Below are 112,580 nucleotides of genomic sequence, written 5' to 3'. Positions count from 1 at the left end.
GGGACCGACGCTGCGGCATTCCCGCGAGGGCAGCGGGCGCAGGATCGGCTGGCCCTCGACATCTTCGGGGCGAGGGCGGATCACGGTGAGGGTGGTCATGGGGCGTCCCTGTCTGAGCGGGTTAGAGGCCTCTTGAGCATAACCCGCTCGACGCCAGGTTGCTGCTACTGGCTGAAGGCGCCTTCCGACAGTTGGGTTTCGATGCTGACGTCGGCGGTGGTCATCAGCTTATGGATCGGGCAACGGTCGGCTACGCGGTGCAGTTCGTCGCGCTGCTCGTCAGTGAGCACGCCCTTGAGGGTCAGCTTGACGTTGAGCTTGTATTTGCCCTTTTGTTCTTCGCTGCTGTCATGGGTCACCTCGACAGTCACGCCGGTCAGCGGGATATCTTTTTTCTGCGCGTAGAGCTTGACCGTCAGGGCCTTGCACGAGGCCAGCGCCGCGTCGAAGTAGTCGTGAGGGGAGGGCGCCGAATCGTCGCCGCCCAGGCTCTTGGGCAGGTCGGTGAACAGCTCGTGGTTATTGATGTTCACGCTGTGGCGGAAGTTGTCGTGGTTCAGGGTGTTGACGGTAACAGGCATGGTGAACCTCACAGGGCGGCAGGAGAAAGGGTCATGAAGGTATAGAGCATGCTGGCACTGGGGTGTTCCACGTTTTTTTGCGGATGAACCCTGGCTGGGCACCCAAGGTCTACTCGTAGCCCCCCTTATCGAGGTTTTACCGTGCCCTGGACCCGCCTGATCCTTGCCCTGTTGCTCGCCACCAGCAGCCTTGTGGTGCAGGCCCGCGACTATGCCTACAGCGATGCGCACCTGCATTACGTGGACTTCTTCCAGGAAACCGCGGGCATGGACAAGCTGCTCAAGGCGATGGCTGACAACCGCATCGAGCACGTGATGATTTCCGGCATCCCCGTCGCAAAAAAATGGCACGAAGACGAACCCAAGCGCCCACGCTATTACGCCGGTGACGACGCCGACGCCTACTGGTACAGCGCCACCGACGTGATCGTCGCCGCCGCGCTCAACAAACTGCCCCCGGAGCAGCGCCAGCACTTTCATCCCTTTCTGTCTGGCTTCAACCCCAACGACAAGAACTCGGTCGCCCATATCCAGCGTATGCTCGACCTCAATCCAGGACTGTGGCAGGGCATCGGTGAAGTCTTCACCCGCCATGACGACCTCACGGCTATCACCGCCGGTGACACTCCGCGCGCGAATAACGAAGCCATGACCCGCATCTATCACCTGGCAGCAGAAAACGATCTGCCGGTGATGCTGCATTCCAACATCACCTCCAAGCGTGAGCGCAACCCGCTGTACCTGGCCGAGGTAGAAGAGCCACTGCGCAATCACCCGCACACCCGTTTTATCTGGGCTCATGCCGGCACCAGCAAGGAAATCCACCGTCATCAGGTACAGATGGACTTTTTGCTGCCGACCTTGAACCGTCTGCTGGAGGCTTATCCGAACCTCTACATCGACCTGTCCTGGAGCATGCTCACGCCGTATTTGCTGGATGACGCCGGTCAGCCACGCCCGGAGTGGGTCAAGCTGGTGGAGCGCTTCCCTACGCGCTTTATGCTGGGCTCGGACGTCGTAGGGCGCTTCAATAAACTGGGTAAGGAAATGCGCCGCTTTGATCCTTTTCTGGATGCTTTGCCGGAAGACATCGCCCGCAACGTCGCGCGGGACAACTTCCTGGCGATCCTGCCTGAAACTGCTCGCGATGGTGTGCGACGTTGATATCGCGTTTTCGTCTTACGCAAAGAGGCTAAGGCGCCGATACCTTTCAAGAGCTGGCTGCAAATGGATGCAGCGCACTTGGAAGGAGCCAAGGCATGAGTATCAGAAGTCTGAATATCGCCCCGCGTGCAGGTTTGGGGTTTGGCCTGTTGGCGTTGATGGTTTTCGCTTTGGGCGGCTTCGCCCTGTTGCAGATGGCCAATATGCGCCAGCAATCGGACCAGGTGGAAAACAACTGGCTGCCCAGCGTGATGGCCGTGGGCGAGATGAGCCAGGACCTGCTGCGGGTGCGTGCGCTGACCCTGCGCTTGCTGGTCAACCGTGACCCGCAGGCGCTGGCGCAGAATGAACAGAAGCTGGCCGACCTCAAAAGTGGCCTGCACCACGCCCAAACCCTCTATGAGGCGCTGATAGTCCTGCCCGAGGAGCATGCGCTGTTTGATCGCTTCAAGGCCCAGGAGCAGCAATACCTGCAGCGCCAGGAGCAGGTCATGGGGTTTTCCAAGGCCAATCAGTTGGAAGACGCGATCAAAGTGGTCAACGGTGAGATGAACCAGTTGGCCGACGAAATGGCCGGCACCTTGCACGATCTGGTCGAGTTGAACAAAACCAACGCCAACCACGCGGCCAATCTCGCGCAAAGCGTGTTCAGCCAGTCCCGTAGCTGGGTGGTCGGCATGATTGGGCTGACGGCGCTGATCACCATCGGCCTGGCCGTATGGCTGACCCGCAGCATTGTGCTGCCCCTGGCCCAGTCGCTGAAAGTCGCCCAGAGTGTGGCCAGTGGCGACCTGACCGGTGAGATCAGCGTCAGTGGCAACGATGAGCCGGCGCGCTTGCAGCAGGCACTCAAGGGCATGCAGGCGAACCTGCGTGACACGATCCGGCGCATTGCCGAGTCTTCGAACCAGCTGGCGTCCGCCTCAGAGGAACTCAGTTGTGTGACCGAAGACGCCACCCGTGGCTTGCACCAGCAAAACCAGGAAATCGAGCAGGCGGCGACAGCGGTCAACCAGATGACGGCGGCGGTGGAAGAGGTGGCGAGCAATGCGGTGGCCACCTCCCAGGCGTCCCGTGAGTCCGACCGTATTGCCCAGCATGGGCGCCAGCAAGTGCATCAGACTGTGGTGTCGATTGAGGCGCTGGCCACCGATGTGACCGACAACGTGACCCAGGTCGAGGATTTGGCGCAGAAGGTCTACGGGATCAGTAAGGTGCTGGATGTGATCCGCGCGATTGCCGAGCAGACCAACCTGCTGGCGCTGAACGCGGCGATCGAGGCGGCACGCGCCGGGGATGCCGGGCGAGGTTTTGCGGTGGTGGCCGACGAGGTGCGCGCCCTGGCCCATCGCACCCAGCAGTCGACCCAGGAAATCGAGCTGATGATCAGCGGCATTCAGCAAGGCACCGACCAGGCGGTCAGCTCCATGCAGCAAAGCAACAGTCGCGCACGTTCGACCCTGGACATCGCCAAGTCGGCGGGCACGGCGCTGGAGGACATCGCCTCGGCCTTTACCCTGATCAATGAGCGCAACCTGGTGATTGCCAGTGCCTCTGAGCAGCAGGCGGCGGTGGCGCGGGAGGTGGATCGCAACTTGATGAACATTCGTGATCTGGCGCACCAGACGTCTACCGGGGCGAATCAGACCAGTGCGGCGAGCCAGGAGCTGTCGCGGTTGGCGGTGGATTTGAACACCATGGTGGCGCGGTTTTCGGTGTAGTGCGCAAGGTCTCGTTGGGCCGATCGCAGGCAAGCCAGCTCCCACACTGACCGCGTTCCTTCAGGATGTACTCGGTCACTGTGGGAGCTGGCTTGCCTGCGATGCAGACGACTCGGTTTTGAATGCTGTCACCCATAAAAAAGCCCCGAACCAGTCGGGGCTTTTTCATGCGTTCAAGCGACAGGTCTTACTTGCCCTGCCAGCGTTTCAGCACCAGGGTGGCGTTAGTGCCACCAAAGCCGAAGCTGTTGCTCATCACGGTGTCGATTTTTGCGTTCTCGACGGTCTTGGTCAGGATCGGCATATCTGCCACCACCGGATCGATCTCGTCGATGTTGGCCGAGCCGGCCATGAAGTTGCCTTCCATCATCAGCAGGCAGTAGATCGCTTCGTGAACGCCAGCGGCGCCCAGGGAGTGACCCGACAGGCTCTTGGTGGAGCTGATGGCCGGCGCCTTGTCGCCGAATACCGCACGCACGCCTTCCATTTCCTTGGCGTCGCCGACCGGAGTCGAGGTGCCGTGGGTGTTCAGGTAGTCGATTGGGGTATCCACGGTGGACATTGCCATCTGCATGCAGCGGATGGCGCCTTCACCGCTCGGTGCAACCATGTCGTAGCCGTCGGAAGTGGCGCCGTAGCCGACGATTTCCGCGTAGATCTTGGCGCCACGGGCCAGCGCGTGTTCCAGCTCCTCGACCACCACCATGCCGCCGCCGCCGGCGATGACAAAACCGTCACGCTTGGCGTCGTAGGCGCGGGAGGCCTTTTCCGGGGTTTCGTTGTACTGGGTGGACAGTGCGCCCATGGCGTCGAACAGGAACGACTGGCTCCAATGTTCTTCTTCACCGCCGCCAGCGAATACGATGTCCTGCTTGCCCAGTTGGATCTGCTCAACCGCAGTACCGATGCAGTGAGCACTGGTGGCACACGCGGAGGAGATCGAGTAGTTCACACCCTTGATCTGGAACGGCGTGGCCAGGCAGGCCGAAACGGTGCTGCCCATGGTCCGTGTGACACGGTACGGGCCAACGCGCTTCACGCCTTTTTCGCGCAGGATATCCAGCGCTTCCATCTGGTTCAGGGTCGATGCGCCGCCGGAACCGGCGATCAGGCCGGTGCGTACGTTCGATACCTGGTCATCGGTCAGGCCGGAGTCGGCGATCGCGTCTTTCATCGCCAGGTAGGCGTAGGCGGCAGCGTGGCCGACGAAGCGGTAGATCTTGCGATCGATCAGTTCTTCGAGGGGCAGGTCGATGGAGCCGGAAACCTGGCTACGCAGACCCATTTCGGCATATTCCGGGTTGAAGCGGATGCCAGGGCGACTTGCACGCAGGTTAGCGGTGACGGTCTCTTTGTCATTGCCCAGGCAAGAAACGATGCCCAGACCAGTGATAACGACGCGGCGCATGCGGATAACCCTTAAAAGTTGTCAGTGGAAGTGAATACGCCGACCCGAAGGCCTTCGGCAGTATAGATCTCGCGACCGTCGACAGTCACCGAACCGTCGGCGATGGCCAGGTTCAGCTTGCCCTTGAGGACGCGCTTGATTTGAATGTTGTAGGTGACTTTCTTGGCGCTCGGCAGAACCTGGCCAAAGAACTTCACTTCGCCCGAACCCAGGGCGCGACCGCGGCCCGGCAGGCCTTGCCAGCCCAGGTAGAAACCGACCAGCTGCCACATGGCGTCGAGGCCCAGGCAGCCTGGCATCACAGGGTCACCTTCGAAGTGGCAGGCGAAGAACCAGAGGTTCGGGGTGATATCCAGCTCGGCGACCAATTCACCTTTGCCGTACTTGCCACCCTCTTCGCTGATATGGGTGATGCGATCCACCATCAGCATGTTCGGGGCGGGCAGTTGCGCGTTACCTGGGCCGAACAGCTCACCGCGACTGCAGCGCAGCAGGTCTTCCCGAGTAAAGGCGTTTTGTTTGGTCATGCGAGCTCCTCAATAATCCCATGCGGCAGGGTAGGGCAAATCTTCCCGAACCGACTGAAGCGTTACGCCTCATTCCGGCAGCCTACACATAGACTATTGCGTTGTAGTGAAAGTCACAGCGTCAAGGCACTGAATGTACACTTGTTCACTGAAATTTTAAACCGGGCCTGTTTATCGGCCCGTTCGGGTGCCTAAGACTGCCGCACTTTCGTCTTTGATGCCAGTCGGAGTTGGCTGATGGCGCGGCGCTATTGCACCCAGCGCTGCAGGATTTGCTGCAAATCCGTGCGTTTGAACGGCTTGGCCAGGTAATCGTTCATTCCGGCGGCCAGGCAGGCTTCGCGGTCGCCCTGCAAGGCGTTGGCCGTCAAGGCGATGATGGGCAGGTCGGCGCAGCCGGGCAGCTGACGGATCTGCCGGGTGGCTTCGTAACCGTCGATCAGCGGCAAGCGACAGTCCATCAGGATCGCCGTGAAAATCAGGCTCTCGGCGCTGCGGATCGCTTCGGCGCCGTCGGTGGCCAGGCTCACTTCAAAGCCCAGGCTGCGCAGCATGGCCTCCACCACGGTGCGATTGACCGGGTTGTCCTCCACCAGCAACACATGCCGGCCATCCCCCGCACTGCCTTTGCCATCGGCGTCCAGCGCGATGGTGGGGGAGCTGTGCTGGTCGATCGCCAGCGGAATTTCCAGGGTAAACACCGAGCCCCGGCCTTCTTCGCTCTGGGCGCGCAGCGTGCCGCCCATGCGTTCGGCCAGCGTGCGGGCGATCGGCAAGCCCAGCCCGGTGCCGCCGTAACGTCTTGAAATGGAACTGTCGGCCTGCTGGAACGCATCGAACATCAGCTCCAGGCGTTCCGCGGAAATCCCGATGCCGCTGTCGCGCACGGTGCAGGTGAACCACACCAGTTCGTGGTCCAGGGTCTGCCACTGGGGTTCGACCGTGACGGTGCCGTGCTCGGTGAACTTCAGCGCGTTGCCGATCAGGTTCACCAGGATTTGGCGGATGCGCGTCGGGTCACCCTGCACGCGCAACGACGCCATGCCCGCCGGAATCGGCAGTTCCAGGGCCAGCCCGCGCTGCTGGGCGCTGTGCTGGAACGCCTGGGCACAGCTGCTGATCAGGTCGGCGAGGTTGAACGGAATATGTTCCAGCTCCAGTGCGGCACGCTCGATGCGGGAGAAGTCGAGGATGTCGTTGATCACTTTGAGCAGATGCTCGGTGGACTCGGAGGCCAGTGCCGCGTATTCGGTCTGCTCCTCGGTCATCTCGGTGGTTTCCAGCAACTGCAACATGCCCAGCACGCCGTTCATCGGCGTGCGCAGTTCGTGGCTCATCATCGCCAGGAAGTCCGACTTGGCATTGTTCGCCCGTTCCGCTTCTTCGCGGGTCTGGATCAGTTGCGCCATGGCCTGTTGCTGCTCGCGGCTGGCCTGGTTGAGGCCCTCGGCCAGGTTGTTGATATGCCGCGACAGGTCGCCCAGCTCCGAGTCATCCACAATCGGCAGGGGCGTCTGGTAATCCCCTTGCTGGATCGCCTTCACCGCGTGGCCCATGGCGCTGATCGGCTGCGACAGGCTGGCCGCCAGGCGCCGGGCGAGCAGGAAGGTAAACAGCAGGGCGAACAGCGCCAGGATGCCGGCCTTGAACAGGATCTCCTGCTGGCGCTGGCTGAAGGCGTCGTTGGACATGCCGACGATCACGCGGCCCAGGTAGTCCGCACGGGGCGCCTTGGGTTCGTTCAGGTTGTCCTGGAAGAAGTCATTGCCCAATTGGATGTGCTGCAGGCGAATCGGCGCCTGGAAGACTTTGACCGACAACGAGCGGTCATGCTTCTCCGACGGCTGTTCGACGTACACCAGGATGTTCTCGGTGCTGTCCTGGATCTCCAGGAAACGCACGTGGGGCGTGGCCAGCGTGGCGCGCAGCAGGCTGTCGAGCACATCATTGTTGCCGGAAATCACTCCGTATTCGGTGGCCGGCGCCAGCTGGTTGGCGATCAGTTGGCCGGTGTGGTCCAGTTCCTGGCGCAGGTCCTGGATACGCACGAAGGTGAAGAAGCTGATCAACAGCAACGTCAGCAACAGCGCCGGGCCCAGGGTGATGAGCTGGGTGCGGGTGTTGATGTCCCAACGACGACGCAAGGTCATGGGCGTTTTTCTCCTTCGGCCAAGCGGGCGGCGACGGCGACTTCATCCACCTGTTCGATGCCCAGTGAGCGCGCGACTTGCGGGTTGCCCACGACTTTGAAGTGTTCCGGGTACAAGGTGCGTGGCCAGTTGGCGGGCGGGTGGTCCAGCAAGCGGTCGAGCACGGCCAGCCAATCCGCCTGGTCGCTGTAGGTGCTGGCCAGGCTGCCGGCCCGCACAAACCCTGCGTTGGGCCCCACCAGCGGCAATTGTTGGGCGTAGCTGCTGAGCAGCAGGTTCTTCGCGGTTTTCGGGTTGTACAGCTGCGGGTCATCGAGGCCCAGCAGCACGTCGCTGCTCTTGAACAGGGTTTGCAACGGCCGACTGTCGCTGATGTTGTCCCAGCGCTGCGGCACGATTTCCAGCCCTTTGGGCGTTGCGTACTGGCGCAGTTCTGGCAGCAGGAATTCACTGTCGGTGCCGTAGAGCACGCCGATGCGCCGGGCCTGGGGCAGGATGTTGGCGATCAGGTTCAACTGGCGCTCCAGCGGCGGGTCGCTCCACAGCAGGCTGATCTTGGCCGGGTGGGCGGTGCCCAGGCGTTGCCGGGCTTGCAGGCGGCTGATGCGCAGCACCAGGGTCGGCGGGCCCTGGGTGTCTTGCAGGCGCCAGTCGAGGCCGGGCAAGTCCAGCAGGATCAAGCGCGTAGTGGCGGGCAGTTGGTTCGGCGCGGGCAGGTCCTTGAGCGCGGTGAATGTGACGTGGTCTTCGGGGCGCTGCTGGGCGAGGGCCTGGGCAAAGGCCTGGACCCCGGCACTGTCTTCGGCGGCGGTCAGCAGGATGTCGGCGCTCCAGGCCGGTGCCGTCAGAAGCAGGCACGCCAGCAGCAGGCCGCGTCGCCACAGGCGTGAAACAAAGAGGAGGGTCATCCGTGACTGATCGCCCATGTCAGAACTCTAACTCCGCGCTGAAGTAGAGCACATGGCGATGGTCGTAATTGTTGTCGGCCCAGGTGGTGGGCTGGTTATCGAGGCGTTCTTGCAACATGCCGGCCAGCTCCACGTTGGCTTTGCCCAGGGCAATGCGCTTGGCCACCCGCAGGTCGACCCGTTCGAAGCGATACTGATTGAGTGCATCGTCGCCATAGTAGAACAGCGCGCTGGACCAGCCCTGGCCCCATTCCCGCAACCAACCGGCCGAGCCACTGTTGCGCGCTGTCTGCAGCTTGTCCAGTGGGTTGCTGGCGGTGGTGTCGACGTAAGCATAGGTCAGGCGCAGGCGGTCGGCGTTGCTCATGCGCCAGTCGAACTGGGTTTCAGCGCCGGTAAAGCGTGAGCTGTTGGCATTGCTGGCAATGTACTGGTTGTTGCGCAGGGGCGAGCTGATCATGTCGGTGATTTCGTCATAGAACAGCTTCACGTCCACATTCAGCCCGAGGTCGGCGAAGAACCCGTTGTAACCTAATTCCCGCGAACGCATCAGCTCTTTATCGAGGTTGCCGGGGCCGCGTGTCACTACAAAATATTGCCCGGAATTCTGCCCGTAGGCCGGCGAGCTGAGGTTGGTGACACGGTAGCTCCAGTTGACGTTGTTCTCGAACATGTCCGGCGAGCGGATAGCTTCGGAATACACCGCGCGCAGGCCATGGCGCGGGTTGATCAAGTAGTTGACCGCCACCCTCGGCGTCAGCGAGTTGCCGCTCAAGTGGGTGTCTTCGTACATCGCGCCGCCTTGCAGCAGCCAGTGTTCGCTGGCCCGCCATTCCAGGTGGGCGAACAGGCGCCAGGTGGTGTCGTCGAGGGTGCCATTGAAGTAGGTGTCGGAGTCGGCGCGGTCGTAGCGGTAGTTCATGCCGCTGACCAGGCGCAGGCTGTCGGACAGGCTGAGGGTGTCCTGCACCTCGATGTCGTAGCGGCTTTCGCGGGTGCTCTGGTCGATGTCACCGCACACGCTCTGGCTGGCGCCGTTGCGCCACTGGTCCAGGACCTGATTTGCCAGGGCCTGCTCGGCAGCACTGCCCGGTGGCGCAGAACCCTGGCTGTAGGTGTCCATGTGCCGGGCCAATTGTTCGGCGTAGTTGGGGTTGAGCTGCCACAGGCGGGTCAGCTCCGGGCTGAACGACACTTTGGCGTCGCAGGCTTTCCACACCTGCTGGCGATCCCACTGCTGCGCCGAACCCTGGATATACAGGCTGTGCTCCGGGTTGAAGTCGAAATTCCAGCGCAGGGAGCCGGCGTAGTCCTTGGCCGTCACGTCGGAATTGGTGCCGCCTTCGGTAATCCCGGCGAAGACCGGTGTGTAGGTGTAGGGGCGCTGGTTGGTGCCTTCCTTCGCGTCCAGTTGCCAGTCGATGCTCTGCTGGGCGTTCAGCGTCTGGCTCACTGCCAGGCTGAAGCGGCTGAGGCGGCGACTGTCGCGGCGGTCGGCGCCGGTGGCATCGCTGTCAAAACCATCGTCCTGCTGGCCCGACAGGGACAGGCGCAAATCACCGGTTTCCCAGCCCACACCCTGGCTGGCGTAGAAGTCGTTGATCCCGCGCTCGCCACGGATAACCTTGACCCGCGTGCCCTGGCTGTTGGCCGGCGAACGCGTGAGGATGTTGACCACCGCCATCAACGCATTGGCGCCATAGCTGACGGTGTTGGGGCCACGGAACACTTCGATGCGCTCGATATCCTCCATGGCCACCGGAATATCGCTCCAGTCCACGGTTGCCAAACCGGCGCGGTACACCGAGCGCCCGTCGATCAGCACCTGCATGCGTCGGGCATCACTGGCACTGGTGCCGTGGTAGTTCACCGCCGCCTGGTTGCCGGTGGTGTAGCCGACCATCATCCCCGGCACCAGGCGCAGCAGTTCGCTGATATCCCGTGCGCCGCTGGCCTTGATCAGCTCGCTGTCGATCACGGTCATGCTGCCCGGCACGGCGGCGGCCGATTGTTTCAGGCGGGTAGCGGTCAGCACTTGCGGCAGCGGCTGGCTGTCCAGGAACAGGTCATCAGCCAGCGCAGGTGCACTGCACAACAGCATCAACAACACAGATGAGCGGGGAGGAGGGCCCAAATACACGGCACGGCCTTGATAATTACGGATAGCCGCCCATGTTAACCGAGGCGGGGCCTTTTGCCAGTCGCCGCCCTTGCATTTACTTCACACAGGCATGGCATTTTCCGACAAGCGCGTGAATTGACACGGGGGCTGGCCGCAAGCGGGTCGCCCCGTATAATGCCGCCATCGCCACTGGTATGGATTAACGGATTGCATATGACTGAACAGCGCCCTATTGCGGTCCTGGGAGGCGGAAGTTTTGGTACCGCCGTGGCTAACCTGCTGGCTGAGAACGGCCACGCGGTACGCCAGTGGATGCGTGATCCCGAGCAGGCCGAGGCCATTCGCGTCCACCGGGAAAACCCCCGTTACCTTAAAGGCATCAAGGTGCACCCGGCCGTTGAGCCGGTTACCGACTTGCTCGAAACCCTCACCGCCTGCGACCTGTGCTTTGTGGCGCTGCCTTCCAGCGCCTTGCGCTCGGTGCTGGCGCCCCATGCCGAGCGCCTGGCGGGCAAGCTGCTGGTCAGCCTGACCAAGGGCATCGAGGCGCAGACCTTCAAGCTGATGAGCGAGATCCTCGAAGAGATCGCCCCCAAGGCGCGCATCGGCGTGCTGTCCGGGCCGAACCTGGCGCGGGAAGTGGCCGAGCACGCGCTGACCGCCACGGTCATCGCCAGTGAAGACGAGGCCCTATGCGAGCGCGTCCAGGCCGTGCTGCATGGCCGCACCTTTCGTGTCTACGCCAGCAGCGACCGCTTTGGCGTCGAACTGGGCGGTGCGCTGAAAAACGTCTACGCAATCATTGCCGGCATGGCCGTCGCCCTCGGCATGGGCGAAAACACCAAGAGCATGCTGATCACCCGCGCCCTGGCCGAGATGACGCGCTTTGCGGTGAACCAGGGTGCCAACCCGATGACTTTCCTGGGGTTGGCCGGCGTGGGCGACTTGATCGTGACCTGTTCCTCGCCCAAGAGCCGTAACTATCAGGTCGGCTTCGCGCTCGGCCAGGGCCTGAGCCTGGAAGACGCGGTGACGCGCCTGGGCGAAGTGGCCGAAGGGGTCAACACCCTCAAGGTCCTGAAGGCCAAGGCCCAGGAAGTTGGGGTGTACATGCCGCTGGTCGCCGGGTTGCACGCGATCCTGTTTGAAGGGCGCACCTTGAACCAGGTCATCGAGCTGCTGATGCGGGCCGAGCCGAAAACCGATGTCGACTTTATTTCCACCAGTGGTTTCAACTGAGGAACGCGCCATGAACGACCCGAAAGACGCCCCTAAATACGAGTCCATCCTGCTGCGCATTCTATGGATGCTGGTGTTTGCCCTGGTGTGGCAAGTCGCGCAATTCCTGCTGGGTGCGCTGGTGGTGGTGCAACTGATTTATCGCCTGGTCTACAGCGCGCCCAACCTGGGCTTGATGAACTTTGGCGACAGCCTCAGCCAGTTCCTCGCGCAGATCGGCCGTTTCGGCAGCTTCCATACCGAGCAGAAACCTTGGCCGTTCGCCGATTGGCCGACCCCACGCGCACCTGAAGGCGAAGCTGCTCACAGCGTGCCGCCTGCGCCGCACCCGGCCCGCGATGAAGAGCCAAAACTGTGAAGCTGTGGATCTTGCGTCACGGTGAGGCCGAAGGGCACGCCCGTACCGACGCCGAACGCAACCTCACCGAGCATGGCCGTGGCGAAGTCTTGCGCAGCGCTGCGCACCTGATCGGCCAGCCCATCGCCGTCATCATCGCCAGCCCGTATGTGCGGGCGCAGCAGACCGCACATTTAGTGCGCGATGCGTTGGGTTTCGAACCGGAGATCCGCACGGTGCCGTGGCTGACCCCCGAAGGTAACCCGTTGCAGGTGCTGGAAAAACTCGACACCGATGACAATGTGCTGCTGGTCAGCCACCAGCCCCTGGTGGGTAGCCTGATCAGCTTTTTGCAGCACGGCCACCAACGCCAGCCGCAACCGATGCACACCGCCAGCCTGGCGGAACTGGAGGGCGACTTTCCGCTGGCGGGGCTGATGAGCCTGGTTAGCGTAAAGAATCCGTAGGAACGATCGCCGCTTTTTGTGTGCTATATAGTCAACCAAGCAAGTGCTTGGTTGGCTATCATCGGAACACAAAGGAGCGCGTCCCATGCCTGTCGCTTTTCGTTTGCCGTTGCAGGTCTTCTTCGAACGTGAAGCGCGGCACCCGCGCAAAACCTTTCTCGTGCAGCCCGTTGGCGGCGGGGAGGTGCAAACCCTCACCTGGGAAGAGGTCGGCCAGCAAGCCCGTCGCGCCGCCCACTGGCTGCGCGCCCGAGAGCTGCCCCAGGGCTCGCACATCGCCCTGATTTCCAAAAACTGCGCCCACTGGATCATCGCCGACCTGGCGATCTGGATGGCTGGGCACGTCTCGGTGCCGCTGTACCCCAACCTCACCGCCGACTCGGTGGCCCATGTGCTCACCCATTCCGAGGCGGCGCTGGCGCTGATCGGCAAGCTCGACGATTGGCCTGCCATGGCGCCCGGTATTCCACACGGTTTGCCGACCATCAGCCTGCCGTTGTGCCCGGCTGGCACTTTCGATTTCACTTGGGCCGACTTGCAAAAGTGTTCGCCCATCCAGGACAACCCCGCGCCTGACGCCTCCAGCCTCGCCACCATCATCTATACCTCCGGCACCACGGGCTTGCCCAAAGGCGTGATGCAAACCTTCGGCGCATTGGGTTTTGCCGCCACCCGCGGTACCGAATTATTCGGCCTGGGGGAGGGCGACCGGCTGTTGTCCTACCTGCCGCTGTGCCATGTGGCAGAGCGGATGTTTGTGGAAATGGCCGCGATCTATACCGGGCAAACGGTGTTTTTCGCCGAAAGCCTCGACACCTTCCTGGCCGACCTGCGCCGGGCGCGCCCGACCGCGTTGTTCGGCGTGCCGCGCATCTGGACCAAGTTCCAGATGGGCGTTTACGCCAAGGTCCCGGAAAAGCGCCTGGAAACCCTGCTGCGCCTGCCTTTTATCGGCAAGCGCGTCGGCCATAAGGTGTTGGCGGGCCTGGGGCTGGATGCGTTGCGCATTGCCCTGTCCGGCGCCGCGCCCGTGCCCGAGGCGTTGCTGCGCTGGTATCAGCGCCTGGGGCTGGACGTGTTGGAGGTGTACGGCATGACTGAAGCCTGCGGATATTCCCATGTGTCGCGCCCGGGCCTGCAGACCCTTGGCTGGATCGGCCAGCCATGCCCTGGCGTTGAGGTGCGCATCGACCCGTCGGGCGAGGTGCAGGTGCGCAGCGGCGCAACGATGCTGGGGTACTTCAAGGACCCGCAGAAAACCGCTGAAACCCTCACTGACGATGGCTACCTGCGCACCGGCGACAAGGGCGAGCAGGACGCCGAGGGCCGCCTGCGCCTGACCGGGCGCCTCAAGGAAATCTTCAAGACCAGCAAGGGCAAGTACGTGGCCCCGGCGCCGATTGAAAACCGCCTGGCCGAACATGCCCGCATCGAACAAGTGTGCGTGGTGGGGGATGGCCTGATTGCCCCGATGGGGTTGTGCGTGCTGTCGGCCGTTGGCCAGGCGGAGGCTCGTGAAGTGCTGCAGGGCGCCCTTGAGCGCTGGCTGGAACAAGTCAACCAGACGTTGGACAAGCATGAACGTCTGCGGCACCTGGTGGTGGTCAACGACAATTGGGCGGTGGAAAACGGTTTTATGACCCCTACGTTGAAGATCAAGCGCAGCGTGATCGAGGCGACTTACGGTGAACAATTACCGACTTGGAGCGAGCGTTCCGAAACCGTTCTGTGGCAGGATTAGGGCCATCATAAAACCAAAAAGGATTGACCCATGAGTTTGTGGCGCACCCAACCCAACATCGAACAACTCAATGCCATCCAGAAAAACACCATCGGTGAATTGCTGGATATCCGTTTTGAAAGTTTTGATGAAGAGTCCCTGACCGCCAGCATGGTGGTCGATCACCGTACCCACCAGCCCTATGGTCTGCTGCACGGCGGCGCCTCGGTGGTGCTGGCTGAAAGCGTCGGCTCCATGGCGGCCTACCTGTGCATCGACCCCAAAAAATTCTATTGCGTGGGTCTGGAGGTCAATGCCAACCACCTGCGGGGTGTGCGCAGCGGGCGGGTGACGGCGGTGGCGCGAGCGATCCATATCGGCCGTACGACTCAGGTCTGGGACATCCGCCTGACCAGCGATGAGGGCAAGGCCAGCTGCGTTTCACGCCTGACCATGGCCGTGGTGCCGCTGGGCGAACAACCGCCGGCGCGATAGGCATGGCGTGAGTGTCATCATTCCTGGCAGTTACAGTCATTGCTGTGCTGCCCGGGGCTGGTGACAATTCATTTCTGTTTTTGTAGATGGATCCCGTATGTCGCAGCACGTGTTTTTTGCCCACGCCAATGGTTTCCCTTCGGCCACCTACGGCAAGTTGTTTGCTGCCCTGGCTCCGGAATACGCGGTGGCTCACTTGCCGCAGCACGGTCACGACCCCAGGTTCCCGGTGGACGACAACTGGCAGAACCTGGTGGACGAACTGATCCACCACTTGGAGCTGCAACCTGAACCCGTGTGGGGCGTTGGTCATTCCTTGGGCGGCGTGCTGCATTTGCACGCGGCCATGCGTTGCCCGCAGTTGTATCGCGGCGTGGTAATGCTGGATTCGCCGGTGTTGACCCGGGCCGATCGCTGGGTGATTCGCGCGGCCAAACGCTTTGGTTTTATCGACCGCCTGACACCGGCTGGACGCACCCTGGGCCGTCGTGAAGAGTTCACTGACCTGGCTTGCGCGCGCAGCTATTTCGCCGGTAAAACCCTGTTTCGCGGGTTCGACCCCGAATGCTTCGACGCCTACCTGCAACATGGCTTGCAACAGGTCGGTGATCGCCTGCGCCTGCGCTTTGACCCGGCCACTGAAATCAGCATCTACCGCGGTGTGCCTCACACCAGCCCCGGCCAGGTGCGCCAATTAAAGGTGCCGCTGGCGGTGGTGCGCGGTCGCCAGAGCCGAGTGGTGATGCGCCACCATGCCAGCGGTGTCGACCGCCTGCCCATGGGTGAGATGCTCACCATGCCCGGTGGCCACATGTTCCCGCTTGAGCGTCCACAGGACACCGCCACCTTGATCAAGAACCTGTTCTCCCGCTGGGAAGCCCGTGAGCGCAGTTGCGCATGAGCACGCCGGTCGAGGAAGTCCGCCTGAGCCTGCCGCATATCGAGCTGGCGGCACACTTGTTTGGTCCCGAAGACGGTTTGCCGGTCATCGCCCTGCATGGCTGGCTGGACAACGCCAATAGCTTTGCGCGCCTGGCGCCAAAACTGACCGGATTGCGCATCGTCGCCCTGGACATGGCCGGCCACGGGCATTCGGCGCATCGTCCTGCTGGGTCAGGTTATGCGTTGTGGGATTACGTCCACGATGTGCTGCAAGTCGCCGAACAGCTGGGTTGGAAACGTTTTGCATTACTTGGCCATTCCCTCGGCGCCATCGTTTCCCTGGTGCTGGCCGGTGCCTTGCCGGAGCGGGTGACGCACTTGGGATTGATCGACGGTGTGATCCCGCCAACCGCCAGTGGCGAGAACGCCGCCGAGCGCTTGGGCATGGCCTTGCAGGCGCAATTGAGCCTGCAGGACAAACGCAAACCGGTGTACGGCAGCCTCGACCGTGCCGTGGAAGCGCGCATGAAAGGGGTGGTGGCGGTCAGTCGCGAAGCCGCCGAACTGCTGGCCCAGCGTGGTTTGATGCCGGTGCCGGGGGGATACACCTGGCGTTCCGACAGCCGTTTGACGCTGGCCTCTCCGATGCGTCTGACGGATGAGCAGGCGATGGCTTTCGTGCGACGCGTCGGTTGCCCCACGCAGTTGGTGGTTGCCGCTGACGGCATGTTGGCGAAACATCCCGAATTGCTTTCTCAGCTACCCTTCACCGTGACCACGCTGCCAGGCGGCCATCATTTGCACCTGAATGACGAGCCCGGTGCGATCCTTGTTGCAGACTGTTTCAATCGGTTCTTCTCCACGCCTTGACTTGGCGGGGTCAACTGCCGAGGCTGGGCGGATTGAAAGGGAGTCAACCATGAACAATCTCAACACTGCTTCGACCTCCAGTGGCCCAGGCGCGTTGATCCGATGAGCGTGCGTAAAGGATGCTTCCGTGTCCTGGGGCTGAGCCTGCTGAGCCCCTTGGTGTTCGCCGCCGACGTACCGGGTAGCGGGGACCTGCCCACCGTGGCCCGTCAGGTCGACGCGCAAATTGTCGACTACCGCCCCGCCGAAGAAAAAGAACGCATCTACCCCATGGGCGCGATCCGCAAGATCAGCGGCCAGCTGCGCTATGAAGGCCAGGCCACGGCGCGCGGGCAAACCACCGCCATTACCTACGAACTGCCGCCCGAGCACACCTCCAGCGCGGCGTTTACCGCAACCCGTGAAGCGCTGCAGGCCAAGGGCGCGCAACTGTTGTTCTGGTGCCAGGCCCGTGATTGCGGCGAAAGCAGCCTGTGGGCCAACGAGGTGTTCGGCAATGCCAAACTGGTGGGCGCCGACGGCCAGCAGGAATACCTGCTGCTGCGCCTGGCCGCCCCTCAGGAGAATTCCCTGGTGGCGCTGTATGGCATCACCCGGGGAAACCGCCGCGCCTACCTGCATGTGGAACAGCTGGACGCCAGCGCGCCACTGGGCGACCTGCTGCCCACCTCGGCCACCTTGCTGCGTGAGTTGAAAAGCACCGGCGAGCTGGACTTCCCGGCGCTGGGGGGCGAACCCGATGCCACTTGGCTCACGCTCATTTCCCGTGGCTTGAACCTCGACGCCACCTTGCGCGTAAGCCTGACCGGCGCTACGGCCGAGGCCTGGCGCCAGGGCCTGATTGACAGCGGCGTGCGCGCTGCCCGCTTGGAAACCGGCACCGGTGCGGTCAAGGGCCTGCACCTGCATCTGATACGCTAGGCGTGACCGGGCGAACGGACCCGCGCCGTTCGCCTAAGCTCTCTTCCTACAGACACCTTTTCGAGATACCCGATGCTCAATAACGATCGCCTGCTGGTGCAAATCCTGCTGCTGGTGCTGTTTGGTGCCAGCTTCTGGGTGATGGCTCCGTTCTGGTCGGCGCTGTTCTGGGGCGCGGTGCTGGCGTTTGCCAGTTGGCCGCTGATGCGCTTGCTCACCCGTTGGCTGGGAGGCCGTGAGTCCCTGGCGGCGGGCATCCTGACCCTGGTCTGGATGTTGCTGGTGGCGGTGCCGCTGGTGTGGCTGGGCTTCAACCTGGCCGACCATGTGCGCGACGCCGTGGGCCTGATCAAGGACATCCAGGTTGACGGTCTGCCTGAAGCGCCAACCTGGCTCGGTTCGATCCCGTTTATCGGTGAGCGGCTGGTGGCGACCTGGGACAGCATCGACCAGCAGGGGGCGGCGCTGATGGTCAGCATCAAGCCTTACCTGGGGCAAGTGGGTAACTGGCTACTGGCGCGCAGCGCGCAGATCGGCGGCGGCATCCTTGAGCTGACCCTGAGCCTGGTGTTCGTGTTTTTCTTCTACCGTGACGGGCCGCGCCTGGCGACCTTCGTGCATCGCTTGTTGGAACGCCTGATCGGCGAGCGTGCCGGTTACTACATCGAACTGGTGGCCGGCACCGTGCAACGGGTGGTCAACGGCGTCATCGGCACTGCCGCCGCTCAGGCCTTGCTGGCGCTGATCGGTTTCTGGATCGCAGGTGTACCGGGCGCTTTGGTGCTGGGCATCGTGACCTTCCTGCTCAGCCTGATCCCCATGGGCCCGCCGCTGGTGTGGATCCCGGCAACCGCTTGGCTGGCGTGGAAAGGCGACTACACCTACGCGGTGTTCCTCGGTGTGTGGGGCACGTTCATCATCAGTGGCGTCGACAACGTGCTCAAGCCGTACCTGATCAGCCGGGGTGGCAACCTGCCGCTGGTGATCGTGCTGCTGGGGGTGTTCGGCGGGTTGATCGCCTTTGGCTTTATCGGCCTGTTTATCGGCCCGACCTTGCTCGCGGTGGCCTACAGCCTGTTGATGGACTGGAGTGCGACCCAGGCCCAGGGCCGCCGGGAGGATAAATCGATCTGACTGATCGATGGCGGCCTGTCAGGTGCTTATTGGCAAATTGACAGACCGCCATCGCAGGCAAGCCAGCTCCTACAGGGGGCCGTGCCAGCCATTAGGCTCTTGGTAACCACATGACGGCGGTCAAGCCGCCGCCTGGGGTGTCCTCCAGGCTCAGGTGACCGCCGAGGCGTTCCACCGCTTCCTTGGAAATCGTCATGCCCAGGCCGACGCCACCGGAATTGCGGTTGCGCGAACCTTCCAGCCGGAAAAACGGCTCGAACACTGCCTCGCGTTTATCGGCTGCAATCCCCGGGCCGTGGTCGATCACGCGGATCACCAGCGCGCCCTTGCTGTCCGCCAGTTCCACGCGGGCGGTGCCGGCGTAGCGCAAGGCGTTGTCGATCAGGTTGTTGAGGCATGAACGCAGTGCCATCGGCTGCACTTGCAGGGGCGCGCAGGTGCCCGAGAACTGCACGTCGCAGCCCTGGTCCTGGGCGTTTTCACTGAGGGACTCCACCAGCGCCTGCACATCGAGCCAGTGCCGGGTTTCGCTGGTGCGTTGTTCGTGCAGGTAGCTCAGGGTGGCGTCGAGCATGCCGATCATGTCGTCCAGGTCCTGGCGCATCTGGCCTTGCAGCTTGGTGTCCTCGATCTGTTCCAGACGCAGCTTGAGGCGTGACAGCGGGGTGCGCAGGTCGTGGGAGACCGCGCCGAGCATGCGCGCGCGCTGGCTGACCTGCTCGCGAATGCGTTTTTGCATCATATTGAACGTGGACGCCGCCTGTCGTGCTTCCCTCGGTCCGGACTCATTGAGGGGCGGGCTGTCGAGGTCGACGCTCAAGCGCTCGGCCGCCGCGCTGAGGCGCTGGATCGGCCGGCTCAACAGCTTGGCGCCATACCAGGCCGCGATGATCAACGAGATGAACTGGAAGGTCAGCGGCACCACGGGGCCGCCAAACCATGGGCGAGGGTGTTTCTTATGGATGGGAGTGAATGTTCCGTCCGCCTGCTGTACGAAGGTCTCACCTATCGGTGGTGGCGGCGGGCCATAGTGGTGAAACCAGAAAATGGCTAGCACGTGTGCCAATACGATGGCCACCAGCAATACGCCGAACAGCCTGCCGAACAGCGTATTGAAGGCGTTGCGCATCAGCCGATATCCCGCGCGTCAAACAGGTAGCCTTCGCCGCGCACGGTCTTGATCAACTGCGGTGCCTTGGGATCATCCCCCAGCTTCTGGCGCAGGCGCGAGACCAGCAAGTCGATACTGCGATCAAACGCCTCGATGGAGCGGCCACGGGCAGCGTCCAGCAGTTGTTCCCGGCTCAGTACCCGGCGCGGGCGTTCGATGAATACCCACAGCAAGCGAAACTCGGCGTTGGACAGCGGCACGACCAGGCCATCGTCGGCCACCAGCTGGCGCAGCACGCTGTTGAGGCGCCAGTTGTCGAAGCGGATATTCGCACGTTGCTCGGTGCGATCATCGCGCACCCGACGCAGGATGGTCTGGATGCGTGCCACCAGTTCGCGCGGTTCGAAGGGCTTGGACATGTAGTCGTCGGCGCCCAGCTCCAGGCCGATGATGCGGTCGGTGGGTTCGCAGCGTGCGGTGAGCATCAGGATCGGGATGTCCGATTCGCCGCGCAGCCAGCGGCACAAGGACAGGCCGTCTTCACCCGGCAGCATCAGGTCGAGCACCACCACGTCGAAGGTTTCGGCCTGCATGGCTTGGCGCATGGCGGCGCCGTCGGTTACGCCGACGGCAAGAATGTTGAAGCGTGCCAGGTAATCGATCAGCAGCTCGCGGATCGGCACATCGTCATCGACGATCAGGGCGCGGGTGTTCCAGCGCTTTTCGTCGGCGATCACAGCGCCCTTTTGCTCGTCGTTCACTGAGACTGAAGAAGTATGCATAGTGCGATCATCTGCCTGGTTGTTGCTGTCAGCATAGGCGTCCAGCCCCATGTCTGGAAGTGCTGGACGGTCGGTCATGGGGGCGAGGCTAGCCGGGGGGCGTGTTGAGGGCATGTCGTGAATGTATCGGGCTCGATACAATTGGCGAAAATGGCCGCCACAAGGCGGTCTGTCAGTATTTACCGATCATCGGATCCCGCAACGGCGCCGCTTGCGCTACAATCCGCGCCGATTTCGACTTGCCTGAGAGCCCATTCCAATGTCCGTCTGCCAGACTCCTATCATCGTCGCCCTGGATTACCCCACTCGTGACGCCGCACTGAAGCTGGCTGACCAGTTGGACCCCAAGCTTTGCCGGGTCAAGGTCGGCAAGGAACTGTTCACCAGCTGCGCCGCCGAAATCGTCGGCACCCTGCGTGACAAAGGCTTCGAAGTATTCCTCGACCTGAAATTCCACGATATTCCCAACACCACCGCCATGGCGGTCAAGGCCGCGGCCGAAATGGGCGTGTGGATGGTCAACGTGCACTGCTCCGGTGGCCTGCGCATGATGAGTGCGTGCCGCGAAGTGCTGGAGCAGCGCAGCGGCCCTAAACCCCTGCTGATCGGTGTGACCGTGCTGACCAGCATGGAGCGCGAAGACCTGGCCGGTATCGGCCTGGATATCGAGCCGCAGGAGCAGGTCCTGCGCCTGGCAGCCCTGGCGCAGAAAGCCGGCCTTGATGGCCTGGTATGCTCGGCGCTGGAAGCCCAGGCCCTGAAGACCGCCCACCCATCACTGCAACTGGTGACCCCGGGGATTCGTCCTGCAGGCAGCGCCCAGGATGACCAACGCCGCATCCTGACCCCGCGCCAGGCGCTGGACGCAGGTTCCGATTACCTGGTGATCGGTCGCCCGATCAGCCAGGCTGCCGACCCTGCCAAGGCATTGGCTGCAGTCGTCGCCGAAATCGCCTGACGGTCACCGATTTAAAATGTGGGAGCGGGCTTGCTCGCGAAGGCGGTGTGTCAGTCAACGAATGAGTAGACTGATCCACGGCCTTCGCGAGCAAGCCCGCTCCCACAGTTAGATCCAGGGGATGTCAGCTGACCTTGAGCACCAGCTTCCCGAAATTCTCGCCGTTGAACAGCTTCATCAGCGTTTCCGGGAACGTCTCCAGCCCCTCCACGATATCTTCCTTGCTCTTGAGCTTGCCCTGGGCCATCCAGCCCGCCATCTCCTGACCGGCAGCGGCAAAGTTCGCCGCATGGTCCATCACCACAAAACCTTCCATGCGCGCGCGATTGACCAGCAATGACAAATAGTTGGCCGGGCCTTTTACGGCTTCCTTGTTGTTGTACTGGCTGATCGCACCGCAGATCACCACACGCGCCTTCAGTGCCAGGCGGCTGAGTACCGCGTCGAGAATATCGCCGCCGACGTTATCGAAATACACATCCACGCCTTTGGGGCATTCGCGCTTGAGGGCGGCGGGCACGTCTTCGCTTTTGTAATCAATCGCGGCGTCGAAGCCCAGTTCGTCCACCAGGAACTTGCACTTGTCGGCGCCCCCGGCAATGCCCACCACGCGGCAACCTTTGAGCTTGGCGATCTGCCCGGCAATGCTACCCACCGCGCCAGCTGCGCCGGAGATCACCACGGTTTCGCCTGCCTTCGGCGCCCCCGTGTCCAACAGGGCGAAATAGGCGGTCATGCCGGTCATGCCCAGTGCAGACAAATAACGTGGCAGTGGGGCGAGTTTCGGGTCGACTTTATAGAAACCGCGTGGCTCGCCGAGGAAGTAATCCTGCACGCCCAGAGCGCCGTTGACGTAGTCCCCCACCGCAAATTTCGGGGTGTTCGAGGCAATTACTTTTCCTACGCCCAGTGCACGCATCACCTCGCCGATACCGACGGGAGGTATGTAGGACTTGCCCTCATTCATCCACCCGCGCATGGCCGGGTCCAGGGACAGGTATTCGTTGCGCACCAGCACCTGCCCATCGCCGGGCGTGCCCACCGGCACTTCCTGGTAGGTGAAGGTGTCCCGCGTGGCCGCGCCGACCGGGCGTTTGGCGAGCAGGAACTGGCGGTTGGTCTGGGCAGTCATGGCAAGGACTCTGTTGGAAGTGAACCCAGAGTGATAGACCCTCAACCGTGGGAGGGCAAGCTCAGCCAGGGGAGCGAATGCCCGGCGATAGGCATTGATGATAGTGCGCCCGGCAGCTTTATCACTGCGGTTCATGCAGCGCCAACCGGCCTTCTGATAGTGCTGACGTGCCTGTCCCGGGGTTGGCTAGACTCGACCCACGGTTATTTCTTGCATAGGACATCTCCCCATGAGCATGACGTTTTCTGGCCAGGTGGCCCTGGTGACTGGCGCTGCCGCCGGTATTGGCCGCGCCACGGCGCTGGCATTTGCCGCCGAAGGCTTGAAAGTAGTGGTTGCCGACCTGGATGTGGCGGGCGGTGAGGGCACCGTCGCGCTGATCCGGCAGGCTGGTGGCGAAGCACTCTTCGTGCGCTGCAACGTCACCCTGGAGGCGGACGTGCAGCAGTTGATGGCACAGACACTCACGGCCTATGGTCGTCTGGACTATGCCTTCAACAATGCTGGAATCGAGATCGAGAAGGGCAAGCTGGCCGACGGCAGCCTGGACGAGTTCGATGCCATCATGGGCGTGAACGTCAAGGGCGTCTGGCTGTGCATGAAGCACCAGCTGCCGCTGCTGCTGGCCCAGGGCGGCGGGGCGATCGTCAACACCGCGTCGGTGGCAGGGTTGGGCGCGGCGCCGAAGATGAGCATTTATGCGGCGTCCAAGCATGCGGTGATCGGCCTGACCAAGTCGGCGGCTATCGAGTACGCAAAAAAGAAAATCCGCGTGAATGCGGTATGCCCGGCGGTCATCGATACCGACATGTTCCGCCGTGCCTACGAGGCCGACCCGCGCAAGGCGGAGTTTGCGGCGGCCATGCACCCGGTAGGGCGCATTGGCAAGGTCGAGGAAATCGCCAGTGCCGTGCTTTACCTGTGCAGTGATGGTGCTGCGTTCACCACGGGCCAGGCGCTGGCGGTGGATGGTGGTGCGACGGCCATCTAGGACTGTACGTCGCACGCCATTCGAAAACGTTTTGGGTGGCGTGGGGCATTTCCATAGCTGGCAAAAAGCCGTGATCGATTGTGTGTCATTAAGTAAATAATTCAATTAAATCAATAATTTAGTAAATCTTGGTAGAGGGCCGAACAACGCTTCTGTGCTTAACTCTTGCGGGTTGAATAACAGACAGTTGAAGTGGGTGGCTCATGGATTTAGGGATCGATCGACAGGCTCTTGTACCGGTGGTGCAGCAGATTGTCAGCGCGGTGGCGCAATGGATTCGCAAGAGCGGGGCAGCCCCGGGCACACGTTTGCCGTCCGTGCGGCAGCTGGCGCTCGATAACCTGGTCAGCCAGTCCAATGTGGTCGAGGCATTCGAGCGCATGGTGGCCCAAGGGTTGCTTGTACCTCGGCAGGGTTCAGGCTTTATGGTGGCCCCGCCAGCGGCGTCTCGTGAAACCCAATGGTATGAAGGTGCCGAGCAGGCATGGGGGACTTTTACCGACGGCCCACTGGGCGAGCTGAAGCTGGGGTGTGGCTGGCTGCCGGACGCCTGGCGTGAAAGCGATGACATCAGCTATGCAATTCGCGAGGTCAGCCGTACCGATACTGCAGGTCTGTTCAACTACAGCACGCCGCTGGGGTTGCCGGCATTGCGAGAACAATTGCTCAAGCGCCTGACCCACATGCAGGTGGCCTCTGGCTTGGAGTGCATTCTCACCACCCATGGTGCCAGCCATGCCCAGGATCTTTTGATACGCACGCTACTCAAGGCGGGCGATACGGTAGTGGTCGAGGCCCCGGGCTACGGCAACCTCTTTCGCCAACTGGCCTTTCATGGCGTCCATCTGCTGGAAGTGCCGCGTACCCACGGCGGTCCGGATATCCCGGCGCTGGAGGCATTGCTGCAACACCATCGGCCCAAGTGCCTGTTCATCAATGGCCTGTACCACAACCCCACTGGCACCAGCTTGTGCCGCGAGGTCGCCGAGCGCTTGCTGCAACTGGCTCGCCGCGAAGACTTCCTGATCATCGAAGAAGACATCTATGGCGACTTGCAACACGCCAGTTGCGTGCGGCTGTCGGCGCTGCCCCATGAGGGGCGGGTGATCTATGTGTCGAGCTTTTCCAAGACCCTGAGCAGTGCCCTGCGTGTGGGGTACCTCAGTGCCAGCGCCGCGATCGTTGCCCGACTGGCCAGCCTCAAGACCTTGACCGGCATCGGCACCTCGCGGTTTGCCGAGGCAGTGGTTGCCTCGCTGCTGGCCAATGGCACGTATCGCAAATGGGTGCAGCGCTTGCGCAAGCGCCTGGGCATGCAAATGGCCGCTACCCTGCAAGTGCTGGAGGACGAGGAGTGGCAGGTGTTCGCCATACCCTCGGGAGGTATGTTCCTGTGGGTCAAGCCCGGCGTAGCGGACCCTTCACGGCTGCACGCGCAGGCTCGACGGCTCGGCGTGTTGCTGTCACCCGGTGCGCTGTTCAGCCCCAGTGGTGAACTCAGTGACTGGCTGCGCATCAACGTGGCCTATGCTGATGATCAGCGAGCGCTGGCGTTGTTCCGCGCCATGGGGCCTGCCAGGCCGACCTCGACCATCCTGAAAACGACGAGCGTGTAGCTTTTTGCCATTATTCCGGCGCCAGCGTCTTGTGTCAGTGCCCCGTGGTTGCGAATCTCGCCATTGGTAAATCGGGCTTGATGGCATCTGCCATTGCAAGAGGACTCAAGTGCAATGATTTCGGCCGTGCAACGACGTTTCGCCAACCTCGGGATGGCAAAAAAACTGGGCTTGGGCTTTACCCTGGTGCTGCTGCTGACAGCCTTGGTGGCGGCGATTGGTGTCTGGTCCCTGCAGACCGTCGGCCAGCGCTTCGAAGGCCTCAAGGCGATGTCCTCGCTCAACAGCGGCTTGCTCAAGGTGCGCCTGATCGAGCAGGACTACGCCCTGCATGCCGACCCGAAAGCCGTTGACGCCCTGCACGAGAGCGTCGACGCGCTGGCTGCGCTGGCGGCCAGCCTCAAGGCCCAGTCCGCCGCGAATGTGCCGGTGATGACCGACGTCGAGCAGGCGCTAGCCGCCTATCGCAAGGCGTTCGATGAGTTCGTCGAGTTGACCCAAACCAAGGACCTGGCCCTGGAAATGGCCAGTTGGTCGGTGTCCAGCGTGGCCAACAACCTTGATGTGTTGCAGGCTGGCCTGGCCGACGACGGTGCCTATGGGCTCAAGGAAAGCCAGGGCAAGGAGGGCGCGGAGTTTATCGAGCAGGCAGGGCAGGTCAGCCAGGTGTCGCGGCTGATGCTGCAGGCCATGAACGAAGCGCGGGTGCGTCTGGACCAGAGCCGCAAGGTCGATGCGGACGACGCTGAACAAGGCAAGATCGAACAGGCCGACCAGGCCCTGGCTCAAGTCGAACAACTGAAAACCTCGGTCAAGGATGCCGGCTACCAGACGGTACTCAATGAAGTGTCCGGGCATATCGCTTCGTTCAGCGAAAAGCTTGGCGAATACACCGGGCTGCTGGCCCAGGAAAAAGTCGTCTACAAGCAATTGCATGATCGCGCCGACCAGGTGGTCAGCCGGGTGAACCAGGCCTATGACGCGGAAGACCAGTCGATGCAGGCGCAATTGAAGAAAAGCGCGGTGCTGATCATCGGTTCGTCGGCCCTGGCCCTGTTGGTGGGGTTGATCGCGGCATGGGTGATTACCCGCTTGATCGTTGCGCCGCTGCGCAGTGTGATCGCGGTGGCCCAGCAAATTGCCGCCGGCGATTTGAGCGGGCGCATGGAGGTCAACCGTCGTGATGAAATTGGCCAACTGATGCAGGCAATGCAGCAGATGGGCAACGGGCTGAGCCAGATGGTCAGCGGGTTGCAGGCCGGGATCGAGCAACTGGCGGCGTCGGCCCATTCACTGTCCAGTGTCACTGAACAGACCAATGTCGAGGTCAGCAGCCAGAAGGAAGAGACCGAGCAGGTGGCCACGGCGATGAACCAGATGACCGCCACCGTGCACGACGTGGCGCGTAATGCCGAAGAAGCGGCCCAGGCTGCACAGACCGCCGACGACAAGGTCGATAGCGGCCAGCAAGTGGTACGCCAGAGCTTGCAGCGTATCGAATTGCTCGCCACCTCCAGCACCAGCGCAAGCGCGAGCATCGAAAGCCTGAGTGCGGAAATCCAGAATATCGGCACCGTGTTGAGTGTGATCAAAAGCGTGGCCGAGCAGACCAACCTGCTGGCACTCAATGCCGCCATTGAGGCGGCGCGGGCAGGGGAGCAGGGCCGTGGTTTTGCGGTGGTCGCCGATGAAGTGCGGGCACTGGCCAAGCGTACCCAGCAATCGACCGAGGAAATCGAGCGACTGGTCAGCACCTTGCGCAGTGCGGCGCAGTCGTCGGTTCAGCAGATCCAGCAGAGTGGCGAGCTGGTGAAGCTGGCGGTCAGCGATGCATTGGAAACCGAGAGCGCACTGGGCAGCATCGCTGCCGCCGTGTCCTTGATCCAGCAGATGAACCAGCAGATTGCTGCGGCGGCCGAAGAGCAGAGCTCGGTGGCCGAAGAGATCAATCGCAGCGTCACCAGCATTCGCGCCAGTGCCGACCAGTCGGCGCTGAGCATGCAAGGCAATGCCGCATCGAGCATCCAGTTGGCGCAACTGGGTACCGAACTTCAGGGCATGGTGGGGCACTTCCGCCTTTGATCGCACGGTGCAGGTGGCGATCAAAGGGCGGGAGGGCGATCAGGCGTTGTTGGCGAGGAACGTCAGCAGTGCTTCGTTGACGAAATCCGGATTCTCCCGGGCCGAGATGTGCCCGGCTTCGGGAATCAGGATCAGGCTGCAGCCGATCAGTTCGGCCATTTCCGCAGATTCGGCAGGGGGACGAGGCTTGTCTTGTTCGCCGCACATCACCAGGGTGGTGTCGGCGTCCAGGCGTGGCAGTTGGTCCAGGATGTCTGCACGGCTGAAGATCAGCCGGCCCAGTGGCACGATGCTGTCCAGCAGGCGTTCCCGCGTGAAGGCTTGCAGTTCGGCGCGAAAGCCCTGGTACAGCGCTGACTCACGGTCAATGCCTGGGCGAAAGAAGATCGGTGCAACCACATCCAGCAACGGCTCGGGAATGGCGCCGGCGTCTTCGATCATCTTGAACAGCGAGAAGTAATACTGGCGCGTGGCCTCGGGCTCGGCACCTAGGTAGGTGTCCATCAGTACCAGGCTGTTGATGCGCTTTGGCGCGAGCAATGCCAGGCGTGCGCCCCACATTCCACCGACCGACAGGCCCACCAAGTTGATCCGCGCAATGTCCAATTGGTCCAGCAGGGCCAGGGCCTGGCGGGCGAGATCGTCCAGGGATTGGGTAGCCGCCGGCAGCGGTCCCGACTCGCCGTGGCCCCACAGCTCAGGAACAATCACACGGTACTGTTGCGACAAGGCTTCGATTTGCGGAGCCCACATGTCGCGGTCCCACAGGTAACTCGAGCCCAGCAGGACGACCGGGCCGGTGCCCTGGTCGACATAATGCAGCGGTTGTCCATCAATCACGGCGACGGGCATAACAGGCCTCTGGCTTCACGGAGTGAGGGGCACTTTTTTACGCTACTCGGGGGCGGGGGGATAGATGCAAAGTGATGGCATATCGTGGCGATGTGCTGTCTGTGGCAGTTGTAGTGAGCGGGCTCGCCCCGCGCGGCGCCACACCTGACACACTGCGGTGCCTGATACGACGCGGCGCGGGGCGAGCCCGCTCACTACAATCAGTCGTAGATGACTTTCTTTTTCCAGTCGGCGTCGGCGTCGACCACTTTCAGGCCTTCGGTCAATTCGTTGACCTCATCTTCAGCCGGTTTGCTGTTGGTCAGCACGGTGGAGTTGGCGCGGGCCAATTGTTTCTCCAGCAATTGCAGCTGCGCACTGTAGACCACCGGTTCGGGCTGCTTGCGCAAATACTGCACGCCCCGCTCGAACGCTAGGCGCGCCTGGCCGGGCTGGCCTTGTTGCAGGGCATGTTGGCCGAGGTTGTTGAAGAATTCGATGTGCAGCAGCACCAGGATATGGCGGATTTCCTTGATCCAGTGCTTGGCCTCGTTGGCCGGCAGGAAACCGTCCTGGGCGGCGCGGGTGACCTGGCCGTGCAGGGCTTCGAGCAGGAAGCGCACGTCCTTGGCCTTGGCTTCGGTCTGGATCGGCGCGGGCGGGTTGGTCACCGGGATCGATTCGCCCTGGGCGATCAAGGCGCTCAACTCGGTGATGCGCGCCTTGAGTGGGGCACTGGCCTTGTTGAGGTTCAACAGGCGCTGGTTGACGTTCAGCTCCAGACGGGTCAGCAACAGCTTGAGCGCCGGGCTCATCAACTGGCCAGGAAAGGTCTCGGTGATTTCGCCGCAACGACGTAGCCGATCATTGAGTTCGATCTCGGTGCGTTTCTTTTCCAGTTTGTTGTTTTCCACCACGTGGTTCATGTAGCCAATGGCGATCAGTATTACGATCCCGGCTATTACCAGCAGGGTGATCATGAGTGGTGTCACCGGTGTGACCTCTTAATAGGGTTTGCAGTGGAGTGTAGTGACTGAGCCATCTGGCGGATAGGACTGATCGACCAGTTGCCCAGGTAGTTTCTTCTATATAGGTAAGCGTTCCCTGCATAGATGCACATTGCCATCATTTGCTAGTGTGGACTATAACGCCTTGTCGGGCGCCAGAATATAGGCGTCAAAGCCTGGACGGGCAGAATGTGCGCCAAGGCCCGGAAAGCGGGGCGAAGTCATTGATTTTAATAAATTTATCCTTGGGGGTTGACGACCTTTCAATCCATCCATAGAATGCGCGCCACTTAACGCGTAAAGCACACAGCGAAACGCGGTTAAGCAGTGAAGTTGTACGTGTGTCCCCTTCGTCTAGTGGCCTAGGACACCGCCCTTTCACGGCGGTAACAGGGGTTCGAGTCCCCTAGGGGACGCCAATATGCGGGAATAGCTCAGTTGGTAGAGCACGACCTTGCCAAGGTCGGGGTCGCGAGTTCGAGTCTCGTTTCCCGCTCCAAATTTAAGCAGTGTTGCCCTCGGGTGGCACTGAGTGAAACCAGGGCATGGTCTTCGGGCCTAATCTCTGGACACTGAAATACACACCATGTGTTTCAGTTGTGTGTCCCCTTCGTCTAGTGGCCTAGGACACCGCCCTTTCACGGCGGTAACAGGGGTTCGAGTCCCCTAGGGGACGCCATTTTGCGGGAATAGCTCAGTTGGTAGAGCACGACCTTGCCAAGGTCGGGGTCGCGAGTTCGAGTCTCGTTTCCCGCTCCAATTTAAGCAGTGTGGCCTTCGGGCGGCACTGAGTGAAACCAGGGCGTAACCTTCGGGTTTAATCTCTGGACACTGAAATACATACCCTGTGTTTCAGTTTTGTGTCCCCTTCGTCTAGTGGCCTAGGACACCGCCCTTTCACGGCGGTAACAGGGGTTCGAGTCCCCTAGGGGACGCCATTTGCGGGAATAGCTCAGTTGGTAGAGCACGACCTTGCCAAGGTCGGGGTCGCGAGTTCGAGTCTCGTTTCCCGCTCCATATTCAACAAAAACGCCGATCAGAGATGATCGGCGTTTTTGTTTGCGCGTTTTATTGCTTCGGCGGCCCAGGGCCGCCGAACTCAATTCAGCACATGGGTTTCTTGCTTGGGCATGAAGAACCGGGCAAACAACTCGGACTGCGACTTGATGTTCAGCTTGTTGTAGATATTGCGCCGATGAACCTTGATGGTTTCCGCCGACAGCGACAACTTGCCAGCAATCTCCTTGTTGGAGAAACCGCTCAACAGCAACTTGAGCACATCCTTTTCGCGGGCGGTGATCTGCGTGCCCAACTGCACAATGGTTTCCGACCACGCCGGTGGCTCGCTGAGGTTTTTTTCCACTTCGCTTTCAAAACTCATGCGCTGATGCATCAAGGCCGTGACCCACGGCTTGATGATGTCCAGGATCGTGATCTGCTCCTGGGTGAAGCGTACGTTGCTGCCCAGCGAAATGCACAGCGTCCGGTCGGCGTCGAGCTGCACGTTGTACTGCGCTTCATCGACGGTGATGTATTGCGCGAAATACTGGTGGTAGTACTCGGTGGTCAGGAAGTGTTCCGGCGCGATGTCCAGCAGGTGAAAAAAGCCGGTCTGCGGGTTTTCCCGGTTGGCGATATAAAACGGATCCAGCAGGTACAGCCCTTTTATATAGCGATGAATAAAGGCATCGATTTCTTCGGAGTCCACCACTTCCGGCAGGCTGATGACTTGCACTTGCTGGTCGCTGAACACCACGACCACCCAGTTATCGATCTGCACATATTCATTCAGTACGCGAATCAGCGAGCTCCAGAAGGCTGGGCGATTCAACTGCATGATCAGCTTCCCCGCTGATCGATGCCAGGCCAGGTTGTGAAGGTCGAGCGACATTTTCTACCCCTTTAGGGTTAGGGATTTTCAGGTCAAAGGTAAGTATTTGTAGGTATTTACTATTCAACGATGCCCGGTATATTCACCAGCGAGCGAATGAAGGCCATGAGGGCCTATCGTTTTGACAAGGATAGTCATATGAGTAAATCACATTTGCGAGCCATTTTTTTGGCCTCGCTCCTTGCTGTTGGCACCAGTACGGCGACACAGGCTGCAGCGCCTGGGGTGTACCTGTATAACTGGTTCGGCCTTCTCGCCCCGGAAACCCCAAAGCAGTTCGAGCAGAAGACCGGTTCACGGCTGCACATGGATCCGTTCGACAGCGCCGAGATCATGCAAAGCAAAGTCATGGCTGGACGCACCGGGTATGACGTCGTCGTTGCCACCTCCAATACCTTGCCAGGCCTGATCAAGGCCGGCGTCCTCCAGCCGCTGGACCGCAAGCAGCTGAGCAACTATTCCCATATCGACCCCGACATGCTCAACCTGCTGGCGGCGAACGACCCCGGCAACCTCTACGCCGTGCCCTACCTGTGGGGCACCACCGGCATCGGTTATGACGTCGACAAGGTCAAGGCCGCACTGGGCGAGAACGCGCCGGTGAACAGCTGGGACCTGATCTTCAAAGAGGAAAACATCAGCAAGCTCAAGTCGTGTGGCGTGGCCATGCTCGACTCTCCGAGCGAGATCATTTCGATCGCCCTGCATTACTTGGGGCTGCCCAGCAACAGCCAGAACCCTGAGGACTATCAGAAGGCCCAGGCACTGCTGCTGAAAATCCGCCCTTACATCGTCTACTTCGACTCATCGCGCATCGATGCCGACCTGGCGGACGGCAACATTTGCGCCGTCGTCGGCTGGGCCAACGGCGCGCTGGCGGCGCAAGCCCTCAACGAGAAGAACAACACCGGCCGCACCATCGCCTACAGCCTGCCTCGCGAAGGCGGCCTGGTCTGGTCGGAGAACTTCGTGCTGCTCAAGGATGCCCCGCACGCCAAGCAAGGCATGGCTTTCATCAACTACATGCTTGAGCCGCAAGTGATTGCCAAGAGCTCGAACCACACGCTGTACCCCAACGCCAACAAGGACGCCACCGAGTTCGTCGAGCAGAAGCTGCGCGACAACCCGTGGATCTACCCAGACAAAAAGACCATCGCCGAGCTCGTTCCACTGGAGCCCTTGCCCTTGAAGTTGGAGCGCATCCGCACGCGTGTCTGGACCAAGGTAAAAAGCGGCACCTGATCTGCGTTTCACACGCTGTGCCGGCTTCAAGACATTCCAGGGAGGGAAGAATCATGCGCCGAGGCGATTGCCCACGCGGCTTGGAGCCGGACGACTACAAAGCCTACAAGGAAATAGAGGAACAGATTGGGCACTGCACACCTGAGCAGGCCTGGGCCATGTATTTCGTTTCCACCGGGATGGTGCGCGAATACATCACCTTGGCCGTGATGGAACATATCGGCCGGGGCAACAAGGCGTTGTTGTTCGAATTCCCCGAGCTGGCGCTGGTGGAGCGGGGCGGTCTCGCACCCAACTGATCCTTCCAACAAAAAAGCCCGCCATCATGGCGGGCTTTTTGTTTTCATCGCGTGATCAGAGCTTTGGCAACTGCCCGACACGGCCCATCATCTCGGTGACAATCTGCAGGTCCAGCAGGAACTGGTCGACGGTCTTGAACTCGCTGTCGGTGTGCCCGGTGTACTTCACTTCTGGGCGCGCCAGGCCAAACTGCACGCCGTTGGGCAGCTCATGCACGGAGGTTGCACCGGCCGAGGTGCCAAATTCGTGTTTCATGCCCAGGTTCTCGCTGGCCACTGCCAACAAGGCCTTCACCCATTCGCCTTCCGGGTTGCGATACATCGGCTCGGCGACGGAGTAGGTGAAGCCCACCTTCACTTTGGTTTTCTTGTCCCAGGCACTGAGTTTGTCAGCAATTTCGGCCTTGAGTTTTTCCGGTGACTTGCCCTTCGGCACACGCAGGTTGACCGCCAGCTTGAAGGCTTTGTCATCCTGGCCCACAAACGTCAGCGACGTGGTCAGCGGCCCCATGAAGGCATCGGAGAAACCCACGCCCAGTTTATTGCCCAGGTAGTCCAGGCCCCAGTTGTCGGCGGCATAGTGCGCCGCATCGGTGATGTGGTTGTGCTTGAGTGCCACCTTGCCCTCAAGGCTATGGATCAGGCCCAGCATTCGCGCGACAGGGTTGACGCCGGCTTCCGGTTCCGAAGAGTGCGCCGAGACGCCCGTGACCGTCAGTTTGACCTCCTTGTCGACCACTTTGGCGTCGACCTGGAAGTTGCCGCCATTGCGCTTTGCATACTCAGCGCCGGCCTTTTGCAGGTTGGCAGCCAGCTCGGCCGGCTTATCGCTGAGCAGGGTCGCCACCGACGCCGATGGAATCTGGTTGGTGGCCATGCCGCCGGTCATCGAAATGATTTCTGCGCCTTTGCCTTCGCCTTTGCGCACCGGGAAGGTCGCCATGACCGTGCCGTAGCCTTTTTCGGCGATGACCACCGGGTAACCGCCGTCCAGCGCCAGGTTGTACTGCGGCGTCGGGTTGTGTTCGAAGTAGTAGGGAATCGCGTCGCCGTTGGTTTCTTCGGTGGTGTCCACCAGCAGTTTGAAGGTGCGCGCCAGCGGCAGCTTTTCTTCCTTGATCACCTTCATGGCGTACATCGCCACCACGATGCCGTTCTTGTCATCCTCGGTGCCACGGCCATACATGCGGTCGCCGATCAGCGTGACCTTGAACGGGTCGAGCTTGGTGCCGTCTTTGAGCACCCAGTTCTCCGGCGTCACCGGCACCACATCGGCATGGGCGTGGATGCCCACCACTTCATCGCCGCTGCCTTCCAGGGAGATTTCGTACACGCGGTTGTCGATGTTGCGGAAGTTCAGGTTGAAGGCCTTTGCCAGGTCCTGGATCTTGGCGGCGATCTTGAGGAATTCCGGGTTCTTGTACTGCGGCACGCCTTCAATGTTGAACGTGGGGATTTCCACCAGCTCGCGCAGGGTTTCGGTCGCGGCCTTGCCGTACTTCACCCGCGTGTAGATGCCCAGCAGGCGGTTGATTTCGTTCTGCTGGTCGGCGTTCAGCGTCTGGTTGCCGAGGAACCCATTGATTGCCGGGCCCACGTCGCTGGTTTTTCCTAAGTCGCCCTTGGTCAGGGCGCCGAGGAAACCGCGAAAATCGCTGACCGATGTTTCGTTGAACTGCTGCAGAATCTGCGCGCTTTGCTCTGGGGTAATGTTGGCAAAGGCCGCGTTGGACAGAGTCGACAGGCTGGCCGCGAACAGGGTAGCCGCCACCAGTTTTTTGAGTGGAAAGTGCATGGAGAGATGCATTCCTTTGCAGATGGTGAGTGAGAAATTTCTGATTAATCTGTCAGAAACATTTCCACACACTACCATTAGTCAGGTGTTCTTGGTCAATGCTGGCCAGGATGGGGCTCTGGGTACTCCTCGGTCACGTTCAAGGCTCTAGCGTAGGGGCCATCCCACAATTGCTCGTGTAATTCCCCGACACGCTTGGCCATCGCCTCGCTGCGCATCACCACTTCCAGGTTGCGCGAGTTATCCAGATAACCACCCAGCCAGTTACTGGTGCCCACCCACGCCACTTGCCCATCGATCTCCATCGTCTTGCTGTGGATCACCCGTGCATAGGGGATAAACCCTTGCTTGGCTTCGGGCAGGGTGACGATTTTGACCTGCACGTTAGGCAGCACGGCCAGGCTTTTGAGGTAGGGCAGTTCCAGCTTGTCGGTGTTCCAGTTGGACACCATCAGCTTGATCGCCACCCCCCGCGCCGCAGCAGCGCGCACGGCATTATCGATCACTGCGTAGTACGGACGTGTCCGGTCGGGTCCGTAGGACAGCGGTGCATAGTCGAGCAATTGCACACGCACTTCTTTTTTCGCCTCGCCCAGTAAGCGTGGTAGTTCCAGCTGTGAGTCACCCACGCCCGGCGGGTTGTAGCGTTGCGGGCTGGCGACCAGGTAGTTGCCGGTGCGCGCAGGCTCTGCGCCTTTTGCCGGCAGCTGCACGGGCTTGTGCGCTGCCAGGGCGGCCTGGGCGTTCCAGTCTTGGTTGAATATGGCCTGCACCTGGCCGACCACGCTGGCGTCGCTGATGCGCAGGCCGGTTTCGTGGATGTGTTCCAGTGAGCGCCAGTCGAAATTCTGGCTGCCGATAAACGCCTGCTTGCCATCCACCACCATGTACTTGGCGTGGATGATGCCGCCGCTCAGTTGCCCGTAAGGCAGTACGCGGAAGGTCAGGTTGGGGATTGCGCGCAAGCGTTCCAGCGTGGAGGCTTCCGACAGCTTGATGCCTTTTTCTTCCAGCAAAAAGCGAATCTTCACACCGCGTTTGCCTGCGGCTTCCAGGTGTTCGATCACCTTGTCCATCACCGAACCCGGGTGATCGGCCACGTAGAACTGGCCGATGTCGATGGAGGTTTTTGCGCCGTCGAACAGCTCGATCCACACCGGTCCCGGTTGACGCAAATCGGCGGTACCCAGCGCGGTGTCCACGGGCACGGTGTGCACCAGTTCAAAACCCGCAATTGAAAAGTCCGCCTGGGCAAGCGGACTGAGGAGCAAACCGGCAAGGCCTGCGATACGCAATTTCAAGGGAATGGGCATAGGGATCTCTTCGTAAAAAATGGCGGGCGCATTGCGCGCCCGCCCGAACCATTACGCGGTGCGGCTGTGCAGCGGGGTCGGTACCAGGTGTGGGACTTCACCCTGCACACGGGCACCGGTGGCTGCGCGGATCAGCAGGATTTTCAGCTGGTCGTTGATGCGCTCCAGGCTGTCCTGGAAGAAGTTGTGGAACACCACGCAGAACAGCGCGATGGCGATCCCCAGGCCGGTGGCGAACAAGGCCGTACCGATACCACCGGAGATCTGGCCCGGGTCGGACACGCCGGCACTGGCCAGTGCCTTGAAGGTGTCGATGATGCCCAGGATGGTCCCCAGCAACCCCAGCAGCGGGGCGGCGGTGGTGATGGTCTCGATGATCCACAGGCTGCGGGCCAATGGCGCACGGGTGGTCAGGTACTGGGTTTCGATCACGTCATCCAGGTCCTTGCGCGAGCCGTGGCTGGCTTTTTGCGCCAGCACCGGCAGCACCATGGTCAACGGCAGGCTGTCGCGACGGGTCAAGCTTTCCGGCAGGTCGCGTTCGCTGTGCACGTTGGCGCCCAGCACCTCGGTCAAGGCGCGCGCTTGACGGCGCACATAGGCGAAGAAAATCCCGCGTTCGATGGTGATAAAGATCGCGATGGCCATCGCGGCATACATCACATAAAACGTGATGTCGTGGAGCACATTCATGTCCATGTTCACTTACCTCGCAGTTAGAAATTGGCTTCCAGGGAAACCGTCACGGTGCGTTCCAGGCCCACGATGTACGCCGGGTCGCCGTCGCGGAAACCGCCGTAGGTGGCCGAGTTGGTCTTGGTGGTGTACACGCCGTCCAGGTACTTCTTGTCGAACAGGTTGTCGACGTTCAGGCGCAGGGTCGCGTCCTTGACCACCTTCTTGTCCACCGGCAGGTAGATACCGGCGCCGGCGTTGAAGACGGTGCGTCCGGAGATCGCCTCGTCGTTGGTCAGGTCGCCGTAGAGCTTGCTGGTGTACTTGCCGCCGAAGGTGCCGTAGAAGCGCCCATCGTCGTAGCCGATGTTGGCGGCCAGCATGTTTTTCGGCACGTTGGCGAACTGCTTGCCACTGGTGGGCAACAGGATGGCCTTGCCAGCGTTGTAGACGGTCAGGTCATCTTGTTGCTCGGCCTTGGTGTAGGTGTAGGAGGTGTAGTAGTTGAAGTGGTTCGGCAGCAGGCCGCTCCATTCCAGCTCCAGGCCGCTGTTGTTGACGGCACCGGCGTTGATGTCGGCGAAGTCGCCGTTGATGTCTTTGGACGACACCTGGCGATCCTTGAACTGCATGTAGAACAAGGTCGCGGCCACGGTCATGTCTTCATCGGTGTAGCGCCAGCCCAACTCGTGGTTCCAGCTGGTTTCCGGCTTGGCGTCGATGGAGCCGGCACCTTTGTCGTACAGCACGTAGTTCTGCGGGATACGCATGTTGCGCGACAGGCTGTAGAACAACTGGTCACGCTCGTCGAGCTGGTACTTGAGCCCGACGTTGGGCAGCAGCTTGTTGTAGGTCTGGTTACGCTTCTCGGCCTGCTCGGTGAGGCTGCCATGGTTGGTGCCATCACGCTCGACGTTCATGTAGGCCAGGCCCGCCACCAGGGTCCAGTCCGGGTTGATGTACCAGGTGTCCTGGGCCCAGACTTTTTGCGCCGGGGTGACGGTGAAGCGGTCGCGACCCTGCACGGTGTTGCCGTTGGCATCGACCACGGCGTTGCCGTCTGGCCAGGTGTCGGTTGGCTTGCCGTTGCTCTTGAGGGCAATGAACGGTTGGGTCTGGCTCTGGCGCGCACGCTCATACCAGTAGCCGAATTGCAGGCTGTGTTCTTCCAGGTCCCAGTTCAGCTTGGTGGTGATGCCCGGGCGCCAGGTCTGGGTGCGGGAAGGGCGGTAGTACACGCCGGTGGTTGAGGAACCGTCGGCGTTGTACTGCGCCGCGGTCGGCAGGTTGCTCAAGTCGAACACGCCGCCCGCGTTGGAGCCGCGGTTCAGCGCGTAGCTGTTCGAGCCCACGCCGCTGCCGTTGCCCCAGTAGTAATACGGGATCACCGACAACGCCAGGTTGTCAGCCAGTTTGAATTGGGTATTGAGCACCCCCGTGAAGGTTTGGAACGGGTTCTGCGCCAGGGCGTAGTAGCTGTTGACCTTGCCGTTGCTGCCCACGGTCGGCGTGGCAGGGTACGGGTCGTACTTGCGGCCGTTCTGCTGGAACTGGCCCTTGGTGAGCTGGCTGTAGCTGTTGTTGTCCTGCTCGTGGTACTTGAGGATCAGGTTGGCGGTGTTGCCGTTGCCGGCGTCGAAGAAACTGTTCCACTCCACCTTGTCCGCCCGCACGGCGCCCGAGCCGCGCCACATGTCACCTTCGGTATGAGACACCGACAGCCAGTTGCTCAGGCCGTTGATCTCGCCGCTGTTGAGCCGGGCAAAGGTCTTGCGGGTGGCGTTGCTGCCCATGACCTGTTTGACGAACGCGCCGGTTTCCTTGGTCGGGCGAATGGTCACGATGCCGATGTTGCCGCCGCTGGAACCGATGTGCGGGCCGTCAGCTTCCGCCGAGCCTTGGGTGACGAAGATCTGCTCGATGTTTTCCGGGTCGCCCAGCAGGTTGGAGTAGAGCGCGTAGTTGCCGGAGTCGTTGATCGGCATGCCGTCCACCGACATCCCCACCTGGTCGGAGTTGAGCCCGCGCATGGTGAAGCGGAAACCCGACAGGCCGGTGTTGTCTTCGCTGGAGATGTTCAGGCCCGGGGTGTACTTGAGCTTGTCGATCGCGTTACCGGTGGCGGTCTGCTTATCCAGCGCTTCCTTGGTCACGGTGGAGCGGCCCTTGATGCTTTCTTCCTGCACCATGTAGCCGCCACCTGCCGTGGCCTTGCCTTGAACCCCAATCGTCCCGACGTCGCTGTCGTTGGTGTCGGCCATGACCATTCCATGGCCCATGCTTGCGGCAACGAGTGCCAGATGAATCCGTGTGAACCTCATCACTGTCGTCCTGGTGTCGGGTGCTTATTGCACGCTGTAGTTGAAGGTGGCGGTGAAGCGCTGCTCATTGCGCCCCCCGAAGGCTTGCTCGGGGAACGGCTTGACTTGCTTGATACGACGCAAGCTGTTGGTGGCGGCCCGGTTGAGCAACATGCTCGAGGCCTGGGTCTGCAAGCCGGAATCCAGAACGCGACCCTGGCGGTCCACCAGCAGCCAGATCACCACTTCGCCGCTGGGGCGTTCGAGGGAGGCCTGGCGCCCGGTGGGGTACTGCTTGTAGGTGTCCAACTCGTTGCGCAAACCCTTGAGGTAACCGCCTTCCAGCGCCTGGCCGTCGACCTTCGGCGGCGCCGGCGGTGCGGGTGTCGGCGCGGCCTGGGCCACGGCGGCGGGGGCCGGTTTGGCGGCCACCGGTGGCGGCGTCGGTGTTGGGGTGGGCTTGGCGACCACGGGCTTGGGCACAGGTTTTGGCTTGGGCTCAGGCTTGGGTTTTGGCTGCGGTTTGGGCGGCGGCGGCGGGGGGGCCGGCTCGGCCTCTTCGTCCTCGATCACCGGCGGTGGCGGCTCTTGTTCCACCACCGGTTCCGGGATGACTTCCGGCTCGGGTTCGACCAACGCCAGCTCGACCGCCGACTCGTCGTACTTGGGTTCGACCTTCAAGGTCTGGGACTGGATACCCAGTGCAATCAGCACCAGGGCGATCAGGGCCGGGACACTGCCCAGCAGCTGACGCGCACGAAACAGGACGTACATGATCAGGACTTACGCGTGGCAATGGACACGGAGGTGAAGCCACCCAGGCGCAGGGTGTCCATCACTTCCACCAGGCGCGAAACCTCAACGCCCTTGTCACTATTGACGATGATCGTCGACTTGGTATCGGGCTTCTCGGCGGCCTTCAATGCCGGTACCAGGGCGTCCACCGTGAGGTCCTTGCCGTCGAGTTGCAGCTGGCCTTCCAGGCCCAACGTCAGGATGAATTTGTTCTGTGGTTTGAGCTGCTGCGAGCTGCTCGCGCTGGGCAATTGAGTCTTCATGCCGAGGGCCGGAATCACGTTCAAGCTCACGAGTACGAAAAACACCAGGAGGAACATCATCACGTCGATCATCGGGATCAATTCGATGTGTGCCTTGCGCTTCTTGGGTTCATCCCAGGTTCTCATTCCGCTACCCCGTCGTTGAATTAGGGGCGACACGCTAACAACCAAAAATGACCGATTGGTTAACTTTAATTGACGTTTTTAGGGCTCTAGGACGCGTCTTTCAGACGATTTACCTTGCAGTTTTATGACGTAATGCAAATGACACACAGGGGCTACATTCTTGAAGAATTTATCTCGAGAGCCCCTCTGTATGCCGACCGCACTGCCTCATTTGGCGACTCCGCGACTACTATTGCGGGCGCTGGAAATGACCCAGGCCGAGACCCTTTTTGGCCTCGCCAACGGGCCGAAAATCGCCGACAACACCGCGAACATTCCGTCGCCCTACACGCTGGAAACGGCGCAGGAATTTATTGGCGCGATGGGCGATAAATTTCGTGCGGGCGACCTGCTCAGCCTCGGGATGCACCTGCGGGAAAGTGGCGAGCTGATCGGCATGGTCAGCTTGCGTCTGAATGCGCGGCATCACTATGGCCACCTCGGTGGTTGGGTCGCGGCAAGCTGTCGAAACCAGGGCTATGCCGCCGAGGCGGCGAGTGCGGTCACGGGTTACGGGTTCACGCAGCTCGGACTGCATCGGGTGGGCAGCCAGTGCTTTGGTCGCAACAAGGAATCGGCACGGGTGATGGAAAAAATCGGCCTGCGCTATGAGGGTTGCATGCGCGGGGCGTTTCTCAAGAACGGCGTGTATGAAGACTTGCTCGGTTTCGCCGCGCTGCGCGAAGACTGGGAGGCGCGCACATGAGCGGCGAGGTGAACCATGGCCGTCGGCGCATTCTCACGGGGCTGGCGGTTGCTTCGGCTTTTTCGATCCTCAGCCCGTTTGCGCGCAGTGCCGGGGTCGACTATCCGTTCACCCTGGGCGTGTCTTGCGGTGACCCGTTGCCCGATGGGTTTGTGATCTGGACGCGCCTGGCGCCGCTGTTCAATGCCGGGGATGGTCGAGGCGGGTTGAGCCGCCCGGTGCCAGTGCGTTGGCGGGTGGCCAGCGATGCGGCCATGACGCGCATTGTGAAGCAGGGCGAAGCCACGGCGACGGAACGCTTTGCCCATTCGGTGCATGTGGAAGTGGCGGGGCTGGAAGCGGGCAGGCCGTACTGGTACCAGTTCGAAGGCCTGGGCGCGCAGAGCCCGGTAGGCCGTGCGTGTACTACGCCGCCTATGCAGGCGATGGTGTCGGCGCGGTTAGGGTTTGTGTCATGCTCGCACTGGGAACGCGGTTACTTCAGCGCGTATCGCCACCTGGCGGCTGAGCAGCCGGACCTGGTGTTTTTCCTCGGTGACTACATCTACGACAGTTCCTATGCGGCTGATTCGGGCAAGGTCATTCGCCCCCATGGCAGCGGCAATGCAGTGAGCCTGAGCGACTATCGCAACCGCTATGCCCTGTACAAAACCGATCCGGACCTGCAGGCCCTGCACGCTGCTGCACCGAGCGTGGCGACCTGGGATGATCACGAAGTGCAGAACGACTACGCCAACCGCTGGTCCCAGGACCCGAAGATCCCGGTGGCGCAATTCCTCAAGCAGCGGGCAGCCGCCTACCAGGCCTTCTACGAACATATGCCACTGCGCGCCAGCAGCCTGCCGAAGGGGCCGGACATGCGTATCTACCGGCGCCTGGACTACGGCCGACTGGCGCGATTCCACGTGTTGGATGGCCGTCAGTACCGCTCCGAGCAACCGTGCATCCTCGCCAATGGCAGCCACCAGGGGCACATCGCCGACAACAGTTGTACCGACCTGCGCGACCCTCGTCGCACGATGCTCGGCTGGGAGCAAGAGGCGTGGTTGGACCGAGGTTTTGCCGAGTCCCCTGCGCAGTGGAACGTGATCGCACAGGACCTGCTCGTCGCCCCGTTGATCCAGCGCGACCTGACCAACCACAAGCCGGGGCGCTGGACGGATGGATGGGATGGCTACATGGCCAATCGTGAGCGCATGCTGGCGTCCATCCAGCGGCACCGTCTGAAGAATCCGGTGTTCTGGGGCGGCGATATTCATTCGTTCTGGGTTACGGACTTGCACGCAGACGCCAATGATTTGGACTCGCCAGTGGTGGCGACCGAGTTCGTCGGTTCATCGGTGACCTCCGACGGCCCGCCCTATGAGCCGTACAAAGCCATTCTGCCGCTCAACCCCCATGTGAAGTTTTTCGACAGCCGCCAGCGGGGGTATGTCTCGGTGGAGTTGCAGGAGCAGAGCATGCTCACCCACCTGCGTGCGATCAGCGACCCGCGTGACCCATTGGCCACGCTCTCCACCCTGCAGTCCTTCGCCGTCGAGCCCGGCCGCCCCGGCGCCACGGTTCTGTAGGAGCCGGCAAGCCGGCTCCTACGGGATTGGGGCGATCAAACGGCAATGTTGTCATTGATGCTGTAACGCACCGACAGCGCCCCCTTTTTCTCGGACAGGGCCAGAATGGTCACTTGGCCCAGTTCGCCCAGCGCCTGCACATGGGTGCCGCCGCAGGCATAGGCGGGTAATTCGCCGAAGCCGACTTCGCGGGTGCCGTCTTCCAGGGTCATATGGCGCGGGTAATCCGCGGCGATCCACTGATCGACCTGACGCTGAAGGGCTTCGGCGTCCATGGCTTGTGCCGCTTCCCCACGGATGAAGGTGATCTTGCCCTCGCCAGGCCAGTGGTGCGCCTTGATCGGCATCCAGCCCAGGCGTTCACCGGCGTTGCCGATCAGATGCCCGGCTGAATGCAGGCGCGTGTGCAGGGCGCGGCGTTGTGCATCGACCCGCGCGGTGATCGGGCCGGGTTGTACAGGTTGATCCACGTAATGCACCACGCGATCGGCTTCCTGAGTGACGCGCAACACCTGGCTGTCACCGAGCCAGCCGATGTCGAACGGCTGTCCGCCACCCTGGGGGTGAAAAATTGTCGACTGCACGATGACCGCAAACTGATCCTCGTGGGGCGTGCAGCTCAGCACCTCCAGCTCGGCGGTCAGGTGGTCGTGGGTAAAAAACAGGCGCTCGGTCATCGTCTACATCCGCATCAGGGTTCTGTGGGCAGTATAAATAGTGCGCAGATGGGTGATAATCCGCTCAATTATCAATGGACCTGTGCGTCATGAGCATCAATTTTCCTTTGCCACTGTTGGGCGAGATGGCGATTTTCGTCAAGGTGGTGGAAACCGGCAGTTTCTCCGAAGCGGCGCGACAATTGAGCGTTTCTCCATCGGCGGTGAGCCGCAGCATCTCGCGCCTGGAGAAGGCGCTGGCCACGCGGCTGCTGCAGCGCACCACACGAAAATTGCGTTTGAGCGAAGGCGGTGAAGAGGTGTTCAAGCGTTGCCAGGAAATGGTCAACGCGGCTCGCTCGGTGATGGAGATCAGCGGTCAGTTCACCCACGAGGCGGAAGGCCTGGTGCGGGTCAGCGTGCCCAAGGCGGTGGGGCGGTTCGTGGTGCACCCGCATATGCCGGAGTTCCTGCGGCGCTACCCCAAGGTGGATGTGCAGTTGATCCTTGAAGATCGCCAGGTGGACCTGATCGACGACAACGTCGACTTGAGCATCCGCATCACCGACAGCCCGCCACCGGGGTTGGTCGGGCGGCAGTTGCTGCCCATCGAGCATTTGCTGTGCGCCACGCCGCATTACTTGGCCAAACACGGCACACCGAGTCACCCTCATGATCTGCTTGAGCACAGTTGTATCTACCTGGGAGAGACACCGGGAGATTCACGCTGGAAGTTTCGCCAGGGCGGCAAGGCGGTGACGGTGGGTGTACGCGGGCGGTATGCGGCGAACCACACGGGCGTGCGGCTGGATGCAGTGTTGCAGCATGTGGGGATTGGCAGCTTGCCGTATTTCACCGCGCGCCATGCGCTGGAGGAGGGGAGCCTGGTGCAGGTGTTGCCGGCGTGGGACTTTATCGCCTCGTACCATGGCGAGGCCTGGCTGCTGCATTCGCCCACGCGGTATCTGCCGCCCAAGCTGCGGGTGTTTATCGATTATCTGGTGGAGTGCATGGCGCGCGAACCTACACTGCGCCGAAGGTAGGCATGCGGTAAAACTGTGGGAGCGGGCTTGCTCGCGAATACGGTGTGTCAGTCGCTGAAAAAAATGACTGATCCACCGCATTCGCGAGCAAGCCCGCTCCCACATTTAGATTGCCTGCGGTCTAAAAAATCAGTGCTTGCTCTGGTCGTCCGACATGGCCAGCAGCTGCTTCTCCTGGTTCCAGTCGAACGGCTCGTCGTTCTGCTCGGCTTCGAAGCGACGCTCTTCCAGGGCCTGGTACAGGTCCAGCTCTTCGTCTGGCATGAAGTGCAGGCAGTCGCCGCCAAAGAACCACAGCAGGTCGCGCGGCACCAGGTGGGCGATTTGTGGGTAGCGCAGGATGACCTGGCTCATCAGGTCCTGGCCCAGGTACTGGCTTTCGATCGGGTCGATCGGCAGCAGGGCGCGCAATTCGTCGAAGCGCTCCAGGAACAGCGAGTGGCTTTCCTCGGGAACCTGTTCGGCTTCGCCGACGGCAACCAGGATACTGCGCAGGTGGTCGAGCAAGACGAGATGATCGGCAACGACGTTGGACACGAGATAAGTCCTCTAAAGCAAAAACGGGCGCGAGAGTATATGCCTCTCGCGCCCGTTTTTATATCACCGCCGGGATCAGCGGACTTTACCTTCTGCCTGGGTCAGCTCTTCCTTGCTGAAATCATCCACGTCGATCACCTTGCGTCGTGCCGCTTCGGCGTCACGCAGGGTCTGCGCTTCAGCCGGTTGCAACACGCCAGCGTGCAGCGCGGCATCGATGGCATGCTCGCCAGCCGCCGGTTTGACCTGGCCGCTCTTGAGGCCCTGGTGCAGTTTTTTCTGCAGGGGTTGGCTGGCGCCAAGCAAGTCGTACGCGTGTTGCAGGGCTCCCACCGGATCGTCCGTCGATTGTGGACGGTAGCAACCGGCCAACAATTCTTCGAGAGTTGGGTCGCCCTTGGCCCGGCCGATCACCGCAGCCACTTCGGCATCCAGCGCATCGGACGGCCCGGTGTGGCGACGGCCGAACGGGAACACGATCACCCGCAGCAGGCCACCGAGCACCTTGTTCGGGAAGTTGCTCAGCAGTTCATCCAGCGCACGTTCCGACTGGCCCAGGCTTTCTTCCATGGCCCAGGTGAACAGCGGCTCCAGATGGTCCGGCGAATCCAGGTCGTGGTAACGCTTGAGCGCGGCCGACGCCAGGTACAGGTGGCTCAGCACATCGCCCAGGCGCGCCGACAGGCGTTCGCGGCGCTTCAGTTCGCCGCCCAGCAACATCATGCTCAGGTCGGCAAGCAGGGCGAAGGCGGCGGTCTGGCGGTTCAGCGCACGGAAGTAACCCTGGCTCAAGCGGTTGCCCGGCGCTTTCTCGAAATGACCGATGCCGAGGTTCAGCACCAGCGTGCTGGCGGCATTGCTCACGGCAAAGCCGATGTGCTGCATCAACAGGCCGTCAAACTCCTTCAACGCCTGGTCATGGTCTTCACGACCGGCCAGGGCCATCTCCTTGAGCACGAACGGATGGCAACGGATGGCGCCCTGGCCGAAGATCATCAGGTTGCGCGAGAGGATATTCGCGCCTTCCACGGTGATGAAGATCGGCGCACCTTGCCAGTTGCGGCCCAAGTAGTTGTTGGGGCCCATGATGATGCCCTTGCCGCCGTGCACGTCCATGGCGTGGCTGATGCATTCGCGGCCGCGTTCGGTGAGGTGGTACTTGAGGATCGCCGACAGCACCGAGGGTTTTTCACCCAGGTCCACGGCATTGGCGGTGAGCATGCGCGCGCTGTCCATCAGCCAGGCGTTGCCGCCGATGCGCGCCAGGGCTTCCTGGATACCTTCGAAGGCCGACAGCGGTACGTTGAACTGCTCGCGCACCTGGGCGTATTGGCCGGTCACCAGGCTGGTGAACTTGGCCGCGCCAGTGCCGACGGCAGGCAGCGAAATAGAACGCCCGACCGACAGGCAGTTCATCAACATCATCCAGCCCTTGCCGAGCATCTCCTGGCCGCCGATCAGGAACTCCAGCGGGATGAACACATCCTTGCCGGAGTTGGGACCGTTCATGAACGCGGCGCCCAGGGGCAGGTGGCGGCGGCCGATTTCTACGCCCGGGGTGTCGGTAGGAATCAACGCCAGGCTGATGCCCAGGTCTTCTTCCTCGCCCAGCAGGTGGTCCGGGTCATGGGCCTTGAAGGCCAGGCCCAACAAGGTCGCAACCGGGCCAAGGGTGATATAGCGTTTTTCCCAGTTCAGGCGCAGGCCGAGGGTTTCCTTGCCTTCCCATTCACCTTTGCAGATCACACCCGTGTCGGGCATGGCGCCGGCATCGGAGCCGGCCAGCGGGCCGGTGAGGGCGAAGCAAGGGATATCGTCACCACGGGCCAGGCGCGGCAGGTAATGGTTGCGTTGTTCGTCGGTGCCGTAATGCAGCAGCAATTCGGCCGGGCCGAGGGAATTGGGCACCATCACGGTGGAGGCCAGGTCACCGCTGCGGGTGGCGAGTTTCATGGCCACTTGAGAGTGGGCGTACGCGGAGAAACCCTTGCCGCCATATTCCTTGGGAATGATCAGGGCGAAGAAGCCATGGGTCTTGATGTGCTCCCAAGCGGCGGGCGGCAGGTCCATGGCCTGGCCGATTTCCCAGTCGCTGACCATGGCACAGAGTTCTTCGGTGGGGCCGTCGATAAAGGCCTGCTCTTCTTCGGTCAGTTGCGCCTTGGGGTAGGCCAGCAATTTGTCCCAGTCGGGGCGACCGCTGAACAGCTCGCCATCCCACCATACGGTGCCGGCGTCGATGGCATCGCGCTCGGTCTCGGACATGGGCGGCAGGACTTTCTGGAACCAACTGAACAGCGGCTTGGTGAAGTATTGGCGGCGCAGGTCCGGCAGCAGCAGCGGTGCTGCGATAGCCGCCAGCAACACCCAGAAGATCAGCAGCAGCCAACCCGGTGCGTGGCTCCAGGCGCCCATCGCCAGCAGGTAGACGGCGACCACACCCAGGGCGGGCAGCGGCGCGGTGCGGCGGTGTGCCAGGTAGGCAATGCCGACCACCAGAACCAGTATCCACAACAACAGCATATTCAATCCTCCGTGAAACCAGGGGCGAAACCACCAAGGAGCTTAGTCGGCATCCGAAAAAGCGCGGTGATCGGGGTGTTACGAGTTGTACGGGAAGCACCGGTCGGCAGGCGCCGACATTTGGCCGAATCGTCGTTATCTACAGGGCAAACCTGTCGTTACACTCCAGGCTTGCTTCGGAGATAACGCCCATGGATACGTACCTCAGTCCCAGCCGCTTCATCGATAGTGACCACCCTGCGGTGGTGGAGTTCGCCGAAAAACATCGCGGTCCCAGCGCAGATTTGCGTGACCAGGCAGTCAGTCTCTACTACGCCGTGCGTGAGGCGATTCGCTATAACCCGTACACCTTCAGCCGTGACCCAGGCACCCTCAACGCCAGCTTCGCCCTCGCCACCGGTGAGAGCTACTGCGTGCCCAAGGCCACCTTGCTCGCCGCCTGTGCCCGCCACTGCGGCATACCGGCGCGCATCGGCCTGGCCGACGTGCGCAACCACCTGTCGACGCCGCGCCTGATCGCGTTGCTCAAGAGCGATGTGTTCGCCATGCATGGCTACACCGAGCTGTACCTGCGCGGACGCTGGGTCAAGGCGACCCCGGCGTTCAACAGCCAGCTGTGTGAACTGTTCGACGTGCCGCCGCTGGCGTTCGATGGCCTGCATGACAGCGTGTTCCACGCGTTCAACCGCCAGGGCCAGCGTTCGATGGAATATGTGCTGGACCACGGGCAGTTTCCCGACGTGCCCGAGGCGTTTTTCTTCGCCCATATCCGCCAGTGTTACCCGCACCTGTTTGCCGAGGACATGCCAGAGCTGCTGGGCGACATGCAGAGCGATTTAAGCCGCGCGTGAACCGGCGTATGCTGCTGCGTTCATCAAGCCATGTTCATCAACGATAAGGCGCGGTCATGCTGAAAATCTGGGGTCGTAAAAATTCATCAAACGTCAGGAAAGCACTGTGGTGCGCCGAGGAACTCGGCCTGGACTATGAGGCAATTGATGCGGGCGGGGCTTTTGGTGTGGTCGACACCCCGCAATACAGGGCACTGAATCCCAATGGCCGGGTGCCGATGATCGAAGACGGCGACTTTGTGCTGTGGGAGTCCAACACCATCGTGCGCTACCTCTGCGCGAAGGAAGGTTCCAACTGGTACCCCACCGACCTGAAGGCGCGTGCCAACGCTGAAAAGTGGATGGACTGGACCACGTCCACCCTCGCCGAACCGTTCAAGATTGTGTTCTGGGGCATCCTGCGCACCCCGGCCGACAAGCAGAACTGGGACAGCATCAACGCCGGGCGCCAAACCTGCATCGATGTGCTCAAGACCGTCGACCAGGCCCTCGCCACACAGCCGTATCTGTCGGGCAACGAGATCGGCATGGGCGACATCCCCCTGGGCTGCTTTGCCTACGCCTGGTTTGAAATGCCCATCGAGCGTCCGTCGATGCCTCATCTGGAGGCCTGGTACCAGCGCCTGCAACAGCGCCCGGCCTATCGCAAAGCGGTCATGACCGCGTTGACTTAATACTGACTATTAATACAGGTGACTGTACTTGTGCGGCGCGGGCAGCCAACATGGTTGTCATGCGCCGCCGTTGAATACGCGCGCTGCGCCCTCATCTATTCTTCCAATTCCCTTCTTTGGTGCGTAATCCGATATGAGTTCCGCTCTGTCCATCCGGCAGCTAACCAAAACCTACGGCAACGGTTTCCAGGCCCTGAGTGGTATCGATCTGGACGTTGCCGAAGGTGACTTCTTCGCCTTGCTCGGCCCCAACGGTGCCGGCAAATCCACCACCATCGGTATCCTCTCGACACTGGTCAACAAGACCAGCGGCACGGTGAATATCTTTGGTCATGACCTGGACAAATCCCCGGCGGCGCTCAAGCGCTCCATCGGCGTGGTGCCCCAGGAGTTCAACTTCAACCAGTTTGAAAAGACCTTTGACATCGTCGTGACCCAGGCGGGTTACTACGGCATCCCGGCGAAAGTCGCCAAGGAGCGCGCCGAGCAGTACCTGACCCAGCTGGGCCTGTGGGACAAGCGTGATGTGCCTTCGCGTTCACTGTCCGGTGGCATGAAGCGGCGCCTGATGATTGCCCGCGCCCTGGTGCACGAGCCGCGCCTTCTGATCCTCGATGAACCAACGGCCGGTGTGGATATCGAGCTGCGCCGTTCGATGTGGACCTTCCTCACCGAGCTGAACGAGAAGGGCATCACCATCATCCTCACCACCCACTACCTGGAAGAGGCTGAGCAGCTGTGCCGCAACATCGGCATCATCGACCATGGCACCATCGTCGAGAACACCAGCATGCGTAACCTGCTGGGCCAGTTGCATGTGGAAACCTTCCTGCTCGACTTGAAGAACAACCTGTCGGCGCCGCCGCAGCTGCTCGGCTACCCGAGCCGCCTGGTGGACAGCCACACCCTGGAAGTCCAGGTGGACAAGGCCATGGGTATCACGGCGCTGTTCACTCAACTGGCAGCCCAGAGCATCGAAGTGCTGAGCCTGCGTAACAAAACCAATCGCCTTGAGGAGTTGTTCGTGTCCCTGGTGGAGAAAAATCTGGCGAAGGTGGCGGTATGAGTTCCGAACTGCAACCCAACATCGTCGCGCTGCAAACCATCGTCTACCGCGAAGTGAAGCGCTTTACCCGGATCTGGCCGCAGACCCTGCTGCCGCCGGCGATCACCATGGTCTTGTACTTCGTGATCTTCGGTAACCTCATCGGTCGCCAGATCGGCGACATGGGTGGCTTCACCTACATGGAGTACATCGTGCCGGGCCTGATCATGATGTCGGTGATCACCAACTCCTACGGCAACGTGGTCTCCAGCTTCTTCGGCAGCAAGTTCCAGCGCTCCATCGAGGAACTGATGGTGTCGCCGGTATCGCCGCATACCATCCTGATCGGCTACACCCTGGGCGGTGTGCTGCGCGGCCTGATGGTGGGGGTGATCGTCACCTTGCTGTCGCTGTTCTTCACCCACCTGCAGGTGCATCACCTAGGGGTCACCTTGCTGGTGGTGGTGCTGACGGCAACGATCTTCTCGCTGCTGGGGTTCATCAACGCGGTATTTGCACGCAACTTCGATGATATTTCGATCATCCCGACCTTCGTGCTGACGCCGCTGACCTACCTGGGCGGGGTGTTCTACTCCATCACCCTGTTGCCGCCGTTCTGGCAGACCGTGTCGCTGGCCAACCCGGTGCTGCACATGGTCAACGCCTTTCGCTACGGCATCCTGGGGGTGTCGGACATCAAGATCAGCGTGGCGATCACGTTCATGCTCGTGGCGACCGTGGTGCTGTATATCGGCTGTGCCAAGTTGCTGGTGAGCGGGCGTGGGATGCGCACGTAAGCACTGACCTCAACACGGTCAAAAAATGTGGGAGCGGGCTTGCTCGCGAATGCGGTGTATCAGTCAATGAATGTATCAACTGACTGACCGCATTCGCGAGCAAGCCCGCTCCCACATGGGTTTTGTGTGAGGCCTTTATTTCTTGAGGGCTAGCTCGATCAGGGCGTGCAGCTCTTGCACCGAGAGCGGTGCGGTCGAGAACAGGATGCGAAACACCGTCGGCGCGGCGAGCAGGTTGATCAAATGATCCACGCTCGGCGGGGTCGGGTCCGGGTAACGATCGACAATTGCCTGCAACTGCCCGCTCAGGATGCTCACACAGTAGCCGGGCGTGATCATGCACTGCAGGTCACGCATCATGTTGCGCCCCGGCTCCGAACTCATTTCATCCAGGTATTGCTCGGCCCAGGCTTGCAGGTCGCCACGCAGGCTGCCGGTATTGGCCGGCTCGCTGTCCGGGCGCATGCGTGCCAAGGCGACATCCGCCAGCAACACGGAAAGGTCGCCCCAACGTCGATAGATAGTGGAGGGCGTGACGCCCGCGCGCGCAGCAATCATCGGCACCGTCACGCTGGAACGCTCGTGAGCCTCCAGCAGTTCGCGCGTGGCGTTGTGCACTGATTCCTGGACCCGGGCACTGCGGCCCCCCGGGCGAAGACCTTCTTTAATAGCCATGCCTAAAACCTTAACACAAAGAATTTGCTTTAAGCGCTTTCCGGTAGCACACTCTGCAAAAGCAAAATGTTAGCTTTAGCGGAGCGTGCCGATGTCCAGTCCTACTTCCAACCGTTCGAACCTGGCGTTTCTGGTCGTCACGGTGTTGACCTTTCTCGCCGCCTCCAGTGCGCCGACGCCGCTGTATCAGGTGTATCAGGACAATCTGCATTTTTCGGCGGCGATGCTGACGGTGATCTTCGGCGTGTACGCCGTGAGCCTGCTGGCGGCGCTGCTGACCGTGGGCTCGCTGTCGGATTACCTGGGGCGCAAGCCGGTGATTTTCGTCGCTTTGCTGCTCAATATCGTGGCCATGCTGCTGTTTATCAACGCTGACAGCACCGCCTACCTGATTGCCGCACGCGCCCTGCAAGGTTTCGCCACCGGCACGGCGACGGCGGTATTGAGCGCCACATTGCTCGACACCGACCGCCTGCGCGGCCCTATGCTCAACAGCCTGGCGCCGTTGCTGGGCATGGCCAGTGGCGGCCTGGGCAGCGGCTTGCTGGTGGAATTCGCGCCACACCCGACCCAGCTCATCTACCTGGTGATGCTCGCCTTGATGGTGTTGCAGGCGTTGTACGTGTGGCGTTTGCCCGAAACCGTCAGCCGTATCCCGGGGGCCTTGAAATCCCTCGCACCGACCCTGCATGTGCCCGCGCAGGCCCGCCGTGCGTTGTGGCTGGCGATGCCCCTGAACGTGGCGGTGTGGGCGTTGGGTGGGTTCTTTTCTTCCCTGGCGCCTTCGCTGGTGCGGGCGGCAACTGGTTCGACCTCCCACTTGATCGGCGGCGGCCTGGTGGCGGTGGTGACCTTGAGCGGCGCGGTGATGATCTACCGCCTGCGCGAATACCCGGCTGACAAAGTCATGCGCTTGTCCGCACTGCTGCTGGCTGTCGGCGTGGCGTTGCTGTTGGTCGCCGTGCAGAGCGCCAGCCTGTGGCTGTTCTTCGTCGCCAGTGTGATCGCGGGCTTTGGCTTTGGCGGCGGCTTCATGGGCAGTATTCGCAGCATCGTCGGGTTGGCGTTGCCCCATGAGCGGGCGGGCTTGATGTCGGCGTTCTATGTGCTGAGCTACCTGGCGTTCTGCCTGCCGGCGCTGTTGGCCGGCAATCTGAGCCGGGTGTTTGGCCTGATCGTGACCACCGACGGCTACGGCGCGGTGTTGATCGTGCTGGCCTTGAGTGCCTTGGGCGGCTTGCTGATGCAGGATTCGGCGCGGGCCAGGGCGACGACGGGCGCTTGATGGGTAATAATCGCCACCCGTACCGCCTGATCGAGGTTCACGCATGAAGATCATCCGCAGCAAGGACTTCACCGGCAGCCGTGCCTGGGAGGCGCTGGACATCGCCAACATGAACGGCATCACCACCCGTCTGCACTGGACCGACCAGCCGTATCGCTGGCACATCAACGACGGTGAAGAAGTCTTCGTGGTGCTCGATGGCCGGGTGCACATGCATTACCGCGATAACGGCTTTGAGCACGTGGCAGAGCTGGCGGTGGGGGATATCTTCTACGCCAGTGTCGGCACCGAGCATGTGGCGCATCCACAAGGCCCGGCACGAATCCTGGTAATCGAATGCGAAGGCAGTGTTTGATCGTATATCTGCAAAGTAGATAACAGATAGAGATATTACCCGTTATATAGATATTCGATAGGGTTCTATGATGGTCTCAACCTCATGCGAGGAAGAGGAATACCACCATGACCTGCTCGACTACCCTCCGCTACAAACCCTTCAGTCACCTGACCCGACCACGGGAAGTGATCCGCCAGTTCACCCCCAACTGGTTTGCCGCCACCATGGGCACCGGTGTACTGGCGTTGGCCTTGGCCCAGTTGCCCGTCAACGTGCCAGGCCTGCATGCCATTGCCGAAGCGCTGTGGATGTTCACCATCGGCTTGTTCGTGTTGTTCAGCGCCCTGTACACCGCCCGCTGGGTGATGTTCTTCCACGAGGCGCGGCGGATTTTCGGGCACTCCACCGTTTCGATGTTCTTCGGCACCATCCCGATGGGTTTGGCGACTATCCTTAATGGCTTGCTGCTGTTCGGCCTGCCGCGCTGGGGCAACAGTGTGATCGCCCTGGCCGAAGTGATCTGGTGGCTGGACGTGGCGATGGCCCTGGCCTGCGGCGTGCTGATCCCGTTCATGATGTTCACCCGCCAGGAGCACAGCATCGACCAGATGACCGCCGTCTGGCTGTTGCCGGTGGTTGCCGCCGAAGTGGCCGCCGCCAGCGGAGGCTTGCTCGCGCCGCACTTGGCAGACGCCCATTCGCAACTGGTGATGCTGGTGACCAGCTACGTGTTGTGGGCGTTTTCGCTGCCGGTGGCGTTCAGCATCCTGACCATCCTGATGCTGCGCATGGCCCTGCATAAATTGCCCCACGCCAATATGGCCGCCTCCAGCTGGCTGGCCCTGGGCCCCATCGGCACCGGCGCCCTTGGCATGCTGTTGCTTGGCGGTGACGCACCGGCGATCTTTGCGGCCAATGGCTTGCCCGGTGTCGGTGAGATGGCCAACGGCCTGGGCCTGGTGGCGGGCATCACGCTGTGGGGGTTTGGTTTATGGTGGATGCTGATCGCCGTACTGATCACCCTGCGTTACCTGCGCGCCGGTATCCCGTTCAACCTCGGCTGGTGGGGCTTCACCTTCCCGCTGGGGGTGTATGCCCTGGCGACGCTGAAACTGGCGAACGTGCTGCACCTGGGTTTCTTCAGTGTGATGGGCAGCGTGCTGGTGGTGGCCTTGGCGCTGATGTGGCTGATTGTTGCCAAGCGCACGGTGCAGGGTGCCTATAAAGGTGAGCTTTTTGTTTCCCCATGCATTGCAGGACTAGGGAATAAGTAAGCGGGATTAGGTAAAGTCGTGGCCTGTTTTTAATAAAAGCCCAACAGGCCACGCAGGTACATGGACGATGAGCCACCCCTCGCAATTCACTTTGCTGCGCACACGGCGCTTCTTGCCGTTTTTCGTCACCCAGTTGCTGGGCGCCTTCAACGACAACATCTTCAAGCAATCGCTGATCCTCGCCATCCTCTACAAGCTCACCATCGACGGTGACCGCTCGATTTGGGTCAACCTGTGCGCGCTGCTGTTCATCCTGCCGTTCTTTCTGTTTTCGGCGCTGGCCGGGCAGTTTGGCGAGAAATTCAACAAGGACGCGTTGATCCGCGCGATCAAGATCGGCGAGATCGTGATCATGGCCGTGGGCGCGACCGGGTTCATGTTCAACCACCTGGAGTTGATGCTGCTGGCGCTGTTCGCCATGGGCACCCACTCGGCGCTGTTTGGCCCGGTGAAATATTCGATCATGCCCCAGGCCCTGCATGAAGATGAGCTGGTCGGCGGCAACGGCCTGGTGGAAATGGGCACGTTCCTGGCGATCCTGGCCGGCACCATTGGTGCCGGGATCATGATGTCGTCTACCCATTACGCACCGGTGGTGTCCGTGGCAATCGTCGGCGTGGCGGTGCTGGGTTACCTGGCCAGTCGCAGCATTCCACGGGCGGCGGCGTCGACTCCGGGGCTGCGCCTGAACTGGAACATCTTCAGCGAATCCTGGGCCACCTTGCGCCTGGGCCTGGGGCAGACACCGGCGGTTTCGCGTTCCATCGTTGGTAACTCGTGGTTCTGGTTTGTCGGCGCGATCTACCTGACGCAGATCCCGGCGTACGCCAAAGAGTGGCTGTACGGCGACGAAACCGTGGTGACGCTGATCCTCACGGTGTTCTCCGTGGGCATCGCCTTGGGTTCCATGCTGTGCGAGAAGCTTTCCGGGCGCAAAGTCGAAATCGGCCTGGTGCCGTTCGGCTCGTTCGGCCTGACCGTGTTCGGCCTGTTGCTGTGGTGGCATTCGGGTGGTTTCCCGCAGAACGTGCAGGCCAATGACTGGCTGGCCGTGCTCGGTTACGGCCAGGCCTGGTGGGTGTTGTTCGATATCCTCGGCCTGGGGGTGTTCGGCGGCTTCTATATCGTGCCGCTGTACGCGTTGATCCAGTCGCGCACTGCCGAGAACGAGCGGGCGCGGGTGATCGCGGCCAACAACATCCTCAATGCCCTGTTCATGGTGGTGTCGGCCATCGTGTCGATCCTGCTCCTCAGCGTGGCCAAGCTGTCGATCCCCGAGTTGTTCCTGGTGGTGTCGCTGCTCAACATCGCGGTCAACACCTACATCTTCAAGATCGTCCCCGAGTTCACCATGCGTTTCATGATCTGGCTGCTCAGCCATTCCATGTACCGCGTGGAGCATCGCAACCTGGAAGCCATCCCGGATGAGGGTGCCGCGTTGCTGGTGTGCAACCACGTGTCGTTTGTCGATGCGCTGTTGATTGGCGGCGCAGTGCGTCGGCCGATTCGCTTTGTCATGTACTACAAGATCTACCGCTTGCCGGTGCTGAACTTTATCTTCCGCACCGCCGGGGCGATTCCGATTGCGGGGCGCAACGAAGACATCCAGATCTACGAAAAGGCTTTCACGCGGATCGCGCAGTACCTGAAGGAAGGGGAGTTGGTGTGCATCTTCCCGGAGGGCAAGCTGACGACCGACGGTGAGATGAACGAATTTCGTGGTGGCGTGACGCGCATTCTGGAGGAGACGGCGGTGCCGGTGATTCCGATGGCGCTGCAGGGGTTGTGGGGGAGTTTCTTCAGTCGCGATCCGAAGAAGGGGTTCTTTCATCGGGTCTGGTCGCGGGTGGTGTTGGTGGCGGGTGAGCCGGTGGACGGGCCGACGCCCGCGCGATTGCAGGAGGCGGTAGGCGGGTTGCGGGGGAACGTCAGGTAGGTTCGTGCTGAATGAGATGGCCTCTTCGCGGGCAAGCCCGCGAAGGCGGTAGTGCTTCAAGCGCTGATCTTGAGCCCTACCAACCCGCAAATGATCAACGCCACACTGGCCAGCCGGAACAGCGCCATGGATTCCCCGAACAGGATGATCCCGGCGATCACCGTGCCCACCGCACCCACGCCGGTCCAGATCGCGTAGGCCGTGCCCAGCGGCAGTTCCTTCATCGCCAGCCCCAGCAAACCCAGGCTGATCGCCATGGCCGCAATGGTCAGGGCAGTGGGCAAAGGCTTGCTGAAACCGTCGGTGTACTTCAGGCCTACGGCCCAGCCGACTTCAAACAAACCCGCAAAAAACAGAATGATCCAGGACATGATGACCCTCTCTACAGACGTGGGGTCGTCCCCGGATTAGGCGCTTGAGAGCGTCGCGAGGTCGTCCCCGCGAAGCTCGGTAGAGTGCCGAATATTGATCGGACGATCAAGTTTACGGCGTGGTTTCCAGTGCGCGACGGTCTTCCTTTTCGCTCATGCGGCGGAAGTAGGTCGAGAGCAACGCCCCGGAAATGTTGTGCCAGACGCTGAACAGTGCACTCGGCACCGCCGCCAACGGCGAAAAGTGCGCACTGGCCAAGGCGGCGCCCAGCCCGGAGTTCTGCATGCCCACTTCCAGCGCCAACGACTTGCGCTGCGCCAGTGGCAAACCGAATAGGCGGCCGGTGAAATAACCCAGCAGGTAGCCAAAGCTGTTGTGCAGCATCACCACCGCCATGATCAACAGGCCCGACTCGGCGATCTTCGCCTGGCTCGCGGCAACCACCGCCGCGACGATGATCACGATGCTCACCACCGACACCAGCGGCAAGACCTCTACCGCATGGCGCACGCGCTCGCCGAGCAAACGTTGCGCCAGCACGCCGAGCACGATGGGCAGCAGCACCACTTGCAGGATCGACCAGAACAGCTCCATGAACGAAACGGGCAGCCAGGCCGAGGCCAGCAGCCAGATCAGTGCGGGTGTCAGCAACGGGGCGAGGAGGGTGGTGACGGCGGCGATGGCCACCGACAGCGCCAGGTCGCCTCGGGCCAGCCAGGTCATCACGTTGGAGGAGGTGCCGCTTGGGCAGCAACCGACCAGGATCACGCCGACGGCAATTTCCGGCGGCAGGTGGAAGGCCTGGCACAGCAACCAGGCCACGCCGGGCATGATCACGAAGTGCGCGACCACGCCCAGGGCAACGCGCCACGGGTGGCGGGCGACCTCGGCGAAGTCTTCGAGTTTGAGGGTCAGCCCCATGCCGAACATCACCACGCCTAGGAGCGGCACGATGGCGCCCTTGAGGCCGATGAACCAGCCCGGTTCGAGGAACGCCAACACGGCAAAGATCAACACCCAGTAGGCGAAGGTATTGCCGACGAAGCGGCTCAAGGCGGCGAGTGCGCGCATGGGGATGTCCTTGTTATTGGTTTCTGGAAGTGGAATGCAATCAAATGTGGAAGCGGGCTTGCTCGCGAATGCAGTGGACCAGTCAATGTATCTGGTGACTGAAGCACCGCATTCGCGAGCAAGCCCGCTCCCACATTTTGATCTCCGCAGGCTTTAGATCCCTTGCGGAGTCTCTTCACCGCCCAACGCTTCAACCAGCGCCGGGATGAAGTCGCCGAACGTCAGCATCATCAGGGTAAAGCTCGCATCCAACTGGCCCAGGGCTTCGTCGCCGCCGTCCTGTTCGGCCTGGTCTTGCAGCAGGTCTTCGAACTTCAGGCGCTTGACGGTCATCTTGTCGTCGAGCATGAGGGACAGCTTGTCCTGCCACGCCAGGGACAGCTGGGTCACGACCTTGCCGGTGGTCAGGTGCAGCTGGATCTCTTCGCCGGTCAGGTCCTGGCGCTTGCAGCGCACGATGCCGCCGTCTTCGTGGGTGTCGCGCAGTTCGCATTCGTCGAGGACGAAGAAGTCATCGGCCGGCTTCTGGGTGGTAACCCAGTCGGTCATGATCGCGGTTGGCGCGGTTTTGACGGTGAGTGGGCGAACCGGCAGGGTGCCGATTACTTCACGCAGGGTCGACAGCAGGTCTTCGGCGCGCTTGGGGCTGGCCGAGTTCACCAGGATCAGGCCCTGTTTCGGCGCGATGGCGGCGAAGGTTGACGAGCGACGGATAAAGGCGCGCGGCAGGAAGGCCTGGATGATCTCGTCCTTGATCTGGTCGCGTTCCTTCTTGTAGACCTTGCGCATCTGCTCGGCCTCGATTTCTTCGACTTTCTCTTTGAGTGCATCACGCACCACGCTACCCGGCAGGATGCGTTCTTCCTTGCGGGCGGCGATCAGCAGGAAGTCACCGCTGACGTGAACCAGGGGAGCGTCTTCACCTTTACCAAACGGTGCGACGAAACCGTAAGTGGTCAACTCCTGGCTGGCACAGGGGCGCGCCAGCTTGGTGGCCATGGCCGCTTCCAACGCCTCGGCATCAACAGGCAGATCTTGGGTCAGGCGATAGATAAGCAGGTTCTTGAACCACATGGGGTGAGTCTCTCCTTTATACAAAGGAGGGCATTATTCTCTTGATAGCGCCCCAGGCCAACCCTGCCTAAGCCATTGGAAGGCCTCAAAAAAAAGATTTAAGAAAGTGCTTGCCAGACCCAAGGTCGCTCCGTAGAATGCGCGCCACACCGAAACGAAGGGTGATTAGCTCAGCTGGGAGAGCATCTGCCTTACAAGCAGAGGGTCGGCGGTTCGATCCCGTCATCACCCACCATTCGCTTCATGTGTTACGCGCAGCGGTAGTTCAGTCGGTTAGAATACCGGCCTGTCACGCCGGGGGTCGCGGGTTCGAGTCCCGTCCGCTGCGCCATATTCGGTAACCTGGAACACTGAACGCCAGGTCACCACAGAAAGCCCGCTTAATCGCGGGCTTTTCTTTGTCCGAAATATGGCAAAAAATCGCGATTTAAACTTTTTTTAAATAAATTGCATTTAAATCAAGACATTACGATTTTTTGGTGTATGATGCGCCCACACCGAAACGAAGGGTGATTAGCTCAGCTGGGAGAGCATCTGCCTTACAAGCAGAGGGTCGGCGGTTCGATCCCGTCATCACCCACCATTCGCTTCACGTGTTACGCGCAGCGGTAGTTCAGTCGGTTAGAATACCGGCCTGTCACGCCGGGGGTCGCGGGTTCGAGTCCCGTCCGCTGCGCCATATTCGGCAACCTGGAACACTGAACGCCAGGTTGCTACAAGAAGCCCGCTCATTGAGCGGGCTTTTTTTTGCTCGGATTTTCTGCCTACGGGGTCGCCTCCCGTTTCTGTCGCACCTACGCCATGCGCACCCACACTTCCCGGTGCCCGGGTATCCCTTTGAAAGCTGGGGTTGTGCAGATTGGAACGGTCCGCTTATTTGCTCTTCTTTTTCTTTTCGGCGCGCGTGGCCAGGTGCTCGAAGCAAAATGCGGCGGTGCCGAAGAGCGCAATCATTGTCAGGACGACCATGCCTAAAGTTGAACTTTCCACGATGATTTCCTACGGGTGTTGGGGTAGGAAGTGACGGTAGAGTGCGCGGGCTGGGTTGCTCAAGCGAGACGACGTAATCGTTATGCGAGTGGAGCGATCCATACGCATTCTTTACGGGATGAGCGCAGACGGCCTGTGTAGGCGCTGGTTTGCCGGCGATGGCGGTGTCTCTGACTGACCGCCATCGCCGGCAAACCGGCTCCTACAGATTACGGCTGTGACGGTAGTCGCTGACCGCTTCGTAGACCGCTTTACGCAGGCGGTTGATCCCGCCGATGGGGCGGTGCGCTTGCAGGCCAAACCACGGGTTGAACGACTGGTTGTCACACGCCAGGTTCAGCGCTGGCGTATCAAAATCCTGCGGCGGGATCTTCACCTTGGCCACGGTTTCATACGCCGCGTCGCTTTCCTTCCATTCGATGCTGGTGTCTTCGATCGGCATGAATTTCTGCGGATTCTGCCGTTGGATCTGCAGCACGAAACACGCCGGCACGCGGTCGGTGGAAAGCTGTTGATTCAGGGCGCTGCGCAGGAAGTTCGGCAGATCCTGGTTCTGTTTGGGCAGGACGTACTCCGGGCAGCTTTGCGGGTCGGGCGCGACACGGAACTTGGCATTGGCCGTGCCGAACTTGTAGGGCGAAACCGAAAAGTACGTGGTCTGCGTCGGGCTGGCCGGCGCGGGGGCCAGGGTTGCCAAGGCGATGAACAAGTGCCGCACCTGCCAGCTGCGTGGATCAAGCTTGGGGAAGAACGCCAGGACCTTCTTGCCGTCGGCCTGGGCGCCGATGTTTTGCGCGTACTCCGCCACGTCGCTGACAAAGAAGTTCGGGTGGCTGAACATCACGAAGTCCTGCTCCGTGCGCGCTTGCTGGTCGGCCATCAGTTGTTTGCCCGGTACATCGAGCAACTTGATCGCCATGCCCCGTGCATCGCGGATGCTGTCGAATTGCGGGTAGGCGTTACCGTTGGACAGCCGCATCATCGCTTGCCAGGTCTTGCCTGGCTCGGCGAACACACCCTGGCGCAATGCGGGGTCGAGGTCTGCCAGCACACTGACTTCTGCCTTCACGCAACCATGGGCCTTGGCGTGGGCATCACGCAGGTAGCGCGTGCCCTCGCGGTGCTGGTCGACGATGCGCACAGCGGTCTGGATGATGCCTTGGGTCATCGCCGCTTCGCCGGCCGGGATCTGCTCGTTGGGCGACACCGGGCCGCTGTGTTGCCAGGCAAACCAGGCCGTGGCGGCCAGCCAGCCAAGCAACCCGAGGCCGACCAGCCACAGCAGGGTTTTACCGAGAAACCGGCCCAGGCGCAGCCAGAGGCGGGCCAGAAGAGAGCGTTCGTTGTATTGCGATCGGATAATCATGGCAGTTGTTGCTCCAGCGGGCCGCCCAGCACTTTGAGGTATTCCAGCAGCGCCCAGCGCTCCTGCGGTAGCAGGCCACGGCCGATGACGCCGTTGCCCCGTTGGCCGGCGCGGAATTCATGGCCGCTGTTGTGGTTGCCGGTGATTTTGGTGTCGAAGAGGAAGGCGTTCTTGAACGCGGCGGTCTGGAAGCCCAGGTGGCGCGGGTCGTAGTCGAACGTGCCTTTATAGAAGGTGGTGCTGCGCTCGTCCTGGGGCGAGAGCAATTGGTAGATCGTCGGCACCGAACCGTTGTGCAGGAACGGCGGGGTCGCCCAGACACCCGCCAACGGGCGGGCCTTGTAGGCGCGCAGTTCACGCACGCCGATGGGCAGGCCGTAGCCGTCCAGGCGCGGGCGTTCGGCCGGGGTCACGTCGGCGGCGCGGTAGGCGTGGTCTTCGACGAACGCGGTGACGTAGGCGAGGCCCTTGGCCACCGACATTTTCTTCAGGTCCAACGGCTCGGTCGGGGTGGGGTGCAGCTCGACATTGAGCTTGGCCAATTCGGCCGGGTCCCACTGCAATGCGCTCAGGTCATAGCGTTGGTCGGCAATGTTGCTGGCGGTGCCGGGGTCGGTGCCGATGTAGTCCACTGGCAGCATTTTCAGTTGCTGCACCGGGCGGCCATTTTCCTGGGTAACGGTAGGCACGTGGCAACCGGCGCAGTTCTCGGCGAACAGGGCGCGACCGTGAGCGGCCAGCGGCTTGTCGATGGCACCGAACAAGTCTTCGGGCCAGGTCGGCGGCTTGAGGCGTTGCAGGGTTTCTTCGATCAGGTTGAGGTCACGTACCCGAACGCTGGAGGGGTAGCGCGCATCGCCTTGCAACGGTTGGCCGGCGCCGTCGAAGAACTGCAGCGTGGCGCCCACGCCGAGGGCTTCACCGATATTGCGCGCCATGGGCTGCTGGGCCGAGCCGTTCCACTGCACCCAGTCGAAGGTCCAGATGTCCCACAAATGCGGGTAGTCCACTGGCGCGTTGGCGACACGGTAGTTGTCCGGGGAAATGGCGTCGCCGAAGCTGGCGTTGGCGATTCGGCCAAACGCGTCGGTGCGGCCCGGGCCTTCTTCGGTGGGGTAAAGGCCGCGGTGGGTGTCGTTCCAGGCGACTTTGAGGAACTGGTTCAGCGATTGCTTGAAGTCCTGGCGCAGCTGTTTTTTGCTGTCATCGTCGTAACCTGCGCCGAGCACCGTGCGTGCAAAACGCTCGAACTTCCACGGGTTGTAATAGGTGGCTGCAAGGCTGGCCACCAGCGCCTGGCCAAAACTGCCGCCGCGCAGGGTCGGCACGCTGGAAGGCAGCACATGCTGGGCCGAGCCGCCGTCGATGCGCAGGGCCTGGTCTTTGTAGTGCAGCTCACCGGTATGGCAGGCGGCGCAGGTGATATCAAGGTACTCGGCGGGGCTGCCGGCGTTCTGGTGCCGGGCGAAGCCGACGGGCAGGTTGCCGGGGTTCTGCGTGGTAGGGACTTGCTTGGGGTCGACCAAAAAACCGAAGCGTGCGAGGTATTCCGGCGTGGCAAAACGCGCGTCGGAAAACGGCAGTTCGAGGGCGGTGAACCAGTCGTAATGCAGGCCTTTTACCTGGGTGCCCTGGGGCGTGAAGTAGTAGGTCTGGCGGTCGGCGGCGCTCCATTGATCCTGGTAGTGCACCTGCTTCACGGGCACGTAGTCGGGGAGCCTGGGGTTCACGGTGTAATAGAGCACCACGGCCAGGGCGATGCCCACCAGGATGAATATCAGGAGTAAAACACGGGAAAAAATGCGCAAGATAACTATCCTTGTCGAGTTGTAGCGTTGTTATGCCATCACGTCACAGGTGCGGCAAGTGGCCATGAGCCTGGTGGCGTGTGGTCCCGCGATCCGTCGCGGGCCTCCATAATGAATGAAAATGCTTTTAAACACGTGAACTTATCGGAAGTTTCCTGCTCACATGCCGGTAGCCATTGGTCGTGGCCGCCTGATAAGCTCGCGACTTTATTCGAATGCCCTATTGGCGCATGAACAAGGAAATAGCATGAAACAGCATCGGTTGGCGGCGGCGGTGGCCCTGGTTAGCCTGGTACTTGCGGGTTGTGATTCGCAGACCAGCGTAGAGCTGAAAACCCCGGCGCAGAAAGCTTCCTACGGCATCGGCCTGAACATGGGCAAAAGCCTTGCTCAAGAAGGCATGGATGACCTGGACTCCAAAGCGGTAGCCCAAGGCATCGAAGATGCCGTTGGCAAGAAAGAACAGAAGCTGAAAGACGAAGAACTGGTTGAAGCGTTTGCCGCACTGCAAAAGCGTGCTGAAGAACGCATGACCAAGATGAGCGAAGAGTCGGCAGCGGCCGGCAAGAAATTCCTCGAAGACAACGCCAAGAAAGACGGCGTCGTCACCACCGCTTCCGGTCTGCAGTACAAGATCGTGAAGAAATCCGATGGCGCGCAGCCTAAGCCAACCGACGTCGTGACTGTTCACTACACCGGCAAGCTCACCAACGGCACCACCTTTGACAGCTCCGAAGACCGTGGCAGCCCGATTGACCTGCCGGTCAGCGGTGTGATCCCAGGTTGGGTCGAAGGCCTGCAACTGATGCACGTCGGTGAAGAAGCCGAATTGTACATCCCGTCTGACCTGGCCTATGGTGCCCAGAGCCCGAGCCCGGCGATCCCTGCCAACTCGGTACTGGTGTTCAACCTGAAGCTGCTGGCCATCAAGGACCCAGCCAAGGCTGACGCTCCTGAAGCACCTGCTGCCCCGGCCGCCAAGAAGTAATAGGCGCCTTGAGCACCCACAACGCCCCGTTTCGACGGGGCGTTGTCGTTTCTGTAGTGAGCGGGCTTGCCCCGCGCCGTGGGCGACTCCGCTCCAATGTGACCGCCGCGGTGTGTCAGTAAGGCCCAGTCCCTGGATTTGGATCGGAGTCGCCCCTGGCGCGGGGCAAGCCCGCTCACTACAGATCCAAACGAACGTCCGTGGCCGGTAACAGTCTGATATAAGACTCGAGCACGGGTAGTCGTAGATCAGCGCCAAGTCAATGAAATCTTGGGTTTTTTTATGTGCGCAAAAAATGCCCGATCTGACTGCAAGCCTTGTAGATCGTGGCTTTCAGCCGAAAAAACCGGCTCTGTTCACAAGGTTATCCACAATTTGTGTGGATAACATTTTATGTCGCCTGGAACGGGAGTGACGATGAAAGCACCCTTCAATTTCACCCGCTTTCTGCCCATGGCCGCGCGCCTGCTCGGGCGTGGGCGTCTGCCGACCCTGCTGTTCGCGGTCGCCGCCAAAGGCTCAAGCCAGGGTAACCGGCTGGGCAAGCTCAAGGACGATCTCAAGCTGCTCCAGGCCCTGTGCCTGGCCTATTGGCGCGGTGAGTACCGGGCGATCAGCCCCAAGGCGCTGATCTCGGTGGTGGCGGCGCTGATGTATTTCTTGAGCCCGATTGATGCGATCCCGGACTTCATCCCGGTGTTCGGCATGCTCGACGACATCGCGGTGCTGGCCTGGGTCATGAAGACCCTGGACGGCGAACTGAGCGCGTTTCGCGCCTGGCGCGATGCCCTGCGTCCGGAAAAACTGGCGGTGGTTGAACGCTTGCCGGCGACCCCAGCACTGCTGGCAAAGGAAAACCCGCAAAAAAACTGACAACGCGGCTATCCCCCTGCGACCTTTGTGGCTGTTAGGATTACACTTCTAAGGAAAGAACTTACTTAGTAAGTGTTGTTATCCTACGGGGCAGTCATGGATATTCAGATAATTTCACGCAATGGCGAACCCGAATACGCGGTGTTGCCATGGGATCAGTACCAGGCGCTACTAAAAGCCGCCGGTCAACCGATACCCACCCAGGCTTCTTCCCCCGCTGTAACCCCCGCTCCCGACAGGGATTTGCGCCCGCTCGAAGACCTGCGCGGCCTGCGTGAAGCCAAGGGGCTGGCCATCGAAGCCTTGGCCCGTACCGTGGGCATCAGCCCCTCCTATCTAGGATTGATTGAAAGTGGTGAGCGCCAGCCAGATGCCGCTATTCGCCGCAGCCTGGCCTGGGAATTGGGCGTTGCAGGTTGGAGGGATGAATCTTGAGCCTACGTATCAGCCGTCAACACTGGGATGGGCTACTCAACGAACTGGACCAGGCGCGCCGCCAGCGCCATCTGCTGACCTACCGTGCACTGCTGGAGCGCCTGCAATTTCCCACGCCGGCCATGCAAACCCTGGCGGCCGCCCTGGAGCATCTGGCGGCGCTGGATGCCAAGGCCGAGCAGCCGCTGCGCAGCTCGCTGGTGATCAGCCAGGGCGCCAGCCGCCTGCCGCGTACTGGCTTCTTTGAGTGTGTGGAGCGCCTGGGGCGCTTCAGCGGGCCTTCCGATGGCGTGGCCGCTGCGTCCTGGCACGCCTCGGAGGTGGTGCGGGTGTTCGAGTACGAGTATCCGGAATCGGCCGAGGCTTAAAGTGCCTGGGGCAGCATGTCCAGGCTGTCGATCACATGGATGCTGTAGCCGGCCACGTCTTTGGCATGGTGCTTGGCCTGGGAGGCCAACTCCGCCAATTGGCTGGCATCAAGTTGTCCACAGGCCTGTGGATAGAGGTGCACCACGCCAATCGATAGCGACAACAGGGCAAACTCCTGCCGCACGCCCTGGCGGTTCAATGCCACGAAGCAACCGGCATCGAGGTGTTCGGCGCGGTAGAACCGCCGGCATTGGGTGTGGAAGTCATCCAGCAACTGGTTGAGTCGCTTACGCCAGTCCTGCGGGCCCAGCACCAGCAGAAAGTCATCACCGCCAATGTGCCCGACAAAGTCGCGGCTGGGGTCTACCCGGTCGTTCAGGCACTGCGCCAGGCACAGCAACACTTCATCCCCACGCCCATAGCCGTAGATATCGTTGAACGGCTTGAAGCTGTCGATATCCACGTAGCAGATCACCGACTCGCGCTGTTGTTGCAGCAAACGCGTGAGGCATTGTTGGATCGGTACGTTGCCGGGCAACAAGGTCAGCGGGTTGGCGTAGCGCGCCTGCTGGATCTTCAGTTCGGTGATCAGCTTGAGCACGTCAATCACCCGGCCCAGGCCCAGGTAATCGCCGTTCAAGGTGATGATGAAGTCTTCTTCGATGCGTTGCCGTGCACGGCTGGTGAGCAGGCGGCTGACTTGCTGCAGCGACTGGCTCAGCTCCACGGCAAGAAAGTCATCGCTCATCAGGCGGCTGATCGGCTTGCGCGCGAACAGGTCGGTGGCAAAAGGCTTGAGCAGGGCGTCAGACAGCGAATGGCGGTGCACGATACCTACGGGGTGGCCACGCCCGTCCAGCACCGCCAGCGAGTTGAGGTTGGCCTGGCGGCGGAACGATTCCAGTACCTGGGCGGTGGCGGTGTCCTGGTCAACCGCCGGTTGCTCGTTGAGCAGGGCGCTGAGGTCGCTGCCTTCTTCGCTGAGGGCGATGTTGGCGTTATCCGGCTTGGGCAGCATCGCCCGCACTTCCTGCGGAGGGTGTTCCTGGGGACGGCAGAGCAAGTAGCCCTGAACGAGGTCGACGCCCATTTCCGTCAACACCGCCAACTCCTCCGGCAACTCGATACCCTCGGCAATCACCTGGGCGCGAGACGCCTTGGCGATCTGCAGGATAGAGCCGACAAACTCGCGCTTGAGCGCATCCTGATGGATACCGTCGATAAAGTGCCGGTCGATCTTCACGTAATCCGGGCGCAGTTCCGACCACAAGCGCAGGCTGGAATACCCGGCGCCCAAGTCATCCAGTGCGATCGCAAAGCCCATGTCACGGTAGTGGTGCAGGGCGGTCTGCAGCAGCTCGAAATCGTCGGTCGGTGTCTGTTCGGTGAGCTCGATCACCACCTGGCTGGGTGGAATGCCGAAGTCACGCAGCAATTGCAGTGTGCGGCCCGGTTGATGGGCCGTTTCCATCAGGGATTCCGGCGAGATGTTCAAGAACAGCTTGCCCGGCAGTTTCTGCTCGCTGAAGCGTCGACACGCGCTCTCGCGGCAGGCGATCTCCAGCTCGCTGAGGCGCCCGGCATGGCTGGCCACGGAGAACAGCGCGACGGGGGAGTGCAGTGGGCTGTTGGACGGGCCACGGCTCAAGGCTTCGTAGCCGAGGATGCGCCGTTCGGACAGGCAGATGATCGGTTGGAACAGGCTGTGCAAACTGCCTTGAGCCAGGATTGAGCTCAGGGCATTCAGCTGTTCGGTCATGGTCATGGCGATCTCGATCGAAAAAAAAGGACCGCAGGCTTAACGCCTGCGGTCCTTCATTTCACGACAGAATGATGTCTATATGATGACACTCCGGGGAGCGTTCACATTAAATTGCCATCATTTACTGCTTGGCAACCTGCTTGGAGATCTTGAGGTAGTCCAGCAGGATGCGACCGGTCTCCGCCAGGTAGGCGTCATCTTCCGGCTTGGTTTTTTCCGGCTCGGCCGGCAGTGCATCTTCGTCTTCTTTCTTCAGCTCTTTGAGCGGGTCTTCACCCTTGGCCTTGCGGCGGGTGTTTTCCAGCACAAGCTGCTGATTCTCGATGGAGGTGTGCTGCGCACGACGGTCCGCTTCGTTGAGGCTGACGGTTTTCTCTTCCATCAGCTTCTTGGCCAGCGCCAGTTTGTCGCGGATAAACACGAACTCGGCATCCTTGGCGGAGCGCGCATCATGGTCAGCCTTCAACTGCGCCAGGAACGGTTTGAACGGGTCCGACGCCGGCTTGATCGCAGGACGGATAGTGTCCCACGGCATGGCTTCGGGCAGGGCGCTCTCGCCGATTTCCTTGGTGTCGATGATCGACGGGAAGTCGATGTCCGGCAGTACGCCCTGATGCTGGGTGCTCTGCCCGGAGACCCGGTAGAACTTGGCCAGTGTCAGCTTAAGTTCGCCATGGTTCAGCGGCTGGATGGTCTGCACGGTGCCTTTGCCGAAGGTCTGGCCACCGATGATCAACGCACGGTGATAGTCCTGCATGGCGCCGGCGAAAATCTCCGAGGCCGAGGCCGAAAGGCGGTTGACCAGCAACGCCATCGGCCCTTTGTAGAAGGCGCCCGGGTTCTCGTCTTCGAGCACGTCGACACGGCCGTCAGCATTGCGTACCAACACGGTCGGGCCCTTGTCGATAAACAGGCTGGTCAGCTCGGTGGCTTCTTGCAGGGAACCGCCGCCATTGTTGCGCAGGTCGATGACCACGCCGTCGACTTTTTCCTTCTGCAGCTCAGTCAGGATTTTCTTCACGTCGCGGGTGGTGGACTTGTAGTCCGGGTCGCCAGCGCGGAAGGCCTTGAAGTCCAGGTAGAAGGCCGGGATTTCAATCACGCCCAGCTTGTAGTCCTTGCCATCCTGCTTGAGGTTGAGGACTTTCTTCTGCACGGCCTGGTCTTCGAGTTTCACCGCTTCACGGGTGATCGACACGATCTTGCTGGTCTGGTCGTTCGGCGCATTGGTGTGCGGAATCACTTCCAGGCGCACCACGCTGCCTTTCGGCCCACGGATCAGCTTGACCACTTCGTCCAAGCGCCAGCCGACCACGTCGACCATCTCTTTGTCGGCCTGGGCCACACCGATGATCTTGTCAGCCGGTGCGACTTGCTTGGTCTTGTCAGCCGGACCTGCCGGCACCAGACGCACAATCTTCACCTGGTCGTTGTCGCTTTGCAGGACGGCACCGATGCCTTCCAGCGACAGACTCATATTGATATCGAAATTTTCCGCGTTATCTGGCGACAGATAATTGGTGTGCGGGTCGTAGGACATCGCGAAGGTGTTGATGTAGGCCTGGAAGATGTCTTCGGCACGGGTCTGGTCCAGGCGCGCCAGCTGGTTCTTGTAGCGCTTGGTCAGCAGTTCCTGGATAGCCTTGGGCTCTTTGCCGGCGATCTTCAGGCGCAGCACTTCGTCCTTGACGCGTTTGCGCCACAGGTCGTCGAGGGCAGCGGTGCTGGTCAGCCAGGGGGCGTCCTTGCGGTCCACCAGAAGGGTTTCCTTCTGGGTGAAGTCGAGCTTGTCGACGCCTTTGTCCAGCTCGGCCAGCGCGAAGTCCAGACGCGCTTTCACGCGGTCCAGGTAGCGCTTGTAGATGGTAAAGCCGGGCTGCAGGTCGCCGCTCTTGAGGAAGTCGTCGAACTGCGTCTTCCACTTGTCGAACTCAGCGATATCGCTGGCCAGGAAGTAGCTGCGCGACGGGTCCAGCAGCTTGAGGTAGCTGTCGTAGATGATCACCGAGCGAGCGTCGTCCAGCGGCGGCTTGCTGTAGTGATGGCGCTTGAGCAACTCGACGACGTTAAGGCTGGCAATCACCTCATCGCGATCCGGCTGAAGGTTGTCCCAGCTGTTGGCTGCGAACGTATTGGTCGACATCGACGCGAAGCCGAGACCAATGAAAAGAGCGAGGGCGGTGCTTGGGAACAAATGCTTCATGCTGATTCGACGCGGGGGCAATTGATAACGCATATTAGGCCGTCTTTGAGGGAGCCGGTTCCATATGGTCCGGTCGCATAATGCAAAAAGCCCGGCGCTACAGCTACGGGCTCAGTCCAGACTCACTATGGAGGCACTGTGAAAGCATTGCAAGGCGTTGACGGTCACGTGGAGTGGTTGGATGAACCCCGTCCTACCTGCGATGTAGGCCAAGTTCGCATTCGTGTGGCGGCTGCGGGCCTCAATCGCGCCGATTTATTACAGCGTGCGGGGCTCTATCCGCCGCCCCCGGGCGCGAGCCACGTGTTGGGCCTGGAGTGTTCCGGGGTGATCAGCGAAGTCGGCCCGGGTTCGTCCTGGCAGGTCGGCGACCGCGTGTGCGCGCTGTTGGCGGGGGGTGGCATGGCCGAAGAGGTGGTGGTGGACGCACGCCACGTACTGCCGGTGCCGGAGGGCTTGTCGCTGGTCGAAGCGGCGGCGCTGCCTGAGGTGTATAGCACCGCGTGGCTCAACCTGTTCCAGCTGGCGGGGCTCAAGCCTGGTGAGAAGGTGTTGTTGCATGCCGGCGCCAGTGGCGTGGGTTCGGCGGCGATCCAGCTGTGCAAGGTGTTTGGCAGCCCGTGCTGGGTCAGTGTCGGCTCGGCAGACCGGCTGGCTTACTGCGAAGCGCTGGGCGCCCAGGGCGGTGTGGTGCGTACCGACGGCATCGAAAGTTTGCGGGATTTCGGGCCGTTCGATGTGATCCTCGACCCGGTCGGCGGTGACTATGCGGCGCTGGACCTCAAGCTGCTGGCCCTCGACGGTCGCTGGGTGCTGATCGGCCTGATGGGCGGCCGCGAGGCCAAGCTGGACCTGGCCCAGGTGCTGGGCAAGCGTGTGCAACTGCTGGGCTCGACCCTGCGCAGCCGCAGCGATCAGTTCAAGGCCGACTTGTTCAGTGACCTCAGCCAGCACGTGTGGCCGCTGTTTGTCGAAGGACGCCTGAGCCCGCAATTGGCCAAGACCTTCCCGATCAAGGATGCCGAGGCGGCGTTTGCGGAGCTGGCGACCAACCAGATTTCAGGGAAACTGGTGTTGGTGATCGATGAGACGCTGACCTGATCTTTAAATTGGAATGCGATCAATGTGGGAGCTGGCTTGCCTGCGATAGCGGTATGTCAGATGAAGAATTCTTCACTGATAGACCGCTATCGCAGGCAAGCCAGCTCCCACAGTTGATTGGGTTTTCAATTCAGCAGGGTGTGATCAGATCCAGTGGTGGATTGGCCAGCCTTCTTGTTCGGCATGGGCACGCAGTACCGGGTCCGGGTTCACCACCTGTGGGTACTCCACCTTGCTCAGCAATGGCAGGTCATTGCGCGAATCCGAATAGAAATACGCGCCCTCCAACGTCTCACCTTCCTGTTCCAGCCATTCCAGCAAACGGGTGATCTTGCCTTCACGGTAAGTCAGTACGCCCACGGTCTGGCCGCTGTACACGCCATGGCTTATTTCCAGGTCAATCCCCAGTACTTCATCGATGCCGATGCGCGCGGCAATCGGCTTGACCAAATGCGTGCCCGACGCCGAAATCACCAGGATCCGGTCGCCATTGGCCCGGTGGCGGGCGATGGTCTTGGTGGCGTCGCTGTAGATCAGCGGCTCGATCACGTCCTCGACCCACGGCTCCACCAGGTGTTCGATTTCTTCCGGTGTGCGGCCAATCATCGGCTCCAGGCTGAAGGTCATGAAATCTTCCATCAGCAGCTTGCCCTGGCTGTAGGCGTCCATCAGTTCGTTGTTCTTGCGCATGAACGACTCGCGGTCGACCCAGCCCAGGCGGCCCATCTGCTCGCTCCACAGGGTGGCGCAGTCACCGTGGATGAGGGTGTCGTCCAGATCAAAAATTACCAATGCCATCGGTCACGCTCTCTCAATCAATCGTTGCATCAGGCTACTTCACACAGGGCACTTGGGTCGATGGACAGTGCCAGGCGTTGCCCGTCCGGGTGCAGGTCGTCGGCCGAACGGTTGAGCACGTCCACCACCAGTTCCACGCCGCGTGCCTCGATGCGGTAGCGGATCACGTTGCCCAGCAGGCTGTGGCTGCGCACCAGCGCGTCGAGTTCGCCGCTGCGGCTCAGCTCGATGGCTTCCGGGCGAATGGCGATGCGGCTGTTGATCGGGCGTTGCAGCAGTTGGGTGGCCTTGTCGGCGTCCAGCAGGTTGTAGTTGCCGATAAAGCCCGCCGCGAACACATCGACCGGCGCGGTGTAGAGGGTTTCGGCGTCGCCGCTCTGCACGATCTTGCCCTGGTTCATCAGGAAGATGCGGTCGGACATGGTCAGGGCTTCTTCCTGGTCATGGGTCACGAAGATGGTGGTCAGCCCCAGCTCGCGCTGGATGTGGCGGATCTGTTCGCGCAGGTGCTTGCGAATCCGTGCATCGAGTGCCGACAGTGGTTCATCGAGCAGCAGCAGGCGTGGGCGGGTGACCAGCGAGCGGGCCAGGGCCACGCGCTGGCATTGGCCACCGGACATCTGGTGCGGGTAGCGGCCGGCCAGGTCCTTGAGTTCGACCAGTTGCAGCACTTCCTGCACGCGCTTGTGGCTGTCGTCGGCGTTGACCTTCTGCATGCGCAGGCCGAAGGCGACGTTCTGTTCCACGGTCATGTTGGGGAACAGCGCGTAGCTCTGGAACACCATGCCGATGTGTCGTTTCTGCGGGCTCAGCGGAACGATGTCCTGGCCATCCAGCAGGATTTTGCCGCTGTCCACCGGCGTGAGGCCGGCGATGCAGCGCAGCAGGGTGGACTTGCCGCAACCGGACGGGCCGAGCAGCGTGACGAATTCGCCCTTGCCGATTTCGCAGTTGATGTCGCTGAACACCGGGGTGCCGGCGTAGCCTTTTTGCAAATGTTGGACGCTGACGAAGCTCATTGGCTTTTGTCCTTGTTCAAGATATTGGCGGCCCAGGTCAGCACCAGCACAAAGAAGAAATAGGAAATGACGACGGCACTGGTGAAGTGGCCGCTGCTGTTGCGCATGTTGTTGAGGTACACCTGCAGGGTTTCGTAGCGGGTGCCTACCAGGATGTTGGCGAACACGAACTCGCCGAACAGGAACGAGAATGAGAGCAGCAGTGCAACCATCAGGCCTTTGCGCAGGTTCGGCAGTACCACCAGGATCGCGGCCTGCCAGGTGCTGGCGCCGAGCAGTTGGGAGGCGTCCATCAGGTCGCGCAGGTTGATGGCTTGCAGGTTGTTGGTGATCGCGCGGTACATGAACGGCAGTGCCACGGTGAAGTAGCAACCGATCAATATCCACGGCGTGCCCACCATCGCCAGTGGCCCGGAGCCGTAGAGTTGCAGCAGGCCTACCGACGACACCACCGGCGGCACCGCGAAGGGCAGCAGGATCAGGATGTTCATCAGGGCGTCGAGCCGGGGGAAGTGGTAATGCACCACGAACAGCAACGGCAGGATCAGCACCACCGACAGGATCAGCGCGCCGACGCACACCAGCAGCGACTGGCCGAAGGCGGCCAGGAAGCGCGGGTCGCTCCACAGTTGCACATACCATTTCACGGTAAAGCCGGCCGGCAGCACGGTGGCCGACCAACTGCTGGCAATGGAGTAAACGAAGGTACCCAACAGCGGCAGTACCAGGATCAGGAACAACAGATACACCACTACCCGATGGTAGAGGGTGGCCGGGCCGGCTTCAGCGCGAGACATGGTAGCTCCTCTTGAGCAGCAGTTGATGGACCACGGTGACCACGGTCATCAGCGCCACCAGCACCACGGCCAGGGCGCTGGCCATGTTCGGGTCAAGGGACACGTCGCCGGAGACCAGGCCCGCGATGCGGATCGGCAGTACGTTGAAATTGCCGGTGGTCAGTGCATACACCGTGGCGTAGGCGCCCAGCGCGTTGGCCAGCAGGATCACGAAGGTGCCCAGCAGCGCCGGCGTGAGCACCGGCAAGCCGATATGCCGCCAGAACTGCCAGCCATTGGCGCCCAGCAGGGCCGCGGACTCGCGCCAGTCTTCACGCAGTGCGTCGAAGGCGGGGTAGAGCAGCAGCACGCCGAGGGGAATCTGGAAATAGGTGTAGAGGATGATCAAGCCGGTTTTGGAATACAGGTTGAAGTCCTGGATGATCCCGGCCTGCTTGAGCATCAGGGTGATGCTGCCGTTGAAACCCAGCAGGATGATGAACGCAAACGCCAAGGGCACGCCGGCAAAGTTGCTGGTCATGTTGGCGAAGGCGGTGACGAAATTGCGCAGCGGCGAATCCACCCGACGCAGGGAATAGCTGCCCAGCGTGGCAATGATGATGCCGAAGACGCTGGAATAGAAGCTGATCTCCAGGCTGAACTGGATGGCTTGCAGGTAGAACTTCGAGCTGAAGATACGCGTGAAGTTTTCCAGGCCCCAACCGGCTTCCTCGGTTTGCAGGCTGTTGATCAGCACCCACACCAGCGGGGCAATTTCGAACACGATGAAGAACAGCGCGAACGGCACCAGGCACAGCAGTGCCAGCCATTTACCACGGGTCATTTCAACAGCTCCCGGCATACAGGTTTGTCGTGGGGCACACCCAGCAGTTCGCAGACGGTGCCGCACAGTTCGGTCTGCTTGGGTGCGGCATTCGCATCCAGACTGAAGGCATCGCCAAGGACGAACAACGGCACTTCGCGCTCTTCCGGCAGCAGGCCGTTGTGGGAGCGGTCGTTGTTCATGCCGTGGTCGGCCGTCACCAGCACCTGGTAGCCGGCGTCGAGCCAGCCTTGCAGGTAGTCGGCCAGGATGATGTCGGCCGAGCGTGCGCTGTTGCGGTACTGCGGTGTGTCGAGGCCGTGCTTGTGCCCGGCGTCGTCGATGTTCATCGGGTGCACCACCAGAAAGTTCGGCGCGTGATTGAGGCGCAGGCTTTCGGCGTCGGCGAACAGGTGGGAATCGGGGTAGTGGTCATTCCAGTAGAAATGCCCGTGCTGGATCGCCAGCGCCTTGTCGTCGGTATGACGATCACGGGCGGCGATAAAGGGCGTGCGGTTATACAACTCGCTGACCCAGTGGTAAGCCGCGGCCGCTGTGGTGAGGCCGGCGTCGGTGGCGTAATGGAAAATGCTGCGTTGGTTGGACAGACGCGAAACATGGTTGTGCACGATACCGCTCTGGATCGGTGGTACGCCGGTCAGGATGCATTCATACAACGGGCGGGACAGGGCGGGCAGTTCACATTCCAGCTTGTAGAGCGCTGCGCGTCCTGCGCCGACATAGGCCTGCAAGTGCCCCATGGCGTGCCGCGCAACCTCGAAGTTCAGGCCGTCGAGCACGACAAGGATGACATTGTGCTTCATGGGGGCTGGAGCTCCGCAACAGGTGGTTTGACTCAAATTCTCTGGCGTAACCGGGTCAAAATGTGGGGGCTGGCTTGCCTGCGATAGCGGAGTATCAGTCGACATAGAGGCTGAATGTCAGACCACTATCGCAGGCAAGCCAGCTCCCACACCGGCCGCATTTCAGGCAGTGAGCCCGATTACTTCATTTCTACGATGACTTGCTCGTTCCACAGCTGAGGCAGCTTCTTGGAAGTCGCTTCCCAGGCATCAGCATCTTTGATTGGCTGCGGATTGGCCTTGGTGTACTGCTCGCCCGGGATCAGGTTCTTGGCGATATCGGCCGGCAGTTTCAGGTCGGTTTCAGCACGGATTGGACGCGCATTGCCTTTCGCCAGGTTGAGTTGGCCGGCATCGCTGAAGATGTATTCGCGGGTCAGCTTGGCGGCGTTCGGGTGCTTGGCGTATTTGTTGATGATGGTGGTGTAGCCGGATTTCACCGAGCCGTCCGATGGGATCAGCACCACGTAGTCATCCGGGTTGGCCATCTTGGCCTTGTAGCTCAGGCCGTTGAAGTCCCAGACCACGCCCACTTCGACTTCGCCTTTTTCCATGGTGGCGATGGTCGGGTTGGACAGCGAAAGACGGCCTTGCTGGGCGATCTTGGTGAAGAACTGCAGGCCAGGGGCGATGTTCTTTTCGTCGCCTTTATTGGCGATGGCGGCGGCCAGTACGCCGTTGGCCGCCTGGGCCGCGGTGCTCACGTCACCGATGGAGACCTTGTACTTGCCTTTTTGCAGGTCAGCCCAGCTGGTGGGCACTTCCGAGCCGTGCAGCAGCTTCTTGTTGACGATAAAGGCGATGGTACCGGTGTAGGCCAGCGCCCAGTGACCGTCCTTGTCTTTTGCCCAATCCGGCACCTGGGCCCAGGTGGACGGTTTGTACGGCTGGGTGACCTCCTGCTTCACCGCAATCGGACCGAACGCTGCGCCCACGTCGCCGATGTCGGCGCTGGCGTTGTCTTTCTCGGCCTTGAACTTGGCGATTTCCTGGGCCGAGCTCATGTCGGTGTCGATGTGCTTGAGGCCGTAGGTCTTGGCCAGGTCTTCCCAGGTGCCTTTCCAGTTGGCCCAGTCATCGGGCATGCCGACGCTGTTGACGGCGCCTTCCGCTTTCGCGGCAGCTTCCAGGGTTTTCAAATCGGTATCAGCAGCCATGGCGGCGGTGCACATGGCAATGGTCGAGCCTAACAGTGATGCCAGGAAAAGCTGTTTCATCCGAAGCTCCTTTGGGCGTGTTCAACGCTGCGTTTTTATGAACGATTGCGGGGGGCGATTCATCACTGATTTCTTGGGGCGCGTTGCGCCTGAAAGCCGGCCAGGCAAGGCGCAGTCCGCAGGTAAGGGTGTTTCCTTGCCAAGGACTGCAACACAGCATGGCCGGTTTTCAGGCACAACCCGAAGGGCCGGGCCTGATTTTGCGCAGGGCTGCGTTTCTCGTCGCTTATTTGGAACAACCAAACCACGCTCCTCGCGCCTTGCCCTGCACAAAATCAGGTCCGGCGCGCCCCAATAAATCAGTGATGAATCGCCCCAGTTGGTCTAGGTCAGCAATACCTGAGCCAATCTAGGCGTGCCTGATGACAGTTTCATGTCGATGTCGTTTTTAAATCGCGGATGTCGCTGGTCGCAGAGTGAGCGTAGACCATGCCCAAATGCCCGCAGGCGTTCGACTTGGCCGATGTATTGCAGAGTGTGGGGCAGGGGCGTGAGAGGGGCTGTCATCTGTCGGTCATCTGTAATGCCTAGGCTGGCAGGCAACAGCTCAAGCCCTGATAGAGCGCGGTTTGTGCACCGAAGCGGTGCTGGTCTAGTCCAGATAGGTAACATTGATGCGTGATGAGGCAATCAAGGCGGTGACATCCATCGGCCTGGCGCTGCAAGAGCAGATCGACCACGGCCTGTTGCCGCCTGCGAGTAAATTGCCCGCCGAGCGCAAGCTCAGCGAGTTGTTTGGTACCACTCGCATTACGGTGCGGGAAGCCTTGTTACAACTGGAGGCCCAGGGGCAGATCTATCGCGAGGAGCGTCGCGGCTGGTTTGTCTCGCCACCCCGGCTGGCCTACAACCTGATGCAGCGCAGCCACTTTCACGCGATGGTCAGCGACCAGGGGCGGGTACCTTCCACCGAAGTGATTTCCGCGCGGCTGCAGCCGGCGTCGGCGGCGGTGTGTGCGTGGTTGCAGTTGCCGGCCTTGTCCAGTGTGATCCAGGTGTGCCGAGGCCGGCGCATTGACGGGCGCCTGGTGTTGTACGTGGAGCATTACCTGAACCCGCAGTATTTCCCGGGGATCCTGGAGTGTGACCTGAATCAGTCGATGACCGAGCTGTATGCCCGTCAATATGACTTGCACTATGGGCGGGTGCGTTTTGAAATTGTGCCGACTTCATTGCCTGTGGAAGCCGCCGCCGCGTTGCGCGTGTCGGTGGGCAGCCCGGGCTTGCGCATTGCCCGGGTCAATTACGATCAGCATCAGCGCTTGATCGACTGCGACCTGGAGTTCTGGCGACACGACGCCATCCACGTCGGCGTCGATGTCGCCTGACCCCCACGTCCTCTGTAGAGCCCACTTGTTGTGGCGAGGGAGCTTGCTCCCGTTCGACAGCGTAGCTGGAGCCGGCTTTTTGGGGGCGCTTCGCCCCCCAGCGGGAGCAAGCTCCCTCGCCACAAAAGCCGGCTCCTACAGGGTCAGGGCTTTGATCAGTGAATCCGTGTTGGTGGTGAGCTCTGCCACCGGATCCGCACTGTCCACCTCCAGCACCAGCAGTTGCGAGCCGCCTGCCGCGATGGCCGCTTTCACCGCCTCACTCGGCTGACGATGGTGCAACACCACCGCCACGTCGTTCTCCTTCAATTCGGTACTGAGTTTCTGCAAGGCCTCGGGCGTCCAGTCGGCGTCCGGTCGTGCATCTGTGCTCACTACTTCCAGGTTCAGGCTGCTGACCAGGTAGGCGAAGTGATCGCTCAAACTGACCACCGTGAGGTTGTCCGCCTTGGCCAGCCGCGCTTCGCTGTCGGCGGTGAGCTTGAGCAGGCGTTGCTTGAGGGCGGCGAGGTTGGCATCGATTGTGGGCTTGGCGTCCGGCGCCAGGCGGCTCAGGTCGGCGGCGAGCACGTCGGCCATGCGTCCGAGGTTGTTGCTAGATTGCCACGGCTGGCTGTTCAGGCCATCGGTGCTGCCGGGTTGCACGGCAATGCCGGGCAAACCGCCGTCCACCGGGCGTGCGGCATCCACTTCGACGATGCGGATATTGCTGCGCCGCGCCACCGGGTACAGCGGGTCATCCGCCCACAGCGAGCGCAGGCCGATGGCGGCGTCGGCGTCCTGCGCCAGCTTGCTCAGCGCCGGTGCGCCACGGCCGGTGAAATAGGACACCTGCCGCGAACCCGGCAGGTTGGCCGGGGCGGCGCGTTCGAGCTGTACGGCGGTGCCTTTGAGCAGCACTTCAGCCAGGCCATAGGTGATCGGCAACGAGGCCAGTACCTTGACCGGTTTTGCCGCGTGGGCAACCGGTTTGGGCGCTTCAGCCGCCATCAGTGGCGTGGTGAACAAGCAAGCGATGGCCAGGGCCAGAGGATGAAGAACGGAGCGCATTATCCAAGATTCCCTTTGAGGCTGGGCACGGTGCCGCGCGCAATGGCGGCCAAGGCGAAAGCGATGCCGGCCACGAGGATGATCGCGGCGCCGGACGGGATGGGCAGGTCGAAGATGATCGGCAGCAGGATCCCGCACAGCGTGCTGACCGTGGCGATGATCACCGAGACCCAGAAGAAGCCCTTGAGCGATTGGCTCAGCAGGCGCGCTGCGGCGGCGGGGATCACCAGCAGGGCGCCCACCAGGATCGCGCCGATCACCTTCACCGCCGCCACGGTGATCAGCGTCACCAGGATCACGAACAGATAATCCAGGGTTTTCACCGCCACCCCGCGCACCGCCGCCAGTTGCGGATTGAAGCTGGCAAGCATGATGCGGTTGTACAGCGGCAACGCCAGCGCCATCACCAGCGAGCCGACAATCGCCAGCACCAGCAGGTCATTGCCATTCACCGTCAGCACTGAACCGAACAGTACGTTCTCCAGAATATGCACGTTGATCTTGCCCGCCAGGATCAGCAGCAGGCTGGCGCCCAGGGCCAGGGACACCGAGAGGAACACGCCGATCAGGGTGTCGGGCGCCAACCCGGTGCGGTTGCGCAGGTAGTTGAGCAGGATGCCGAACAGCAGGCAGTACCCGAACAGGGCGCCATAGGGCCCGGTGTAGGGTTCACCCAGCAGGATGCCGACAGCCACGCCGGTGAGTGCCGCGTGGCCGACCGCCTCGGAGAAGAACGCAAAGCGCTTGACCACCACCAGCGTACCCAGGCCGCCCAGCACCGGGCCGATCAGCAGGCCGGCGAGCAGGGCGTTGACCACAAAACCATAGGCCAGTGCTTCCGGCAGGTACCCGGAAGAGGCCCAGCCCTGGACCATCAGGCGAAACGCTTCATAACTCATTGCACCGGGCTCCGAGGGTGGGTGGAGAACAGGGTCAGCAGGCGGTCCGGGGTCAACGCTTCTTTCGGCGTAGCGTCGAACAGTACGCGACGGTTCAGGCCGGTGACGCGATCGGCCAGGCGGCCCACGGCTTCCAGGTCATGCTCGATCCACAACACGGTGATGCCGGCCAGGCGCCAGTCGTTGAGCAAGCGCTCAAACACCTGGATTCCGGCCTCGTCGAGCGCCGACATCGGCTCATCCAGCACCAGCAGTTGCGGCGCCGGGATCAAGCCCTGGGCCAGCAGCACGCGCTGGCGCTCACCCCCAGACAGCGCACCCATGCGGCGTTTGCGCTTGTCCTGCATGCCGACACGCTCCAGCGCATCGCCAATCGCCCCGGCGTAATGCCGCGACAGCCCGAGAAACGCCGGGCGGCGCTGGCACATGGCAGCCATAAAGTCGTCGACAGTCATGGGCAGGCCCCGGTCGAACTCCAGTGCCTGAGGCACATAACCAATGGTGCCGGGTGTGCTCTGCCAATGCAGGCGCAGTTGGCCCTGGTGTGGCGTCTGCCCCAACAGCGTCTTGATCAGCGAGCTTTTGCCGCCGCCGTTCGGGCCCACCAACGCATGGATACTGCCGGGCTGTACCTGGAATTTCACACCGTCCAGGATCGTGGTGCGGCCCAGGGTCAGCGACACCGCGTCGAAGTCGAGGGTCGGGCCAATGCTGGCCACACTCAATTGTTCGGCCGCGGTCATGAGCCTGACTCCTGGATGGCCCGCACCACCGTGTTGAGGTTGCCGGTCATTTCCACTTCGTACTTTTCAGGGGTGTATTCGCCGTAGGAGATATGCGACAGCGGGTACAGCTTGACCCCCGACTCACGCTGGATGGTGTCGACATAAGTGGACGGGAAATCCATCTCCGAGAAGATCACCTTCACATCCAGGGTACGCAGTTCGTCGATGGTCTTTTTCAGCTGGCTGGGGCTGGGCTCGATGCCGTGGGCCGGTTCGACCACGGCGGTCACTTCCAGGCCGAACTCGCGCAGCAGGTAATCGTAGGCCGCGTGCACGGTGGCCACGCGCAGGTCCGGGTTCGGTGCGCTGGTCAACTTGGCCAGTGCATCGGCGCGCATCTGGCGCAGGCGCTTGCCGTAGGCGCGGGCGTTCTGGGTGTAGGTCTTGGCGTTGTCCGGGTCGAGCTTGCCCAGTTCGCGGGCGATGTTGTTGACCTGGGCAATCGAGGCACTGATCGACAGGAAGGTGTGTGGGTTCACCACCTTGCCCGCGCCACGCGCCGCGTTGCCGGTGGCCGCCAGCAACGGCACGTTGGCGTTGGCTTCGATCACCGGGATGTCCGGGCGCTCGCTGGTGGCGATCATGCGGTCGGCGAAGTCGTCATGGCCGACGCCGTTGAGCACGATCACGTCCAGGGTGCCGATGCGCTTGATGTCTTCGGCGCGCGGTTCGTAGGCATGGGGGTTGAAGCCGGCCGGGATCAGCGGCACCACATCGGCCTTGTCGCCGACGATATTGGCCACGTAGCTGTAATACGGGTGCAGGGTGATGCCGATTCGCAGGCGCTTGGCCGCCTCGGCGTTTGCCAGGGGAGTGAGCATCAGGCTGATAAGGCCGACCAGCAACAGACGCAACAATGGGGATGAAATGGACATGGGCACTCGATCTTCTCGTTCAGTGACGGTGCTGGCGGGTTACGCCGGCATCGAATTGCGTGACCACCTGCTTCCAGCCGGCCGCGATCAGCACCGGGTCAGTCAGGTCGGAAGGGGGCGCGAGGTTGGCCTGGCGGTTGAGCCACACATCCGGCTCGCCATCGTGCACGCGCATCAGTAGCGAGCCGCTGGTGGCGGGCGCCTGGCTCAAACCCAGGTAGGCCGACGGCGCGAGCAGTTGCCAGCGGTGGTCGCCACGGCTGACCGAACTGGCGTCCTTGGCAAACGGTGCAAAGCCTTCCTCGGCCAATTGCTCCGGCGTCGGCAGGGCGTTCTGCTCCTGTTGCAGCAGCTGGATCTCGTCCAGAGTCACCCGCAGGTCGGCGTAGATCCCTTGCTCGGCCGCGCTCAGGTCGCGGCGCGCGTCCAATTGGTGGCTGGGCACGGCGGCGACCTCCTGGCTTTCACCATGCAGGGCAATCACCGAGCCGGCCACGGCGAGGATGATCAGGCACAACAGCAGCACATAGAGGGTTTCGTGGCCGGCCCCGGCGGGGCGTACAACCTGTGTCGTACTCATTGCGGCTGGATATCCGCTTGGTCGATTTCAACCACATGGCCGGGGCCGGCGTCGAACAGCACGTAGAATTCGGCCGAAGGCTTCTTGAAGGTCAGGGTCGAGTCCTGGCCAAGCTTGCCGGGCAACAGGACGGTTTCGTCGTAGCCGATCACGTCCAGGGTCACGCCGGGCGCGCCGCTGCCGTCGGAGAAGCCGCCGGTGCACTGGATCTGCTCACCGGCAATTTCCTTGCACTCGCACATCGGGTTGTGGGCCAGGGCCACGGTACTGAACCCGGCGCACAGCACTAGCAATACGTGGGATAGGCGCTTCAACGTCATGGTTTGACTCCTTGCTTGTTCAGCCAGGCGATAGTGGCAGGCGAGGCCTGGCTCAGCGGGATGGAACCCTGGTGCATCGTGCCGTCCCAGCCTTCCATGGTGACCCACAGTTCGGCGTCGGCCGGGGTGCGCTCCGGCACCGGCAGCAATGCGCCCATGCGGTACGGCGTACCAAAGAAGATCACCCCGGCAGCCCGCAGGCTGCGCGGCTTGCCGATGCGCAGGTAGGTGGCCTTGACCTGTTCGGCACAACTGGCGCACAGGGCCGCGTTGAAAAACTTCATCGGGCCGGCCGGGTCAGGGCGCGGGCCTTCATTGCGAAACTCGGCGAGGGTCAGGCTCCAGGGCCCGACCTGCACGTCACCGGCCACCCGTTCGCCGATGCCGGTGTCGCCTCGGAACAAAGCCGCTTCGGAGAAATACCGGGGCATGAAGCCCAGTGGTACGAGGATCAGCAGAATATTGATGTGGAAGCGCCACTTGAGCCAAAAGGCCCGCAGTGGCGAAGGTGCTGGCGCCGCGATGACTTTGCTCATCAGTTGGCCTCCGTGGTTTCAGCCTGCATGGCCGGGACAGGCGCCGGTTGGCGCGGCGCCTTGTTGCTGCGCTTGAGGGCATTGAGGGTGGCCAGGGCTGTCCGCTTGGTCCAGATCAGCAAGCCGCTCAACACCATCATGCTCAGCACCAGGCCGAAGAATGCCCAGATCAGCTTGATCCACAGGCCGCCGAAGTCGCCGGTGTGCAGCGGGCGCATGGACTCGGTGACGAACTCCAGGGTGGTGCGATCGGACAGCAGGTGGGAGACGGCGATTTCGCCGTCATACGGGTTCAGTTGTGCAGTCTGGAACATCAACGGGTACCAACCGCGCCCGCCGATCTGCAGGTGGCTGTAGGCATTGCTCGGGAGGAACACGAACGTGGCGTCCAACCCGGGGATGCGTTCGCCGGCAATCTTGATCGCTTCGTCCAGGGCAATCATCGGGGCGGGCACGCCGGGTGCTGACAACGGCACTTTCTCCCGGGCGATCACCGGCACGATGGGCTCGCTGGAGATGGAAATCTGGTTGTCGCCCAGGATCGCCTGGATCAGGAACCAGGTGCCGGTGATGGAAATGACCGCGATGAACCAGATCGACCAGATCCCACTCAGGCGGTGGAAGTCACCCCAGAAGATCCGCGCGCCGTGGCGGATGCGCAGGGTAGGGCGCAGGAAACCCTTCCAGAAGCGCTTGTACACCACCAGCCCGGTGACCAGTGAGGCCAGCAACGGCAGGCCAAGGAACGACACCAAATACCAGCCCCAGCTGTAGCCATTGGTGAACGGCACCAGCCACCAGCCGTGCAGGGCGCGGGTGAATTGCTTGAAGTTGAACGACGGGCTCACGCCCTGGATAGCGCCGGTGTACGGGTTGACGTAGACCTCCACGGAGCGCCCGTCGGGGTAGCTGAGGTCGACGCTGAGGGCAAAGTGGGTTTCGTCGGGGCGAATGATCGACTGCACGATCACCTGGGGTTCGGCGCGTTTGATCGCGCTGATCACCTGGTCGAAGCTCAGCGGTTCGGCGTCGTCCGACGGTTTGCTGGCGCGGATGTCCGGGTTGGCCAGCCAGACGATTTCCTGGCTGACCACCGCCAGGGTGCCGGTGACGCAGACGATCAGTACAAAGAACCAGATGGGCAATGCCAGCCAACTGTGTACGAGAAACCAGAGTTTTGAGCGTGACTTCTTCGACATGTGAATGAGGGTCTTGATCGGAGGGGGGCAAAGAAGGCCCGGAAAAGGCCGGTCGTAGCTTTTGCTGACGCGACGGGCTGTATCTAAGTTAAGACGGATGAGAGGAGCAAATCCCTAAGCCGGATATGAAAGAAATTGTTTCAGGATCACATTCGGCGTGGTTTGCCGCCGCGATCGAACACGAAACATGTTCCAAGCCATCACCCAGGCGCCATTGATGGGGCGGGTTGGCTGGGTAGGATGGGCTCATACCGTTGAGTGAGCGCCTAGATAAGTGAGTCCACAAAAATGACTGCCAGAACCCTCTACGACAAACACATCGATTCCCACACGGTGTGCCCCCTGGATGATCAGGGCCATGTCCTGCTGTATATCGACCGCCAAGTGATCAACGAATACACCAGCCCCCAGGCCTTCAGCGGCCTGCGCGAGGCTGGCCGTGAGGTATGGCGCCCCGGCACGGCGCTGGCGGTGGTCGACCATGTGAACCCCACCACGCCCCAACGCATTGCGGCCATGCCCGATGCTGGCGGTGCGCGGCAGGTGTCGTACCTGGCGGAGAACTGCCGGGATTTCGGCATCGAACTGTTGGACATCCTCGACAAACGCCAAGGCATCGAGCATGTGATTGCTCCGGAACAAGGCTTTATCCTGCCGGGCATGGTGATTGCCGCCGGTGACAGCCACACCACCACCTACGGCGCCCTGGGGGCTTTTGGCTTTGGCATCGGCACCTCGGAAATCGAGCACCTGCTGGCCTCGCAGACGCTGGTCTACAAGCGCCTTAAAACCATGCGCGTGACCGTCGACGGCGTATTGGCCAAAGGGTTGACCTCCAAGGACGTGATCATGGCGCTGATCGGCAAGATCGGCGCCTCCGGTGCCACGGGCTATGCCATTGAGTTTCGCGGCGCCACCATCGATGCGCTGAGCGTCGAAGCGCGCATGACCATCTGCAACATGGCGGTGGAAGCCGGGGCGCGCGGTGCGTTCATGGCGCCGGACGAAAAAGTCTTCGCCTACCTCAAGGGCAAGCCGCGCGCGCCAAAGGGCGAGCTGTGGGAACAGGCCCTGGTGGGCTGGCGTCAACTGCATTCGGACGCCGACGCGCTGTTCGACCAGGAAGTGCATCTGGACGCCAGCACCCTGGAGCCCATGGTCACCTGGGGCACCAGCCCCGACCAGGCTGCGCCGATTGGTGCCCGCGTCCCGGACCCGCAGGACGTCAGCGACCTGATCCTGCGCCAGGACATGCGCCGCGCCCTCAACTATATGGGCCTGGAAGCCGGTATGCCGCTGAGCGACATCGTCATCAGCCATGCGTTTATCGGCTCCTGCACCAACGCCCGTATCGAAGACCTGCGCGACGCCGCGAGCGTGGTGCGTGGCAAACACGTGGCCGACCATGTGCGGGCGATGATCGTGCCGGGTTCCACCGAAGTGCGTGACCAGGCCGAGGCCGAAGGGCTGGCGGCGATCTTTATCGACGCCGGGTTCGAATGGCGCCAGTCGGGCTGCTCGATGTGCCTGGCGATGAACGACGACGTGCTGGCCCCGGGCGACCGCTGCGCCTCCAGCACCAATCGCAACTTTGAGGGTCGCCAGGGCGCCGGTGCGCGTACTCACCTGATGAGCCCGGCGATGGTCGCTGCCGCTGCGATCACCGGCCGCCTCACCGATATCCGCCACTTTGGAGACCGCCCATGAGTCTGCAACCGTTCACTACAATCACCGGCAAGGCCGCACCCATGCTGGCGGCCAACATCGACACCGACGTGATCATGCCCAAGCAGTTTCTCAAGGGCATCGATCGCAGTGGGCTGGACCGGGGTTTGTTTTTCGACTTGCGCTTCCTGCCTTCCGGCGAGCCCAACCCCGCATTCGTGCTGAACCAACCGGCCTGGCAAGGGGCGAGCTTTCTGGTGGTGGGGCCGAACTTCGGGTGCGGCTCCAGCCGTGAACACGCGGTGTGGGGGTTGAAGCAGACTGGGATTCGCGCGCTGATCGGCAGCAGTTTTGCCGGGATTTTCTATGACAACTGCCAGCGTAATGGGGTGTTGTTGATCACGTTGGATGAGGCGGTGTTGCAGAAGCTGGGGCAGGTTGTCAGCCAACCCGAGCAGGCGCAGATCAGTGTGGACCTGGAGGCCCAGGCCATTCATTTGGCTGACGGCCAGGTGATTCCCTTCCAGATCGACACGTTGCGCAAAACCGCGCTGTTGCTGGGGCTGGATGCAATTGGCAGCACCTTGCAGCGCAGTGACGAGATCAAGGCCTTCGAGCGCCGCCACCTCGCGGCCAACCCCTGGCTCAACTGACACCCCCTGAATCCAAATGTGGGAGCGGGCTTGCTCGCGAATACGGTGGGTCAGTCGGCTTATCTATGGCTGACTTACCGCATTCGCGAGCAAGCCCGCTCCCACATTGGAATCCATTCCAATTCGGAATCGGGCTAGATAGATAGCCCCTTGAAGTGCTCCTGCAAAAACTCCACACACGCCCGCAACTTCCCTGAATACGCCAGCCGCGTCGGGTACACCGCCCAGACGTTGGCGCTTTGGGTGTAGTCGTGCAGCACCTGCACCAGCTTGCCTTGCTCCAGCAGCGGTTTCACATCCCACATTGAGCGCAGCAACACGCCGCGCCCATCCAACGCCCACTGCAACACGATCTCGCCATTGTTCGATGACAACGGCCCGCGCACGCGCACGCTTTCGGGGGCGCCGTTGTGTTCCAGGTTCCAGATGCCAAACGCATTGTCGCGCTCCTTGAGCACCAGGCAGTCATGCTGCTCCAGGTCGCTCAACTGTTGCGGCGTGCCCTTGCGTTGCAGATAGGCCGGCGCGGCGCACAGCACGCGGCGGTTGCTCACCAGCCTCCGGCCGATGTGCTGCCCGGGGATGTCGTCGCCCACGCGGATCTCCAGGTCAAACCCTTCGCTGACGATGTCCACCACGCGGTCGAACAGGTCCAGGCGAATTTCCAGGTCCGGGTACTGCTCGGCGAGCAATGACAGGGCAGGGGCCACATGGTTGCGGCCAAAGCCGAAACTGCTGCACAAATGCAGGTGCCCACGCGGGCTGTCATGGGCGTCGGAGAGCTCATCGGACAGTTGCTGGAAGTCTTCCAGGATACGCACCGCCCAGCGCTGCACCCGTTCGCCGTCTTCGGTCAGGGCGATGCGCCGGCTGGTACGGTGCAGCAGGCGGGTGGCCAGGGTGGTTTCGAGGATCTGGATGCGCTTGCTGACATACGCCGGCGACAGCCCCAGCTCATCGGCGGCGGCAGCGAAGCCGGCCTTGCGGATCACGGTCAGGAACACCCGCAGGTCTTCGGGTAGGGGCACGGTATCTTTCTTATTTGTCATCAGAAACAAGGCTGGCGGCATGAGCCGCCAGAATAGCACCGGATCGGCGCGCCTTCCGGCACACCGGGCGGTCTTCGGTTATTCGGCCGCGATTTTGGCCTGGGCAGCCGCCCGAGCATGGCGGCCGCGCTTGAGGGCGATGGGGGCCATTTTCTCGCGGTCCAGTTCACCTTCCCACGCGGCGACCACCAGCGCGGCCACGGCGTTGCCGATGATATTGGTCAGCGAGCGGCATTCGGCCATGAAGCGGTCCACACCGAGGATCAATACCATCGCCGCCACCGGCACCGTCGGCACCACGGCCAAGCTCGCCGCCAAGGCCACAAACCCTGCACCCACCACCGCCCCGGCACCCTTGGACGTCAGCATGGCCACTGCCAGCAGCGTCAACTGCTGCTCAAGCGGCAAGTGGATATTGGTGGCCTGGGCCAGGAACAGCACCGCCAGGGTCATATAGATGTTGGTGCCGTCCAGGTTAAAGGTGTAGCCGGTGGGAACCACGATGCCCACCACGCCTTTGGAGGCGCCCAGGCTTTCGAGTTTCTGGATCAGCTGTGGCAACGCGGATTCGGAAGAACTGGTGCCCAATACGATCAACAGCTCCGACTTGATGTAGCCCATCAACTTGAAAATGCTGAAGCCGGCGTAGCGGGCGATGCTGCCCAGCACCACCGCTATGAAAAAGAACGCCGTGATGTAGAACGTGCCCACCAACTTCAACAGCGGCAGCAACGAACCCACGCCGTACTTGCCGATGGTGAACGCAATCGCACCAAAGGCACCGATGGGCGCAACGCGGCTGATGATGCCGACGATGCGGAAGAACACCTCGCTGGCCTGGTTGATCACGCCCACCAGCGGCCGACCCTTTTCACCGACCATCACCAGGCCGACGCCGAACAGTACGGAGACGAACAGCACCGGCAGGATTTCACCTTTGGAGAACGCATCGAAAAACGTGGTGGGGATCACATGCAGTAGGAACCCGGTGATGCCTTCGCCATGTTCGGCCTGGCCGACAAAGCCGGCGATGGCCGAGCTGTCGAGGGTCTTCACATCGATGTTGAAGCCCACGCCCGGGTGCAGCAGGTGCGCGGCGAGGATGCCGATCAACAGGGCGATGGTCGACACCACCTCGAAGTACAGCAGCGCCTTGCCGCCGACCCGGCCCACCTGCTTCACGTCATGCATGCTGGTGATGCCGGACACCACCGTACAGAAGATGATCGGGCCGATGATCATCTTGATCAGCTTGATGAAACCGTCGCCCAAGGGCTTGAGGTCAATACCGATTTGCGGCCAAAAATGGCCGATCAACACACCCAGCGCGATAGCGATGAGCACCTGCACATACAGGGTTCCCAGCAGTTTTTTGAGTGTCATTGTTATTATCTCAATCGTTTTTTGGGCAAAGCGAACCCGTCGCAGGCCAACAGCAGCCTGCGAGGCGGGTCCATCAGGTCACGGGGTTACAGCATCATCGGAGGAAAGCCAGGACTTCGCCCAGCAACAGGTCGGGGGCTTCTTCTGCAATGTAATGGCCGGCCGGCAGGGCCTTGCCACGCACATCGGTGGCGACTTTCTGCCACTCCTTGAGGGGTTCGAAACAGCGCCCGACCGTGCCCTCGGCGCCCCACATCACCAGCAATGGCAGGTTCAGGTGATTGCCGGCGTCGATGTCTGCCTGGTCGTGCTCAAGGTCGATGCCGGCGGCAGCCCGGTAATCTTCGCAGATGCCGGTGGCGCTGCCCGGCAGTTTCAGGCAGCGCAGGTATTCCGCGAAGGCTTCGTCGGTGAACGGCTTGAGCCCGGCACTGCGGCTGCCCATCACACTGCGCAGGTACAGCTCGGGGTTGCCCTCGATCAAGGCTTCCGGCAACGGCGCCGGGCGGATCAGGAAGAACCAGTGCCAGTAGGCGCGGGCAAAGGCTTCGTCGGTCTGGGCGTACATCGACAGGGTGGGAGCGATGTCCAGCAACACCATGCGTTGCACGCTGGCCGGATGGTCCAGGGCCAGGCGATGGGCGACGCGGGCGCCACGGTCGTGGGCCAGCACCGAGAACGTGTCGAAGCCCAAGGCTTGCATCAGCTCGACGCCGTCGCGGGCCATTTCGCGTTTTGAATAGTTGGTGTGACGCTCGTTGGCCGGCGGCTTGCTGCTGTCGCCATACCCGCGCAGGTCGGCGGCCACCACGGTGAAGTGTTCGGCCAGTTGTTCGGCGACTTTGTGCCAGATGACGTGGGTTTGCGGGTGCCCGTGCAGCAGGAGCAGGCCGGGACCTGTACCGCCTTTGCGGTAGCTGATGTCCACGCCGTTGACGTGGCAGCTGTCTTTTTGGAATCCGGCAAACATGGAATGACTCCTTGTGATGATTGCCTGCATCCTGAAATCACGCCGCCTTTGGGGCAAGGGGGAAAGCGTGGAGGGGTTGTTCATGAAGTGTGTAGCTGCTGTGGGTCATGCGACCCAATCCCTCAAACAAATGAGATCATCTGTGGGAGCGGGCTTGCTCGCGAAAGCGGAGTGTCAGCCACCTTATGGGTTGGCTCATACACCGTATTCGCGAGCAAGCCCGCTCCCACAGGTGATAGAGGGTGTTCATGCGATCTCAGCTTTGCTGGAACATCTCCATGGCACGCTGGCGGATTTGCGCTTCGGTCAGGTCCTCCTTGTGGGTGGCCAGGAACCACAGATGCCCGAAAGGATCCTTCACACTTGCCGAGCGGTCGCCATAAAACTGGTCTTTGGGCTCTGACACCACGCTGGCACCTGCTGCGACCGCTTGTTTGAATTGCGCATCCACATCCTCCACGTACAGATGCAGGCCGACACTGGTGTGTTCGGCGGGGTTGCGCAGGGCCATTTCATCGCAGGGCGTGCCCAGCATGATCGCCGAGTCGCCAATACGCAGTTCGGCGTGGCCGACTTTGCCGTCGGGCATGTCCAGACGCATGACTTGTATGGCGCCGAAGGCTTTTTTGTAGAACTCGATGGCTTCGGCGGCTTTGTTGATGCCCATGTAAGGCGTGACGCGGTGATAGCCCTCTGGAATGGGTTTGACGCTCATATCGTTCTCCTGGGTGGTGGTGATGGAGTCACGGCCTTTTCACTATAGGCCACGTGTCGCGAGGGCTGCGGCCAGCCGACGAGGTGTTCGCCAGGCAACAGTGAACGGGCAGATTGCTGCGCCATCAGCGCTCCTGGATCCGATTTATGCCGCCAAACCCCTGGTTTCAGGGCTCGGCACAGAAGCTGCAATAGCTCAGGCAAACCATTCGCCCGAGAGCGTTGTATGTCTGTACTGCCTGTATCTGCCGATTACCCGATCCACACCCCCGATGCCGAAATCATTCGCGACGAAGCCCACGCCATTGCGGTTGCCCACCGCGTTGCCGCGGTATTGCTGGAGCAGGACGCCGAGCGCGACCGTACGCGCCACGTGCCCGCCGACGTGGTGGACCTGTATTCCAACAGCGGCCTGTGGGGCATCAGCGTGCCGCGTGAGTTTGGTGGGGCGCAGGTGTCCTACGCGGTACTGGCCCAGGTGATTGCGATTATCTCGGCGGCTGACCCGTCGCTGGGGCAGATCCCGCAGAACCATTACTGCCTGCTGGAAGACATCCGCCTGCAAGGCACGCCTGAACAGCAGGCGCATTTCTTCGGCCTGGCACTGCAAGGCCATCGGTTTGCCAATGCGCTGTCGGAAACCGGCGGCAAACATGTGCAGGACATCCAGGCGACGATTCGCCGCGAAGGCGATGGCTATGTGATCAACGGGCGCAAGGGCTATTGCACCGGCTCGTTGTACGCCCATTGGCTGGCGGTGCTGGCGCTGGATGAACAGCAAAACGCGCAACTGGCTTTTGTAAAACGCGGCACCGAGGGCCTGGTGGTGGTGGACGACTGGGACAGCATGGGCCAGCGCACCACCTCCAGCGGCACGGTGCTGGCCGAGCAGTTGCGGGTGCCGGCGTTCAACCTGTTCCCGACGCATAAGTCCTACGATTCGCCGACATTGGCAGGCCCGTTCGCCCAACTGACCACCGCCGCCATCGACGCCGGTATTGCCCGCGCCGCGCTGCGTGACACGGTACAGTTCGTGCAGCAGTTCGCCCGGCCGTGGATCGATGCCGGTGTGGAAAAAGCCAGCGAAGACCCGTTGACCATCATCCAGGTCGGTGCGCTCGACATTCGCCTGGAAGCCGCTGAAGCCTTGCTGGAACGCGCAGGTGTAGCCCTGGATGCGGCACGCCCCGCGCCGGACGAAGACAACGTCGCCCATGCCTCCCTGGCGGTGGCCCGGGCCAAGGTGCTCACCACCGAAATCGCCATCGAAGCCAGCAACAAGCTGTTCGAACTCGGCGGCACCCGCTCGACCTTGAAGAAGCACAACTTCGATCGCCATTGGCGCAACGCCCGGGTGCACACCCTGCATGACCCGGTGCGCTGGAAGTACCACGTGGTGGGCAACTGGCTGCTCAACGGCGCCAAGCCGCCGCGCCACGATTGGTCGTAAGCCATGGCCGAATTGTTTAAACACATCTACTGGGCCGACATCGGCCAGGCGTGCCTGGAAACCCTGAGTATGCTCGCTGCCGCCCTGGGGTTTACCGTGCTGCTGGGGCTGCCGTTGGGCGTGGTGTTGTTCCTCACCGGCAAACGCCAGTTGCATGAGGCGCTGGGGGTGTACCGCGTGTTGTCGGTGGTGGTCAACGTGCTGCGCTCGCTGCCGTTCATCATCCTGCTGATTGTGTTGATCCCGCTCACCACCTTACTGGTGGGCACTTCCCTGGGCGTGCCGGGCACCATCCCGCCGCTGGTGGTGGGGTGCACACCGTTCTTTGCACGGTTGGTGGAAACCGCGCTGCGTGAAGTCGATCGCGGTGTGGTGGAGGCTACCCAGTCCATGGGCGCCAGTACTTGGCAGGTGATCCGCCACACGCTGCTGCCGGAGGCCCGGGGCGGGCTGCTGGCGGCGGTGACCGTGACCTCGATTGTGCTGGTGGACTACACCGCCATGGCCGGGGTGATCGGGGGCGGAGGCCTGGGTGACCTGGCGATTCGCTATGGCTACCAACGGTTCCAGACCGACGTGATGGTGGTCACCGTGGTGCTTCTGCTGGTGCTGGTGCAGGCCCTGCAGATGACCGGTGACCGTTTGGTGGCGCGTTACAGCCGCCGTTGAAACCTATAAAACTACTGCCTTCGGAGCCTTCATGAAAAAGTCCCTGGCCATTTTGGCCGCTGTCCTGTCGTTCAATGCGTTTGCCAACGAGACACTGGTGGTGGGCGCCACCCCCGTGCCCCATGCGGAAATCCTCGAGTTTGTGAAACCGGTGCTGGCCAAGGAAGGCGTGGACCTGCAGATCAAGGTCTTCACCGACTTCATCCAGCCCAACCAGCAGTTGGCCCTGAAGAACCTCGATGCCAACTACTACCAGTACCGCCCGTTCCTCGATGACTACAACAAGACCCGTCACACCGACCTGGTGCCGGTGGTGGGCGTGCACATCGAGCCCTTTGGCGCTTATTCGACGCGCATCAAAAACATCTCAGAGTTGAAGGACGGCGCCACCGTGTCGATCCCCAACGACCCGGTCAACACCGGCCGCGCCTTGGTGCTGCTGGATGAAGCCGGCCTGATCAAGCTCAAGGACCCGAGCAACACTCTGAGCACGCAGCGTGATATTGCGCAAAACCCCAAGCACCTGAAGATCCGTGAACTGGAAGGCGCCTTGCTGGCCCGTTCGGTGAGCCAGGTGGACCTGGCGTTCGTGTTTGCCAACTACGCGTTGGAAGCGGGGATCGACACCAACAGTGCGTTGATCGTGGAGAAGGGCAAGTCGCTGTACGTCGAGTACCTGGTGGCTCGGCCGGATAACATCAACGACCCGCGCATCCAGAAACTGGCCAAGGCGTTGAACTCCGATGAAGTGCGTCAGTTCATCCTGACCCGCTACAAGGGCCAGATTGCGCCGGGGTTCTGACCCGAGCGCAGATCAACTGTGGGAGCTGGCTTGCCTGCGATGGCGTCCGCAAAATCTCCATCGCCGGCAAGCCGGGCTCCTACAGGGATCGGGTTTTCAGGTCAGGTTTCGGGTGTGGGTTCCAACAGCTGCGCCCCCGGCCCACGCTCACCCAGTTGATCATCCTGGTTGCGCAACGGGCATGCCTCCATCGACAAGCACCCGCAACCAATACAGCCATTGAGCTTGTCCCGCAGCAACATCAGCTTGTTGATGCGTTCATCCAGGTCTTCCCGCCACAGCGCCGACAAACGCTCCCAATCCTGGGCGGTGGGCGTGCGGCCATCCGGCAGCGTCTGCAACGCCTCGCCAATCGTCGCCAGCGGAATCCCCAAGCGCTGGGCGATCTTGATCACCACCACCCGCCGCAGCACGTCCCGTGGATAACGCCGCTGGTTGCCGGCGTTGCGGTTGCTTTTGATCAGCCCCTTGGTTTCGTAGAAGTGCAGCGCCGTAACCGCCACGCCGCTGCGGGCCGCCAACTGGCCGACGGTGAGTTCTTTGTTCAGCATGACAATCTCCGAAACAACGCTTGACCTTGACTTAACTAGAGGTTTTACCCTGCGTGGCATCGAATCGCAAGATTCTGCCTACGGAGAGAGGGGAGTGTTCATGCAGGTATCAGAGAAGAATCGCAGTTTCACTCAGCTGATCGAATTCCAGATCGAACCCCATCAGCAAGGGGCCCTGGTGGCGGCGTTGTCCACCCAGAGCGAGCGCCTGGCCGAGGGCCATGGCGGTTTTTTGAGTGCGAGCGTGCAGGTCAGTGATGACGGGCGGCGGGTGCTCAATTACCTGCAGTGGCAGTCCCGCGAGGATGGCGAGGCCGCGTTCCAGCGCTTTGAGCAGGGCGAGGAAGATTTCTGGACGCTGATTCGCGCCCACCAGGCCACGGCCGTGACCTTCGGTTCGTTCCAGGTGCTGCGCAGTTTTGAGCGCAGCCATGACAACGCGTTGCACTGCCGCCTAAATGGATAAGTGCAACATGCGTTCGCCTTGTACGTTTTCGCCGGGGCGACGTTTGTTCACCGCCAGCTCGCCGATCTTGATCAGGCGGGTGCGCGTCACGTTGCGGCTCAGGCCCAGCAAGTTGGCGGTGTGCACCTGGTTGTAATGGCTGAAGCGGTAGGCGGCCCGTAGCAGCGCGTCCTCGACCTTTTCGTGCAGGGCTCCGGCCTGTTCCTCGAACAGTTTCTGAAAGGCGCGCTCCAGCAGGGCTTCGGCACTGTTGTCGGCGCTGTGCTGACTGTCGTCCTGGCGCTCGATGCGCATGTTCGACAGGCGCAGGTCATCCCGCTCGATCACGCCATTACGGCAGATCAACAGGGTGTGGTGAATCACGTTTTCCAGCTCGCGGATATTGCCCGGCCAGCTGTAGCTCTTGAGCTTGTGCTCGGCCTCACGGCTGATGGTGATCGGGCCGTAACCCAGGCGCTGGCTGTAGGCTTCGATGAAATGCCGGGTCAGCGGCAGGATGTCGCCGGGGCGCTCGCGCAGCGGGCTGAGTTCCAGGCTGACCACATCGAGGCGGTAATAGAGGTCTTCGCGGAAGTGCCCGGCGTTGATGGCCTTTTCCAGCTGCACATTAGTCGCGGCCAAGACGCGCACATCAATCGGAATGCTCTTGCGTGAACCCAGGCGCACTACCTCACGTTCCTGCAGGACGCGCAGCAACTTGACCTGGATCGCCATGGGCAAGTCGCCGATTTCATCGAGGAACAAGGTGCCGCCGTCCGCTTCTTCAAACCAGCCGGCCTTGGCGCTGAGGGCGCCGGTGAAGGCGCCTTTTTCATGGCCGAACAGTTCGGCTTCCACCAGGGATTCGGAGAACGCGCCGCAGTTCACCGCCACGAACGGCCGATTGCGGCGTGCGCTGAGGTTGTGGATATGCCGCGCCACCAGCTCTTTACCGGTGCCGGTTTCGCCGATGATCAGCACGCTGGCTTCGCTGGGCGCCACTTGCTGGATGTGATCGAGCAGCGCCTGGGATTTGGGGTCTTCGAAGACCTGGGCCGTGGCGCGGATCGAGGTCGCGAGGGCGGGCGAGGGCGGTAGGGTCAAAAGCTGCATGGGCACCTCTCTCAGGAGTAGAACGTGGGAATCGGCAGGGACTGGTTCAAGGCCCAGTCACCGAGTTCGTGGAGTTTGTAGTCCACCGGGTCGTGCAACGTCTGGGTGCGCAGGTTGCGCCAGTGGCGGTCCAGGCGCAGTGACGCGTGGGTGGAGCGTGCGCCGGTCACTTCAAACAGCCGGCTGCACAAATCCAGGCCCTGGCGAGTGGCGGCGACTTTGGCGGTGGCGATGGCGATGGCCAGTTGGCCGCGCTCGGCTTCGCTGAGGTTCGGGCCCTTGGCCCAGGCTTGATCGAGCAGCTCGGCGGCGCTTTCGACCAGCAGGCGTATACCCTCCAGGGCGACCCAGAAGTCGCCGTAGTGATGCAGCACGTAGGGGTCGTGGCGCACGTCATCGGCCGAGGATTTGTGCCACGAGCGGGTTTCGGTGAGGGTGTAGTGCCGTGCTTCTTCAAAGGCGCCTTCGGCAATGCCGAGGAACATATGGGTGAAGGTCAACTGTGCAATCAACGGGCGCAGGCAGGCAAAGGGCGTGCTCAGCGGGCCCGGGTCGAGCAGCAGTTCCGACTCTTCGACGCGCACCCGTTCGAAGCTGGCGCTGCCGCTGTCGGTCTGGCGTTGGCCGATGTTGTTCCAGTCATTGTGCAAGGTGATGCCGCTGCGCCCGCTGGGGATAGCGGCGATCAACAGTTTGCCGCCGGCATTTTCATCGACGGCGGAGGCAATCAGCATTTCCGAATCGCTGGCGCCGGAGCAGAAACTCTTCTTGCCGGAAAACTCGCGCCAGCCGCCGAAGTCCTTGACCACCGTGCGCGTGTCCAACGGGTTGAGGGCGTTGCCCCAGAACCAGTTTTTGCGGGCAGTCTGTTCGAACCAGGGTTGCCATTGGTCCGGGCGCGCAAACAGCCGCACGGTGGCGAGCATCAAGTGATGAAAACCGAAGACATGGGCGATGGAGCTGTCGACCTTGGCGAACTCACGCACGATGCCCAGGGTTTCACTCCAGCGTGCGCCGAGGCCGCCGTATTGGGTGGGGATGCTCAGGGCCAGCAGGCCGCTTTGGCGCAGGGCATCGCGCTCGGCTTTGGGCGTGCCGCCGCGCTCATCGCGCTCGACGGCGGTGAGGGCGAATTCGGCGGCCAGCAATTTGGCGGTCTGCACAGGCGATGGCAGGACGCTGTGGGGTTTGGCTGTCACACGGTGTTCCTCATTTTTTATCTGGCAATGAAGGCCAAATGTGGGAGCGAGCAAGCCCGCTCCCACATAAAGCCGATCTCACTGCCCTCAGGCCTTTGTGGTGGGCAACACATCGTTGGCAATCATTTCGCCAAACGGGCCCGTGAGGTTGGTCACGCCGCGCCCGGCCAGGCTCGCGTATGGCTCGGGCAGCAGCGGAAACACCAGTTCGGCAAAGCGGTAGGCTTCTTCCAGGTGCGGGTAGCCGGAGAAAATGAAGCTCTCGATCCCCAGGTCCGCGTATTCCTTGATGCGCTCGGCCACTTGCTGCGGGTTGCCCACCAGCGCCGTGCCGGCACCTCCACGCACCAGGCCGACGCCGGCCCACAGGTTGGGCGCGATTTGCAGGTTGTCGCGACGCCCGTCGTGCAGCGCGGCCATGCGGCGCTGGCCTTCGGAGTCAAAGCGCGAGAACGATTTTTGCGCGGCGGCGATGGTGTCGTCGCTGATGTGTTCGATCAGTTTGTCGGCGGCTTTCCAGGCCTCTGCTTCGGTTTCACGCACGATCACGTGCAGGCGAATGCCGAACTTCACGGTGCGCCCGTGGCGTGCGGCGCGTTCACGCACATCCGCGAGTTTTTGTGCGACGGCGGCAGGTGGCTCGCCCCAGGTCAGGTACACGTCCACCTGCTCGGCGGCGAGGTCGTGGGCGGCGTCGGAAGAACCGCCGAAGTACAGTGGCGGATAAGGTTTCTGCACCGGTGGGTAAAGCGCCTTGGCGTTCTGCACACGCAGGTGTTTGCCTTCGAAGTCCACCGATTCACCCTGCAACACACGGCGCCAGATGCGCAGGAATTCGTCGGTGACTTCATAGCGTTCGCTGTGGTCGAGAAAGCTGCCATCACCGCGGTTTTCGTCGGGATCGCCACCGGTGACCACGTTGATCAGCAGGCGACCGTTGGACAGGCGGTCCAAGGTCGCTGCCATGCGTGCGGACACCGTGGGCGAGATGATGCCCGGACGGATCGCCACCAGGTAGCGCAGGCGTTCGGTCAGCGGCACCAGCGCCGAGGCGATGACCCAGGAGTCTTCGCACGAACGCCCGGTAGGAATCAACACGCCGTGGTAACCCAGGCTGTCAGCCGCCTGGGCGACTTGCTTGAGGTAATTGAGAGTGACCGGCCGTGCGCCTTGGGTGGTGCCCAGGTAATGCCCGTCGCCGTGAGTCGGCAGAAACCAGAAAACATCCATGACAAATCCTTAGGCGATTTTCAGCAGGGAAGGTGCGTGTGCTGCAAACAACGGCGCCGCGCGTTCGGCCGCCAGTTGAATGCGGGCTTTGAGCAACTCGCTGGTGATTTGGTAGTCGGTGAAATCGGCCTCCGTGGCGTACACGCCAATCGGCAAGGTCAAGGCCTGGAAGAAGCTGAACAGCGGACGCAACTGGTGATCGAGCACCAGCGCGTGGCGCTCGCTGCCACCGGTGGCGGCGAGTAGCACGGGGGTGTTGATCAGCGCGTTGAGGCCAACCAGGTCGAACAAGTGCTTGAGCAGGCCCGGGTAGGAACCGCGATAGACCGGCGCGGCAACGATCAACAGGTCGGCCTGTTCGATGGCCAACAGTTGCGCTTCGACATCGGCCGGCAATTCATCACGTGACAGTGCGCCGCCAAGCGGCCGAGCGATGTCGCCCAGCTCGATCACGGTGGCCTCGATCGGCAGCAGGGTGGCCAGCTCGGCCAGCACAGCGTGGGTCAGGACGAGGGTGCGGGACGGGCGCCAGGTTCCGCCGGAGAGGGCAACGACATTCAGGGGACGGGTCATGAACAGTTCCTTTTTCAACAGTGGTTCATAGCAGGTGAGGTCAAACGCCTTGAGCAAGAGCTGTACCAAAGGCGCAAAGCCTTGGTGGACGGGGGCTGCAGGCTTACTGCTGAAAAATGAAGCTGTTGTCTGCCTGGTGTTTTGTTGAATGACTGTTGCCTGGGCAACAGTTGCGTGGCGAACAGTGTTGATCGGGCGTGAGGCAGTTATAGAGGGTTACTTTTATTCCGTAAATGAACGTATTTCCATATTTATAGATCGTTAAGAAATATAAAGGGTGTGCTATCGAGGGTGCCTGAACGGTTGATAGCGACTATCACGGCGGTTGATTTTTCGTTGCCAAGGGCCGGGAGTAGCCTGTGTTCATTGACTTAAAACCTCTTTCGCAGGGCCTTCGCCATGAACCGTTTCCTCGCCGTTTGCTTGTTAGTTGTCAGCGCTGTTCTCGCCGGGTGTGCGGCCCATCCTTCCCCTGAGTTGCGCCCCTACACCGCTGAAGAGAGCAAGCAGTTGGCGTTGGAAGCGCTGAGCCGGCGCGGCCTGTCGTTTGACGAGTACCAACAGCAGCGAGCTGCGCTGACCGGCCAGCCGCAGAAAGCCTTTGGTTTTGATCAGCAGGCCGAGATGAATGCACAGCAATCTGCTCACCACGGTGGTCGCGCGAGCTGATGTCTATCCGACGGTAGGTAACGGCGAGGATTTGACGGCGAGTTGCGCCCCAACTAGAACTTAGCTGTAGCAAATCATCACGCCTGAGCTGCAGGTGGATGGTTGGGTTGAGTGTCTGTTGGCTCCTGTCTCTATGGCTTTACGCCATGTCGTGGTCACGCAGTGGAATAGCCTTGCAAGACATTCAGAATTGGAGCTCTGAAGCCCAGTAGCGTTTTGGATGGGTTTCCTGCCGGGTGTTTCGCAGCAGGACGGTGAATGTGTAGTCCTTCCTGGATGGAAGAACCACTTGGCTTGCCAATGGATCGCAAGTCATGAAGCTATTTCCGCGTTTTTCCCGCGTGTTGTCGATCGGACTCATCGGCTTGGCTGTATTGGCCGTTCTGCTTTATTTCTTTTACACGCCCGCTCGGACGCCAGCGCCTGACTTGCCTTCTCAGGCCTGTACGGCGCCGGCTTATGAAGCGGGCAAGGCTTACGCGCAGGGCGACCAGGTGCAGAATGTCGGCCGACAATTTGAATGCTGGAAGGATGAAGAGGCACCGCTTGGCATCGGCAGTTGGCAATGGTGCAAGCAGCCCGACTACAACCCGGGCCTGCCCGCCGGCAATGGGGCGATCATCTGGCCGGACGCCTGGAAAGACTTGGGCGAATGTGGAGGTTTCCAGGGCAACCGACTGACCTTGAGTTTCGCCACGTTGAGCGGCCGTGGACCCATCGGCAACCCGGTGCCGGGTGTGGCGCGTGCCGATCAAATCGTCACAGGCGTGTTGCGTTGCAAGGCCGACGAAATCCCCATCAGCGCCAAATCCGGCGAGACGATCCATCTCGACAACTTGAAGGCCTGCGATTATCAATTGGTGATGAACGTGGCGGATGGCTTTGTGCCGTTGAACACGCCGCGAATTGTTTCTTTCCTGCGCGAGGAGGGCGAGGAACACGCCGTTACCCTCAAGTATCGGCCACCGGTACGCGCAGACAAACTCAGTGGCCTGCCGGGTATCAAAATCGAATTGTTTGCCCAGGGCCTGATTCAGCCGCGGCAAATGGCGATGGGCAAGAACGTGCTGTACGTCGGCTCCAGTGCGATTCCTTCTTACGTCTATGACGGAAAAATCGCCGATATGATCTACGCCTTGCCACTCGACAGCGCGGGCAAACCGACCGGTATCCATGTGGTTGCCAGCGGTCTCGAAGAGCCCCATGGCGTGGTGTATCGCGACGGTGACTTGTACTACTCGACCACCGGCGGCCTTTATCGCGTGCGCGACGCCGATGCGCACTACAAGGACCCTTCTCCAGAGTTGGTGTTCAAGTTCCCAGCCGATGACTCGGTGTTCCCGTTGCCTCCTGTCAGTTCGGGTTCGAGCACGCGCTTCTGGCATATGAAGCACCCTTTGCATTTCAATCCGCTGGACCCCGCCGACAAGGGCCTGTACACCGCGGTCGGCATACCGTGCAACCTGTGCATGATTCCCGCCGACCCGCGCTACGGCACGTTGTTGCGCTATGACACGGTGACCGGCAAGGCCGAGATACTGGCTAAGGGCGTGCGCAATTCCGTGGGGTTTGACTGGAACCCCAAGACCGGTGAAATCTGGTTTACCGATAACAATCGCCAGGGGTACCCCAACCCCGATGAGCTCAATCGCATCAGCGGCGCCCACCAGCACTTTGGCGTGCCTTATCTGTTTGGCAAAGGGACGCCCGGCTTTACCGAGGAAGAGTTTCGCAACCCGGGCGTCATTCAGCCGCCCTTGGTGCAGGGGGCGATTGTTTCCGACAAATCCTTGCAGCAGATCGACCCGAAAGACTATGTGCCAGCCGCCTTTGAGCTGGGCACCAATACCGCGCCTCTGGGGCTTAAGTTCTGGGAGGGCTTCCCGGCGCGCGCGGGCACCCAGAATATGTTGGTGGCTGTGCACGGTGCGGGTACGGCAGAGCGGCCGGGCATGGACGTGCGGATTGTGTCGATCCAGAACGGCACGCGAGTGGTCAATCAAATCCCGCTGATCAACGGGTTTATCCAGGACCCTCAACGTTTTGATGTGTATTGCCTGGACGATTCCTGCGTCGGCCGGCCAGCAGATTTCCTGGAGTTGGCGGACAAAAGCCTGTTGGTGTCAGACGATGTCGCCGGGGTGATCTACCGCGTCAGCTATGACCCTGCGGGCCTGCCGGACACGCAACTGACCTTGCGTCCCATGCTGGCTCCCGCCCCTGAGTTGGAAGACGAAATGCTCAGTGGCACGCTGGTTTCACCGGGCGGCAATACCCGGCAGTTCCATACGTCGTTCAACCCTGCGGACAGTGAGGCTGCCTTGATTCTAAACGGCTTGCCCTACGGCACCTATCAGGTGCGACTCAACGACGTGAAAAACTGGATTCCCCAAGTGCGAAACACACAGGTCATCTTGTCAGCCGAGAACAGCAAACCGACGGTGAACCTGCAGTACCGTGAACGGCCGATCAAGCTGGATATCAAGATTACGCTGTTGGCGCCTCCCAAACCCACCTCGGTGACGGCTGCCAAGTGGCACTTCACCGTGCAGAAAAAAGACCCGGTAGGGGCTGCGCCGGAAGTGGTCGAGGTGCCTTGGGGAGAGAGCGTCACGCGGCTGTTCGACTACGGAGAGTTCGACATCCTTTATCCCTATTATGCGCAAGAGAAACCGCAGCCTGAGCGTGTGTCCCTGCGGATCAACGAAGAAAGCCAGGACGAACAATTGACACCGATTGCCTATCGCCACGAGCCGAAGCTGGGCGAAACGGTGCTGGCCGAGGCGTGCACCAAATGTCATGCGGTGGAGTTCTTCAAGAACCTGCGCATGGCTGTGGCGTGGAGCGCTGCGGGCCAGGATGCGCTGGTCAGGCAGATTCAGAGCATGCCGGTCGCCGGGCATTGTGATACCACCTGTGCCACCGAGATCAGCAAGCACTTGTTTGACGTGGTGTGGGCGCCCTACCTGAGCCCGAACGATGCGTATGGCTTGCGGCAGGTGCGGCTGTTGACCCGTGATGAATACGCCAACAGCGTGTGGGATATTTTGGCGGTGGCAGTTAACACCGAAAAATTGCCTGCAGACAAATCGGAAAAAGACTTCAAGTACCCAGGCGAAGCCAGCATGGGATTCCTGCAGGCTGAAGACATCAAGCAACTGTATGAGATGGCTGTCTCCATCGCCGAGCGGGTGTCGCCCGAGCAACTCAAACGGCTTGAATCCGCGACCGACAGCCAGTCGGTGGGGGCACTGGGCTACAGGCTGTTTCGGCGTCATCTGACCGAAGCCGAACTGGCGCGTTATCAGGCCGTACTTGATGAGCACGGGGAGCGGGCGCTGGTCACGGCATTGTTGCTGTCCCCTCACTTTCTGTATCGCTCGGAACTGGGGCAGGCAGTGGCAGGGCAAGGTGGCGTCTACAAGCTGACGCCTTACGAGGTGGCGACGGCGTTGTCCTACACCTACCAAGGCACTACTCCAGACGCGCTGCTGCTGGCCAAGGCTGAGCGCAATGAATTGCAGACACCAGAGCAAATAACGGCCGAGATCGACCGGATGATGCACACCGACCGTGGTCTGGAGCATTTCAATCGGTTCATCAGCTACTACATCAAGACGCAGCGCGGCGTGCAGGAAAAACCGGGATTGGATGCGCCGATGATCCAACTGATGACTCAGGAACAAGCATTGTTGACCCGCCATGTCATGCTTGACGGCAGGGGCACGCTGGACGAGTTGTTCAACCCCGGCGTGACTTTCCTTAACCGGGCGCTGGCCGAGCACTACGGTATCAGTGGGGTCACGGGCGATGCGATGCAGAAGGTGGCCGTGGATGAAAAACGCGGTGGCCTGCTGCACTTGGGGCTCTTCCAGGCGGCGACTTCCGACTACAAGGTCACCTCGCTGGTCAAACGCGGCATTGCGATTCGCGAAAACCAGTTCTGCCGAGAGTTCGGTGCGCCCGTCGAGGCCGAGCCTACGGAACCCACTTATCCGCCGCGTGCCATCACGACCCGTGAACGCTGGGACCTGGTCAACGGTGAGCAGGCTTCGGGCGGGCGTTGCTGGCAGTGCCATCAATATATGAACGACACCGGCTCGTCGATGGAGCATTACGATGCTACCGGACGTTACCGCCAGCAGGAGCCGGCCTACAACTACACGGAGTTTCCTGTGCAGTTGCCGATCAAGTCGTCTGGCCCGTTCATTGGCGTTGACGGGACGGTGCCCATCGAGGATGTGCGGGACATCTCCAAGTTGATCGCACACAACTCTGCATCGTTGTTTTGCATGGCAGACAGCTACTTTCGTTTTGCCTCGGGTAACAAATCCGACGAGTCCACGTCCGCAACGGTCAAGGCGATCACCGACGGGTTGAAGGGAACCGGCTCGTTGCCGGCGATGCTGCGAACGCTGGGCACCTCCAACGCGTTCCAATTCAAGACGCAGAGGGATTGATCATGGATATCTTGAAGAGCCGTCGTCGTTTCCTGGCCGGGCTGGCCGCCATGGGCGTGTTTGCACCGCTCACGCAGTGCGGCCTGGCCCGCATGGCCTTGGCGGGGCAAACCGAGCAAGCCAAGCTCAAGGTCGTATTTTTTGTGGTGCCTGACGGTTTGGCCGTGGACTCTGCGTCGGCTTATTCCAGCGATGGACGAGGCTTTTGGCATCCCAGTGCCCGTGCTCTGGATACGTCTGACTTTCAGCTCAACGAAGTCAGCCAGGAGCTGGCGGCGTATAAAAATCAATCCCTTTATGTGCGTGGCACCATCCTGGGGCCGGGCAATGAAGGTCACAACGGCTGGACGTGGGCCTTGCGCGACAGTGCGAAGAAAATGGCCTCGATTGATGTGTTGCTGGGGCGGCACATGCCGGGCACTGACCCGTCCCAGCGCAGCCTTTTTTCGGGGCCGCACTCGGGGATTGATGGCACCGCCTGGCAGGTCTCGTGGGAAGGGCCGGAAAGTGGTGGCGCCATGCGCAGGCCTGAGCAGGATCCGGTGTTGATGTACGAAAAGATCTTCGGCTCTGTCAGTCGTGATCTGCGCGAGCAACTGACGCGCAACAAGCATGTGTTCGACCCGGTACTGGCTGACATCAACGAGCTGCGAGGCAGGCTCGCCGGGGCGCAAAAACAGAAACTCGACACACAGCTTGATTCTGTGGAGCAAACCATGAAGGACATGGAGGAAACGCTCCCACCGATTGGTGAGTGTTCACCGCTGGCGTTGGAGGAGGTGCCGTTCAAGTCTGCGCAGTTTCGTAACCAAGTACAAAGCAGTCATCATCAAGTGGTTGCGACTGCATTGGCGTGTGGCATTACCCGTGTGGCTACGATTCAAGTGGGGCGCTCGGCGGAGTCGCTCAATATCCTGGATGTCAGCGACGTGACCAACCCCCATGATTGCGCGCACCGTCTTGGAGGATTGGACGTGTGGAAAAAATCCCGGCAGTGGTACACCCAACGGGCAAAGCTGTTTATGGATGAGCTGGCGCGCCAGGCAGACCCCGATGTTCCCGGCGATAGTTTGCTCAAGCACACGTTGGTGGTGTTGACCAGTGAGATGGCGGATGGTGCGCCTGAACACACCAAGGATATGCCGTTGGTGTTGATGGGCGGGGCCAGCGGTTTGCTCAAGAGTGGTGACGGCGCAGGGCGTTATTTCAATATCACGGCACAGGGCGACCGGCATCAGGAGGGTAACCCGGTGATCGGCAATACCATGGTCGATATGCAGCGCATTTGGGCCACTATCGCCAGGGCCGCTGGAACGACTGTGCCGTACGGTGGGAATGTGGATCCGGTAACCGGGATATTCACCAACGTTTAAATCGCCGCAAACACGACAAAATGCCGGAAAGTCCGTGGGAACGACTTTTCGGCTTTTTTTATTTAGGCCCAATCGTTCTAACGGCCCCAGCGTTCAGGCTGTTAAGCTGAAAATCAGGAACGTTCCTACGCCTATCCACGATAACCTGGTCTTTCTTTTATGGCATCCAGTCGGGTAAACCTGACGGCCCTTGTTCTGGTCGATGCCCCTGGGAGCGTTACTCTCGGGACATGCTCTGCGAGTCTTTAACGTCATGAATAAACGTCCGTTGTATTTCGACTACGCCGCCACCACCCCGGTGGATGAGCGGGTTATCCAGGTGATGGTCGAGTGCCTGGGTTTCAATGCCAATTTCGGCAACCCTGCGTCCAGCTCCCATGCGTTTGGCCAGGCGGCCCGGCAAACGGTCGAGCAGGCGCGTCGCCAGGTGGCCGAGCTGGTGGGGGCCCAGGCTGAGCAGATCGTCTGGACCTCCGGCGCGACCGAATCCAATAACCTTGCCATCAAGGGCGTGGCCCAGGCACGCGGTGTGGCGGGTGGGCATGTCATCACCAGCCAGATCGAGCACAAGGCAACCCTGGACACCGCGCGGCAGTTGCAGGAAGCCGGCGTGGCCGTGACCTACCTGGTGCCGGATGCCGAAGGCTTGATCAGTGCCGAGGCTGTGAGCGAAGCGCTGCGTGAAGACACCTTCCTGGTGTCGCTGATGTTGGTCAACAATGAATTGGGCACCCTGAACGATATCCCGGCCATCGGTGCGCGAGTGCGTGAGCATGGCGCGCTGCTGCATGTGGATGCCGCGCAGGGGGCAGGCAAGGTGGCGATCGACCTGGCCGAGTGGCCGGTGGACCTGATGTCGTTTTCTGCACACAAGGTGTATGGCCCCAAAGGCATTGGCGCGCTGTACGTCGGGCCGCGAGCGCAGCAGAAGGTGCTGGCGCAGATTCACGGCGGTGGCCACGAAGGCGGTTTGCGTTCCGGCACCCTGGCGACGCATCAGATTGCCGGCATGGGCACCGCGTTTGCCCTGGCGGCACAGGCGTTTGTCGAGGAGAAGGTCGCGATTGTCGCCCTGCGTCAACGCTTGCTGGATCAGTTAGAGTCCGTCGCAGGCGTGCGCTTGAATGGCAGCCTCACCCAACGTATTCCCCATACCTTGAGCCTTACGTTCGACGAGGGTGAGTTCAACCCCGCTGCGTTGAGCGCAGGGATTGCCTTTTCGGCCACGTCGGCCTGCAATTCGGCCAGCAATGCGCCGTCCCACGTGCTTCTGGCCCTGGGCCACGATGCCCGCAGCGCTGGGCGCACCATTCGCCTGAGCCTGGGGCGGTTCACTACCGAGCAGGATATCGACCAGGCGGTACAACTGATCAAGGCGGCCCTCGCCACTGCTCCGGCGTTCTGGGCGGTCTGAATTTCCAATCGCAACACATAACAATTATTCGTGGTTAGCAGGAGACACAATGAGTACGCAGCCTTTGACCCATGGAACGGTTCCCCAGCGCTTGGCGCATACCCGCGAACTGATGAGCCGCGAGGGCGTCCACGCCCTGCTGGTGCCGTCGGCGGACCCGCATTTGTCGGAATACCTGCCGGGTTACTGGCAGGGGCGCCAATGGTTGTCGGGGTTCCACGGTTCGGTGGGGACATTGATTGTCACCGCCGATTTCGCCGGTGTCTGGGCCGATAGCCGGTATTGGGAGCAGGCGACCAAGGAACTTAAGGGCAGTGGCATCGAGCTGGTGAAATTGCAGCCGGGCCAACCTGGCCCGCTGGAATGGCTGGCAGAGCAGACCCCGGAAGGCGGTGTGGTGGCAGTGGATGGCGCAGTGATGGCGGTGGCGTCGGCACGTACCCTGGGGGCCAAACTGGCGGAACGTGGCGCGCGTTTACGCACTGATATCGACCTGCTTGATGAAGTGTGGCAGGACCGCCCGGCATTGCCGAACCAACCGATCTACCAGCACTTGCCGCCGCAGGCCACCGTCAGCCGCGGAGAAAAACTCGCTGCCTTGCGGGCGAGTTTGAAAGAGAAGGGCGCCGATTGGCATTTCATCGCCACCCTGGATGACATCGCCTGGCTGTTCAACCTGCGTGGCGGTGATGTGTCGTTCAACCCGGTGTTCGTGTCGTTCGCGTTGGTCAATCAACAGCAGGCCACGCTGTTTGTGGCGCTGAGCAAGGTCGATGCCGAACTGCGTGCCGTGCTTGAGCAAGACGGCGTCACCCTGCGCGATTACAGTGAAGTGGCCGATGCGCTGCGCGCTGTTCCGTCGGGCGTGAGCCTGCAGGTTGATCCCGCTCGCGTCACCACAGGCTTGCTGGAAAACCTTGACGCAGGGGTGAAACTGATTGAAGGGCTGAACCCGACCACGCTGGCCAAGTCGCGCAAGAGCCTGGCTGACGCGGAACACATCCGCCAGGCCATGGAGCAGGATGGCGCAGCCCTGTGCGAGTTCTTCGCCTGGCTGGACGGCGCGGTGGGCCGCGAACGTATCACCGAGCTGACTATTGATGAACACCTGACCGCAGCCCGTACCCGTCGCCCGGGTTATGTGTCGTTGAGTTTCAACACGATTGCGGCGTACAACGCCAATGGTGCGATGCCGCACTACCACGCAACCGAAGAAGAGCACGCGGTGATCGAAGGTGACGGCTTGTTGCTGATCGATTCGGGTGGCCAGTACTTGGGGGGCACCACCGACATCACGCGGATGGTGCCTATCGGTACGCCGAGCGAGGAGCAGAAACGCGACTGCACACGCGTGCTGAAAGGCGTGATTGCCTTGTCCCGTGCGCATTTCCCCAAAGGCATTCTGTCGCCCTTGCTCGATTCGATTGCGCGTGCACCGATCTGGGCCGAAGGCGTGGACTACGGTCACGGCACCGGGCACGGCGTAGGCTATTTCCTCAATGTGCATGAAGGTCCGCAAGTGATCGCCTATCAGGCAGCGACTGCGCCACAAACCGCGATGCAGGCGGGGATGATCACGTCGATCGAACCGGGGACTTATCGCCCAGGCCGTTGGGGTGTGCGTATCGAGAACCTGGTGCTGAACCGTGAAGCGGGCAAGACGGAGTTTGGCGAGTTCCTCAAGTTTGAAACCCTGACCTTGTGCCCGATTGATACCCGTTGCCTGGAGCCATCGTTGCTGACGGTGGAAGAGCGCGAGTGGTTCAACGCCTATCACGCAGAGGTGTGTGAGCGCCTGAGCCCGTTGCTCAGTGGCGCGGCGCTTGAGTGGTTGCAGGTGCGCACGGCGGCTATCTGATCGCTTGCAGCTCGGGGGCCTGAGCCAGGGCGTCGGCCAGGTAGTCGACGAACGCCTTGACCCGGGCCGACTGGCGGCGATTGGGTGCCGACACCGCATGGATCGGCAGCGACTGCGGGGTGTAGTCCTGCAACAGCGCCACCACGCGGCCGGCTTTCAAGTCATCGTAGAACAGCCACAGGGGCGAAAGCGCAACGCCTAGCCCCGTCAACACCATCTCCCGCACCGCTTCAGAGTTATTGCTCTGGGCGTTGCCGGTGATGCGCACGGTGTGTCGCTTACCCTCTTTTTCGTAGGTCCACTGGTTTTGGCTGCTCAACAGGTTGAAGAGCAGGCAATTGTGCTGGGCGAGATCCTGCGGTGTGTGCGGGGCCGGATGCCGGGCCAGGTAGGCCGGGCTGGCCAGGGTGACACGGTGGGTGGTGCCGATTTGCCGGGCGATCAAGCCGCTGTCGCGCAGCTCGCCAATGCGCAGGGTCACGTCCAGGCCTTCACTGACCAGGTCTTGCAGTTGATCGCTGAGTTGCAGGTCAACGTGTACATCGGGGTATTGCTGCAGGAAACCGCTCAACCGCGAGGCGATATGCAGGTGGCCAAAGCTCACGGACGAACCGATGCGCAAGGGGCCGGCGATGCTTTCCTTGCCGGTCTGGAAGCTGTGTTCGGCGGCGTCCACGGCGGCGAGGATTTCTCGGCAATGGCTGTAGTACCGCTGACCTTCGTCGGTCAGGGACAGGTGGCGGGTGCTGCGGGAGATCAGTTTGCCGCCCAGTTCCTGTTCCAGGGCACGCAGCACTTTGCTGATGGTGGGCTGGGTGGTCTGCAGTTCCCGGGCGACGGCGGAAAAGCTGCCGCGTTCGATCACTCGAACAAAAATCGCCATCGCGTTGAGTTTGTCCATGATGCGGTCCATTCATGCCATTTGCGCATGGGTACTATAGCGGGTTGGCGTCTTATCGGCATGAGTGGGCGGGTGGATCATTGGCCTCACTTTCAATGAACCGAGATTGCCGAAATGACCGATACGACTGAAATGCAGGCGCTGGTGGTGGACACCGTCGACGCACCTTTTCGCCTGACAGCCATCGCCAAGCCGGTGGCGGGCGCTGGGCAGGTGCTGGTGCGTATACACGCCGTCGGCCTCAACCCTTTGGATGCGAAAGTTCGCGCAGGCCAGGCGGCACATGCTCAACAACCGCTGCCGGCGATCCTCGGCATGGACCTGGCGGGGACTGTCGAAGCGATGGGTGCGTTGGCGGGTGAATGGCAGGTGGGCGATGAGGTTTACGCGTTAGGGGCAGGGATTGGCGGTGCGCAAGGCGCGTTGGCTGAATACGCGGTGGTCGATGCGCGTTTGTTGGCGCGAAAACCCGCGTCCCTGGGGATGCGTGAAGCCGCCGTATTGCCGCTGGTGCTGATTACTGCCTGGGAAGGCTTGGTTGACCGTGCTCATGTAGGCCCTGGGCAAAAAGTCTTGATTCAAGGTGGTGCGGGGGGTGTAGGGCATGTCGCGGTGCAATTGGCTCTGGCTTATGGCGCGGATGTTTATGCGACGGGGTCTGCGAAACACCGGGCGACCATTGAAGGGTTGGGCGCCACCTTTATCGACTATCAGCAACACACGGTGGAAGCGTATGTGGCGCTCTACACCGAGGGTGAGGGGTTCGACATTGTGTATGACACCGTTGGGGGCGCGACGCTGGATGCCTCGTTTCGAGCGGCCAAGACCTATCACGGCCATGTGGTGAGCTGCCTTGGTTGGGGGCAGCATAGCCTGGCACCGTTGTCGTTCCGTGGGGCGACCTACTCGGGTGTCTTTACGTTGTTGCCGTTGTTGACGGGCAAGGGCCGCGAGCACCATGGGCAGATACTGGCCAAGGCGGCCCGCTTGATCAACGCCGGCAAGCTGAAGCCGATCATGGACCCTCATCATTTCGACCTGCTGACTGCCAATGCCGCTTACGACTTGCTCGCAAGCGGCGCTCAAGGACGCTTGGCGATCGAGATCTAGCGCAGGGCTTCGCGCACAAAATCCAGACGGTCCTGACCGAAGAACAGCCGGTTGCCTACAAACAGGCTGGGTGCGCCGAAGACGCCGCGCTGCACGGCTTGTTCGGTCTTGTCCTTGAGTGCGGCCTTTACGGTTTCATCGTTGGCCAGGGCTAGGACCTGCTCCGGATCAAAGCCCTGTTCGGTCAGTACTTGCGCGACCACTGCTGGGTCACCCAGGTGGCGGCCTTCTACCCACAGGGCTCTGAACAGGCAATCAATAAAGTCGAGGAAGCGTTCTGGTTGGTGCATCTGGACGCCGGTGACGGCCCGCATCAGCACCAGGGTGTTGATGGGGAAGTGCGGGTTGAACTTGAGGGGCACGTTGTAGCGCTGGGCATAGCGCGCCAGGTCATCGAACATGTAGCGGCCCTTGGCGGGAACGGTGATGGGCGAGGCATTGCCGGTGGCTTTGAATACACCGCCCAATAACATGGGTTGATAGATCAGTTGCGCGCCGGTGTCGGCACACAGCGCAGGCAATTGGGTGTAGGCCAGGTAGGTGGCGGGGCTGCCGAGGTCGAAGAAGAATTCCAGGGTTTTACTCATGGTCGGTGCTCGCTGCTTATTGTTATGGGGTGTTTACCAGGGTTCGTTCCAGGGGCGCAGGTCCAATTCAAAGGTCCAGGCGTCGCGTGGCTGGCTGTGCAGGTACCAGTAGTTGTCGGCGATGTGGTCGGGGTTGAGGATGCCATCCTGATCTTTAAGGGCGTATTTCTGCGGGAAATTGTCGCGAATGAAGTCGGTGTCGATGGCGCCGTCGACCACCACGTGAGCGACGTGGATGTTCCTGGGCCCGAGTTCTCGCGCCATGCTTTGCGCCAAGGCGCGGATACCGTGCTTGGCGCCGGCGAACGCGGCGAAACCTGCAGCCCCGCGTAAACCTGCGGTGGCACCGGTGAACAGGATAGTGCCACGGTTACGGGTGACCATGCGCTTGGCCACTTCCCGCGCATTCAGGAAGCCTGAAAAACAGGCCATTTCCCAAATCTTGAAATACTTGCGGGCGGTTTCTTCGAGGATGCTGCACGGCACGTTGGCGCCGATGTTGAAGACGAAGGCTTCGATGGGGCCTAACTGGGTCTCGATCTGTTCGATGAGCGCGATGACATCGTCTTCCTTGCGCGCATCACAGGCAAAGCCGTGGGCTTCGCCGCCCGCTGACTGGATGCTGTCGACCAGGGGCTGCAATTTGTCAGCGCTGCGACGGGTGACGCAGGCCACATAACCCTCGCGCGCGAAGCGTTTGGCGATGGCGCCACCCGTGGCGTCACCGGCACCCACTACCAATACGATTTTCTTGTTGTGTGTCATGGGGACTCCTTTGGCTCGATTATCGAGCAGGAGTCTAGACGCCGCGCTGGGAATGCCGGGAATGGATTGAATAAATGAATGCGAGCAGTCAGCGAAAGACTGCTCGAGCGCTTATTTGCAGATGACGATCATGCTGCGGCTGGTATAGCCGGCTGGGTTGAGGCCGAAAGGGTAGTCCCCAGGCTCTTCCGAATTGTCACCGGACTTGGCGATAACGCGGTAGCCCTTGGCGCCACATGAATTGGTTGCACTGGTGTAGCACTGATCCCAGGAGGAGGACAGGCCGGAACAGTTGATATGCAGCCCTTTTTTGCCCCGTTTCACTTCTGTCTTGGTGGTCGCGGCACAGCCAGCCATGGCCACGACCATTAACAGTATCAAAATTCGCTTCATTCCTATCCTTAATAGCCGCTTCGCAAAAAACGCCGGAAGCAGGCTCTACTCGCTCTCGAGTGTAGCGTTCGTGCTGTCCTTGTCGAAATTCTCCATGAATGACATTCGTTTACGACATAAACATGGCCTAAATGAACGGCAAATACTAGAGCTACTTTTAAAGATGATTAATCTGCCGGCACCAGTGGTTTGGATTCGTTGCGCATTGTCAGGGTGGCACCTACGGATGCCAGAATGATGCAGGTGATGGCCATCCATTGTGCAAAGGACAAATGTTCTTGCAGGAAGAAAAGACCAGAGAGGGCGCCGAATGCGGGTTCGATGCTCATCAGGGTGCCGAAGGTACGCGCAGGAAGACGGGTGAGGGCAACCATCTCCAGGGTGTAGGGCAGGGCGGTTGACAGAATGGCGACGCCAATGGCGATGGGAATGAGGGCGGGTGTGAGCAACGCTGAGCCGGCGTGCACGATTCCGATGGGCGCAACAAACAGGGCGGCGATCATGACGCCGAGGGCGGCGGTCTGTACGCCGTTGTCATTGCCGGCCTTCTGGCCGAACAGAATGTAGAGTGCCCAGCAGACACCGGCGCCCAACGCATAGGTGGCACCGATCAGGTCGATCCCACTGCTGGCTTCGCCCGTGGGTATCAATAGGAGCAGGCCGGCTACTGCGAGGGCAATCCATAGAAAGTCGACTGCTCGGCGGGAAGCGTAGATAGCGACGGCGAGGGGACCGGTGAATTCCAGTGCCACAGCGATGCCCAGGGGGACCGTGCGCAAGGACATATAGAAGAGGAAGTTCATTCCACCCAACGCCATCCCATAGACGATCACTGTGCGCAGTGACTTGGCCGTCAATTTAGCGCGCCATGGGCGCAATAGAAGCAGCATGATCACGCTGGCGAATATCAGGCGCAGGGTGGTGGTGCCTTGGGCGCCGACGATGGGGAACATGCTCTTGGCCAGCGAGGCGCCGGACTGGATGGATGCCATGGCGATCAGTAGCAAGCCGACAGGAAACAGCGCAGAAGCCAGGCTGCGGGGGGAGGTGGTCATTGGAGGTGTTCGTCCGGAGTCTTGGTAGAGGAGCAGAAGCCGCTATGATGCTTAAGTGTGCAGGGTTGAGCAATATATTGCTCAATATTCCTGGGCGTGCTTTCTATATAGAGCGTTGCCGGGGCTTTTGGGCAAATTGATAGAAAGATTAAATTAAGGGTTGACGGCAGATTCTGGAAGCCTATAATTCGCCCCACTTCCGGCGCAGTCGAAACGGAAAACTCCTTGAGTTTCAATGAGTTAAG

At 61.4% G+C, this 112,580-nt stretch carries 105 protein-coding genes, 10 tRNA genes and 1 pseudogene (1 of these 116 running past the window's edge); 57 read left to right on the top strand and 59 right to left on the bottom strand.

From position 1 onward, the window contains the following. Both M2394_RS17195 and M2394_RS17190 read right to left on the bottom strand, forming a co-directional pair. Positions 1-99: the 5' portion of a pirin family protein gene (locus tag M2394_RS17195; RefSeq protein WP_259173250.1), read on the bottom strand. 768 nt of this gene lie to the left of the window's left edge; the window shows 99 of its 867 coding nt (coding positions 1-99); its start codon is at positions 97-99; its stop codon lies off the left edge, out of view. Positions 100-164: 65 nt separating this feature from the next. Continuing rightward, complete coding sequence (locus M2394_RS17190; RefSeq protein ID WP_259173249.1) at positions 165-581, bottom strand: OsmC family protein; 417 nt, start codon at positions 579-581, stop codon at positions 165-167. 141 nt (positions 582-722) lie between these two features. Between M2394_RS17190 and M2394_RS17185 the strand changes: the two genes are divergently transcribed. Beyond that, complete coding sequence (locus M2394_RS17185; RefSeq protein ID WP_259173248.1) at positions 723-1,745, top strand: amidohydrolase family protein; 1,023 nt, start codon at positions 723-725, stop codon at positions 1,743-1,745. Between the two features lie 95 nt (positions 1,746-1,840). Next, positions 1,841-3,466: a methyl-accepting chemotaxis protein gene (locus M2394_RS17180; RefSeq protein WP_259173247.1), complete on the top strand. Its 1,626-nt coding sequence runs from the start codon at positions 1,841-1,843 to the stop codon at positions 3,464-3,466. Between the two features lie 187 nt (positions 3,467-3,653). Here the strand turns inward: M2394_RS17180 and fabB are convergent, their stop codons facing one another. The 5 genes from fabB to M2394_RS17155 form a co-directional block, all read right to left on the bottom strand. After that, entirely contained in the window at positions 3,654-4,874 is a 1,221-nt protein-coding gene (gene fabB / locus M2394_RS17175) for a beta-ketoacyl-ACP synthase I (protein WP_178921937.1), read from the bottom strand. Between the two features lie 11 nt (positions 4,875-4,885). Next, on the bottom strand, positions 4,886-5,401 hold the full coding sequence (gene fabA, locus M2394_RS17170) for a 3-hydroxyacyl-[acyl-carrier-protein] dehydratase FabA (protein ID WP_178921935.1): 516 nt from the start codon (positions 5,399-5,401) through the stop codon (positions 4,886-4,888). A gap of 248 nt (positions 5,402-5,649) precedes the next feature. Beyond that, complete coding sequence (locus M2394_RS17165; RefSeq protein WP_178921933.1) at positions 5,650-7,551, bottom strand: ATP-binding protein; 1,902 nt, start codon at positions 7,549-7,551, stop codon at positions 5,650-5,652. After that, on the bottom strand, positions 7,548-8,477 hold the full coding sequence (locus tag M2394_RS17160) for an ABC transporter substrate-binding protein (RefSeq protein WP_178921931.1): 930 nt from the start codon (positions 8,475-8,477) through the stop codon (positions 7,548-7,550). Before M2394_RS17160 ends, M2394_RS17165 begins: the two co-directional genes overlap by 4 nt. A 1-nt stretch (position 8,478) precedes the next feature. After that, on the bottom strand, positions 8,479-10,599 hold the full coding sequence (locus M2394_RS17155) for a TonB-dependent receptor plug domain-containing protein (RefSeq protein WP_372339918.1): 2,121 nt from the start codon (positions 10,597-10,599) through the stop codon (positions 8,479-8,481). Between the two features lie 195 nt (positions 10,600-10,794). Between M2394_RS17155 and M2394_RS17150 the strand changes: the two genes are divergently transcribed. From M2394_RS17150 to M2394_RS17110, 9 genes are all read left to right on the top strand, one after another. After that, complete coding sequence (locus tag M2394_RS17150; protein ID WP_178921927.1) at positions 10,795-11,820, top strand: NAD(P)H-dependent glycerol-3-phosphate dehydrogenase; 1,026 nt, start codon at positions 10,795-10,797, stop codon at positions 11,818-11,820. 10 nt (positions 11,821-11,830) lie between these two features. Further along, positions 11,831-12,178, top strand: a complete 348-nt coding sequence (locus tag M2394_RS17145; protein WP_176996478.1) for a DUF4389 domain-containing protein — start codon at positions 11,831-11,833, stop codon at positions 12,176-12,178. Continuing rightward, on the top strand, positions 12,175-12,624 hold the full coding sequence (gene sixA / locus M2394_RS17140; RefSeq protein ID WP_259173246.1) for a phosphohistidine phosphatase SixA: 450 nt from the start codon (positions 12,175-12,177) through the stop codon (positions 12,622-12,624). Before M2394_RS17145 ends, sixA begins: the two co-directional genes overlap by 4 nt. Before the next feature lie 85 nt (positions 12,625-12,709). After that, a complete protein-coding gene (locus M2394_RS17135; protein WP_259173244.1) occupies positions 12,710-14,365 on the top strand; it encodes an AMP-binding protein in 1,656 nt (551 codons plus the stop codon). A gap of 30 nt (positions 14,366-14,395) precedes the next feature. Then, positions 14,396-14,839: a hotdog fold thioesterase gene (locus M2394_RS17130; protein ID WP_176996475.1), complete on the top strand. Its 444-nt coding sequence runs from the start codon at positions 14,396-14,398 to the stop codon at positions 14,837-14,839. A gap of 97 nt (positions 14,840-14,936) precedes the next feature. Continuing rightward, entirely contained in the window at positions 14,937-15,740 is an 804-nt protein-coding gene (locus M2394_RS17125) for an alpha/beta fold hydrolase (protein WP_178921921.1), read from the top strand. Next, positions 15,737-16,591: an alpha/beta hydrolase gene (locus M2394_RS17120; protein WP_259173243.1), complete on the top strand. Its 855-nt coding sequence runs from the start codon at positions 15,737-15,739 to the stop codon at positions 16,589-16,591. The genes M2394_RS17125 and M2394_RS17120 overlap by 4 nt, the downstream gene beginning before the upstream one ends. 102 nt (positions 16,592-16,693) lie before the next feature. Beyond that, a complete protein-coding gene (locus M2394_RS17115; protein WP_259173242.1) occupies positions 16,694-17,512 on the top strand; it encodes a DUF4892 domain-containing protein in 819 nt (272 codons plus the stop codon). Between the two features lie 72 nt (positions 17,513-17,584). Beyond that, the gene (locus tag M2394_RS17110) at positions 17,585-18,646 is read left to right on the top strand and encodes an AI-2E family transporter (protein ID WP_259173240.1); all 1,062 of its coding nucleotides are present in this window, start codon (positions 17,585-17,587) and stop codon (positions 18,644-18,646) included. 91 nt (positions 18,647-18,737) lie between these two features. On the opposite strand, the gene M2394_RS17105 is transcribed toward M2394_RS17110, so the two are convergent. Beyond that, a complete protein-coding gene (locus M2394_RS17105) occupies positions 18,738-19,775 on the bottom strand; it encodes a HAMP domain-containing sensor histidine kinase (protein ID WP_259173239.1) in 1,038 nt (345 codons plus the stop codon). Next, positions 19,775-20,539, bottom strand: coding sequence for a response regulator (locus tag M2394_RS17100; RefSeq protein WP_178921913.1), 765 nt, complete (start codon positions 20,537-20,539; stop codon positions 19,775-19,777). Before M2394_RS17100 ends, M2394_RS17105 begins: the two co-directional genes overlap by 1 nt. A 259-nt stretch (positions 20,540-20,798) precedes the next feature. Between M2394_RS17100 and pyrF the strand changes: the two genes are divergently transcribed. After that, a complete protein-coding gene (gene pyrF, locus M2394_RS17095; RefSeq protein WP_010211681.1) occupies positions 20,799-21,497 on the top strand; it encodes an orotidine-5'-phosphate decarboxylase in 699 nt (232 codons plus the stop codon). 124 nt (positions 21,498-21,621) lie between these two features. On the opposite strand, the gene M2394_RS17090 is transcribed toward pyrF, so the two are convergent. Further along, the gene (locus tag M2394_RS17090) at positions 21,622-22,629 is read right to left on the bottom strand and encodes an NADP-dependent oxidoreductase (protein WP_178921911.1); all 1,008 of its coding nucleotides are present in this window, start codon (positions 22,627-22,629) and stop codon (positions 21,622-21,624) included. 229 nt (positions 22,630-22,858) lie between these two features. Between M2394_RS17090 and M2394_RS17085 the strand changes: the two genes are divergently transcribed. The 4 genes and pseudogenes from M2394_RS17085 (at position 22,859) to M2394_RS30515 (ending at position 27,318) form a co-directional block, all read left to right on the top strand. Further along, positions 22,859-23,620, top strand: coding sequence for an SDR family oxidoreductase (locus tag M2394_RS17085; RefSeq protein WP_178921909.1), 762 nt, complete (start codon positions 22,859-22,861; stop codon positions 23,618-23,620). Between the two features lie 203 nt (positions 23,621-23,823). Next, positions 23,824-25,236, top strand: a complete 1,413-nt coding sequence (locus M2394_RS17080) for a PLP-dependent aminotransferase family protein (RefSeq protein ID WP_259173237.1) — start codon at positions 23,824-23,826, stop codon at positions 25,234-25,236. Between the two features lie 114 nt (positions 25,237-25,350). After that, positions 25,351-26,460, top strand: a pseudogene (locus tag M2394_RS30520) (HAMP domain-containing protein); the annotation flags it as partial. Beyond that, positions 26,437-27,318, top strand: coding sequence for a methyl-accepting chemotaxis protein (locus M2394_RS30515; RefSeq protein ID WP_372339919.1), 882 nt, complete (start codon positions 26,437-26,439; stop codon positions 27,316-27,318). The pseudogene M2394_RS30520 and the gene M2394_RS30515, both read left to right, overlap by 24 nt. Positions 27,319-27,357: 39 nt before the next feature. On the opposite strand, the gene M2394_RS17070 is transcribed toward M2394_RS30515, so the two are convergent. Together M2394_RS17070 and M2394_RS17065 are read right to left on the bottom strand one after the other, a co-directional pair. Further along, positions 27,358-28,170 (bottom strand): alpha/beta fold hydrolase, encoded by an 813-nt coding sequence (locus M2394_RS17070; RefSeq protein WP_259173236.1) that lies wholly within the window; start codon positions 28,168-28,170, stop codon positions 27,358-27,360. A gap of 200 nt (positions 28,171-28,370) precedes the next feature. Continuing rightward, complete coding sequence (locus tag M2394_RS17065) at positions 28,371-29,141, bottom strand: hypothetical protein (protein WP_178921901.1); 771 nt, start codon at positions 29,139-29,141, stop codon at positions 28,371-28,373. A gap of 358 nt (positions 29,142-29,499) precedes the next feature. On the opposite strand from M2394_RS17065, the gene M2394_RS17060 reads away from it, so the two are divergent. From M2394_RS17060 to M2394_RS17035, 6 genes are all read left to right on the top strand, one after another. Further along, positions 29,500-29,575 (top strand) — tRNA-Glu (locus M2394_RS17060). Between the two features lie 4 nt (positions 29,576-29,579). Then, positions 29,580-29,655, top strand: a tRNA-Gly gene (locus M2394_RS17055). A gap of 104 nt (positions 29,656-29,759) precedes the next feature. Further along, positions 29,760-29,835: transfer RNA gene (locus M2394_RS17050), tRNA-Glu, on the top strand. Positions 29,836-29,839: 4 nt separating this feature from the next. Further along, positions 29,840-29,915 (top strand) — tRNA-Gly (locus M2394_RS17045). A gap of 103 nt (positions 29,916-30,018) precedes the next feature. After that, positions 30,019-30,094 (top strand) — tRNA-Glu (locus M2394_RS17040). Between the two features lie 3 nt (positions 30,095-30,097). Next, positions 30,098-30,173: transfer RNA gene (locus M2394_RS17035), tRNA-Gly, on the top strand. Positions 30,174-30,255: 82 nt separating this feature from the next. On the opposite strand, the gene M2394_RS17030 is transcribed toward M2394_RS17035, so the two are convergent. After that, positions 30,256-31,047, bottom strand: coding sequence for a LuxR C-terminal-related transcriptional regulator (locus M2394_RS17030; protein WP_178921897.1), 792 nt, complete (start codon positions 31,045-31,047; stop codon positions 30,256-30,258). A gap of 138 nt (positions 31,048-31,185) precedes the next feature. Here M2394_RS17030 and M2394_RS17025 point away from each other — a divergent pair, with 138 nt between their 5' ends. Together M2394_RS17025 and M2394_RS17020 are read left to right on the top strand one after the other, a co-directional pair. After that, complete coding sequence (locus tag M2394_RS17025; RefSeq protein WP_259173235.1) at positions 31,186-32,289, top strand: extracellular solute-binding protein; 1,104 nt, start codon at positions 31,186-31,188, stop codon at positions 32,287-32,289. 53 nt (positions 32,290-32,342) lie between these two features. After that, positions 32,343-32,588 carry a hypothetical protein gene (locus tag M2394_RS17020; protein ID WP_176996459.1) on the top strand — a complete coding sequence of 82 codons (246 nt, stop codon included), beginning with the start codon at positions 32,343-32,345 and terminating at the stop codon, positions 32,586-32,588. Between the two features lie 55 nt (positions 32,589-32,643). On the opposite strand, the gene M2394_RS17015 is transcribed toward M2394_RS17020, so the two are convergent. The 6 genes from M2394_RS17015 to M2394_RS16990 all read right to left on the bottom strand — a co-directional run bounded on the left by M2394_RS17015 (position 32,644) and on the right by M2394_RS16990 (position 39,855). Continuing rightward, complete coding sequence (locus M2394_RS17015; RefSeq protein ID WP_259173234.1) at positions 32,644-34,383, bottom strand: dipeptidase; 1,740 nt, start codon at positions 34,381-34,383, stop codon at positions 32,644-32,646. Positions 34,384-34,478: 95 nt separating this feature from the next. Then, a complete protein-coding gene (locus M2394_RS17010) occupies positions 34,479-35,696 on the bottom strand; it encodes a phospholipase D-like domain-containing protein (RefSeq protein WP_259173233.1) in 1,218 nt (405 codons plus the stop codon). A 51-nt stretch (positions 35,697-35,747) separates the two neighbouring features. After that, a complete protein-coding gene (locus M2394_RS17005) occupies positions 35,748-36,395 on the bottom strand; it encodes a MotA/TolQ/ExbB proton channel family protein (RefSeq protein ID WP_259173232.1) in 648 nt (215 codons plus the stop codon). Positions 36,396-36,412: 17 nt separating this feature from the next. Further along, on the bottom strand, positions 36,413-38,692 hold the full coding sequence (locus M2394_RS17000; protein ID WP_259173231.1) for a TonB-dependent receptor: 2,280 nt from the start codon (positions 38,690-38,692) through the stop codon (positions 36,413-36,415). Between the two features lie 24 nt (positions 38,693-38,716). Then, positions 38,717-39,445 carry an energy transducer TonB gene (locus M2394_RS16995; RefSeq protein ID WP_176996454.1) on the bottom strand — a complete coding sequence of 243 codons (729 nt, stop codon included), beginning with the start codon at positions 39,443-39,445 and terminating at the stop codon, positions 38,717-38,719. A 2-nt stretch (positions 39,446-39,447) separates the two neighbouring features. Further along, the gene (locus tag M2394_RS16990) at positions 39,448-39,855 is read right to left on the bottom strand and encodes a biopolymer transporter ExbD (RefSeq protein WP_005786670.1); all 408 of its coding nucleotides are present in this window, start codon (positions 39,853-39,855) and stop codon (positions 39,448-39,450) included. A gap of 190 nt (positions 39,856-40,045) precedes the next feature. On the opposite strand from M2394_RS16990, the gene M2394_RS16985 reads away from it, so the two are divergent. Next, entirely contained in the window at positions 40,046-40,600 is a 555-nt protein-coding gene (locus M2394_RS16985) for a GNAT family N-acetyltransferase (protein WP_178921885.1), read from the top strand. Continuing rightward, a complete protein-coding gene (locus tag M2394_RS16980; protein ID WP_259173229.1) occupies positions 40,597-42,171 on the top strand; it encodes an alkaline phosphatase in 1,575 nt (524 codons plus the stop codon). Before M2394_RS16985 ends, M2394_RS16980 begins: the two co-directional genes overlap by 4 nt. A gap of 35 nt (positions 42,172-42,206) precedes the next feature. On the opposite strand, the gene M2394_RS16975 is transcribed toward M2394_RS16980, so the two are convergent. Continuing rightward, on the bottom strand, positions 42,207-42,848 hold the full coding sequence (locus tag M2394_RS16975) for an alanyl-tRNA editing protein (RefSeq protein WP_259173228.1): 642 nt from the start codon (positions 42,846-42,848) through the stop codon (positions 42,207-42,209). 89 nt (positions 42,849-42,937) lie between these two features. Here M2394_RS16975 and M2394_RS16970 point away from each other — a divergent pair, with 89 nt between their 5' ends. Further along, a complete protein-coding gene (locus M2394_RS16970) occupies positions 42,938-43,870 on the top strand; it encodes a LysR family transcriptional regulator (RefSeq protein WP_259173227.1) in 933 nt (310 codons plus the stop codon). A gap of 129 nt (positions 43,871-43,999) precedes the next feature. On the opposite strand, the gene M2394_RS16965 is transcribed toward M2394_RS16970, so the two are convergent. Continuing rightward, complete coding sequence (locus M2394_RS16965) at positions 44,000-44,407, bottom strand: PA2817 family protein (protein ID WP_178921877.1); 408 nt, start codon at positions 44,405-44,407, stop codon at positions 44,000-44,002. A gap of 75 nt (positions 44,408-44,482) precedes the next feature. Beyond that, complete coding sequence (locus M2394_RS16960; RefSeq protein ID WP_259173226.1) at positions 44,483-46,930, bottom strand: acyl-CoA dehydrogenase; 2,448 nt, start codon at positions 46,928-46,930, stop codon at positions 44,483-44,485. Positions 46,931-47,121: 191 nt separating this feature from the next. Here M2394_RS16960 and M2394_RS16955 point away from each other — a divergent pair, with 191 nt between their 5' ends. From M2394_RS16955 to M2394_RS16940, 4 genes are all read left to right on the top strand, one after another. Continuing rightward, complete coding sequence (locus M2394_RS16955) at positions 47,122-47,781, top strand: transglutaminase family protein (protein ID WP_178921873.1); 660 nt, start codon at positions 47,122-47,124, stop codon at positions 47,779-47,781. A gap of 56 nt (positions 47,782-47,837) precedes the next feature. Beyond that, positions 47,838-48,455, top strand: coding sequence for a glutathione S-transferase family protein (locus tag M2394_RS16950; protein ID WP_178921871.1), 618 nt, complete (start codon positions 47,838-47,840; stop codon positions 48,453-48,455). 133 nt (positions 48,456-48,588) lie between these two features. Further along, entirely contained in the window at positions 48,589-49,521 is a 933-nt protein-coding gene (locus tag M2394_RS16945) for an ABC transporter ATP-binding protein (protein WP_176996445.1), read from the top strand. After that, a complete protein-coding gene (locus M2394_RS16940) occupies positions 49,518-50,297 on the top strand; it encodes an ABC transporter permease (protein ID WP_178921870.1) in 780 nt (259 codons plus the stop codon). The genes M2394_RS16945 and M2394_RS16940 overlap by 4 nt, the downstream gene beginning before the upstream one ends. Positions 50,298-50,432: 135 nt before the next feature. Here M2394_RS16940 and M2394_RS16935 read toward each other — a convergent pair whose 3' ends face one another. Continuing rightward, entirely contained in the window at positions 50,433-50,972 is a 540-nt protein-coding gene (locus tag M2394_RS16935) for a TetR/AcrR family transcriptional regulator (protein ID WP_259173225.1), read from the bottom strand. Between the two features lie 91 nt (positions 50,973-51,063). On the opposite strand from M2394_RS16935, the gene M2394_RS16930 reads away from it, so the two are divergent. The 4 genes from M2394_RS16930 to M2394_RS16915 all read left to right on the top strand — a co-directional run bounded on the left by M2394_RS16930 (position 51,064) and on the right by M2394_RS16915 (position 55,804). Next, on the top strand, positions 51,064-52,257 hold the full coding sequence (locus M2394_RS16930; protein ID WP_259173224.1) for an MFS transporter: 1,194 nt from the start codon (positions 51,064-51,066) through the stop codon (positions 52,255-52,257). 43 nt (positions 52,258-52,300) lie between these two features. Then, positions 52,301-52,612, top strand: coding sequence for a cupin domain-containing protein (locus M2394_RS16925; protein WP_176996441.1), 312 nt, complete (start codon positions 52,301-52,303; stop codon positions 52,610-52,612). Between the two features lie 107 nt (positions 52,613-52,719). Beyond that, the gene (locus tag M2394_RS16920) at positions 52,720-53,868 is read left to right on the top strand and encodes a TDT family transporter (RefSeq protein ID WP_259173223.1); all 1,149 of its coding nucleotides are present in this window, start codon (positions 52,720-52,722) and stop codon (positions 53,866-53,868) included. A 67-nt stretch (positions 53,869-53,935) separates the two neighbouring features. Beyond that, entirely contained in the window at positions 53,936-55,804 is a 1,869-nt protein-coding gene (locus tag M2394_RS16915) for an MFS transporter (RefSeq protein ID WP_259173222.1), read from the top strand. 56 nt (positions 55,805-55,860) lie between these two features. Here M2394_RS16915 and sugE read toward each other — a convergent pair whose 3' ends face one another. The 3 genes from sugE to rdgC form a co-directional block, all read right to left on the bottom strand. Beyond that, a complete protein-coding gene (sugE, locus tag M2394_RS16910; RefSeq protein ID WP_017136389.1) occupies positions 55,861-56,175 on the bottom strand; it encodes a quaternary ammonium compound efflux SMR transporter SugE in 315 nt (104 codons plus the stop codon). A gap of 112 nt (positions 56,176-56,287) precedes the next feature. Next, a complete protein-coding gene (locus M2394_RS16905) occupies positions 56,288-57,247 on the bottom strand; it encodes a bile acid:sodium symporter family protein (protein WP_259173221.1) in 960 nt (319 codons plus the stop codon). A gap of 153 nt (positions 57,248-57,400) precedes the next feature. Beyond that, positions 57,401-58,321: a recombination-associated protein RdgC gene (gene rdgC / locus M2394_RS16900; RefSeq protein ID WP_259173220.1), complete on the bottom strand. Its 921-nt coding sequence runs from the start codon at positions 58,319-58,321 to the stop codon at positions 57,401-57,403. A 159-nt stretch (positions 58,322-58,480) separates the two neighbouring features. Between rdgC and M2394_RS16895 the strand changes: the two genes are divergently transcribed. From M2394_RS16895 to M2394_RS16880, 4 genes are all read left to right on the top strand, one after another. Next, positions 58,481-58,556, top strand: a tRNA-Val gene (locus M2394_RS16895). Between the two features lie 19 nt (positions 58,557-58,575). After that, positions 58,576-58,652, top strand: a tRNA-Asp gene (locus M2394_RS16890). 176 nt (positions 58,653-58,828) lie between these two features. After that, positions 58,829-58,904 (top strand) — tRNA-Val (locus tag M2394_RS16885). A 19-nt stretch (positions 58,905-58,923) separates the two neighbouring features. Further along, positions 58,924-59,000: transfer RNA gene (locus tag M2394_RS16880), tRNA-Asp, on the top strand. A gap of 513 nt (positions 59,001-59,513) precedes the next feature. Here M2394_RS16880 and M2394_RS16875 read toward each other — a convergent pair. Next, entirely contained in the window at positions 59,514-60,677 is a 1,164-nt protein-coding gene (locus M2394_RS16875) for a catalase family protein (protein ID WP_178922116.1), read from the bottom strand. Further along, the gene (locus M2394_RS16870; protein WP_259173219.1) at positions 60,674-62,485 is read right to left on the bottom strand and encodes a di-heme-cytochrome C peroxidase; all 1,812 of its coding nucleotides are present in this window, start codon (positions 62,483-62,485) and stop codon (positions 60,674-60,676) included. Before M2394_RS16870 ends, M2394_RS16875 begins: the two co-directional genes overlap by 4 nt. A 247-nt stretch (positions 62,486-62,732) precedes the next feature. On the opposite strand from M2394_RS16870, the gene M2394_RS16865 reads away from it, so the two are divergent. The 4 genes from M2394_RS16865 (at position 62,733) to M2394_RS16850 (ending at position 65,149) form a co-directional block, all read left to right on the top strand. Further along, entirely contained in the window at positions 62,733-63,473 is a 741-nt protein-coding gene (locus M2394_RS16865; RefSeq protein ID WP_176996429.1) for an FKBP-type peptidyl-prolyl cis-trans isomerase, read from the top strand. Between the two features lie 417 nt (positions 63,474-63,890). Next, positions 63,891-64,346 (top strand): YkvA family protein, encoded by a 456-nt coding sequence (locus M2394_RS16860; protein WP_178922112.1) that lies wholly within the window; start codon positions 63,891-63,893, stop codon positions 64,344-64,346. Positions 64,347-64,442: 96 nt separating this feature from the next. Then, positions 64,443-64,781 carry a multiprotein-bridging factor 1 family protein gene (locus M2394_RS16855; RefSeq protein WP_259173218.1) on the top strand — a complete coding sequence of 113 codons (339 nt, stop codon included), beginning with the start codon at positions 64,443-64,445 and terminating at the stop codon, positions 64,779-64,781. Further along, complete coding sequence (locus M2394_RS16850) at positions 64,778-65,149, top strand: hypothetical protein (RefSeq protein ID WP_005786715.1); 372 nt, start codon at positions 64,778-64,780, stop codon at positions 65,147-65,149. The genes M2394_RS16855 and M2394_RS16850 overlap by 4 nt, the downstream gene beginning before the upstream one ends. On the opposite strand, the gene M2394_RS16845 is transcribed toward M2394_RS16850, so the two are convergent. Both M2394_RS16845 and M2394_RS16840 read right to left on the bottom strand, forming a co-directional pair. Further along, complete coding sequence (locus M2394_RS16845; protein ID WP_259173208.1) at positions 65,146-66,915, bottom strand: bifunctional diguanylate cyclase/phosphodiesterase; 1,770 nt, start codon at positions 66,913-66,915, stop codon at positions 65,146-65,148. The two genes, M2394_RS16850 and M2394_RS16845, sit on opposite strands and share 4 nt — an antisense overlap. 118 nt (positions 66,916-67,033) lie before the next feature. Beyond that, positions 67,034-69,115, bottom strand: coding sequence for a carboxy terminal-processing peptidase (locus M2394_RS16840; protein WP_178922106.1), 2,082 nt, complete (start codon positions 69,113-69,115; stop codon positions 67,034-67,036). A gap of 138 nt (positions 69,116-69,253) precedes the next feature. Between M2394_RS16840 and M2394_RS16835 the strand changes: the two genes are divergently transcribed. Next, positions 69,254-70,216, top strand: a complete 963-nt coding sequence (locus M2394_RS16835; RefSeq protein WP_178922104.1) for a zinc-binding dehydrogenase — start codon at positions 69,254-69,256, stop codon at positions 70,214-70,216. A gap of 144 nt (positions 70,217-70,360) precedes the next feature. Here M2394_RS16835 and M2394_RS16830 read toward each other — a convergent pair whose 3' ends face one another. From M2394_RS16830 to M2394_RS16805, 6 genes are all read right to left on the bottom strand, one after another. Further along, the gene (locus M2394_RS16830) at positions 70,361-71,014 is read right to left on the bottom strand and encodes an HAD family phosphatase (RefSeq protein ID WP_178922100.1); all 654 of its coding nucleotides are present in this window, start codon (positions 71,012-71,014) and stop codon (positions 70,361-70,363) included. Between the two features lie 29 nt (positions 71,015-71,043). Next, positions 71,044-72,033, bottom strand: coding sequence for an ABC transporter ATP-binding protein (locus tag M2394_RS16825; protein WP_178922098.1), 990 nt, complete (start codon positions 72,031-72,033; stop codon positions 71,044-71,046). Continuing rightward, positions 72,030-72,830, bottom strand: coding sequence for an ABC transporter permease (locus M2394_RS16820; protein WP_259173207.1), 801 nt, complete (start codon positions 72,828-72,830; stop codon positions 72,030-72,032). Before M2394_RS16820 ends, M2394_RS16825 begins: the two co-directional genes overlap by 4 nt. Then, complete coding sequence (locus M2394_RS16815) at positions 72,817-73,653, bottom strand: ABC transporter permease (RefSeq protein WP_371319350.1); 837 nt, start codon at positions 73,651-73,653, stop codon at positions 72,817-72,819. Before M2394_RS16815 ends, M2394_RS16820 begins: the two co-directional genes overlap by 14 nt. After that, complete coding sequence (locus M2394_RS16810) at positions 73,650-74,456, bottom strand: alkaline phosphatase family protein (RefSeq protein WP_259173206.1); 807 nt, start codon at positions 74,454-74,456, stop codon at positions 73,650-73,652. The genes M2394_RS16815 and M2394_RS16810 overlap by 4 nt, the downstream gene beginning before the upstream one ends. Before the next feature lie 179 nt (positions 74,457-74,635). After that, on the bottom strand, positions 74,636-75,712 hold the full coding sequence (locus tag M2394_RS16805; RefSeq protein ID WP_178920134.1) for an ABC transporter substrate-binding protein: 1,077 nt from the start codon (positions 75,710-75,712) through the stop codon (positions 74,636-74,638). A gap of 614 nt (positions 75,713-76,326) precedes the next feature. Here M2394_RS16805 and M2394_RS16800 point away from each other — a divergent pair. Beyond that, positions 76,327-77,040: a UTRA domain-containing protein gene (locus tag M2394_RS16800; RefSeq protein ID WP_176996418.1), complete on the top strand. Its 714-nt coding sequence runs from the start codon at positions 76,327-76,329 to the stop codon at positions 77,038-77,040. A gap of 135 nt (positions 77,041-77,175) precedes the next feature. Here M2394_RS16800 and M2394_RS16795 read toward each other — a convergent pair whose 3' ends face one another. From M2394_RS16795 to M2394_RS16760, 8 genes are read right to left on the bottom strand one after another with little or no spacing between them, the layout of a single operon-like run. Then, entirely contained in the window at positions 77,176-78,090 is a 915-nt protein-coding gene (locus tag M2394_RS16795) for a metal ABC transporter solute-binding protein, Zn/Mn family (RefSeq protein WP_259173204.1), read from the bottom strand. Continuing rightward, positions 78,090-78,989, bottom strand: coding sequence for a metal ABC transporter permease (locus M2394_RS16790; RefSeq protein WP_259173203.1), 900 nt, complete (start codon positions 78,987-78,989; stop codon positions 78,090-78,092). The genes M2394_RS16795 and M2394_RS16790 overlap by 1 nt, the downstream gene beginning before the upstream one ends. Further along, positions 78,986-79,732, bottom strand: coding sequence for a metal ABC transporter ATP-binding protein (locus M2394_RS16785; protein ID WP_259173202.1), 747 nt, complete (start codon positions 79,730-79,732; stop codon positions 78,986-78,988). The genes M2394_RS16790 and M2394_RS16785 overlap by 4 nt, the downstream gene beginning before the upstream one ends. Further along, a complete protein-coding gene (locus tag M2394_RS16780) occupies positions 79,729-80,649 on the bottom strand; it encodes a metal ABC transporter substrate-binding protein (RefSeq protein ID WP_259173201.1) in 921 nt (306 codons plus the stop codon). Before M2394_RS16780 ends, M2394_RS16785 begins: the two co-directional genes overlap by 4 nt. 19 nt (positions 80,650-80,668) lie before the next feature. Beyond that, the gene (locus tag M2394_RS16775) at positions 80,669-81,229 is read right to left on the bottom strand and encodes a DUF6162 family protein (RefSeq protein WP_259173200.1); all 561 of its coding nucleotides are present in this window, start codon (positions 81,227-81,229) and stop codon (positions 80,669-80,671) included. After that, complete coding sequence (locus tag M2394_RS16770) at positions 81,226-81,549, bottom strand: hypothetical protein (RefSeq protein ID WP_259173199.1); 324 nt, start codon at positions 81,547-81,549, stop codon at positions 81,226-81,228. Before M2394_RS16770 ends, M2394_RS16775 begins: the two co-directional genes overlap by 4 nt. Further along, positions 81,546-82,085, bottom strand: a complete 540-nt coding sequence (locus tag M2394_RS16765) for a thiamine pyrophosphate-binding protein (RefSeq protein WP_259173198.1) — start codon at positions 82,083-82,085, stop codon at positions 81,546-81,548. The genes M2394_RS16770 and M2394_RS16765 overlap by 4 nt, the downstream gene beginning before the upstream one ends. Next, a complete protein-coding gene (locus tag M2394_RS16760; protein WP_178920126.1) occupies positions 82,085-83,284 on the bottom strand; it encodes a PepSY domain-containing protein in 1,200 nt (399 codons plus the stop codon). Before M2394_RS16760 ends, M2394_RS16765 begins: the two co-directional genes overlap by 1 nt. Positions 83,285-83,572: 288 nt before the next feature. Between M2394_RS16760 and leuC the strand changes: the two genes are divergently transcribed. Then, entirely contained in the window at positions 83,573-84,991 is a 1,419-nt protein-coding gene (leuC, locus tag M2394_RS16755) for a 3-isopropylmalate dehydratase large subunit (RefSeq protein ID WP_178920125.1), read from the top strand. Next, positions 84,988-85,602, top strand: coding sequence for a 3-isopropylmalate dehydratase small subunit (gene leuD, locus M2394_RS16750; protein ID WP_178920124.1), 615 nt, complete (start codon positions 84,988-84,990; stop codon positions 85,600-85,602). The genes leuC and leuD overlap by 4 nt, the downstream gene beginning before the upstream one ends. Before the next feature lie 134 nt (positions 85,603-85,736). Here leuD and M2394_RS16745 read toward each other — a convergent pair whose 3' ends face one another. The 4 genes from M2394_RS16745 to M2394_RS16730 form a co-directional block, all read right to left on the bottom strand. Then, complete coding sequence (locus M2394_RS16745) at positions 85,737-86,651, bottom strand: LysR substrate-binding domain-containing protein (protein WP_218646986.1); 915 nt, start codon at positions 86,649-86,651, stop codon at positions 85,737-85,739. Positions 86,652-86,729: 78 nt separating this feature from the next. Further along, entirely contained in the window at positions 86,730-88,034 is a 1,305-nt protein-coding gene (locus M2394_RS16740; protein ID WP_178920122.1) for a dicarboxylate/amino acid:cation symporter, read from the bottom strand. Positions 88,035-88,128: 94 nt separating this feature from the next. After that, positions 88,129-89,004 carry an alpha/beta fold hydrolase gene (locus M2394_RS16735; protein ID WP_259173197.1) on the bottom strand — a complete coding sequence of 292 codons (876 nt, stop codon included), beginning with the start codon at positions 89,002-89,004 and terminating at the stop codon, positions 88,129-88,131. Positions 89,005-89,260: 256 nt separating this feature from the next. Continuing rightward, entirely contained in the window at positions 89,261-89,719 is a 459-nt protein-coding gene (locus M2394_RS16730; RefSeq protein ID WP_178920120.1) for a VOC family protein, read from the bottom strand. A gap of 225 nt (positions 89,720-89,944) precedes the next feature. Between M2394_RS16730 and M2394_RS16725 the strand changes: the two genes are divergently transcribed. The 3 genes from M2394_RS16725 to M2394_RS16715 are packed head-to-tail and all read left to right on the top strand — an operon-like array spanning position 89,945 to position 92,639. Then, positions 89,945-91,168: an SfnB family sulfur acquisition oxidoreductase gene (locus M2394_RS16725; RefSeq protein ID WP_259173196.1), complete on the top strand. Its 1,224-nt coding sequence runs from the start codon at positions 89,945-89,947 to the stop codon at positions 91,166-91,168. 3 nt (positions 91,169-91,171) lie between these two features. Next, positions 91,172-91,837, top strand: a complete 666-nt coding sequence (locus M2394_RS16720; RefSeq protein WP_176996402.1) for a methionine ABC transporter permease — start codon at positions 91,172-91,174, stop codon at positions 91,835-91,837. A 31-nt stretch (positions 91,838-91,868) separates the two neighbouring features. Further along, complete coding sequence (locus tag M2394_RS16715) at positions 91,869-92,639, top strand: MetQ/NlpA family ABC transporter substrate-binding protein (protein ID WP_178920118.1); 771 nt, start codon at positions 91,869-91,871, stop codon at positions 92,637-92,639. Between the two features lie 101 nt (positions 92,640-92,740). On the opposite strand, the gene soxR is transcribed toward M2394_RS16715, so the two are convergent. Beyond that, a complete protein-coding gene (gene soxR / locus M2394_RS16710) occupies positions 92,741-93,190 on the bottom strand; it encodes a redox-sensitive transcriptional activator SoxR (protein WP_178920117.1) in 450 nt (149 codons plus the stop codon). A gap of 100 nt (positions 93,191-93,290) precedes the next feature. Between soxR and M2394_RS16705 the strand changes: the two genes are divergently transcribed. Further along, positions 93,291-93,656: an antibiotic biosynthesis monooxygenase gene (locus M2394_RS16705; protein WP_178920116.1), complete on the top strand. Its 366-nt coding sequence runs from the start codon at positions 93,291-93,293 to the stop codon at positions 93,654-93,656. On the opposite strand, the gene M2394_RS16700 is transcribed toward M2394_RS16705, so the two are convergent. The 4 genes from M2394_RS16700 to msuE all read right to left on the bottom strand — a co-directional run bounded on the left by M2394_RS16700 (position 93,645) and on the right by msuE (position 97,750). Further along, complete coding sequence (locus M2394_RS16700) at positions 93,645-94,748, bottom strand: sigma-54-dependent Fis family transcriptional regulator (protein WP_176996398.1); 1,104 nt, start codon at positions 94,746-94,748, stop codon at positions 93,645-93,647. The two genes, M2394_RS16705 and M2394_RS16700, sit on opposite strands and share 12 nt — an antisense overlap. Positions 94,749-94,759: 11 nt before the next feature. Continuing rightward, the gene (locus M2394_RS16695) at positions 94,760-95,947 is read right to left on the bottom strand and encodes an acyl-CoA dehydrogenase family protein (protein WP_178920115.1); all 1,188 of its coding nucleotides are present in this window, start codon (positions 95,945-95,947) and stop codon (positions 94,760-94,762) included. A gap of 87 nt (positions 95,948-96,034) precedes the next feature. Beyond that, positions 96,035-97,177 carry an FMNH2-dependent alkanesulfonate monooxygenase gene (gene ssuD, locus M2394_RS16690; RefSeq protein WP_178920114.1) on the bottom strand — a complete coding sequence of 381 codons (1,143 nt, stop codon included), beginning with the start codon at positions 97,175-97,177 and terminating at the stop codon, positions 96,035-96,037. Positions 97,178-97,186: 9 nt separating this feature from the next. Beyond that, positions 97,187-97,750 (bottom strand): FMN reductase, encoded by a 564-nt coding sequence (gene msuE, locus M2394_RS16685; protein WP_178920113.1) that lies wholly within the window; start codon positions 97,748-97,750, stop codon positions 97,187-97,189. Between the two features lie 399 nt (positions 97,751-98,149). Here msuE and M2394_RS16680 point away from each other — a divergent pair, with 399 nt between their 5' ends. The 5 genes from M2394_RS16680 to M2394_RS16660 all read left to right on the top strand — a co-directional run bounded on the left by M2394_RS16680 (position 98,150) and on the right by M2394_RS16660 (position 107,524). Beyond that, entirely contained in the window at positions 98,150-98,419 is a 270-nt protein-coding gene (locus tag M2394_RS16680) for a hypothetical protein (RefSeq protein ID WP_178920112.1), read from the top strand. 314 nt (positions 98,420-98,733) lie between these two features. Then, positions 98,734-102,879, top strand: a complete 4,146-nt coding sequence (locus M2394_RS16675) for a DUF1592 domain-containing protein (RefSeq protein WP_259173195.1) — start codon at positions 98,734-98,736, stop codon at positions 102,877-102,879. A gap of 2 nt (positions 102,880-102,881) precedes the next feature. Further along, positions 102,882-104,252 carry a DUF1552 domain-containing protein gene (locus M2394_RS16670; RefSeq protein ID WP_259173194.1) on the top strand — a complete coding sequence of 457 codons (1,371 nt, stop codon included), beginning with the start codon at positions 102,882-102,884 and terminating at the stop codon, positions 104,250-104,252. 253 nt (positions 104,253-104,505) lie between these two features. Then, positions 104,506-105,666, top strand: a complete 1,161-nt coding sequence (locus M2394_RS16665; RefSeq protein WP_178920109.1) for a cysteine desulfurase family protein — start codon at positions 104,506-104,508, stop codon at positions 105,664-105,666. A 49-nt stretch (positions 105,667-105,715) separates the two neighbouring features. Further along, entirely contained in the window at positions 105,716-107,524 is a 1,809-nt protein-coding gene (locus tag M2394_RS16660; RefSeq protein WP_178920108.1) for an aminopeptidase P family protein, read from the top strand. Here the strand turns inward: M2394_RS16660 and M2394_RS16655 are convergent. Next, positions 107,517-108,425 carry a LysR family transcriptional regulator gene (locus M2394_RS16655; protein WP_178920107.1) on the bottom strand — a complete coding sequence of 303 codons (909 nt, stop codon included), beginning with the start codon at positions 108,423-108,425 and terminating at the stop codon, positions 107,517-107,519. The two genes, M2394_RS16660 and M2394_RS16655, sit on opposite strands and share 8 nt — an antisense overlap. A 114-nt stretch (positions 108,426-108,539) precedes the next feature. Between M2394_RS16655 and M2394_RS16650 the strand changes: the two genes are divergently transcribed. Continuing rightward, complete coding sequence (locus tag M2394_RS16650; RefSeq protein ID WP_259173193.1) at positions 108,540-109,535, top strand: zinc-dependent alcohol dehydrogenase family protein; 996 nt, start codon at positions 108,540-108,542, stop codon at positions 109,533-109,535. On the opposite strand, the gene M2394_RS16645 is transcribed toward M2394_RS16650, so the two are convergent. From M2394_RS16645 to M2394_RS16625, 5 genes are all read right to left on the bottom strand, one after another. Next, a complete protein-coding gene (locus M2394_RS16645; RefSeq protein WP_259173191.1) occupies positions 109,532-110,122 on the bottom strand; it encodes a 2-hydroxychromene-2-carboxylate isomerase in 591 nt (196 codons plus the stop codon). The two genes, M2394_RS16650 and M2394_RS16645, sit on opposite strands and share 4 nt — an antisense overlap. A 33-nt stretch (positions 110,123-110,155) precedes the next feature. Further along, complete coding sequence (locus M2394_RS16640; protein WP_259173190.1) at positions 110,156-110,887, bottom strand: SDR family oxidoreductase; 732 nt, start codon at positions 110,885-110,887, stop codon at positions 110,156-110,158. A 111-nt stretch (positions 110,888-110,998) separates the two neighbouring features. After that, complete coding sequence (locus tag M2394_RS16635; protein ID WP_176996385.1) at positions 110,999-111,280, bottom strand: hypothetical protein; 282 nt, start codon at positions 111,278-111,280, stop codon at positions 110,999-111,001. 167 nt (positions 111,281-111,447) lie between these two features. Continuing rightward, positions 111,448-112,335 (bottom strand): threonine/homoserine exporter RhtA, encoded by an 888-nt coding sequence (gene rhtA / locus M2394_RS16630; protein ID WP_178920103.1) that lies wholly within the window; start codon positions 112,333-112,335, stop codon positions 111,448-111,450. Further along, a partial coding sequence (locus M2394_RS16625) for a hypothetical protein (RefSeq protein ID WP_259173189.1) occupies positions 112,332-112,580 on the bottom strand: 249 nt, incomplete at its 5' end. The genes M2394_RS16625 and rhtA, both read right to left, overlap by 4 nt.

The sequence above is a fragment of the Pseudomonas sp. BIGb0164 genome, assembly GCF_024810135.1.
Taxonomy (GTDB): Bacteria; Pseudomonadota; Gammaproteobacteria; order Pseudomonadales; family Pseudomonadaceae; genus Aquipseudomonas.
The sequence above is the reverse complement of the archived record's forward strand: the minus strand, read 5'-3'. Positions and strand labels throughout refer to the sequence as shown.

Bases quoted from the DNA above. Each gene is read 5' to 3' on its own strand.
- M2394_RS17190 (WP_259173249.1), bottom strand. From the start codon at position 581: ATGCCTGTTACCGTCAACACCCTGAACCACGACAACTTCCGCCACAGC.
- M2394_RS17180 (WP_259173247.1), top strand. From the start codon at position 1,841: ATGAGTATCAGAAGTCTGAATATCGCCCCGCGTGCAGGTTTGGGGTTT.
- fabB (WP_178921937.1), bottom strand. From the start codon at position 4,874: ATGCGCCGCGTCGTTATCACTGGTCTGGGCATCGTTTCTTGCCTGGGC.
- fabA (WP_178921935.1), bottom strand. From the start codon at position 5,401: ATGACCAAACAAAACGCCTTTACTCGGGAAGACCTGCTGCGCTGCAGT.
- M2394_RS17165 (WP_178921933.1), bottom strand. From the start codon at position 7,551: ATGACCTTGCGTCGTCGTTGGGACATCAACACCCGCACCCAGCTCATC.
- M2394_RS17160 (WP_178921931.1), bottom strand. From the start codon at position 8,477: ATGGGCGATCAGTCACGGATGACCCTCCTCTTTGTTTCACGCCTGTGG.
- M2394_RS17150 (WP_178921927.1), top strand. From the start codon at position 10,795: ATGACTGAACAGCGCCCTATTGCGGTCCTGGGAGGCGGAAGTTTTGGT.
- M2394_RS17145 (WP_176996478.1), top strand. From the start codon at position 11,831: ATGAACGACCCGAAAGACGCCCCTAAATACGAGTCCATCCTGCTGCGC.
- M2394_RS17135 (WP_259173244.1), top strand. From the start codon at position 12,710: ATGCCTGTCGCTTTTCGTTTGCCGTTGCAGGTCTTCTTCGAACGTGAA.
- M2394_RS17130 (WP_176996475.1), top strand. From the start codon at position 14,396: ATGAGTTTGTGGCGCACCCAACCCAACATCGAACAACTCAATGCCATC.
- M2394_RS17125 (WP_178921921.1), top strand. From the start codon at position 14,937: ATGTCGCAGCACGTGTTTTTTGCCCACGCCAATGGTTTCCCTTCGGCC.
- M2394_RS17120 (WP_259173243.1), top strand. From the start codon at position 15,737: ATGAGCACGCCGGTCGAGGAAGTCCGCCTGAGCCTGCCGCATATCGAG.
- M2394_RS17115 (WP_259173242.1), top strand. From the start codon at position 16,694: ATGAGCGTGCGTAAAGGATGCTTCCGTGTCCTGGGGCTGAGCCTGCTG.
- M2394_RS17110 (WP_259173240.1), top strand. From the start codon at position 17,585: ATGCTCAATAACGATCGCCTGCTGGTGCAAATCCTGCTGCTGGTGCTG.
- M2394_RS17105 (WP_259173239.1), bottom strand. From the start codon at position 19,775: ATGCGCAACGCCTTCAATACGCTGTTCGGCAGGCTGTTCGGCGTATTG.
- M2394_RS17100 (WP_178921913.1), bottom strand. From the start codon at position 20,539: ATGCATACTTCTTCAGTCTCAGTGAACGACGAGCAAAAGGGCGCTGTG.
- pyrF (WP_010211681.1), top strand. From the start codon at position 20,799: ATGTCCGTCTGCCAGACTCCTATCATCGTCGCCCTGGATTACCCCACT.
- M2394_RS17090 (WP_178921911.1), bottom strand. From the start codon at position 22,629: ATGACTGCCCAGACCAACCGCCAGTTCCTGCTCGCCAAACGCCCGGTC.
- M2394_RS17085 (WP_178921909.1), top strand. From the start codon at position 22,859: ATGAGCATGACGTTTTCTGGCCAGGTGGCCCTGGTGACTGGCGCTGCC.
- M2394_RS17080 (WP_259173237.1), top strand. From the start codon at position 23,824: ATGGATTTAGGGATCGATCGACAGGCTCTTGTACCGGTGGTGCAGCAG.
- M2394_RS30515 (WP_372339919.1), top strand. From the start codon at position 26,437: ATGCAGGCAATGCAGCAGATGGGCAACGGGCTGAGCCAGATGGTCAGC.
- M2394_RS17070 (WP_259173236.1), bottom strand. From the start codon at position 28,170: ATGCCCGTCGCCGTGATTGATGGACAACCGCTGCATTATGTCGACCAG.
- M2394_RS17030 (WP_178921897.1), bottom strand. From the start codon at position 31,047: ATGTCGCTCGACCTTCACAACCTGGCCTGGCATCGATCAGCGGGGAAG.
- M2394_RS17025 (WP_259173235.1), top strand. From the start codon at position 31,186: ATGAGTAAATCACATTTGCGAGCCATTTTTTTGGCCTCGCTCCTTGCT.
- M2394_RS17020 (WP_176996459.1), top strand. From the start codon at position 32,343: ATGCGCCGAGGCGATTGCCCACGCGGCTTGGAGCCGGACGACTACAAA.
- M2394_RS17015 (WP_259173234.1), bottom strand. From the start codon at position 34,383: ATGCACTTTCCACTCAAAAAACTGGTGGCGGCTACCCTGTTCGCGGCC.
- M2394_RS17010 (WP_259173233.1), bottom strand. From the start codon at position 35,696: ATGCCCATTCCCTTGAAATTGCGTATCGCAGGCCTTGCCGGTTTGCTC.
- M2394_RS17005 (WP_259173232.1), bottom strand. From the start codon at position 36,395: ATGGACATGAATGTGCTCCACGACATCACGTTTTATGTGATGTATGCC.
- M2394_RS17000 (WP_259173231.1), bottom strand. From the start codon at position 38,692: ATGAGGTTCACACGGATTCATCTGGCACTCGTTGCCGCAAGCATGGGC.
- M2394_RS16995 (WP_176996454.1), bottom strand. From the start codon at position 39,445: ATGTACGTCCTGTTTCGTGCGCGTCAGCTGCTGGGCAGTGTCCCGGCC.
- M2394_RS16990 (WP_005786670.1), bottom strand. From the start codon at position 39,855: ATGAGAACCTGGGATGAACCCAAGAAGCGCAAGGCACACATCGAATTG.
- M2394_RS16985 (WP_178921885.1), top strand. From the start codon at position 40,046: ATGCCGACCGCACTGCCTCATTTGGCGACTCCGCGACTACTATTGCGG.
- M2394_RS16980 (WP_259173229.1), top strand. From the start codon at position 40,597: ATGAGCGGCGAGGTGAACCATGGCCGTCGGCGCATTCTCACGGGGCTG.
- M2394_RS16975 (WP_259173228.1), bottom strand. From the start codon at position 42,848: ATGACCGAGCGCCTGTTTTTTACCCACGACCACCTGACCGCCGAGCTG.
- M2394_RS16970 (WP_259173227.1), top strand. From the start codon at position 42,938: ATGAGCATCAATTTTCCTTTGCCACTGTTGGGCGAGATGGCGATTTTC.
- M2394_RS16960 (WP_259173226.1), bottom strand. From the start codon at position 46,930: ATGCTGTTGTTGTGGATACTGGTTCTGGTGGTCGGCATTGCCTACCTG.
- M2394_RS16955 (WP_178921873.1), top strand. From the start codon at position 47,122: ATGGATACGTACCTCAGTCCCAGCCGCTTCATCGATAGTGACCACCCT.
- M2394_RS16950 (WP_178921871.1), top strand. From the start codon at position 47,838: ATGCTGAAAATCTGGGGTCGTAAAAATTCATCAAACGTCAGGAAAGCA.
- M2394_RS16945 (WP_176996445.1), top strand. From the start codon at position 48,589: ATGAGTTCCGCTCTGTCCATCCGGCAGCTAACCAAAACCTACGGCAAC.
- M2394_RS16940 (WP_178921870.1), top strand. From the start codon at position 49,518: ATGAGTTCCGAACTGCAACCCAACATCGTCGCGCTGCAAACCATCGTC.
- M2394_RS16935 (WP_259173225.1), bottom strand. From the start codon at position 50,972: ATGGCTATTAAAGAAGGTCTTCGCCCGGGGGGCCGCAGTGCCCGGGTC.
- M2394_RS16930 (WP_259173224.1), top strand. From the start codon at position 51,064: ATGTCCAGTCCTACTTCCAACCGTTCGAACCTGGCGTTTCTGGTCGTC.
- M2394_RS16925 (WP_176996441.1), top strand. From the start codon at position 52,301: ATGAAGATCATCCGCAGCAAGGACTTCACCGGCAGCCGTGCCTGGGAG.
- M2394_RS16920 (WP_259173223.1), top strand. From the start codon at position 52,720: ATGACCTGCTCGACTACCCTCCGCTACAAACCCTTCAGTCACCTGACC.
- M2394_RS16915 (WP_259173222.1), top strand. From the start codon at position 53,936: ATGAGCCACCCCTCGCAATTCACTTTGCTGCGCACACGGCGCTTCTTG.
- sugE (WP_017136389.1), bottom strand. From the start codon at position 56,175: ATGTCCTGGATCATTCTGTTTTTTGCGGGTTTGTTTGAAGTCGGCTGG.
- M2394_RS16905 (WP_259173221.1), bottom strand. From the start codon at position 57,247: ATGCGCGCACTCGCCGCCTTGAGCCGCTTCGTCGGCAATACCTTCGCC.
- rdgC (WP_259173220.1), bottom strand. From the start codon at position 58,321: ATGTGGTTCAAGAACCTGCTTATCTATCGCCTGACCCAAGATCTGCCT.
- M2394_RS16875 (WP_178922116.1), bottom strand. From the start codon at position 60,677: ATGATTATCCGATCGCAATACAACGAACGCTCTCTTCTGGCCCGCCTC.
- M2394_RS16865 (WP_176996429.1), top strand. From the start codon at position 62,733: ATGAAACAGCATCGGTTGGCGGCGGCGGTGGCCCTGGTTAGCCTGGTA.
- M2394_RS16860 (WP_178922112.1), top strand. From the start codon at position 63,891: ATGAAAGCACCCTTCAATTTCACCCGCTTTCTGCCCATGGCCGCGCGC.
- M2394_RS16855 (WP_259173218.1), top strand. From the start codon at position 64,443: ATGGATATTCAGATAATTTCACGCAATGGCGAACCCGAATACGCGGTG.
- M2394_RS16845 (WP_259173208.1), bottom strand. From the start codon at position 66,915: ATGACCATGACCGAACAGCTGAATGCCCTGAGCTCAATCCTGGCTCAA.
- M2394_RS16840 (WP_178922106.1), bottom strand. From the start codon at position 69,115: ATGAAGCATTTGTTCCCAAGCACCGCCCTCGCTCTTTTCATTGGTCTC.
- M2394_RS16830 (WP_178922100.1), bottom strand. From the start codon at position 71,014: ATGGCATTGGTAATTTTTGATCTGGACGACACCCTCATCCACGGTGAC.
- M2394_RS16825 (WP_178922098.1), bottom strand. From the start codon at position 72,033: ATGAGCTTCGTCAGCGTCCAACATTTGCAAAAAGGCTACGCCGGCACC.
- M2394_RS16820 (WP_259173207.1), bottom strand. From the start codon at position 72,830: ATGTCTCGCGCTGAAGCCGGCCCGGCCACCCTCTACCATCGGGTAGTG.
- M2394_RS16815 (WP_371319350.1), bottom strand. From the start codon at position 73,653: ATGACCCGTGGTAAATGGCTGGCACTGCTGTGCCTGGTGCCGTTCGCG.
- M2394_RS16810 (WP_259173206.1), bottom strand. From the start codon at position 74,456: ATGAAGCACAATGTCATCCTTGTCGTGCTCGACGGCCTGAACTTCGAG.
- M2394_RS16805 (WP_178920134.1), bottom strand. From the start codon at position 75,712: ATGAAACAGCTTTTCCTGGCATCACTGTTAGGCTCGACCATTGCCATG.
- M2394_RS16800 (WP_176996418.1), top strand. From the start codon at position 76,327: ATGCGTGATGAGGCAATCAAGGCGGTGACATCCATCGGCCTGGCGCTG.
- M2394_RS16795 (WP_259173204.1), bottom strand. From the start codon at position 78,090: ATGCGCTCCGTTCTTCATCCTCTGGCCCTGGCCATCGCTTGCTTGTTC.
- M2394_RS16790 (WP_259173203.1), bottom strand. From the start codon at position 78,989: ATGAGTTATGAAGCGTTTCGCCTGATGGTCCAGGGCTGGGCCTCTTCC.
- M2394_RS16785 (WP_259173202.1), bottom strand. From the start codon at position 79,732: ATGACCGCGGCCGAACAATTGAGTGTGGCCAGCATTGGCCCGACCCTC.
- M2394_RS16780 (WP_259173201.1), bottom strand. From the start codon at position 80,649: ATGTCCATTTCATCCCCATTGTTGCGTCTGTTGCTGGTCGGCCTTATC.
- M2394_RS16775 (WP_259173200.1), bottom strand. From the start codon at position 81,229: ATGAGTACGACACAGGTTGTACGCCCCGCCGGGGCCGGCCACGAAACC.
- M2394_RS16770 (WP_259173199.1), bottom strand. From the start codon at position 81,549: ATGACGTTGAAGCGCCTATCCCACGTATTGCTAGTGCTGTGCGCCGGG.
- M2394_RS16765 (WP_259173198.1), bottom strand. From the start codon at position 82,085: ATGAGCAAAGTCATCGCGGCGCCAGCACCTTCGCCACTGCGGGCCTTT.
- M2394_RS16760 (WP_178920126.1), bottom strand. From the start codon at position 83,284: ATGTCGAAGAAGTCACGCTCAAAACTCTGGTTTCTCGTACACAGTTGG.
- leuC (WP_178920125.1), top strand. From the start codon at position 83,573: ATGACTGCCAGAACCCTCTACGACAAACACATCGATTCCCACACGGTG.
- leuD (WP_178920124.1), top strand. From the start codon at position 84,988: ATGAGTCTGCAACCGTTCACTACAATCACCGGCAAGGCCGCACCCATG.
- M2394_RS16745 (WP_218646986.1), bottom strand. From the start codon at position 86,651: ATGACAAATAAGAAAGATACCGTGCCCCTACCCGAAGACCTGCGGGTG.
- M2394_RS16740 (WP_178920122.1), bottom strand. From the start codon at position 88,034: ATGACACTCAAAAAACTGCTGGGAACCCTGTATGTGCAGGTGCTCATC.
- M2394_RS16735 (WP_259173197.1), bottom strand. From the start codon at position 89,004: ATGTTTGCCGGATTCCAAAAAGACAGCTGCCACGTCAACGGCGTGGAC.
- M2394_RS16730 (WP_178920120.1), bottom strand. From the start codon at position 89,719: ATGAGCGTCAAACCCATTCCAGAGGGCTATCACCGCGTCACGCCTTAC.
- M2394_RS16725 (WP_259173196.1), top strand. From the start codon at position 89,945: ATGTCTGTACTGCCTGTATCTGCCGATTACCCGATCCACACCCCCGAT.
- M2394_RS16720 (WP_176996402.1), top strand. From the start codon at position 91,172: ATGGCCGAATTGTTTAAACACATCTACTGGGCCGACATCGGCCAGGCG.
- M2394_RS16715 (WP_178920118.1), top strand. From the start codon at position 91,869: ATGAAAAAGTCCCTGGCCATTTTGGCCGCTGTCCTGTCGTTCAATGCG.
- soxR (WP_178920117.1), bottom strand. From the start codon at position 93,190: ATGCTGAACAAAGAACTCACCGTCGGCCAGTTGGCGGCCCGCAGCGGC.
- M2394_RS16705 (WP_178920116.1), top strand. From the start codon at position 93,291: ATGCAGGTATCAGAGAAGAATCGCAGTTTCACTCAGCTGATCGAATTC.
- M2394_RS16700 (WP_176996398.1), bottom strand. From the start codon at position 94,748: ATGCAGCTTTTGACCCTACCGCCCTCGCCCGCCCTCGCGACCTCGATC.
- ssuD (WP_178920114.1), bottom strand. From the start codon at position 97,177: ATGGATGTTTTCTGGTTTCTGCCGACTCACGGCGACGGGCATTACCTG.
- msuE (WP_178920113.1), bottom strand. From the start codon at position 97,750: ATGACCCGTCCCCTGAATGTCGTTGCCCTCTCCGGCGGAACCTGGCGC.
- M2394_RS16680 (WP_178920112.1), top strand. From the start codon at position 98,150: ATGAACCGTTTCCTCGCCGTTTGCTTGTTAGTTGTCAGCGCTGTTCTC.
- M2394_RS16675 (WP_259173195.1), top strand. From the start codon at position 98,734: ATGAAGCTATTTCCGCGTTTTTCCCGCGTGTTGTCGATCGGACTCATC.
- M2394_RS16670 (WP_259173194.1), top strand. From the start codon at position 102,882: ATGGATATCTTGAAGAGCCGTCGTCGTTTCCTGGCCGGGCTGGCCGCC.
- M2394_RS16665 (WP_178920109.1), top strand. From the start codon at position 104,506: ATGAATAAACGTCCGTTGTATTTCGACTACGCCGCCACCACCCCGGTG.
- M2394_RS16660 (WP_178920108.1), top strand. From the start codon at position 105,716: ATGAGTACGCAGCCTTTGACCCATGGAACGGTTCCCCAGCGCTTGGCG.
- M2394_RS16655 (WP_178920107.1), bottom strand. From the start codon at position 108,425: ATGGACAAACTCAACGCGATGGCGATTTTTGTTCGAGTGATCGAACGC.
- M2394_RS16650 (WP_259173193.1), top strand. From the start codon at position 108,540: ATGACCGATACGACTGAAATGCAGGCGCTGGTGGTGGACACCGTCGAC.
- M2394_RS16645 (WP_259173191.1), bottom strand. From the start codon at position 110,122: ATGAGTAAAACCCTGGAATTCTTCTTCGACCTCGGCAGCCCCGCCACC.
- M2394_RS16640 (WP_259173190.1), bottom strand. From the start codon at position 110,887: ATGACACACAACAAGAAAATCGTATTGGTAGTGGGTGCCGGTGACGCC.
- M2394_RS16635 (WP_176996385.1), bottom strand. From the start codon at position 111,280: ATGAAGCGAATTTTGATACTGTTAATGGTCGTGGCCATGGCTGGCTGT.
- rhtA (WP_178920103.1), bottom strand. From the start codon at position 112,335: ATGACCACCTCCCCCCGCAGCCTGGCTTCTGCGCTGTTTCCTGTCGGC.